Annotated in this window: 111 protein-coding genes and 1 pseudogene (1 of these 112 running past the window's edge); 44 read left to right on the plus strand and 68 right to left on the minus strand. The window is 30.9% G+C overall.

What is annotated here, in order from left to right; translation table 11 throughout:
* From N456_RS11990 to hemA, 10 genes are all read right to left on the minus strand, one after another.
* A protein-coding gene (locus N456_RS11990; RefSeq protein WP_062057196.1) for a hypothetical protein crosses the window boundary here: on the minus strand, window positions 1–523 show its 5' portion. 620 nt of this gene lie to the left of the window's left edge; the window shows 523 of its 1,143 coding nt (coding positions 1–523); the start codon lies at window positions 521–523; its stop codon lies off the left edge, out of view.
* 316 nt (window positions 524–839) lie between these two features.
* On the minus strand, window positions 840–3,497 hold the full coding sequence (locus N456_RS11995) for a carboxypeptidase-like regulatory domain-containing protein (RefSeq protein WP_062057198.1): 2,658 nt from the start codon (window positions 3,495–3,497) through the stop codon (window positions 840–842).
* A 399-nt stretch (window positions 3,498–3,896) separates the two neighbouring features.
* The gene (locus N456_RS12000; RefSeq protein WP_062057200.1) at window positions 3,897–4,682 is read right to left on the minus strand and encodes an EI24 domain-containing protein; all 786 of its coding nucleotides are present in this window, start codon (window positions 4,680–4,682) and stop codon (window positions 3,897–3,899) included.
* A 7-nt stretch (window positions 4,683–4,689) separates the two neighbouring features.
* The gene (locus tag N456_RS12005; protein WP_148639306.1) at window positions 4,690–5,028 is read right to left on the minus strand and encodes a hypothetical protein; all 339 of its coding nucleotides are present in this window, start codon (window positions 5,026–5,028) and stop codon (window positions 4,690–4,692) included.
* Between the two features lie 109 nt (window positions 5,029–5,137).
* Complete coding sequence (locus tag N456_RS12010; protein ID WP_062057204.1) at window positions 5,138–6,403, minus strand: tail fiber protein; 1,266 nt, start codon at window positions 6,401–6,403, stop codon at window positions 5,138–5,140.
* 151 nt (window positions 6,404–6,554) lie between these two features.
* The gene (locus tag N456_RS12015) at window positions 6,555–7,043 is read right to left on the minus strand and encodes a DUF6973 domain-containing protein (protein ID WP_062057206.1); all 489 of its coding nucleotides are present in this window, start codon (window positions 7,041–7,043) and stop codon (window positions 6,555–6,557) included.
* 5 nt (window positions 7,044–7,048) lie between these two features.
* On the minus strand, window positions 7,049–8,080 hold the full coding sequence (gene hemE / locus N456_RS12020) for a uroporphyrinogen decarboxylase (protein ID WP_062057209.1): 1,032 nt from the start codon (window positions 8,078–8,080) through the stop codon (window positions 7,049–7,051).
* A gap of 131 nt (window positions 8,081–8,211) precedes the next feature.
* Entirely contained in the window at window positions 8,212–8,865 is a 654-nt protein-coding gene (locus N456_RS12025) for a uroporphyrinogen-III synthase (protein WP_062057218.1), read from the minus strand.
* 10 nt (window positions 8,866–8,875) lie between these two features.
* The gene (gene hemC, locus N456_RS12030; RefSeq protein ID WP_062057220.1) at window positions 8,876–9,787 is read right to left on the minus strand and encodes a hydroxymethylbilane synthase; all 912 of its coding nucleotides are present in this window, start codon (window positions 9,785–9,787) and stop codon (window positions 8,876–8,878) included.
* A 2-nt stretch (window positions 9,788–9,789) separates the two neighbouring features.
* Complete coding sequence (hemA, locus tag N456_RS12035) at window positions 9,790–11,040, minus strand: glutamyl-tRNA reductase (protein ID WP_062057222.1); 1,251 nt, start codon at window positions 11,038–11,040, stop codon at window positions 9,790–9,792.
* A 203-nt stretch (window positions 11,041–11,243) separates the two neighbouring features.
* Here hemA and N456_RS12040 point away from each other — a divergent pair, with 203 nt between their 5' ends.
* Window positions 11,244–12,134 (plus strand): AraC family transcriptional regulator, encoded by an 891-nt coding sequence (locus tag N456_RS12040; RefSeq protein ID WP_062057224.1) that lies wholly within the window; start codon window positions 11,244–11,246, stop codon window positions 12,132–12,134.
* 55 nt (window positions 12,135–12,189) lie between these two features.
* On the opposite strand, the gene N456_RS24455 is transcribed toward N456_RS12040, so the two are convergent.
* Window positions 12,190–12,354, minus strand: coding sequence for a hypothetical protein (locus N456_RS24455; protein WP_158447879.1), 165 nt, complete (start codon window positions 12,352–12,354; stop codon window positions 12,190–12,192).
* Between the two features lie 304 nt (window positions 12,355–12,658).
* Between N456_RS24455 and hemH the strand changes: the two genes are divergently transcribed.
* The 7 genes from hemH to nadD all read left to right on the plus strand — a co-directional run bounded on the left by hemH (window position 12,659) and on the right by nadD (window position 18,514).
* Window positions 12,659–13,693: a ferrochelatase gene (hemH, locus tag N456_RS12045; protein ID WP_062057226.1), complete on the plus strand. Its 1,035-nt coding sequence runs from the start codon at window positions 12,659–12,661 to the stop codon at window positions 13,691–13,693.
* On the plus strand, window positions 13,693–15,084 hold the full coding sequence (locus tag N456_RS12050; RefSeq protein ID WP_062057228.1) for an MATE family efflux transporter: 1,392 nt from the start codon (window positions 13,693–13,695) through the stop codon (window positions 15,082–15,084). Before hemH ends, N456_RS12050 begins: the two co-directional genes overlap by 1 nt.
* A gap of 104 nt (window positions 15,085–15,188) precedes the next feature.
* Window positions 15,189–15,740, plus strand: coding sequence for a CopD family protein (locus N456_RS12055; RefSeq protein ID WP_062057229.1), 552 nt, complete (start codon window positions 15,189–15,191; stop codon window positions 15,738–15,740).
* A gap of 5 nt (window positions 15,741–15,745) precedes the next feature.
* Complete coding sequence (locus tag N456_RS12060) at window positions 15,746–16,294, plus strand: GNAT family N-acetyltransferase (protein ID WP_062057231.1); 549 nt, start codon at window positions 15,746–15,748, stop codon at window positions 16,292–16,294.
* Window positions 16,295–16,444: 150 nt separating this feature from the next.
* On the plus strand, window positions 16,445–17,302 hold the full coding sequence (locus N456_RS12065) for a YicC/YloC family endoribonuclease (RefSeq protein ID WP_062057233.1): 858 nt from the start codon (window positions 16,445–16,447) through the stop codon (window positions 17,300–17,302).
* Between the two features lie 2 nt (window positions 17,303–17,304).
* On the plus strand, window positions 17,305–17,874 hold the full coding sequence (gmk, locus tag N456_RS12070) for a guanylate kinase (protein WP_062057235.1): 570 nt from the start codon (window positions 17,305–17,307) through the stop codon (window positions 17,872–17,874).
* A 58-nt stretch (window positions 17,875–17,932) separates the two neighbouring features.
* Entirely contained in the window at window positions 17,933–18,514 is a 582-nt protein-coding gene (nadD, locus tag N456_RS12075) for a nicotinate (nicotinamide) nucleotide adenylyltransferase (protein WP_062057237.1), read from the plus strand.
* A gap of 8 nt (window positions 18,515–18,522) precedes the next feature.
* On the opposite strand, the gene N456_RS12080 is transcribed toward nadD, so the two are convergent.
* From N456_RS12080 to N456_RS12095, 4 genes are all read right to left on the minus strand, one after another.
* The gene (locus tag N456_RS12080; protein ID WP_062057239.1) at window positions 18,523–19,152 is read right to left on the minus strand and encodes a hypothetical protein; all 630 of its coding nucleotides are present in this window, start codon (window positions 19,150–19,152) and stop codon (window positions 18,523–18,525) included.
* Between the two features lie 426 nt (window positions 19,153–19,578).
* The gene (locus N456_RS25160; protein ID WP_262482837.1) at window positions 19,579–19,707 is read right to left on the minus strand and encodes a hypothetical protein; all 129 of its coding nucleotides are present in this window, start codon (window positions 19,705–19,707) and stop codon (window positions 19,579–19,581) included.
* Window positions 19,708–20,016: 309 nt separating this feature from the next.
* The gene (locus N456_RS12090) at window positions 20,017–20,796 is read right to left on the minus strand and encodes an enoyl-CoA hydratase/isomerase family protein (RefSeq protein WP_062057243.1); all 780 of its coding nucleotides are present in this window, start codon (window positions 20,794–20,796) and stop codon (window positions 20,017–20,019) included.
* Between the two features lie 82 nt (window positions 20,797–20,878).
* On the minus strand, window positions 20,879–22,339 hold the full coding sequence (locus tag N456_RS12095) for a sensor histidine kinase (protein WP_062057245.1): 1,461 nt from the start codon (window positions 22,337–22,339) through the stop codon (window positions 20,879–20,881).
* A 140-nt stretch (window positions 22,340–22,479) separates the two neighbouring features.
* Here N456_RS12095 and N456_RS12100 point away from each other — a divergent pair, with 140 nt between their 5' ends.
* Window positions 22,480–24,171 (plus strand): ABC transporter ATP-binding protein, encoded by a 1,692-nt coding sequence (locus tag N456_RS12100; RefSeq protein ID WP_062057248.1) that lies wholly within the window; start codon window positions 22,480–22,482, stop codon window positions 24,169–24,171.
* Window positions 24,172–24,759: 588 nt separating this feature from the next.
* Here N456_RS12100 and N456_RS12105 read toward each other — a convergent pair.
* The 6 genes from N456_RS12105 to trhO form a co-directional block, all read right to left on the minus strand.
* On the minus strand, window positions 24,760–25,416 hold the full coding sequence (locus N456_RS12105; RefSeq protein ID WP_062057250.1) for a CoA transferase subunit B: 657 nt from the start codon (window positions 25,414–25,416) through the stop codon (window positions 24,760–24,762).
* A gap of 105 nt (window positions 25,417–25,521) precedes the next feature.
* Window positions 25,522–26,223 carry a CoA transferase subunit A gene (locus N456_RS12110; RefSeq protein ID WP_062057252.1) on the minus strand — a complete coding sequence of 234 codons (702 nt, stop codon included), beginning with the start codon at window positions 26,221–26,223 and terminating at the stop codon, window positions 25,522–25,524.
* 207 nt (window positions 26,224–26,430) lie between these two features.
* Window positions 26,431–28,758 carry a penicillin-binding protein 1A gene (locus N456_RS12115; RefSeq protein WP_062057254.1) on the minus strand — a complete coding sequence of 776 codons (2,328 nt, stop codon included), beginning with the start codon at window positions 28,756–28,758 and terminating at the stop codon, window positions 26,431–26,433.
* Window positions 28,759–28,893: 135 nt separating this feature from the next.
* Window positions 28,894–29,388, minus strand: coding sequence for a gliding motility lipoprotein GldH (locus N456_RS12120; RefSeq protein WP_062057256.1), 495 nt, complete (start codon window positions 29,386–29,388; stop codon window positions 28,894–28,896).
* Window positions 29,375–30,655, minus strand: coding sequence for a PSP1 domain-containing protein (locus tag N456_RS12125; RefSeq protein ID WP_062057258.1), 1,281 nt, complete (start codon window positions 30,653–30,655; stop codon window positions 29,375–29,377). The genes N456_RS12120 and N456_RS12125 overlap by 14 nt, the downstream gene beginning before the upstream one ends.
* Window positions 30,656–30,816: 161 nt before the next feature.
* On the minus strand, window positions 30,817–31,848 hold the full coding sequence (trhO, locus tag N456_RS12130) for an oxygen-dependent tRNA uridine(34) hydroxylase TrhO (RefSeq protein WP_062057260.1): 1,032 nt from the start codon (window positions 31,846–31,848) through the stop codon (window positions 30,817–30,819).
* A gap of 563 nt (window positions 31,849–32,411) precedes the next feature.
* On the opposite strand from trhO, the gene recA reads away from it, so the two are divergent.
* From recA to N456_RS12150, 4 genes are all read left to right on the plus strand, one after another.
* Complete coding sequence (gene recA, locus N456_RS12135) at window positions 32,412–33,419, plus strand: recombinase RecA (protein WP_062057531.1); 1,008 nt, start codon at window positions 32,412–32,414, stop codon at window positions 33,417–33,419.
* A 205-nt stretch (window positions 33,420–33,624) separates the two neighbouring features.
* The gene (locus N456_RS12140; RefSeq protein WP_062057262.1) at window positions 33,625–34,032 is read left to right on the plus strand and encodes a hypothetical protein; all 408 of its coding nucleotides are present in this window, start codon (window positions 33,625–33,627) and stop codon (window positions 34,030–34,032) included.
* A gap of 22 nt (window positions 34,033–34,054) precedes the next feature.
* Complete coding sequence (locus N456_RS12145; RefSeq protein ID WP_062057264.1) at window positions 34,055–34,609, plus strand: RNA polymerase sigma factor; 555 nt, start codon at window positions 34,055–34,057, stop codon at window positions 34,607–34,609.
* Complete coding sequence (locus N456_RS12150; RefSeq protein WP_062057266.1) at window positions 34,606–36,189, plus strand: hypothetical protein; 1,584 nt, start codon at window positions 34,606–34,608, stop codon at window positions 36,187–36,189. The genes N456_RS12145 and N456_RS12150 overlap by 4 nt, the downstream gene beginning before the upstream one ends.
* Before the next feature lie 179 nt (window positions 36,190–36,368).
* Here N456_RS12150 and N456_RS12155 read toward each other — a convergent pair whose 3' ends face one another.
* Window positions 36,369–37,118: a lysophospholipid acyltransferase family protein gene (locus N456_RS12155; RefSeq protein WP_062057268.1), complete on the minus strand. Its 750-nt coding sequence runs from the start codon at window positions 37,116–37,118 to the stop codon at window positions 36,369–36,371.
* A 75-nt stretch (window positions 37,119–37,193) separates the two neighbouring features.
* On the opposite strand from N456_RS12155, the gene trpS reads away from it, so the two are divergent.
* Window positions 37,194–38,162 (plus strand): tryptophan--tRNA ligase, encoded by a 969-nt coding sequence (gene trpS, locus N456_RS12160; RefSeq protein WP_062057270.1) that lies wholly within the window; start codon window positions 37,194–37,196, stop codon window positions 38,160–38,162.
* A 693-nt stretch (window positions 38,163–38,855) separates the two neighbouring features.
* Window positions 38,856–39,002: a hypothetical protein gene (locus N456_RS24460; protein WP_158447880.1), complete on the plus strand. Its 147-nt coding sequence runs from the start codon at window positions 38,856–38,858 to the stop codon at window positions 39,000–39,002.
* Window positions 39,003–39,019: 17 nt separating this feature from the next.
* Here the strand turns inward: N456_RS24460 and N456_RS12165 are convergent, their stop codons facing one another.
* The 4 genes from N456_RS12165 to N456_RS12180 form a co-directional block, all read right to left on the minus strand.
* Window positions 39,020–40,183, minus strand: a complete 1,164-nt coding sequence (locus N456_RS12165; protein WP_062057272.1) for a Rossmann-fold NAD(P)-binding domain-containing protein — start codon at window positions 40,181–40,183, stop codon at window positions 39,020–39,022.
* 371 nt (window positions 40,184–40,554) lie between these two features.
* Window positions 40,555–41,016: an SET domain-containing protein gene (locus N456_RS12170; protein ID WP_062057275.1), complete on the minus strand. Its 462-nt coding sequence runs from the start codon at window positions 41,014–41,016 to the stop codon at window positions 40,555–40,557.
* A 442-nt stretch (window positions 41,017–41,458) separates the two neighbouring features.
* A complete protein-coding gene (locus N456_RS12175) occupies window positions 41,459–41,683 on the minus strand; it encodes a helix-turn-helix domain-containing protein (protein ID WP_062057277.1) in 225 nt (74 codons plus the stop codon).
* 177 nt (window positions 41,684–41,860) lie between these two features.
* On the minus strand, window positions 41,861–42,085 hold the full coding sequence (locus N456_RS12180; protein WP_062057277.1) for a helix-turn-helix domain-containing protein: 225 nt from the start codon (window positions 42,083–42,085) through the stop codon (window positions 41,861–41,863).
* Window positions 42,086–42,168: 83 nt separating this feature from the next.
* Here N456_RS12180 and N456_RS24465 point away from each other — a divergent pair, with 83 nt between their 5' ends.
* Complete coding sequence (locus N456_RS24465; RefSeq protein ID WP_158447881.1) at window positions 42,169–42,318, plus strand: hypothetical protein; 150 nt, start codon at window positions 42,169–42,171, stop codon at window positions 42,316–42,318.
* Window positions 42,319–42,534: 216 nt separating this feature from the next.
* Here the strand turns inward: N456_RS24465 and N456_RS12185 are convergent, their stop codons facing one another.
* Window positions 42,535–43,011: a hypothetical protein gene (locus N456_RS12185; protein ID WP_062057279.1), complete on the minus strand. Its 477-nt coding sequence runs from the start codon at window positions 43,009–43,011 to the stop codon at window positions 42,535–42,537.
* 429 nt (window positions 43,012–43,440) lie between these two features.
* On the opposite strand from N456_RS12185, the gene N456_RS12190 reads away from it, so the two are divergent.
* Window positions 43,441–44,346, plus strand: coding sequence for an IS982 family transposase (locus N456_RS12190; protein ID WP_062053312.1), 906 nt, complete (start codon window positions 43,441–43,443; stop codon window positions 44,344–44,346).
* A gap of 134 nt (window positions 44,347–44,480) precedes the next feature.
* Here N456_RS12190 and N456_RS12195 read toward each other — a convergent pair whose 3' ends face one another.
* The 5 genes and pseudogenes from N456_RS12195 to N456_RS25405 all read right to left on the minus strand — a co-directional run.
* A complete protein-coding gene (locus N456_RS12195) occupies window positions 44,481–44,876 on the minus strand; it encodes a hypothetical protein (RefSeq protein WP_062057281.1) in 396 nt (131 codons plus the stop codon).
* A 7-nt stretch (window positions 44,877–44,883) separates the two neighbouring features.
* Window positions 44,884–45,903, minus strand: coding sequence for a phenylalanine--tRNA ligase subunit alpha (gene pheS, locus N456_RS12200; protein WP_062057283.1), 1,020 nt, complete (start codon window positions 45,901–45,903; stop codon window positions 44,884–44,886).
* Window positions 45,904–46,097: 194 nt separating this feature from the next.
* Window positions 46,098–46,517 (minus strand): lipocalin-like domain-containing protein, encoded by a 420-nt coding sequence (locus N456_RS12205; protein WP_062057285.1) that lies wholly within the window; start codon window positions 46,515–46,517, stop codon window positions 46,098–46,100.
* 30 nt (window positions 46,518–46,547) lie between these two features.
* Complete coding sequence (locus N456_RS12210) at window positions 46,548–46,904, minus strand: hypothetical protein (protein WP_062057287.1); 357 nt, start codon at window positions 46,902–46,904, stop codon at window positions 46,548–46,550.
* 239 nt (window positions 46,905–47,143) lie between these two features.
* A pseudogene (locus N456_RS25405) lies at window positions 47,144–47,332 on the minus strand (IS982 family transposase); the annotation flags it as partial.
* Between the two features lie 157 nt (window positions 47,333–47,489).
* On the opposite strand from N456_RS25405, the gene N456_RS12215 reads away from it, so the two are divergent.
* Complete coding sequence (locus N456_RS12215; RefSeq protein WP_062057289.1) at window positions 47,490–47,990, plus strand: CvpA family protein; 501 nt, start codon at window positions 47,490–47,492, stop codon at window positions 47,988–47,990.
* A 168-nt stretch (window positions 47,991–48,158) separates the two neighbouring features.
* Here the strand turns inward: N456_RS12215 and N456_RS25410 are convergent, their stop codons facing one another.
* Window positions 48,159–48,404 carry a YgjV family protein gene (locus N456_RS25410; RefSeq protein WP_062057291.1) on the minus strand — a complete coding sequence of 82 codons (246 nt, stop codon included), beginning with the start codon at window positions 48,402–48,404 and terminating at the stop codon, window positions 48,159–48,161.
* Window positions 48,405–48,606: 202 nt separating this feature from the next.
* Between N456_RS25410 and N456_RS12225 the strand changes: the two genes are divergently transcribed.
* Window positions 48,607–49,668: a type III polyketide synthase gene (locus N456_RS12225; RefSeq protein ID WP_062057293.1), complete on the plus strand. Its 1,062-nt coding sequence runs from the start codon at window positions 48,607–48,609 to the stop codon at window positions 49,666–49,668.
* A gap of 5 nt (window positions 49,669–49,673) precedes the next feature.
* Window positions 49,674–49,970 carry a Dabb family protein gene (locus N456_RS12230; RefSeq protein ID WP_062057295.1) on the plus strand — a complete coding sequence of 99 codons (297 nt, stop codon included), beginning with the start codon at window positions 49,674–49,676 and terminating at the stop codon, window positions 49,968–49,970.
* 327 nt (window positions 49,971–50,297) lie between these two features.
* On the opposite strand, the gene N456_RS12235 is transcribed toward N456_RS12230, so the two are convergent.
* From N456_RS12235 to N456_RS12285, 11 genes are all read right to left on the minus strand, one after another.
* A complete protein-coding gene (locus N456_RS12235; protein WP_062057534.1) occupies window positions 50,298–52,157 on the minus strand; it encodes a SulP family inorganic anion transporter in 1,860 nt (619 codons plus the stop codon).
* A gap of 26 nt (window positions 52,158–52,183) precedes the next feature.
* Entirely contained in the window at window positions 52,184–52,813 is a 630-nt protein-coding gene (locus N456_RS12240) for a carbonic anhydrase family protein (RefSeq protein WP_062057297.1), read from the minus strand.
* A gap of 269 nt (window positions 52,814–53,082) precedes the next feature.
* Window positions 53,083–53,412 (minus strand): hypothetical protein, encoded by a 330-nt coding sequence (locus N456_RS12245; protein WP_062057299.1) that lies wholly within the window; start codon window positions 53,410–53,412, stop codon window positions 53,083–53,085.
* Between the two features lie 77 nt (window positions 53,413–53,489).
* Window positions 53,490–54,239 (minus strand): tetratricopeptide repeat protein, encoded by a 750-nt coding sequence (locus N456_RS12250; protein ID WP_062057301.1) that lies wholly within the window; start codon window positions 54,237–54,239, stop codon window positions 53,490–53,492.
* Between the two features lie 4 nt (window positions 54,240–54,243).
* A complete protein-coding gene (locus tag N456_RS12255) occupies window positions 54,244–56,010 on the minus strand; it encodes a BatD family protein (protein ID WP_062057303.1) in 1,767 nt (588 codons plus the stop codon).
* 12 nt (window positions 56,011–56,022) lie between these two features.
* Entirely contained in the window at window positions 56,023–56,925 is a 903-nt protein-coding gene (locus tag N456_RS12260) for a tetratricopeptide repeat protein (protein WP_062057305.1), read from the minus strand.
* A gap of 93 nt (window positions 56,926–57,018) precedes the next feature.
* Window positions 57,019–58,053, minus strand: coding sequence for a vWA domain-containing protein (locus N456_RS12265; protein WP_062057307.1), 1,035 nt, complete (start codon window positions 58,051–58,053; stop codon window positions 57,019–57,021).
* 63 nt (window positions 58,054–58,116) lie between these two features.
* Window positions 58,117–59,121: a vWA domain-containing protein gene (locus N456_RS12270; protein WP_062057309.1), complete on the minus strand. Its 1,005-nt coding sequence runs from the start codon at window positions 59,119–59,121 to the stop codon at window positions 58,117–58,119.
* Window positions 59,122–59,123: 2 nt separating this feature from the next.
* The gene (locus N456_RS12275; RefSeq protein ID WP_062057311.1) at window positions 59,124–60,773 is read right to left on the minus strand and encodes a BatD family protein; all 1,650 of its coding nucleotides are present in this window, start codon (window positions 60,771–60,773) and stop codon (window positions 59,124–59,126) included.
* Window positions 60,774–60,779: 6 nt separating this feature from the next.
* Window positions 60,780–61,646: a DUF58 domain-containing protein gene (locus tag N456_RS12280; RefSeq protein WP_062057313.1), complete on the minus strand. Its 867-nt coding sequence runs from the start codon at window positions 61,644–61,646 to the stop codon at window positions 60,780–60,782.
* 111 nt (window positions 61,647–61,757) lie between these two features.
* Entirely contained in the window at window positions 61,758–62,759 is a 1,002-nt protein-coding gene (locus tag N456_RS12285) for an AAA family ATPase (RefSeq protein WP_062057316.1), read from the minus strand.
* A gap of 312 nt (window positions 62,760–63,071) precedes the next feature.
* Here N456_RS12285 and N456_RS12290 point away from each other — a divergent pair, with 312 nt between their 5' ends.
* The 3 genes from N456_RS12290 to N456_RS12300 all read left to right on the plus strand — a co-directional run bounded on the left by N456_RS12290 (window position 63,072) and on the right by N456_RS12300 (window position 65,976).
* Entirely contained in the window at window positions 63,072–63,827 is a 756-nt protein-coding gene (locus N456_RS12290) for an SDR family NAD(P)-dependent oxidoreductase (protein ID WP_062057318.1), read from the plus strand.
* Window positions 63,828–64,076: 249 nt separating this feature from the next.
* Entirely contained in the window at window positions 64,077–65,213 is a 1,137-nt protein-coding gene (locus N456_RS12295; protein WP_062057320.1) for an ATP-binding protein, read from the plus strand.
* Window positions 65,214–65,247: 34 nt separating this feature from the next.
* Window positions 65,248–65,976, plus strand: a complete 729-nt coding sequence (locus tag N456_RS12300) for a metallophosphoesterase family protein (protein WP_062057322.1) — start codon at window positions 65,248–65,250, stop codon at window positions 65,974–65,976.
* Between the two features lie 240 nt (window positions 65,977–66,216).
* On the opposite strand, the gene N456_RS12305 is transcribed toward N456_RS12300, so the two are convergent.
* From N456_RS12305 to N456_RS12315, 3 genes are all read right to left on the minus strand, one after another.
* Window positions 66,217–66,855, minus strand: coding sequence for a LysE family translocator (locus N456_RS12305; protein ID WP_062057324.1), 639 nt, complete (start codon window positions 66,853–66,855; stop codon window positions 66,217–66,219).
* A gap of 100 nt (window positions 66,856–66,955) precedes the next feature.
* Window positions 66,956–67,546 carry a Crp/Fnr family transcriptional regulator gene (locus N456_RS12310; protein ID WP_062057326.1) on the minus strand — a complete coding sequence of 197 codons (591 nt, stop codon included), beginning with the start codon at window positions 67,544–67,546 and terminating at the stop codon, window positions 66,956–66,958.
* 654 nt (window positions 67,547–68,200) lie between these two features.
* Window positions 68,201–69,622 carry a serine hydrolase domain-containing protein gene (locus tag N456_RS12315; RefSeq protein WP_062057328.1) on the minus strand — a complete coding sequence of 474 codons (1,422 nt, stop codon included), beginning with the start codon at window positions 69,620–69,622 and terminating at the stop codon, window positions 68,201–68,203.
* A 1,005-nt stretch (window positions 69,623–70,627) separates the two neighbouring features.
* On the opposite strand from N456_RS12315, the gene N456_RS24470 reads away from it, so the two are divergent.
* From N456_RS24470 to N456_RS12325, 3 genes are read left to right on the plus strand one after another with little or no spacing between them, the layout of a single operon-like run.
* Entirely contained in the window at window positions 70,628–70,792 is a 165-nt protein-coding gene (locus N456_RS24470) for a hypothetical protein (protein ID WP_158447882.1), read from the plus strand.
* Window positions 70,749–71,516: a hypothetical protein gene (locus N456_RS12320; protein WP_148639310.1), complete on the plus strand. Its 768-nt coding sequence runs from the start codon at window positions 70,749–70,751 to the stop codon at window positions 71,514–71,516. The genes N456_RS24470 and N456_RS12320 overlap by 44 nt, the downstream gene beginning before the upstream one ends.
* Before the next feature lie 33 nt (window positions 71,517–71,549).
* Entirely contained in the window at window positions 71,550–71,786 is a 237-nt protein-coding gene (locus N456_RS12325) for a hypothetical protein (protein WP_062057333.1), read from the plus strand.
* Between the two features lie 48 nt (window positions 71,787–71,834).
* Here N456_RS12325 and N456_RS12330 read toward each other — a convergent pair whose 3' ends face one another.
* Window positions 71,835–72,221: a helix-turn-helix domain-containing protein gene (locus N456_RS12330; RefSeq protein WP_062057335.1), complete on the minus strand. Its 387-nt coding sequence runs from the start codon at window positions 72,219–72,221 to the stop codon at window positions 71,835–71,837.
* A 1,234-nt stretch (window positions 72,222–73,455) separates the two neighbouring features.
* Between N456_RS12330 and N456_RS12335 the strand changes: the two genes are divergently transcribed.
* Window positions 73,456–74,802 (plus strand): tyrosine-type recombinase/integrase, encoded by a 1,347-nt coding sequence (locus tag N456_RS12335; RefSeq protein WP_062057337.1) that lies wholly within the window; start codon window positions 73,456–73,458, stop codon window positions 74,800–74,802.
* Window position 74,803: 1 nt separating this feature from the next.
* Window positions 74,804–75,217, plus strand: a complete 414-nt coding sequence (locus N456_RS12340) for a hypothetical protein (RefSeq protein ID WP_062057339.1) — start codon at window positions 74,804–74,806, stop codon at window positions 75,215–75,217.
* 51 nt (window positions 75,218–75,268) lie between these two features.
* Here the strand turns inward: N456_RS12340 and N456_RS12345 are convergent, their stop codons facing one another.
* Window positions 75,269–75,733, minus strand: a complete 465-nt coding sequence (locus N456_RS12345; RefSeq protein ID WP_062057341.1) for a helix-turn-helix domain-containing protein — start codon at window positions 75,731–75,733, stop codon at window positions 75,269–75,271.
* A gap of 374 nt (window positions 75,734–76,107) precedes the next feature.
* On the opposite strand from N456_RS12345, the gene N456_RS12350 reads away from it, so the two are divergent.
* The 15 genes from N456_RS12350 to N456_RS12420 all read left to right on the plus strand — a co-directional run bounded on the left by N456_RS12350 (window position 76,108) and on the right by N456_RS12420 (window position 83,985).
* Window positions 76,108–76,419: a helix-turn-helix domain-containing protein gene (locus N456_RS12350; protein ID WP_062057343.1), complete on the plus strand. Its 312-nt coding sequence runs from the start codon at window positions 76,108–76,110 to the stop codon at window positions 76,417–76,419.
* Window positions 76,406–76,651, plus strand: coding sequence for a hypothetical protein (locus N456_RS12355; protein ID WP_062057345.1), 246 nt, complete (start codon window positions 76,406–76,408; stop codon window positions 76,649–76,651). The genes N456_RS12350 and N456_RS12355 overlap by 14 nt, the downstream gene beginning before the upstream one ends.
* Entirely contained in the window at window positions 76,651–77,277 is a 627-nt protein-coding gene (locus N456_RS12360; RefSeq protein WP_062057347.1) for an ERF family protein, read from the plus strand. The genes N456_RS12355 and N456_RS12360 overlap by 1 nt, the downstream gene beginning before the upstream one ends.
* The gene (locus N456_RS12365; RefSeq protein WP_082422519.1) at window positions 77,274–77,771 is read left to right on the plus strand and encodes a siphovirus Gp157 family protein; all 498 of its coding nucleotides are present in this window, start codon (window positions 77,274–77,276) and stop codon (window positions 77,769–77,771) included. Before N456_RS12360 ends, N456_RS12365 begins: the two co-directional genes overlap by 4 nt.
* A gap of 16 nt (window positions 77,772–77,787) precedes the next feature.
* The gene (locus N456_RS12370) at window positions 77,788–78,186 is read left to right on the plus strand and encodes a single-stranded DNA-binding protein (RefSeq protein ID WP_062057351.1); all 399 of its coding nucleotides are present in this window, start codon (window positions 77,788–77,790) and stop codon (window positions 78,184–78,186) included.
* 8 nt (window positions 78,187–78,194) lie between these two features.
* Window positions 78,195–78,503: a hypothetical protein gene (locus tag N456_RS12375; RefSeq protein ID WP_062057353.1), complete on the plus strand. Its 309-nt coding sequence runs from the start codon at window positions 78,195–78,197 to the stop codon at window positions 78,501–78,503.
* 8 nt (window positions 78,504–78,511) lie between these two features.
* Window positions 78,512–78,979 carry a helix-turn-helix domain-containing protein gene (locus N456_RS12380; protein WP_062057355.1) on the plus strand — a complete coding sequence of 156 codons (468 nt, stop codon included), beginning with the start codon at window positions 78,512–78,514 and terminating at the stop codon, window positions 78,977–78,979.
* Window positions 78,972–79,751: a hypothetical protein gene (locus N456_RS12385; protein WP_062057357.1), complete on the plus strand. Its 780-nt coding sequence runs from the start codon at window positions 78,972–78,974 to the stop codon at window positions 79,749–79,751. Before N456_RS12380 ends, N456_RS12385 begins: the two co-directional genes overlap by 8 nt.
* The gene (locus tag N456_RS12390) at window positions 79,751–81,595 is read left to right on the plus strand and encodes a DnaB-like helicase C-terminal domain-containing protein (RefSeq protein WP_062057359.1); all 1,845 of its coding nucleotides are present in this window, start codon (window positions 79,751–79,753) and stop codon (window positions 81,593–81,595) included. Before N456_RS12385 ends, N456_RS12390 begins: the two co-directional genes overlap by 1 nt.
* 2 nt (window positions 81,596–81,597) lie before the next feature.
* Window positions 81,598–81,876 (plus strand): hypothetical protein, encoded by a 279-nt coding sequence (locus N456_RS12395; RefSeq protein WP_062057361.1) that lies wholly within the window; start codon window positions 81,598–81,600, stop codon window positions 81,874–81,876.
* Between the two features lie 20 nt (window positions 81,877–81,896).
* Entirely contained in the window at window positions 81,897–82,145 is a 249-nt protein-coding gene (locus N456_RS12400) for a hypothetical protein (protein ID WP_062057362.1), read from the plus strand.
* Between the two features lie 144 nt (window positions 82,146–82,289).
* Window positions 82,290–82,556: a hypothetical protein gene (locus N456_RS12405; protein WP_062057364.1), complete on the plus strand. Its 267-nt coding sequence runs from the start codon at window positions 82,290–82,292 to the stop codon at window positions 82,554–82,556.
* Between the two features lie 24 nt (window positions 82,557–82,580).
* The gene (locus N456_RS12410; RefSeq protein WP_062057366.1) at window positions 82,581–83,060 is read left to right on the plus strand and encodes a hypothetical protein; all 480 of its coding nucleotides are present in this window, start codon (window positions 82,581–82,583) and stop codon (window positions 83,058–83,060) included.
* A 504-nt stretch (window positions 83,061–83,564) separates the two neighbouring features.
* Window positions 83,565–83,765, plus strand: coding sequence for a hypothetical protein (locus N456_RS12415; RefSeq protein ID WP_148639311.1), 201 nt, complete (start codon window positions 83,565–83,567; stop codon window positions 83,763–83,765).
* The gene (locus N456_RS12420) at window positions 83,752–83,985 is read left to right on the plus strand and encodes a hypothetical protein (RefSeq protein WP_062057370.1); all 234 of its coding nucleotides are present in this window, start codon (window positions 83,752–83,754) and stop codon (window positions 83,983–83,985) included. Before N456_RS12415 ends, N456_RS12420 begins: the two co-directional genes overlap by 14 nt.
* Here the strand turns inward: N456_RS12420 and N456_RS12425 are convergent.
* The 19 genes from N456_RS12425 to N456_RS12515 all read right to left on the minus strand — a co-directional run bounded on the left by N456_RS12425 (window position 83,979) and on the right by N456_RS12515 (window position 114,117).
* Window positions 83,979–91,982, minus strand: coding sequence for an LPD23 domain-containing protein (locus N456_RS12425; RefSeq protein WP_062057373.1), 8,004 nt, complete (start codon window positions 91,980–91,982; stop codon window positions 83,979–83,981). The genes N456_RS12420 and N456_RS12425 overlap by 7 nt on opposite strands.
* Window positions 91,960–93,618, minus strand: coding sequence for a hypothetical protein (locus N456_RS12430; RefSeq protein WP_062057375.1), 1,659 nt, complete (start codon window positions 93,616–93,618; stop codon window positions 91,960–91,962). Before N456_RS12430 ends, N456_RS12425 begins: the two co-directional genes overlap by 23 nt.
* Window positions 93,619–93,633: 15 nt before the next feature.
* Entirely contained in the window at window positions 93,634–94,149 is a 516-nt protein-coding gene (locus N456_RS12435; protein ID WP_062057377.1) for a hypothetical protein, read from the minus strand.
* A 1-nt stretch (window position 94,150) separates the two neighbouring features.
* Window positions 94,151–94,555 (minus strand): hypothetical protein, encoded by a 405-nt coding sequence (locus N456_RS12440; protein WP_062057379.1) that lies wholly within the window; start codon window positions 94,553–94,555, stop codon window positions 94,151–94,153.
* Complete coding sequence (locus N456_RS12445; protein ID WP_062057381.1) at window positions 94,548–95,285, minus strand: hypothetical protein; 738 nt, start codon at window positions 95,283–95,285, stop codon at window positions 94,548–94,550. The genes N456_RS12440 and N456_RS12445 overlap by 8 nt, the downstream gene beginning before the upstream one ends.
* 61 nt (window positions 95,286–95,346) lie before the next feature.
* Entirely contained in the window at window positions 95,347–100,101 is a 4,755-nt protein-coding gene (locus N456_RS12450; RefSeq protein WP_062057382.1) for an Ig-like domain-containing protein, read from the minus strand.
* Window positions 100,101–100,955: a hypothetical protein gene (locus tag N456_RS12455; RefSeq protein ID WP_062057386.1), complete on the minus strand. Its 855-nt coding sequence runs from the start codon at window positions 100,953–100,955 to the stop codon at window positions 100,101–100,103. Before N456_RS12455 ends, N456_RS12450 begins: the two co-directional genes overlap by 1 nt.
* 3 nt (window positions 100,956–100,958) lie before the next feature.
* Window positions 100,959–101,663, minus strand: coding sequence for a hypothetical protein (locus N456_RS12460; protein WP_062057395.1), 705 nt, complete (start codon window positions 101,661–101,663; stop codon window positions 100,959–100,961).
* Between the two features lie 94 nt (window positions 101,664–101,757).
* The gene (locus N456_RS12465) at window positions 101,758–102,531 is read right to left on the minus strand and encodes a hypothetical protein (RefSeq protein WP_062057399.1); all 774 of its coding nucleotides are present in this window, start codon (window positions 102,529–102,531) and stop codon (window positions 101,758–101,760) included.
* 52 nt (window positions 102,532–102,583) lie between these two features.
* A complete protein-coding gene (locus N456_RS12470; protein WP_062057402.1) occupies window positions 102,584–103,912 on the minus strand; it encodes a hypothetical protein in 1,329 nt (442 codons plus the stop codon).
* Between the two features lie 6 nt (window positions 103,913–103,918).
* A complete protein-coding gene (locus N456_RS12475) occupies window positions 103,919–105,130 on the minus strand; it encodes a hypothetical protein (protein ID WP_062057405.1) in 1,212 nt (403 codons plus the stop codon).
* 72 nt (window positions 105,131–105,202) lie between these two features.
* The gene (locus N456_RS12480) at window positions 105,203–107,527 is read right to left on the minus strand and encodes a hypothetical protein (RefSeq protein ID WP_062057409.1); all 2,325 of its coding nucleotides are present in this window, start codon (window positions 107,525–107,527) and stop codon (window positions 105,203–105,205) included.
* Window positions 107,528–109,738, minus strand: a complete 2,211-nt coding sequence (locus N456_RS12485) for a hypothetical protein (protein WP_148639312.1) — start codon at window positions 109,736–109,738, stop codon at window positions 107,528–107,530. It abuts the gene before it with no gap.
* A complete protein-coding gene (locus N456_RS12490) occupies window positions 109,735–110,265 on the minus strand; it encodes a hypothetical protein (protein ID WP_062057412.1) in 531 nt (176 codons plus the stop codon). The genes N456_RS12485 and N456_RS12490 overlap by 4 nt, the downstream gene beginning before the upstream one ends.
* Before the next feature lie 2 nt (window positions 110,266–110,267).
* Window positions 110,268–110,888 carry a hypothetical protein gene (locus N456_RS12495; RefSeq protein WP_062057416.1) on the minus strand — a complete coding sequence of 207 codons (621 nt, stop codon included), beginning with the start codon at window positions 110,886–110,888 and terminating at the stop codon, window positions 110,268–110,270.
* Between the two features lie 138 nt (window positions 110,889–111,026).
* The gene (locus N456_RS12500) at window positions 111,027–112,466 is read right to left on the minus strand and encodes a hypothetical protein (protein WP_062057419.1); all 1,440 of its coding nucleotides are present in this window, start codon (window positions 112,464–112,466) and stop codon (window positions 111,027–111,029) included.
* Window positions 112,467–112,485: 19 nt separating this feature from the next.
* A complete protein-coding gene (locus N456_RS12505) occupies window positions 112,486–113,010 on the minus strand; it encodes a hypothetical protein (protein ID WP_062057422.1) in 525 nt (174 codons plus the stop codon).
* Window positions 113,007–113,621, minus strand: coding sequence for a hypothetical protein (locus N456_RS12510; protein WP_062057425.1), 615 nt, complete (start codon window positions 113,619–113,621; stop codon window positions 113,007–113,009). The genes N456_RS12505 and N456_RS12510 overlap by 4 nt, the downstream gene beginning before the upstream one ends.
* A complete protein-coding gene (locus N456_RS12515) occupies window positions 113,614–114,117 on the minus strand; it encodes a hypothetical protein (RefSeq protein WP_062057428.1) in 504 nt (167 codons plus the stop codon). Before N456_RS12515 ends, N456_RS12510 begins: the two co-directional genes overlap by 8 nt.
* A 73-nt stretch (window positions 114,118–114,190) precedes the next feature.
* On the opposite strand from N456_RS12515, the gene N456_RS12520 reads away from it, so the two are divergent.
* Window positions 114,191–114,763, plus strand: a complete 573-nt coding sequence (locus tag N456_RS12520; protein WP_062057431.1) for a hypothetical protein — start codon at window positions 114,191–114,193, stop codon at window positions 114,761–114,763.
* Window positions 114,764–114,794 lie beyond the last annotated feature (31 nt).

Consider the following 114,794-nt stretch of genomic DNA (forward strand, 5'->3'; position numbering starts at 1 on the left):
TAGAGTTTACTACCTGCCCAGATATAGTAACTACAGAACTACCATCAAAAAAATCTCCAGTAATAATAATATCTCTAGTTTCATTAGTCTGAAAATCATTACAATTACCTGTTGCATTAGATTGCGATACTATAGGGGCATGTCCTGCACCTCCACGGGTTATAATCACATCTGGATCTACTCCATTTGAAAATGTATAGGTACCATCTGGATTTAATACTAAAGTAGCAGGAACAGCATTTATTATATAAGGATCGGATGTAGTACCAGTACCTGTTATATTAATATTATCACCAGCAATTATATTAGTTTCACTACCATCAAAAGGAACCCAAACACTACCTGTATATTTATAAATATGTCTATCTGTCGAGCTATATACTAAAGAACCTTCTAATGGAGAGGAGATACCTTTTATTTCTAATGTAGTCGCTTTTGGTAATGCAAATAATGAATTAGAATCTATCTGAGAATAGAGGTTTATGCAAAATATAAAGCATAGCAATAGTATATTTTTTTTCATAAAATGGGGCTTATAATGAATTTCAAAGCTAAAAGAATTACATAAAATAGAATAGTAAATCATTAGGATTTATCGAATAAAATTAGTAGAAAAACAATTAATCATATATATTCTTAAATAATTCACATAATCTCATTTTATCACTAATTACAATCTACTAATCACTGAGTAAGAGTTAAAATGATGCTTGCCTTTATATCATTTACTTTTTTGATTTTACTATAATAACTTTTTAATAAAAAAAGGGTTGCCATTCTGGCAACCCTTTTACTATAAATTATTATTTTTCTAGTACTATAAATACAATCTATCTGTATTACATTTTTGTTTGGATATGGATAGATTTAGTCCAACCATCACCAGTAACAACTAATACATACTTGGTCGCTGGTAAAAAGCTACAATGTATGCTTAGATCTACTGCAATAGTATTACATCCTAGCGCTGCGTTATAAGTAACTTCTGGTCCAATTCTATTTCCATCCATTTTATAAGTAGCATACGTAATACTCTGAGCTTTATTTACCGCAACATCAATGTTTAAGATTCCCTTTGCTTCTACTGGTATAGGATATGCTACTACATTATATTCGTCTTTTATACATGGATCAACCACCTCTACAGTAACAGTATCTGTACTTACACAACCGTTACTGTTGGTAGCAGTTACCGTATATGTTGTCGTCTCAGATGGGTTAACATAAATTGTTTCTGTTGTTTCACCTGTTGACCATGTAAATGTAGCTTCCGAATCTGAAGATACTGCTGTTAATGTAGCTGTTTCTCCAGCAATAATCGTTTGATTATCTCCAGCATCTACAGTGATATTAGTAATCGTTACATTAACCGTATCTTCTGCTGTACAATCACCACAATTACTCACTGTTACAGTATATTCAGTATCTGTTGTTGGAGATACTGTAATACTTTCTGTAGTCTCTCCTGTTGACCATAAATACTCAACTCCTGTAGTCGTTGAAGTAATACACTCCCCAAGATTAAAGTTAAAATCACCGTAAGATTGGTAATCCCCGACTATATTAAACCATCCTGATCCCCCATTTACAGCAGTTGCTGTCTCATAGTTATTTGCTCCTGTTCCTAATTGGAAGGCAGGTCCTCTTCTTTGTATATCATAGCTTATTGAGCCACCTACTTGAGTTATTGTTCCTGTTAACTCTGTATAATATACCCAACCTGATGTACTTTCTGAATGACAGAAATGCTCTTTTGGACTATCCTTAGGTGCTATAACTGTTCTTCCTGAATAAACAGCATCTACTTCAAATTCTGTATTAGATACGGCGTATTCAAAGACTGTTCCTTTTAATGTAGCAGTACCATCTGTATTTTCTTTCCAAACTAAATCTACATTCTTAAACCATCTTCTAGAGTTACCATCTTTAATCCAAACTACAAAATTATGATCTCCTCTACAATAGTCTGTATCTTTCAGATTATATTCTATACAATCCGTACACTTACCTTCTCCATCTACTTGTGCAGATAGTATTATTTCTTGCCCAGAGCAAATAGCTTGATCCTGTCCTGCATCTACAGAAATAGTTTCTGTCTGATCGATAATCACTGTTTCTAGATCAATTGGACAGTCTTTATTACCCCATCGTACAGAAATATCGTAGCTTCCTGGTGCTAATCCTTCAAAAGTATATGATCCAGAATCATCAGCAACTGTTGTATAATTCTCTCCCCCATCAATAGATAGTGAAATTTTAATACGACTCGTATTATCCGGAAAAGTAAATTTTATCGTTCCATTATCAGCTTCACAAGTAGCATCTGTATGGGTAACTTCTACAGTAGGAGATTTTTTATATTTTACCTTTACAGTATCTGTAACTGTACAATTATCACAGTTAGTAACACTTACTGTATAGGTTCCTGCTTCATTAACTGTAATACTCTCTTGATCAGTAGCCCCTACAATACCAGGTCCAGACCAACTATACGTTATAGTATCATCTGTAGTACCTTCTATTTCGTACTTCACATAATCAACTAAGAAAGAACATTTTCCATTATCTACAACTTGTATATATCTAGCAGATTCTTCTAGAGTATATGTATATTCTGCGTATTCTGTAGAAGAAAATTCTGCAGTTCCTAAAGTTACAAATCCAAAATTTCCATTTTTTGAAGCGCTAATTTTTGCGCTAGATAAATTAGCATATGTATTGCTACAATGCTTTAATTTCATTCTAGTATGGATTTTAGTTCCTTTTGGAACTTCTTTACCAAAATCAATAGTTACATAAGATGTACCATATCCACTAGCAGTCCATAATTTTGCTCCTTTTCCATTACCACAATATGCAGCATTAGAATGTGGGTAATAGCGACTGTAATACCCTCCTGAACAATAAAGGCTATGATTACAATCAGTTTCTGAAGGCGTAGTACATGTAGTTGTTCCTGTAACAGAAGCTGTTAATACTACTTCTTCTTCATTACACACCTTCACATCTTCTCCTGCATCTACGATTAAACTCTCACAAGGATCAATACAATATTGAGGATCAAGATTAACCACTTGCGTGTGTTTATAATTTACACGGTAGAGCACATTAAATTCTAAATCAGAAAAGTCTGTAGCATCTGCTTCTACAGCTCTGAATCTTGTTCCTCGATATGTATTTAAAATCCAAGATTCGCCTGGAGCCAATCTTTTCTTCAATCTACATCCTCTACGTGAATATTGGTAAATATCGGTATCACAATCACCAATATTTTTAAAAGTAACGCATTTTAGATAAGAAGAAAATGTATTATTAACATTTTCTGATTCTATTATCATTTCTGTTTCTTTAATTACAGAAGAAATGGAATTGTCATAATCTCGGGCATATATCCCCAAAGAAGGAAACATTAGCATAGCAATTATATAAAGTGCTATTTGTTTTCGTTTTAATAAAGATGAAAACGAATCATCTATAGAAATAGTAGTTTTAATCATAATCGTTGGATTTTTATAATTATTAAATAGTTAGTTTAGTATTCAATATTTCTAATAACATATAGGGGGAAGAATTATTTCTAAATTCATATTAATTGTTTAAATATCAAACAATTTAATATTGCTTATTTAGAAATAATGATACAAAGATTATGATTAGAGATGTAATCAAAAAGAAAAAAATGTGAAAAACGTTAAAGAGCTAGTTTTACTCCATTAAATGTTAATTTTTTACAAATATGTAAGAAAAATAGGTGATGATATGGCTTAACCTTATTACTACAACAATAAAACCTCATTGTTTTAAATACCTATTAATCAGTAAGATTTGATTACTAGAAGTTTCCTGATATTATTTTAGTATTCTTTTTTTGTAGTCCTTTAGTTTTTATGAAAATATTAAGAATTGATATTCATTACTTCATTGTTAGTACTAGTCTCAATCAGTCCTTTTTCTTTTAAAATTTTTACAGTTTCTGTAGATGCTGCAACTACTGATATGGGAAGAGTAATAATAAATCCAATAACTGGTATAAATAGCATTAAGACAAATACAATACCATTGCCAATTGCAGTGCCTCTATTTTTTTTTACAAATTGGATACTTTCTTTATAGCTAAAATGTCTCTCCATGGTATAATCCATATTTCCAAAACCAATATAATAAGCTTGGATTAAAAAGATCAATATCGTAGCTACGATACCTATAACAGGAATAAAACTAAGTATTAGTAATGGTATCATAAATAATAATTCTCTACATAGATTACGTACATTAATACGGATCCCTCTGGATAATTGCTCACTAAAAGAAGTATTGCGATGCACATGTTTGGTTTCTCCCAAAAAATGTGTTTCTATTTTTTCTGAAACTGGACTCATAAAAGGTGCTGATAATGCCATTACAACATGTTTATATAGTATTAACCCTAAGACGAGAATCAATGCGCCTCCTATATATGTACTGATCGTTCCAAAAGTATTTGATCCCCATTCCCACGGCCATATTTTAGCAATTAATGCTCCTAAATCGTCCGAGAAAAAGTAGGCTAATGCCATAAAAGAAAACCCAGTAACGACACTAATCAAAATAGGAATAGAAAAATATTTCCATAATCCAAGTTTCGAAATAAGACCAAATGCCCCAAAATAGGCTTTAATACTATTAATAATATTTTTAAACATAATTTTACTAGTTATTTAGTCTTAGTATTTTCTGTTGTAATGTAATAGCATATGTAGTGCTATGATTCTGCACATAATTATAAAGAATTAATGTTTTTTCATGAGTATCCTTTACTTTTATACCTTTAAAATATAACTCTGCTAGTATATCTCCAAGTAGTTTTAGATGTTCTAAGTTAAACTTTTTTTGTACTAATATTTGTATAAAACTCTCGTTATCCGTATTTATCAAATCTTCAAAAGGTATTCCTAATTCATCCTTGAGCTTATCTTTAATCATTGTTAAACTCTCTTCATCATTATCAATAGTAATCTCAGATGCTTTTGACAATAAAGTCAATAGCATCTGAGTAAACTTTTACACCTCTATCATCAACCAATCTTCAATAGCCATAGATATATTTTACCTTTATTAGTATCATTATCTAAGGATTTGTTTCAGTTTTTGAGGTTTTTTATTTTTTTTTAGCTTCAATATGTTTTTCTATTCTCAATAATCTATCGGCTATGGATTTTAATTCCTTATTATCTTTTTCAAGTTTTTCGATTTTAGAGTTTTGTTTTTCTAAAGATTTTATTTTTTTCTCCTGAGCAATTGTATAAAGTACTAATTCCTCTATTTTTTTTAGAAGATTCATATCCATTTCAGCAAGCATCACTCCATTTTGCTTAAATTCTTTGGCTGATGGTATTCCAGGGAGATGACTATTCTTTTTGATAAAGTCCTCTACTTCTTCAATACTTTTTAGATTATAATCTTTTCTAAAAACATAATCTGGCGCTGGTATACTAAGATCAATTTTCACTTCTTCTGCATGAATTTTTCCTTTTACAGTAAGTTTTGAATCTGGTTTTGGTGTTCCAATTCCAACATTTCCATAATGGTCAATTGTCATTGCTTTAACTTCTTTAAAAACTCTGTTACCTTCATGTGTACTTGTACTAAACTCTAATCCAACATAAGATTCAGAACCTTCTTTTGTGTTAATAGCTTTTATTGATGCTCGATGACCTCCTAAATTATCATAATTATTAATAAATCTTAATTCCCCAAAAGCCCTATCGACTCCTTGATGTGTTCCCTTATGAAAAATTTTAACGATTGGGGTATCATCTTGCAGCATTAATTTTGATGTAGGTTTTGATATTCCAACTCCAATATTTCCATAATGGTCGATTGTCATTGCTTTAACCTCTTCAAAAACTCTGTTACCTTTATGAGTACTTGTACTAAACTCTAATCCAACATAAGATTCAGAACCTTCTTTTGTGTTAATAGCTTTTATTGATGCTCGATGACCTCCTAAATTATCATAATTATTAATAAATCTTAATTCTCCAAAAGCCCTATCGGCTCCTTGATAAGCTCCTTTATGAAAAATTTTAACGATTGGGGTATCATCTTGCAGCATTAATTTTGATGTAGGTTTTGATATTCCAACTCCAATATTTCCATCTATATCCATTACAAATTGAGAACTATTTAACTCCCCTCCTGTATTTAGACTAAATAGACCTGAGTTAGATACATCAATTCCCATAGAATACCAGAAGTTACCAGGATCATGAAAAGTTAACCAAGAATCATTATCGTTTTTCTCTATTATTAAGGTTCTACCTGTTGGGTTAATCAATTTTGTTTCTCCATTAACATAGCTTATTTGAGAACTGGCAATAAAATTAAACCCTATTAAACTAACTACAAATAATATTTTTTTCATTTATATTTTTTTAATAATTATATATATATGTGAATGTTTCAAAAGAACAAAACGTTACTTCTATTCCTAATATTTATGAGTACCCTAACAAATCAGTTTTTACCCACTTCTATTTACTAAACCATAACAATAAGGAATTTAGATCTATATTTTAGTCTACTTGAAGATAAACCAAATCATTTTGATAATGCTTCATTTCTTTAATCGTGGTTACTTTAATGGATTTCTCAACTTTTTCTTTTAAGTAAAAAATCATTTCTTCGTCAGAACTCTTATCTAGATCAAGAAAATACAATCTCCCTATTTTATTATTGTGTAGATCCATAGCTGTTTCCAGAAGCTCATTAACCGCTATTTTTTCATGCAAGTTGGTGATTTTTTCTGCCCAAATTGTAGCTTCTCTTATGTTTTTAGTTATTTTGAAAACAGCTTTACAAATCAAGATATTCCATAATGCATGTCTAAAAGCATTTGCTTTTCCATTAGTATGATGTACATGTTTATAATGTAGGTCACAAATCATCATAGTTTTTCTAGTAGCCTTTATGGTAGGATACATATACAATGGCTTATAAAAAACTAATAAAGCTAACTTAAGGATTTGTCGAAAACTTAAACTTTTTATAAGCCCTTTAATCATTATTTTTACACTTGATATTCTTTTACGGCATCTACAAATGCCTGAGCATTCTCTACAGGAATATTAGGTAAGATCCCATGCCCTAAATTGGCAATATATCGATCTTTACCAAATTCGTCAATCATTTGTTTTACCATTTTTTTGATTTCTGAAGGTGGAGATAATAACCTTGATGGATCAAAATTACCCTGTAGTGTTATATTTCCTCCTGTAAGATACCGAGCATTACGCGCAGAGCAAGTCCAATCCACTCCTAATGCGGCAGCTCCTGATTTTGCCATATCTTGTAATGCAAACCAGCAGCCTTTTCCAAAAACAATAACTTCTGTTTCTGATTTTAGTGCATCTATGATTTGCTGAATATATTTCCAAGAAAACTCTTGATAATCTACTGGTGATAACATCCCTCCCCAACTATCAAATATTTGCACTGCATTAACTCCTGCTGCTACTTTTGCTTTTAGATATGCAATTGTAGTATCTGTAATTTTTTGCAATAATTGATGTGCGGCTTCGGGCTGTGAAAAGCACAACTCTTTTGCTTTATCAAAGTTCTTAGATCCTTGCCCTTGTACAGCATAACATAAGATTGTCCATGGCGAGCCTGCAAATCCAATTAATGGAACACGGTTATCTAAGCGTTCTTTAGTTAATGTAATAGCATCCATTACATACCCTAACTCTTCATAAACATCAGGAACAATCACTTGTTCTACATCTTTCACTGAGCGAATTGGATTAGGTAACCACGGACCTATACCATCTTTCATCTCTACTTCGATATTCATTGCTTGTGGTATCACTAGGATATCACTGAATAAAATTGCAGCATCAGGACCAATAATATCTATGGGTTGTACTGTAATTTCTGCAGCCAATTCTGGTGTTCTACAACGTGTAAAAAAATCATATTTAGCTTTTAAAGCACGGAATTCTGGTAAATATCTTCCTGCTTGACGCATCATCCATACTGGTGGACGTGCTACTGTTTCTCCTTTTAAAGCCTTAAGAAATAGGTTGTTTTTTAGTGATGTCATAGTGTTTCTATATTATCTCAAAATATCATCTATTATCCAAATTTAAACGTATCAAAGCTTACTCTGTTTTACTAAAAATATCTTAAGCTTAACTTAATAATCAGTTCTGAATTATAGTTTTTGAGTTTCTTTTATTGATTTCTAAAATATTTTACTGCCTGAACAATTACATTCTCTACAGTGGGTTTGTTCGCTATAATAACATTTGTTGTATACTTTTTAGCTTCAGAAGCAGTCGTTGTTCCTATACAGAACACAACAGTCGGTTCTTCAATTGTATTTTTTAAAACATAACTTCGAACTCCTGAAGGGCTAAAAAATAATATCCCATTAAATACGCGTTCGAATTTTCTAGGATTTATACTAGTTTTATATACGATTTGCTCTTGCAAATGTATATCATGTTGCTGTAATAAATTTGGTAATTCATCTCTTCTAAGATTTCCACAAAAAAACAAAAAAGACTCTTTTTTATACTTTTTTACTATAATCTTAGCCAAATCTGATGCATTTTGAGCCATTTCGACTACATTTTGGCCATTTTTTATCAAGATCTGTTTTGTACTTTCTCCTACACAGAAACATTTCGAAATATTCGTTCCAAATTTTTCGATAGCTCTGACAGCATTTTTGCTTGTAAAAATAACATTTGGGATGTTGCTTTCAATAGAGGTTTTAGAATATTCAATAGCAATAGCATCATATTCGACAAAACCCAAACCAGCATTAAGTACTAATTCTTTTTGAGCCATAGAGAATTTCTTAGTCGAAAGTAATGTAGACACTATACTCAATTTATCCTATTTCGGCTTTTATCTTTTCCATCAACTCTTTCCCTCCGTTATTTAATATTTCTTGTGCACATGTTTTCCCAAGGTTACTTGTATCACTAACCTTTATCATTTTATGTACTTCAATCTTATTTTTTCCGTCTAGACTATATAAAACTCCTCTAAAATTAATAGTATCATTTTGGATTTTTGCTAATGCTCCTATTGGTGCTGTACATCCTCCTTCTAACTCTCTCAGGAATTCTCGTTCGATATGTACACAGATCTCAGAATTTTTATCATTAAGGTTTGCTAACGCTTCTCTACAATATTTATCTTCTTCTTTAGCTACGACAAGCATCGCTCCTTGTGCTGGAGCTGGGGTCATCCAGTCCAGATTCATATAAAGATCAGGTTTTAGATTAATACGCTCTAGTCCTGCTGCTGCAAATATGGCTCCGTTCCAGTCATTATCAGTAAGCTTTTGCATTCGAGTATTTACATTTCCTCGTAGATCAACAACACGATGTGTTGGATATTTATGTAACCATTGTGCTTTTCGGCGAAGACTTCCTGTAGCTATTACTCCTTCTTGTTCTATAAAGTCTAATCCTTTATGTACCAAAATATCCTGTACATTAGCCCTCTTCAAAACCGCAGCTTCTACAATTCCCTTTGGTAATGCTGTTGGAACATCTTTCATAGAATGTACTGCAATATCAATAGTTCCATTAAGCATAGCGATATCTAGAGTCTTAGTAAAAATACCTGTAATACCTAATTCATATAAAGGCTTATCTAAGATGAGATCTCCTGTAGATTTAACAGGAATCAAATGAGTTTCATATCCTAAGTTTTCTAAACTTTTTTGTACAGTCGTGGCTTGCCATAGTGCCAACTCACTATCTCTGGTACCAATACGAATCGTTTTAGCCAAAATTATTTATTTTGTAATTGAAATACTTTTTGAATAAATTCTATACTTTCATTTGCTGAAGTAGTTTCATCCTTAAGATGATTTGCAAAATGATTCGTAATTTTTTGAATAATTCTACTACTGATGATATCTGCCTGTTCTTCATCAAAATCTGCATATTTTTTTCGTTGCAAATTGATTTCTGCCTCTTTTAATGTCGTTAGCTTATTTTTTAGAGCTCTAATGGTAGGAGCAAACTTACGAGTCTCTAACCAATCATTAAATTCTGATTTAATCTCTTCAATAATTTCTTCTGCCTGTGGAATAAATTCTTTTCTACGTTGTAATGTTTTATCTGTCATTTTTGATAAATCATCCAGATGTACCAAGGTTACATTAGGCAATTCTGTTACATCAAGAGCAACATTACGAGGTATTGATAAATCCAGAATTAGTAATGGTTTATCAGAATGAATTAATTCTTTAGAAATTGTGGGTTTCTGTGCTCCGGTAGCTACTATAAGCACATCAGAGTTCTTTATTTCTGATTGAATATTAGCATAATCCTTTACAACAAGGTTAAACTTACCTGCTATTTTTTCTGCTTTAAGTTTAGTTCTATTAATTAGAACAATATGATCGTTTTTAGTATGTTTTACTAGATTTTCGCATGTATTTCTGCCTATTTTACCAGTACCAAATAATAATAGATTTTTATCCGAAACATAAGGTACTCGTGCTAATATATATTGTACGGCTGCAAAACTTACAGAAGTAGCTCCAGAAGAAATTTCTGTTTCATTCTTAATACGTTTACTAGCTTGAATAACGGCATTAATCAATCGCTCTAAAAATGGGTTAGTAACTTGTGTATTTTTAGAAGCTCTAAAACTTTTTTTTAACTGGCTTATAATTTCAAAATCTCCTAATATTTGGCTATCCAATCCTGTACCTACCCTAAAAAGGTGTGCTATTGCTTTACTATTTTTATGTACATATGCTACTTTTTCAAATTCTTCTACAGTACCATGAGTATGTTCACACAGTAATTTAATTAATTGAAAAGGATGTTGTGCAAAACCATGTATTTCGGTTCGATTACAGGTAGAGGTTACCAATAATGCTTCAATACCTTCTTGTTTAGCCTGTTGTAATATACCTTCTTTAGCCTCATCAGTAACACTAAAATGCCCTCTGATTTCTGCATCAGCTTTTTTATAACTAAGTCCGATTGTGTAAAAATTTGTCCCTTTTGCTCTTAAATGAGGCTCCATGCAATCAATTCTATATTATTCCATCACAAAAGTATTTTAGATATGTCATAAAAAATAACGCTAGAAGAGTTTTTAATATCGAAAAAAGTTGTTTGCGGTATAATTCATGAAAAAATGATCAAAAACCCTTATTTTTGTATACTTAAGAAAGATTCTTATGTCGATAGTTTAGACTCATTCTAAATAAAAAGCATTTTGTAATTATGGAAATTGAATTAAAAAATAACGCTCCAGGGATTTTAGAAGAAACTCAAATTGAAAATGGTTTTTATATTTTAAAATTTCAAAATGAAACTAATGAAAGTCAATGTATTATAAGGGATATCGAAAGTAATCTTATACAATTTCACTTTTGTATCAAAGGTGCTATCAAATTTAATTTTAACAACGGAAGTTATGCTATTAGTCTAGTAGAGGAAAATTCTCTCTTACTATACAATCCACAACGTGATCTGCCTATGAATGTAGAAATAAGCAAAGACTCTTGGCTAATTACTATTCTTATTTCTATAAAAAAATTCCATTCTTTATTTTCTAAGGAAGCAGATTACATCCCATTCTTAGGAGAAGGAAATCGAGATAAAAAATATTATACAGATGCTATTATCTCCCCTTCTATGTCTGTAGTACTAAATCAAATCATGAACTATAGTTTACATAAGTCTATCAAGTTATTATATTTTAAAGGAAAGGCATACGAACTATTAAGTCTTTATTTTAATAGACCAGAGGATGCCGATATAGAACAGTGTCCGTTTTTGGTAGATGAAGAAAATGTATTAAAAATCCGAAAAGCTAAAGAGATTATTATTGCTCGTATGGCAGAACCTCCTACTCTACAGCAGTTATCAAAAGAAATTGGGTTACCTCTTAAAAAACTTAAAGATGGATTTAAACAAATATATGGAGAACCTGTTTATATGTTTTTATTTGACTATAAAATGGAAGTAGCTCGACAATTATTAGCCTCAGGAAGTTATAATGTAAATGAAGTAGGATTAAAAGTAGGATATAGCACTGCTAGCCATTTTATTGCTGCATTTAAAAAGAAATTTGGCACTACTCCAAAAAAATATGTAATGAGTTTAAGTTAAATTATTCTTATTAAAAATCACAAATTAAGATAACACATTTTTTTAATTAGTATCTCTATTTAGGAATCCCTATTCCTTTTTGCAAAGATACAATCGAATCATACATACCTGGATCTTCATCAGAAGTATCCTCTATGACTGACACAAAATCAAACTGTTCTAATAGCTCTAGAACAAAGTCTACTTTATCTTTTTCTACATCTACAATTATACGTTTCATCTGTTTTAATTTATTGTTTTTTTAATGACCTCACTCTTTCTTAACAAAAAAAATAGAGATTTAGTATGGTTTTAAACAACACTAATTAGATTTAGTGATGTTTTACTTTCTAAAAATACTAAAATTAAACTACTCTATTTTTAGTTTATTAGAATTTAACGTATTTGTAAATTATTCTTAATTTTAGTTTTCACTTATAAGTCATTAAACATCATATTAATAATACCACTATCAAAAACTCTTATCGCTTTTAGCACCATTACTGCTTATAGTTTGTACTTTTGTATGTGCAAAAATAAAAACTATGAGTAAAGGAATTCTCCTTGTTAATCTAGGGTCTCCAGATAGTACTGATCCAAAAGATGTAAAAAAATACCTCGGCGAGTTTTTAATGGATCCAAGAGTAATTGATGTTCCTCTATGGGCGCGAACACTTCTGGTAAAAGGGATTATACTAAATACCAGACCTAAAAAATCTGCCGCTGCTTATCAAAAAATCTGGTGGGATGAAGGCTCCCCTCTAATCGTATTATCAGAGAGGTTACAAAAAAAAGTAGCAGATCGCACCTCTATCCCAGTAGGTCTAGCCATGCGTTATGGATCTATGAACATTAAGAAAGGGCTACAAGAATTACATGATAAGGGAGTAGATGAAGTGCTTATTATCCCTCTTTATCCTCAGTTTGCCATGGCAACAACAGAAACAATCTTAGTACTTGCAGAAGAGTTAAGAAAAGAGCATTTTCCTAATATGAAACTTACAGATGTTCCTGCCTTTTATAATAATAAAGACTATATCTCTATTTTATCAAAGAGTATAAGCGAAAAATTAGAAACTCTGGATTACGACCATTTATTATTTTCTTATCATGGTGTACCCGAACGACATATTCGCAAAAGTGATATTACCAAATCTCATTGTAAAGTTGATAAGTCTTGTTGTAATACAGCTTCTCCTGCGCATGAGTTTTGTTATCGTCATCAATGCTATGACACTACTCGTCAGGTAGCAGAACAATTAAAACTAAAAGAAGGAACATACTCCACATCTTTTCAATCTCGTTTAGGTTTTGACCCTTGGTTACAGCCTTATACGGATCGTACTATAGAGCGAATGGGAAAAGAAGGTATCAAAAAAATGGCTATTGTAACTCCTGCTTTTGTATCAGACTGTTTAGAAACCTTAGAAGAAATTGCAATGGAAGGGGAAGAAATTTTTCATGAAGTTGGAGGTAAAGAATTTACAACCATACCTTGCCTTAATGATCGTGATGATTGGGCTGATTTAATCGCTAAATGGGGAAATGAATGGAGTGTTGCTAAACCTCATATCATATAATGACAAAAAGCATTTCTGAAACACTAGGAACAGAACCTATAGGCCGATTACTTGTAAAACAAGCTGTACCAGCATCTATTGGAATATTAGTAATGTCTTTAAATGTTCTAATTGATTCTATTTTTGTAGGGAATTGGATAGGCTCTATTGCTTTTGCCTCTATCAATGTGGTACTACCTGTTTCTTTTTTTATTGGAGCCTTAGGCATGTCTATAGGAGTAGGAGGTTCTAGTATTATTTCACGTGCATTAGGAGCAAAAAATAAAGAAAAGGCACTAAAAACCTTTGGAAATCAAATCTCTTTAGGGTTTATTTTTATGATTTCTCTTGTGATCCTAGGTTTAATTTTTGTAGATGACATCATACCAAAGTTCGGTGGTAAAGGAGCCATATTCGAACCTGCAAAAATTTATTATACCATTATACTATATGGTGTTCCTATTCTGGGTTTTGCAATGATGGGAAACACAGTTATTAGAGCAGAAGGGAAACCAAAATTTGCCATGGTAGCTATGATTATTCCTACTATAAGTAATCTGGTAATGGATTATATTTTTATTTATCTAATGGATATGGGAATGTATGGTGCTGCATGGGCGACTACAGGGTCATATCTAGCCTGTTTTCTATATGTATTTTGGTTTTTCAATTCTAAAAACTCTGAATTAAAAATAAGTTTTCGTCATTTTAGATTACAAAAAGACATTGTTTCTGAAATTGCATCATTAGGAGGTGTTACACTAGCTAGACAAGCCGTAGTAAGTATTACTTATTTACTAATGAACAATATATTATTTAACCTTGGACAAGAAGGTCTGGTAGCAGTATATGCAATTATCGGCAGAATGTTAATGTTTGCTTTATTTCCTGTTTTTGGAATAACCCAAGGATTTTTGCCTATTGCAGGATATAATTACGGAGCTCATCAATACCAACGTGTTAGAGAAACAATCAATACTGCAATTACGTACGCTGCTATCTTAGCAACTTTAGTTTTTATAGGGTTATTCTTTTTTGCTCCAGAAATAACAGGGCTATTTCTAAGTGATCATCTAAATTTATCTACCGAAGAATTAGCTATCAACACATATGTATTAACACATACTCCAACATGTATGAGATGGGTCTTTGCTGCTACGCCTATCATTGCACTTCAACTTATTGGGGGAGCTTATTTCCAGGCGGCAGGAAAAGCGATACCTGCACTACTATTAACGCTATCAAGGCAAGGGTTTTTCTTTATCCCTCTAATTTTAATGCTTCCAAAATTTTATGGAGAATTAGGTGTTTGGATTGCTTTTCCGATTGCAGATATATTGTCAACAATTGTTACTGGTTATTTTCTAAATCGAGAGATCAAAACAAAACTTCTTATACCCACTGAGTCTTAAGAATTAAATTAACTTTTATTGTAATTATTATAGGTACTATCAAATCCTATTAGATTTATTACTTTTAGAGATTTAATAAGATATACTATAATTTAACTAATGAAATGTTAGAATATTATAATTACATAAAATCTCTTCACCTCATCTTTGTCATTACATGGTTTGCAGGATTGTTTTATATTCCTAGGTTGTTTATTTATCAAATCGAAGCCTCTCAGAAACCTTCTCCTGATAAAGAGATCTTAGAAAAACAGTTAAAGCTAATGTCTAAACGCCTTTGGTTTATCATTACTTGGCCTTCTGCTATATTAGCAACACTCTTTGCAATATGGTTACTTATTTTAATGCCAGCTTGGTTACAACAACCTTGGATGCATGTTAAACTAGGGTTTGTAGTATTGCTTATCGGGTATCATTTAAAATGCCATCATATCTATAAGCAACTTCAAAATGATATTATAAAGTGGTCATCAGGTCAAATGCGTATGTGGAACGAAGGTTCCACTATTATTCTTTTTTCTGTAATTTTTTTAGTAATTGTTCGTGATGCCGTAAATTGGGTATACGGAGTTATCGGAATTCTATCCCTTGCCATTACACTTATGATGGGAATTAAACTCTACAAAAGAATTAGAGATAAGAATTCTAATGCATAATAATTATGGAATATACTCCAAGCACACATCAAACCAAATCAGGTCATACACTTATAATTAGAGAAGCTACCCCAGAAGATGCAGAACAATTAGTGGCTCTAAAACTTCAATATCTAAAAAATACTGATACGATACCTCTATTCGATTATGAATATCCTAACACAGTAGAGGATGAAACAAATCTTATTATAAAAATGCATCAACAAACCAATTGCTTACTCTTAGTCGCAGAAAACAATGGAAATCTTGTTGGTAATATAGATCTTACTGGTAGCTGGCGAAAAAAAATGCAACATACTGCCATGGTAGGGATGGGAATTCATACAGAATGGCAACATCAAGGCATTGGTACTCTTCTATTACAGAATGTACTTGCATGGACAAAATGGACTCAGATAATAAAAACGATATGGTTAGAAGTATATGAGACTAATATAACTGGGATTGCTTTATATAAAAAAATGGGGTTTATACCATCTGGATGTATTCATAACTTTTTCTTAGAAAAAGAAAAGTATATCGATAAAATTACCATGTCCAAAACATTTCTATAAAACTAAGTAAAACAGTAATGTTTGTAACAGTTTTGAAGATAGAATAGATTTTCTAATATAGAATACTGAGTTTATACAACATGTCTACAAGAACTAAGAGGTGAACCTCAGCAGTTTTCCGTATCTTCGTGCAACTTTTATCAAAATTATATGATCAAATCTATGACAGGCTTTGGGAAGTCCATCCTACAGCTACCTACGAAAAAAATAACTATCGAAGTTAAATCATTAAATAGTAAGAATTTAGACTTAAACGCTAGAATTCCATCACAATACCGTGAAAAAGAGCTTCAAATGCGAAATACTATCGCAAAAAAACTGGTAAGAGGTAAAGTTGATTTTGGATTATATGTCGAAGCAACTGGTGAGGAAACATCTAATAAAGTTAATGAGGGTATTGTAAAAGAATATATTAGACAACTATCCAGTATACACCAAGGTGATACCATAGAATTACTAAAGATGGCAGTTCGCATGCCTGATGCCTTAAAAACAGAGCGAGAAGAAATAGATGAAATAGAATTTACTGCTATAAAAGAAGCGCTTACTAAAGCATTATCAGAAATAGAAGAATACAGAAGTGATGAAGGAAAAGCATTAGAAAAAGATTTTAATCTTCGTATAAAAAACATCAGCGAATTACTTGCTAAGGTAATAGAGGTTGATCCCGAACGTATGGAGGTTGTTAGAGAACGACTACATAAAGCTATTTCTGACCTAAAGGAAGAAGTAGATCAAAATCGTTTTGAACAAGAATTGATTTACTATTTAGAAAAATTCGATATCACCGAAGAAAAAGTACGATTAGCAAATCATCTAGAGTATTTTGGCTCCACATTAAATTCTGCTGATTCTAATGGAAAAAAACTTGGGTTTATCACTCAAGAAATAGGTCGAGAAATTAACACTATTGGTAGTAAATCCAATTATGCTCCAATGCAACAACTGGTAGTGCAAATGAAAGATGAACTTGAAAAAATCAAAGAACAACTGCTAAATGTATTATAATAATGAACCAAGGTAAACTTATTGTACTTTCAGCCCCATCTGGAAGTGGAAAAACTACTTTAGTTAAATACTTACTCAATCACAAAGAATTCAATCTTGGATTTTCTATTTCGGCAGCTTCTAGGGAGCCTCGTAATGGAGAAATTCATGGAAAAGATTACTACTTTTTATCACTACAAGAATTTAAAGATAAAATTAAGGCTGATGATTTTTTGGAGTGGGAAGAGGTATATAGAGATAATTTTTATGGAACTTTAAAAAGCGAAGTTCAACGGCTTTGGGATAGCGGGAAACATGTAATCTTTGATATTGATGTAGTAGGTGGCTTAGATATCAAAAGAATCTATCCGGAGCGCACTCTTGCTATTTTTGTAAAACCACCCAGTATCGAAGAATTAAAAATTCGATTAAAGAAGCGTAAGACTGAATCTGAAGATAAAATCAACATGAGAGTATCAAAAGCTTCGACAGAGATGGCTACTGCACCACAGTTTGATGCTATTGTTACTAATGATAATCTTGAGAATGCAAAAGATGAGGTATATCAATTAGTAAAGAAGTTTATTTTATAATAAGATTACAGATTAAGAAAGTACGTTTCTTAATCTGTAAAAAAATGTTGTTTTTTCTATGAAAAAAATCGGATTATATTTTGGAACATTTAATCCTATACACGTTGGTCATTTAGCGATTGCTAATCATATGGCAGAGTTTTCTGATCTAGATGAAATATGGATGGTAGTAACCCCACATAGTCCCCATAAAAAGAAAAGTTCATTACTAGATAATCATCATCGTTATGAAATGGTATATCTAGCTACAGAATCATACCCAAAACTGCAACCTAGTGATATAGAATTTAAACTCTCACAACCTAATTATACGATAAATACACTTATACATTTACAAGAGAAATATGCTAAAAATCAATTTCATCTTATTATGGGCGAGGATAATCTAAAAAGTTTCCATAAGTGGAAAAACTATGAGATCATCTTAGAAAACCATAACATCTATGTATACCCACGTATCGCAGAAGGAATTATAGAAACTCAATTTACCAATCACCCAAAGATACACCGAGTTAATGCTCCTATCATGGAGATTTCTTCTACGTTTATTCGCAAATCAATTGCTAATACTAAAAACGTAAGACCTTTACTTCCTATAGCAGTATGGAAATACATTGATGAAATGAACTTCTATAAATAGTAGCAAAATTAATTATTGTTAGGAGATAAGAAAGTAGTCTTAATTCTTTTGATAAGTGTATGAACCCGACCACTTCCGCCTGCAATAATACCAGCAGTAAGAACGATATCAATAGCCTGAATAATCACACCCTGAACTTCTGAAAGAGTATGCTCTTCATCTCCATTAAATATAATGCCAGACATCAAACGAAATCCTGAAAAAGAAAGAAATAATCCGATTATAAATCCTGTAATAATAGTTCTTCGTTCTCTTTTTAATCCTTGAGTAATTAAAAATTCTTCTAATTTCCTCTTCTCTTTCTTTAATAAAACTATTTCTTTAGCATCTGATTCTATAATCTCTACCTCAGAATTGATGATGCTAGGCTTATCTAAATTGTCAAAAAATGTATTAATTTCTTCGAGTCGATCTTTACTTTGTACTTTAATTTTTTCATTAGGATCATCTATAAAAACCTCTATAAATTGCTCTACTACCAACATTATAACAGATAAATATCCTAAAACAGCAACAACATTACCCGGAGTTAAATGAGAAAGATCTATTGCTGGTAATTGATCTTTAAAATAAACAAATATTGCAATAGCAAATACTGCAAAAACGATAATTGTAGGGTTCTTATACAATGATTTCATAATTAGGTTTATAAGAGTATGTTATCAAAAACATAAATATTTTTACTAATATACTTAGATCATATTTTGGTACAATTGATCCAAACAAAAAACAAGATGAAGAAATTAGTTGACAACATTTATTTTAGCATAACTATAATATCAGACTTTATCGATAATTATTTTCGTTACATCTAACAAAACAACCCTCTCATAAATTTTTTGATAGAACTTTACTGGTTAAATATGCTAAAACAATTATTCGCTATCTCAATTCTTAATCTTACAATTAAAGCTAAGATATATATTTTTAGAACACCTAATGTTTAAGGAATTGTTAACCCCTATCTTATAATAGAGATCTAAAAAATGATACTATTAACAGTTGTTTACTCAGGTAAACAATATATCATCTCTCATTTTTTAGATCTACTAATTACCTAATAATTATCTTTTTTTCATATAATCTCCGCCACAGAGATCAGGATCACACTTAGGAGGTTTTCCTGCTATAACTGCCATTTGAGACGTTTTGTTTAATACTTTTACTCCTCTTAGTTTCATTAATTCTTTCATAATAAAAATTGTTAAAAAATTTGATTTTACCCTAATCAGATAGAGGCACTTAAGGCTTATGCCTGTCATTCATAAATAAAACAGTTAGAGGAACCTAAAAACAGCATATTAAACGTATTCTGATTCTTTATAAATATAATTAAAAAAAGACTTCTTACTGTTTTGTACTGCTACAGATTTATAAATATCACCTTCCATTTTTATCAAAAAAACAAATTTAAACTACTGATTAACAATTAATTGAAATAAAAAACCATGCAAAAATACGTTTAGCATGGTTTTTTATGGGATTAATATACTTTTATGCTATTATTTCCCAGGAAAGTTTGCTTTACGTTTTTCTAAAAACGCAGTAGTTCCTTCTTTAAAGTCTTCTGTCCCAAAACAGTTTCCAAACTGTTCAATCTCTACATTATATCCATTTACTCCGTCTTTAAATGCTGCATTGATAGCTTTAATAGCTGCACTAATAGCAACAGAGGAATTTTTAATAATTTTACCTGCTAACTTCTGTGCAAATGGTAATAACTCTTCCTGAGCAATCAGGTGATTTACCAAACCATATTGCAATGCTTGATTAGCATCGATCATTCCTGCGGTCATTACCATTTCCATCGCTCTACCTTTACCAACTAATATAGGTAATCGTTGTGTCCCTCCATAACCAGGAATCACCCCTAGAGAAACTTCTGGCAATCCCATTTTTGCATTATTACTAGCAACTCTAAAATGTGCTGCCATTGCTAATTCTAATCCTCCCCCTAGAGCAAAACCATTTATCGCGGCAATTACAGGTGTAGAAAGGTTTTCTATATAATCAAAAAGTAACTCTTGTCCTTTTGCTGCCAATTCACTTCCTTCTGACACAGAAAAATCAGCAAACTCACTAATATCAGCTCCTGCTACAAAAGCTTTTTCTCCAGATCCAGTAATAATAATAGCCTTGGTATCTGCATCAAGATCTGCTACTCTAAAAGCCGCATGTAATTCTTGAATCGTCTCTTTATTAAGTGCATTTAATTTTGATGGACGATTAATTGTTATTGTAGTGATTTTGTTATTTTGGGATACTAAAATATTGGTATACATGAAAAAATATTTTTTATCATCTCTTTAAAAAATGAGTTTAATTAAAAAATTTATACAATTTATAAAAAAGAAGCTTTATGTATTATGTATTCTTCGGAAATCTAATTTTAAAAACAGTTCCCTTCTCTTCTCTAGATGTAAAGGTAACACTTCCATTATAGGTTTCCATAATATTTTTAACCATTCCAAGCCCAAGTCCCATACCACTATTTTTAGTAGTAAATTTAGGTTCAAAAACTTTCTTTTTATGCTCCTCACTTATTCCAATCCCATTATCAGATACTATAATAACAACATCTCCGTTTTCTGAAAATACATCTACAATGATTTTAGGTATGCAATCCTCAGGAATTGCTTGTATGGCATTTTTTACCAGATTAGTAACCACTCGTATCAACTGTGTTCTATCGAACTTCGCAATAATTTTCTCTTTCTCTGAAGGAAAAAGAATATAATCTTCATTAAAAATATCTAATGCTAATCCTACAATTTTTATTACATCTAAAGTTTCATTTTTTTGCGCAGGCATCTGTGCAAAATTAGAAAATGCTGAGGCAATAGAACTCATTGTATCAATCTGCTGTATTAACGTATCACTATATTCTTGAAGTTTTTGATGAATATTAGGATCATTAGGATCAAATTTACGCTGAAAACTTTGTACTGTTAATCGCATTGGAGTTAATGGGTTTTTAATCTCATGTGCTACTTGTTTTGCCATTTCTCTCCAAGCAGCCTCACGCTCACTCTTGGCAAGCATTACAGCACTTTCTTCAAGCTCATCGATCATACTATTATATGCATTAACTAATGCATAAATTTCCTCACTGGCATCACCAATAGCAATTCTCTTATTTTGCTTATCTAATCGAGTTTGATCGAGTGTTTCTGAAATTGTCTTTAAGGATCTTGTTATATATTTTGATAAGAAGTAAGCTAGTACAATCGCTACAAGAAGCATGAGCAAGTATACCTGACCTAAACGCCTCAAAAACTCTAGCAATTCTCTTGTAATTAAATCATCATCTTCTAGATATGGTAAATTAAGAATCGCTAAAGGTTTAGCTCTACTATCTGAAATATAGGTATATGATGATAAGAATCGTTCATCATTTTTTTCGGATTTCACTAAATACCTTTTATCATACAAAGAGGCTAATGTATCAATAATAATAGTATTTAACTTATTATCAATAGTATCTTCAATAAAATTACTTTCGGATTTAATTAATAACTTCCCTGATAAATTATAAATATTAACCGGTAATGAATGTTCTTCAGAAATTTGATATATTCTTCCTCGTTCTCTAAAAATCAATGTTACATTTTTTTCATTTACAGGATATGTTGTACTCTTTAAAACATTATTAATCGCTATTTGAATTCGCTCTTCTTTTCGCTCTAATCGCTCTTGATGATACTCTTCTGCCTCTTCTTTATATTGATAAATAGTAACCGCAGCAATCAAAATCGAAGCTAATAGTACCAATGCTGTCATAGAAATAAAAATTCGGGTACGCAGAGAAAGTTTGATTAGCTTCATAATATAATTTAACTTGTAAAGATAGCAAATATCACACCAAAATAGTTGCAAAAAGAAATCTTCAAAAGCATTGAATTCCCTAAATTTACTCACTAAGTGAGATTTTAAAGTTAAATTGAATTACTCTAACTTTTAGAATTATGAATACTACCACATTACTTTCTGTACAAAATCTTTGCGTCTCTTTTTTATCAAAAGAAAAAGAAAACCAAGTGTTATATGACCTCTCATTTGATATTCATAAGAATGAGATTTTAGGGGTTGTCGGAGAATCAGGAAGTGGAAAATCTGTAGCTTCATTAGCAATTCTAGGATTGTTACCTCATAAAGTTTCTAAAATCACAAAAGGAAGGATCCTCTATAATGATACCTCTTTACTTGATTTTGATGAGAAGGCATATAGGGCTATTCGAGGTAATGAAATTGCAATGATTTTTCAGGAACCTATGAGTTCTCTAAACCCTTCTATGAAATGTGGCAAGCAAGTTATAGAACTATTATCTCAGCATACCTCGTTATCAAAAACAGAGCTAAAAGCAGAAGTGCTTTCTTTATTTGAAAAAGTAAAACTTCCTGATCCTAATCGAGCATATAAGTCATATCCTCATCAATTGAGTGGAGGGCAAAAACAGCGTATCATGATTGCTATGGCCATAGCTTGTAAACCAAAACTACTTATTGCTGATGAACCCACAACAGCACTTGATGTAACTGTACAAAAAGAGATTATTGAGCTCATAAAAAATCTACAAAGAGAATATAAAATGAGTGTTCTGTTTATATCTCATGATCTTTCATTGGTTTCAGAGGTTGCTGATCATGTTTTGGTTATGTATCAAGGAGAAATGATAGAATATGGGACTTCGGATAGTATTTTTAATACTCCAAAAAAAGAATATACCAAGGCTTTAATTAAAGCAAGACCTCCTATGGATGTTAGATTTAAAAAACTACCAATCATAGCTGATTTTCTAGAAGAAACAGATCAAAACGTAGAAATTATCTCTAAAGAAAAAAGAACGCAACATCATAAAGATTTATACAGTAAACCTCCTTTATTAGAAGTTATTAATGTCAAAAAAAGCTATTTTTCTAAGGTAAGTCTATTTAAGAAAATAGAATTTAAAGCCGTAGATGGAGTGAGCTTAAAACTCTATGAAGGTGAAACCTTAGGATTGGTAGGAGAGTCAGGCTGCGGCAAATCGACTTTAGGAAACACTATATTACAACTGGATAAAGCGAATAGTGGCCAGATTATTTATAAAGGACAAGATATCACCAAATTATCTTCTTCTGAGATGAGAAACCTTAGAAAAGAAATTCAATTGATATTTCAAGATCCTTTTGCTTCATTAAATCCAAGAATGACTGTTGGTAGAGCAATTATGGAGCCAATGCAAGCTCATAAATTATACTCCAATGATTCTGAACGAAAACAAAAAGTGATCGAATTATTAAATCGTGTAAGCCTTACTGAGGAGCATTTTAATCGCTATCCTCATGAGTTTAGTGGAGGACAACGACAGAGAATAGGTATTGCCAGAACAATAGCTTTACAGCCTAAGCTTATCATATGTGATGAATCCGTTAGTGCATTAGATATATCTGTACAGGCACAGGTATTAAACCTATTAAACGAATTAAAAGATAATTTTGGATTTACCTATATTTTTATATCTCATGACTTAGCAGTAGTAAAGTATATGTCTGATCAATTATTAGTAATGAATAAAGGTAAAATAGAAGAACAGGGAGATGCTGATTCGATATATAAAAATCCAAAAAAAGAGTATACCAAAGCACTTATCGAAGCTATTCCTAAAGGAAAGTAATCTGGCAGAGTTTGTTTAAAACAATTAATTAAAACTGGTTATAATTAAAAAAAAGCCTATTAAGCAATAACTGACTAACAGGCTTTTTTTAATCGCTACTTGGGGGATTTTGATTAATTAACAATCAAAAAATTACATTAATAAAAATACTTTTTTAGCGACAAAAACACAATTAGAAATCAAATCCATTGTAGGCTTTATTGATTGCTGCAGACGGTTTATACGTTTTTTCATAATAGGGGAAACTTATGTGGATTAATATTATATTTTACAAAATCTTTAAAAAACAATGTATCTATTAGAACTCCATTTTTTAGAGCGTGTCTAATATCCAAATTTTTTTTAATAAAAACGCTTAAACACCTAAACAATAGATGAAATACACTAAATTTTAACATTTAAATGTTAACATCATGCTTTTTACACTTAAAGTAAAGGTTTAAGGTCATAAAAATGAGATATTTGTGTAAGTTTTTTCTTTCAAAATTAAATTTAATATCACATTTTTAAATAAACGATTCTTTTCTAAATATATTATCCGTGCTATCCTAATTATTATTCGTTAGCGTATTTATAGAATTAGATAAATCAATCTAAGATCATTTCTGGAACATCTCCTTCGACGATAAGATTACCTTCTGTTGCATTTTTAATATCTTCTACAGATACTCCAGGTGCTCTTTCTAAAAGTTTAAAACCACTATCTGTTACTTCTAAAAAAGCTAAGTTAGTCACTATTTTTTTTACACATCCAACCCCTGTAAGTGGGAGTGAACATTTCTTAAGCAGTTTAGACGCTCCTGCTTTATTAGTATGCATCATAGCAACAATGATATTTTCTGCACTAGCTACGAGGTCCATTGCACCTCCCATCCCTTTAACCATTTTTCCAGGGATTTTCCAGTTTGCGATATCTCCTTCCTCAGAAACTTCCATTGCTCCAAGAATTGTCAGATCAACATGTTTTCCTCTAATCATACTAAAACTGGTAGCCGAATCAAAAAATGATGCTCCTGGCATGGTAGTAATAGTCTGTTTTCCTGCATTTATGATATCTGCATCTTCTTCTCCTTCAAAGGGAAAAGGCCCCATTCCCAAAACTCCATTTTCGCTTTGAAACTCGACTTCTATTCCTTGAGGAATATAATTGGCTACCAAAGTAGGTATACCGATTCCTAAATTAACAAAGTATCCATCTTGTAGTTCTTTGGCAATACGTTTTGCAATTCCGTTTTTATCAAGCATGAGTTTACTCTTTTATTTTAAATAAAGTTTATAAAGTTAAAATAGAACCTAAACTTTCTAAACCTCTATATAATTTATATTTTTTTATTGTTTTAAAAAATGAGATTACCCTCTTTTACGAACTGTACGTTGTTCTATCCTTTTCTCATATTGGTTTCCTTGAAAAATTCGTTGTACAAATATCCCTGGAATATGTATCTGATCTGGATCTAAGGTACCTGCAGGTACTAATTCTTCAACCTCAGCTATTGTAATTTTTGCTGCACCACACATACATGGGTTAAAATTCCTTGCTGTTCCTTTAAAAATTAAATTCCCTGCTTCATCTCCTTTCCATGCTTTTACAAATGCAAAATCGGCTTCAAATGCATTTTCTAACACATACATTTTACCATTAAATTCTCTAGTTTCTTTTCCTTCTGCTACCTCAGTACCATAACCTGCTGGTGTATAAAATGCTGGAAAACCGCCCTGAGCTGCACGACATCTTTCTGCCAAAGTACCTTGTGGTATCAACTCTACATCTAATTCTCCACTAAGCATTTGCCGTTCAAATTCTTCATTTTCTCCTACATAAGAAGAAATCATTTTTTTAATTTGTTTTTTTTGAAGTAGAAGCCCTAATCCAAAATCATCGACTCCTGCATTATTGGATATACAGGTAAGCCCTTTAATATCTGATTTTACAAGTTCTTTAATAGAATTTTCAGGAATGCCACATAGGCCAAATCCTCCAAGCATAAAGGTCATATCATCTTTGATACCGACCAAAGCTTCGGTAACATTGGATACCGTTTTACGAATCATAATATTCTAATTTTAGCAGACTAAAAATACTAAAAAAAACAGTACTATATCGTTTGAGGAAACGATAGTTATTAATAAAGAGTTAATCATTATAAGCTATCATTTCTTAGGTGCAGGTTTTATATATAATAACTTCAGAATATAGCATCTAACCTAAAAAGGAAATTTAACTCCAATCACACAAAAAACTAATTACCTGTCATTAATCTATAAACTAAACTCATCTATGTTTTCATCTTGGCTATTGTTCTTTCTAAAAGCATCACAATTAACTTCTATACTAAGGTCTTTTGGCTTAGTAAATGCTGCTTTAGAAATTTTTAGTGTTTTATCTTCATAGCATTTTCTCATAAACAACCCCCATATAGGTAATGCCATTGCTGCTCCCTGACCAAATCTAGTGGTTCTAAAATGAACTGCTCTATCATCTCCACCAACCCAAACTCCTGTACAAAGATTAGGAACAATTCCCATAAACCAGCCATCACTTTGATTTTGTGTTGTTCCTGTTTTACCTGCAATAGGGTTTGTAAACTGATATGGATATCCTGTAATTACGTTTTTAAGATCATAGCGAGAAGAAGGTCCTGATCGTAAACGAGCTCCTGATCCTGATTGTGTAACTCCCTCCATTAGGTTAATCGTAACATAAGCTGCCTCTTTACTAATTACATCTCTAGTTTCTGGTACAAACTGATACAAAATCGTACCATTTTTATCCTCAATACTAGTAATTGTTACTGGCTTAGTGTAGATTCCTTGATTAGCAAAAGTACTATATGCGCCCACCATTTCTGATAATTTTAAATCTACTGAACCTAATGATATCGAGGCTACTTCTAGAATCTCTGATTCTACTCCCATTTTGTTTGCTAACCGTACAATAGGTACTGGTCCTATTTTATCCATTAATCGTGCAGAAATAGTATTTACAGATTTAGCTAATGCTTCTTTAAGACTCATATAACCTGTATAGTCTGCATCACTATTTTTTGGTGTCCAATCTTCTAATACACCATGAGAGCCTGCAGGAATGGTTATCTGAGATTTTGGTAACGTATCGCAAGGCGATAGCTTAAGTTGATCAACGGCAGTTGCATATACAAAAGGTTTAAATGTAGATCCTACCTGACGTGCTCCTTGATATACATGATCATATTGAAAATGTTTATAGTTTACTCCCCCAACCCATGCTCTTACATGTCCTGTTTGTGGTTCCATAGACATTAATCCTGAGCGCAAAAACTTTTTATAGTATAAAATAGAATCTCGTGGAGTCATTATAGTATCTATTTCTCCTTTCCAGTTAAATATTCTCATTTCAGTCTTTTCGTCAAAAGACTTTAATATTTCTTTTTCCGTTTTGCCCTGACTCAGCATTTTCTTTCTTCTGGCAGATGTTTTAATACTACGATTTAATATTCTTTCTACTTCAGTTTTTGTGATATTTCTAAAAGGACTGGTTTTATTATCTTTTTCTTGCTTATCAAATTCTTTTTGAAGATTAGACATATGCTCTTTTACTGCTTCTTCTGCATATTTCTGCATACGAGAGTCTATAGTTACATTAATTCGTAATCCATCTCTATAGATATCATAATACACTTCATCTCCATCTTCATTTTCTCCTTTAGGGTTCTTTTTTACCCAATTAGACATCCAGCTTCTTACATATTCTCTAAAATAAGTTGCTACTCCATCATTATGACCTTCTGGAGAATAGTCTAACTTCAATGGTATTTGTTTTAGGCTATCTCTTTCTTGCTCAGTAATATATTCATATTTCTCCATCTGATTAAGAACAACATCTCTTCGATTTTTCACTAATTCTGGTCGCCTCAGAGGATTAAAAAGGGATGAGTTTTTTAACATCCCGACTAATACTGCTGCTTCTTCTTTTGCAAGATCTTTTGGGTTTTTACCAAAATAAATTCTTGATGCTGAACTTACACCAATAGCTTGATTTAAAAAATCATACTTATTAAGATACATCGTTACGATCTCTTTCTTGGTATATTGTCTTTCTAGCCGTGTTGCAATTACCCATTCTTGAATTTTTTGTAAATATCTTTCAAACTTATTCCTTGATCCCCCAGTGAATAATTGCTTTGCTAATTGCTGTGATATCGTACTTGCTCCTCCTCTACTTCCTAAAAAGATAAAAGCTCTAAGTGTCCCTCTTGCGTCTATCCCTGAGTGTTCATAAAATCTTGCATCTTCTGTAGCTACTAAAGCATTTACCAAATGCTCAGGAAGATCTTCGTAATTGACTGGTGTACGGTTTTCTTTAAAAAATGTGCCTATCTGCACTCCATCTGAAGAGATGATCTGGGTAGCGAGATCATTTTTAGGGTTTTCTAATTCTTCAAATTTTGGCATCTCTCCAAAAACTCCCCAGCTTGCAAAAAGAAATAATAATGCTATTAAAAATATCCCTGCACCAAATAGTACCCAAAATACTTTTATAAATTTTAGCGTACTGTTAACTGGCTTTTTTGTAGTTCTTTTTTTCGACTTGGATTTTGCCTTTGCCATATATTTTTAGCTATTTAATCTATTGTTTTTCAAAGGTCAGAGGAATTCCTCAATACTAACTTATACTTAATTATCTATTCTTTTTATAAAAACGCGGAACAGACTTTTTTTTTATAATTAACTTTTAAATTATAACTAAAGATTCTGTTTTTTTTCTATTCTAAATCCAACATCCGTAATCCCTACTAGAGATGACACTCCATTAACTTCTCCATTCTTTCGCATTGCATGCTGTAAAATTATTATATACTCTCCTTGTTCTTTAAAGCTTACATTCTCTTTATACCACAATTTATTCTCTTTAAGGTCAGTAAACCCTGTTCCTAACCATTCTCCATTAGGCATTGCAAAACGATATTCTAAGGTATCTGTAATTACTTTCCCATTTGGAAATTTCATTTCGCTAATTAAAAATAAATTATTGTATTTATACTCATTATTATTACGAATATTAATAAATAAATCATACGTTTCTAGAGAGTCTAATTGAGGGAGTTTAAAACTTATTTTCTCATTCATTTCCCAAGCACCTGATACTGTTTGATACTGGTCAAAAACTTGTTTATCATCACAAGAGACTATACTAATAATTACACTAAAAATTATTATGAAAAACTTAAGCTTTATCATTATTCCTATTACGAGATCTGCGTTTTTTATTACGTTGATTCTTTGATTTATTTGAATTCCTATTTTCAGGAGTTGTTCCTTTAGTTTTCTTTGAAGCTACTACTTGCTTTTCTAAAGGTCTTTTATTCCCTGTATTACTTCTTCTTTTGTTTCGATTCCTTCTTTTATTACGTTTTGGCTGATCAAATCGTGTTAAACTATCTTGTCCTACAACGTTTTCAAAATTCGTTTTAGTATCTCCTATGAATTCTGAAACATATTCTTCTAAGCTAATTACTTTTTCGCCACTAGTATTTGCAGCAATTATCTCATTGACATCTTCGGTAGAGATTCTGTGCCAGTTCATCCATTCTCCTTCATAAGCATACCATGATATTCCTTTAAAAATATCAATTTTTTGGCATACAGCAACTCCTTTTTCGGTTTTAAGTTTTACGTCCGTTTTAGGAAAGCTATTGAGTGCATCAATATATGCATCTAGTTCATAATTAAGGCAACATTTTAATTTTCCACATTGTCCTGCTAATTTTTGAGGATTTAAAGACAACTGCTGATATCTTGCTGCGCTTGTGTTTACTGATCTAAAATCAGTAAGCCATGTAGAGCAACATAGTTCTCGACCACAAGAGCCAATACCCCCTAAACGAGCAGCTTCTTGCCTAAATCCTACTTGACGCATTTCTATACGTGTACTAAATTCTTGTGCAAATTCTTTTATCAATTGCCTAAAATCAACTCGTTCTTCTGCGGTATAATAAAATGTAGCTTTTGATCCATCTCCCTGAAATTCAATATCAGAAATTTTCATCTGTAACTTTAATCTAATTGCAATTTCTCGAGCGCGAACTTTCATACTTTCTTCTCGATCACGAGCTTTTTGCCATATATCGATATCTTTCTGAGAAGCTTTTCTATATATTTTCTTTACTTCTTCACTAGTTATATCTACTTTCTTTTTTTTCATTTGCACACGAACCAATTCGCCAGTAAGTGTAACTATACCTATATCATGACCTGGAGAGGATTCTGTAGCGACAACATCGCCAATACTTAAAGAAAGATTTTCTGTATTTTTAAAGAAGTGTTTTCTTCCATTTTTAAACCGTATTTCAACACAGGAAAAAGGTGCTGATCCACTAGGAAGTGACATATTTGATAACCAATCAAAAACGGTTAACTTATTACAACCATCTGTACCACAGGTACCATTATTCTTACAACCTTTTGGTTGCCCGTCTTTTGCGGAGGAACAACTGTTACACCCCATATTTTCTATATATATTGAAATTTGTCTACGATAAAAACGTAACAAATACGGTTCTTACTTATAGCTAGAAACACCCCATTTCTAACATATCAATCGCTAAAGATACTATGAAATGAGGATAAAAAAAACTATCTGCTATAGTATCTTTAGCTTTTTAGATATTACTTCTTGTATTTCAATGCCTCAGAACGGCCTTTTTTAAAGATTTTATTGCTATTACCTTTACCTTTTCTCAATGCTTTTTGTTCTTCATATGGTAATCGATTAACCTCCATACATTCTTTAGAACAACAATTTTCTAATACTGTTGCACATTCTTCGCATTGAATAAACAGTAAGTGACAGGCCTCATTCTCACAATTAACATGGGTGTCACAAGGCGCACCACATTGATGACAATTGGCTATTATATCATTAGATATACGCTCAGATCTCCTATGGTCAAAAACAAAATTTTTACCTAGAAATTTATTCTCTAATCCCTGTGATTCTACTTGTCGTGCATATTCAATAATACCTCCTTCTAGCTGAAATACATTTTTAAACCCTTTATGCTTATAATATGCACTAGCTTTTTCGCATCGTATACCACCAGTACAATACATTACTAATTTTTTATCCTCCTTATGGTCCTTAAGGTCTTCTTCTATAATATCCAAAGAATCTCTAAATGTATCTACATCAGGAGTTACTGCTCCTTTAAAATGACCTATTTCACTTTCATAATGATTACGCATATCTACCAATACGGTATTGGGATCTTCTATAAGTGTATTGAATTTTTTTGCATCTACATGAACTCCTTTATCTGTAACATCAAAAGCATTATCATCTAATCCATCAGCAACAATCTTTTTTCGAATTTTTACCTTTAGTTTTAAAAAAGACTTTATGTCTTGTTCTCTCGCGATATTAAGACGCACATTTTCTAAAAAAGTAATACTATCTAAATGTTTTTTGAAAGCTGTAAAGTGTGGTGCAGGAACAGATAATTGTCCGTTTATTCCCTCTTTAGCTACATAAATCCGACCTAGAACATCAAGTTCGTTCCAATGGATAAAAAGGTGATTTCTAAAGATTTCTGTGTTACCGATATGTGCGTATTTATAGAAAGATAGCGTAAGACGGTCTGTACCGGCTTCATCAATAAGAGCTGCTCTTTCTTTTGCACTTAATTTGTTGTACAGTTGCATGCTATACCTATGTTTTATAAGTTAAAAGAAATTATTTATTTCAGACAAAATTACAAATAATTTTGATTTTAAGATTTTATTCTTTTTACCTAAGTAATTTTTAAATAACTCTGTTAAAAAAAAACATTAAAAACCTAAAGTTTCAAAAAATGAAACTAACTCTCTATTTTTACTTAGAGTAATCATCTTTTTGCAAAAGATAGACACAAACCTTGAGTATCTTTAAACGATCAAGCATTATAGCTATTAAAAATTTAATCGTAATGAAAAACTTAAGAAATCTTACAGGAACAAAAAACACTTAGTAAAGAGTAACAAAAAAGTATTAATGGTGGTTCAATGTTTTAATTGTAAAGGTCGTTTACAACCGATTCATTGTAAAGGAGATGATTCTGACAATGGTTAGGAAATCAATAAATAATATAAAAAACACATTATAAATTAAATAGCTAGTATTTGTTGTTAATAACGATTTCACAATCCATATCTTAACTATAAAAAGAAATAGTACTTTAGCAAAAAGTTTAATCCCAATGTCAAATCCAGATATATTTGATCAACAAATGAGCACAGAGAAAGACGCAAAATTAAAAGCATTAAAGCTTACCTTAGATAAATTAGATAAAGCATACGGAAAAGGAACTGTAATGAAGATGGGGGATAGTGCCGTTCAGGAGGTAGATGTTATCCCTACAGGATCACTGGGTCTAGACCTAGCATTAGGAGTTGGTGGATATCCCAGAGGAAGAGTTATTGAAATATATGGTCCTGAATCTTCTGGTAAAACAACACTTACACTACATGCGATAGCTCAGGCGCAAAAATCAGGAGGTATTGCAGCCTTTATTGATGCAGAACATGCGTTTGATCGTTTTTATGCAGAAAAATTAGGTGTTGATATCGACAGCTTAATTATTTCTCAACCAGATCATGGAGAGCAAGCTTTAGAAATTACTGATAACTTAATCCGATCTGGAGCTATCGATATTATTGTTATTGATTCTGTTGCTGCATTAACTCCAAAAAGCGAAATCGAAGGTGAAATGGGAGATTCTAAAATGGGTCTTCATGCAAGATTAATGTCTCAAGCACTTCGAAAACTAACCAGTTCTATTAGTAAAACGAATTGTACCGTAATATTCATTAACCAACTCCGTGAAAAAATTGGAGTGATGTTTGGAAATCCTGAGACCACAACAGGTGGTAATGCTTTAAAGTTTTATGCTTCTGTACGTTTAGATATCCGTCGTTCTACACAGATAAAAGATAGTAATAGTGAGGTACAGGGTAATAAAACTCGTGTAAAAGTGGTTAAGAATAAGGTAGCACCACCTTTTAGAACTGCAGAATTTGATATCATGTACGGGCAGGGTATTTCTAAAAATGGTGAAATCATTGATATTGGTGTTGATTATGAGATCATTAAAAAAAGTGGCTCGTGGTTTAGCTATCAAGACACTAAACTTGGTCAAGGACGAGATTCTGTAAAAAATTTACTAAATGATAATCCAGAACTTATGGAAGAACTTGAAGAAAAAATCAAAGAAGCCATAAAAATTGTAAAAGAATAAAAATATCTTACATAACAATTTTAAAATCCCGAAGTTCGGGATTTTTTTATACCCAATATCCGGATATACTATATCATTTATCACATAAATCTAAGCTAAAAATAAATATGTGTTTTCTTACAATAAAACATTTATTAATTTTTTACATATGATATAAAGCAACCTTATCCATAGTAAAGCATCTATTTATCAAATGAACGATATAATGAGAAGGATAAAAATAATTTTAATAGTTCTTATAATAAGTATCTTTGGATGCTCTGATGATGATACTAGCTTTTTCTATGAATTAATTCCTATTCAAAATGTCGTTCTTCCTGATTATTTTAAAAAAGGAGAAACACACAAAGTTATTGTATCTTATTACAAGTCAACTAATTGTCATTATTTTTCGGGTTTTGACTATAATAAATCAAGCAATAAACGGGCAGTGTCTGTAGTTAATTTAAAAATTGACAAGAAAGAATGTAAAGACATAGAGACTAAGGATTTAATAGAAGTTTCCTTTAATTTTTTTGTTGGAAAAGAAAAGTCTTACATTTTTAAATTTTGGCAAGGAAGAGATAAGAATGGAAATCATACGTTTTTAACAGTAGAAGTACCTGTAAAATAATTAGTATATAAAAAAGGTGTTAGTGGGTTTAGACCAACTTATAAAAAAATGCAAGAAAAGAAATGCTCAGGCTCAAGAGCAATTATACAGGTTGTATAGTAGCAAGCTGTTTTCAATATGCTTAAAATATTCTAATGATTATTCTAGTGCGGAAGACATCTTACAAGATTCTTTTATAACCATTTTTGATAAAATAAATCAATATAAAAATCAAGGTTCTTTTGAAGGATGGATAAAACGAATAACGATAAATACAGCATTACAAAAATATAGAAAACAAAAGGTTTTTGAGATTATTAATGAAGACCAACTTGAAGAAGAAGTAGAGATACAAATTGATGATAATGAGATTCCTCTGGAATATCTACTAAAAATAATTCAACAATTACCAGATCGATATCGGTTAGTATTTAATCTATATGTGTTAGATGGTTATTCTCATAAAGAGGTTGCAGAAATGTTAGAGATATCTACAGGAACTTCTAAATCTAATTTATCAAGAGCAAGAACTATTTTAAAAGAAAAACTACAACTCAACCAAGAGCTTTATGCTCGATCAATTAAAGGAAGAGGATGAATGATAAAAAAAACATAGATCGGTTATTTCAGGAAAGATTTAAAGATTTTGAAATTACTCCAGATGAAGCTGTATGGGCAAAGATTAAAGCTCATCAAAAAAAGCAAGAGAAGAGAGTTCTTCTAATTCCTATTTGGTATAAAACTGCGGGGGTTGCTGCATTAATTGCTATCATATTTGGTATTAGCTATTCGTATTTATCCCTTAGCCCACAAAACGATACTATTATAACTAATTCAAACACCAAAAAGAGAATTGAAAAGACACCTAATGATTATTTTAAACCTATTTCTTCAGAAAAAAATAGAATAGTTACAGAAGAAAAAGAAACAAATAACAATACTATAAAAGCAAAAGCCATTGAGCCTAATCAGAATCCTGAGATGCATCCACATAATAATTTTAAACCTTTTGTTACCAAAGAAAATTCGGTTGCTAAAACTTCAAAACAGACATCTCCTCAACCTAAAAAAAATGAGAACTTAACTTCTATACCTAGTTCCATTTATAAAGATCAAATTACTGATAACACCGCGTTTACCCAAGAACACAACATAACCAAACAAATTGATCCATTACAAAATGCTCCCCCCTCTACTAACAAGAAAAAAACAAACGAAACAAATGTTATTGCAGGTTATCAAAATAAAGATTTGAAATCAGAAAAAGAGCACCCTCTTTTTATAACACCTAATAAAAGTAATAATTCTATTGACACTACTGATATTGTAGAAAAAAATATAGTTAAAAATGATACAGAGAACAGTACTACCGAAGAGAATCTAGATCAGAAGAATAAAAAATCTATTTTTGATGCTATAAACCATGATGAAGAAGAACTCCCTGAAGAGGCTATAGCAATAAAAAAATGGAATATCACACCTAACATTGCTCCTGTATATTATAATACTACAGGAAATGGATCTTCTATAGATGCTCAGTTTGCTGATAATGAAAAAAAGGGTGAAATAAATATGAGTTATGGCATACAAGTTTCTTATGCTATAAACAAAAAAATTAGTGTCCGTTCTGGAATAAATAAGGTTGCTTTTAGCTATAATACCAAAGATGTAGGTTTTACTCCTTCTAGAATAGCTCAGCATTTAGGAAACATCAATTATAATACTTCTTCTGATGTTATTTTAATTTCTGATGTTAGAGATACAGAAACTAGTGAGCCTCTTGATTTTACCTCAGATGCTATAAACCAAAAACAAAATGTAGGATTACTCAATCAAAGTATTGAATATATAGAGGTTCCTATGGAAATGAAATATGCTTTGATTACTAAAAAAATTGGAGTCAATATTATTGGAGGTATTAGTACACTATTCTTGCAAAATAATAGTATTGCTATAAAAACTGGAAGTCTTGAAACTCCCATAGGCAACGCCAATAATCTTAACAGCACGAGCTTTAGTGGTAATATCGGGCTAGGAATAGGGTATCAAATATCAGATCAGTTAGAAGCTAGCCTTGAACCAATTTTTAAATATCAGTTTAATGCATTTAATAACAATACAGGTAATTTTAAGCCTTATTATTTTGGCATATATACAGGAATCAGTATTAAGTTTTAAAATAATAATAATTTAGTTAGTTCGGTAGTTATTGCCTTGGTAAGCAATAATGAGCAAAGTCGTTTCTATAGAGAAGCGGCTTTTGTTTTTTTATAGGTCATTTATAAAAATCAATTGTATAAGAAAAGAGTATGCTTTGTTATTACAATTAAATTGGTAGTATGGCTGAGACAAACTTATTATACCTTATTTCTAAGGTTTGTTTCTAAGGTTTTTAAAATAATGGAATGAGTTATTTCCTTCAGTTCCTTTTTATGCTCTTGCGTTAGTCCCTGAGTTGTGATTTCTTTACAAATATGTGCTCTCATTATACCTGGACTTCCGCTAAAAAAAGTATACGAAAATCGTTTTTTATTATCAAAAAACACCAATGGTACTACTGGGATTTGATGATCTATTGCTAATCTAAAGGCTCCATCTTTAAATACATCTAGGACTACAGATTCATCATCAGGAACTCCTCCTTCAGGAAAAATACAAATACTAACTCCTTTACGCAATCTTGCTTGTGCACGATCAAAAACCTCTCTCCTACTACGCTGGCTATTACGATCTACCAAGATACAAGTACGCTTGTAGAAAAATCCAAAAACTGGAATTTTTGCTAACTCTTTTTTTCCTACAAATACAAAAGGGTTTTTTACCGAATACAACATTAACATAATATCTGTCATAGAGGTATGATTAGCAACAAACATGTAGCTTTTTTTCCTATCGGGCTCAGCTTCTTTGGTTAATTTTGGTATAAATCCACATCCGTATAATACAATTTTTGCCCAAAACCTAGCGACTACAAAAAACTGCGGATACCACTCTTCTCTAGAAGAAAATAGTAATAATAATGGAAACATAATAAGTATAGGAACACCCATAAGGATATAAAACCAAATGCGCCATAATAAAATAAGCATGTTCCTAAATATATACATTTCTCAAAAATACATAATTGATTTGAGCTATGTGAACAAAAAAATTACCTTTGTTCAGAATTTAGAAAAATTACCATGTCCAGAATTCTAACAGGAATACAAAGTACCGGAACTCCACATTTAGGAAATTTATTAGGAGCTATCATCCCAGCAATACAAATGGCTAATCAGCCAGAAAACGAATCGTTTCTATTTATTGCTAATATGCATTCCCTTACACAAATAAAGGATGCTAATATATTACGAGAAAACACCTATTCTACTGCTGCTGCGTGGCTAGCTTTTGGGCTAGACATAGAAAAAACAGTTTTTTATAGACAAAGTGATATCCCACAAGTAACAGAATTATCGTGGTACTTAAGTTGTTTTTTTCCATATCAACGATTAACTCTTGCTCATTCTTTTAAAGATAAAGCAGATCGTCTGGAGGATGTAAATTCTGGTCTTTTTACATATCCAATGCTTATGGCTGCAGATATCCTCTTATATGATGCAGAGATCATTCCTGTTGGTAAAGATCAACTGCAACACTTAGAAATGACAAGAGATGTCGCTTCTCGTATACACAATCAAGTAGGTGAAATGTTTGTATTACCAGAAGCTCAGGTACAAAAAGATACTATGTATGTTCCTGGAACAGATGGCAGCAAAATGAGCAAATCAAAAGGTAACATTATCAATCTTTTTTTACCAGACAAGAAGCTACGTAAACAGGTGATGACTATCGCAACTGACAGCACTCCTCTAGAAGATCCAAAAGATCCCGATACCTGTAATGTATTTGCCTTATATAAAATAATCGCTACTCCAGAACAACAAGAAGAATTGCGCAAAAATTACTTAGGAGGCAATTATGGTTATGGTCATGCAAAACAAGCATTATATGAATTGCTAATTGAAAAGTTTGCTGTAGAACGCGAACGTTATAACTATTATATGCAAAACCTCAATGAAGTAGATGAGGCTTTAGCTATTGGAGCTAAAAAAGCCACTGCTATCGCTGACACTGTATTAAAAAGAGTACGCAAAAAAGTAGGTTATTAGTTTTAAAATTTAGGATTTTAAGGCGCTCTAAAAATCATACTCCTATGATCTATAGTGTACCTATCTATTACTATTCTAAAATACAAAAAACACACTATAGGTTTGATAACTATAATTCATCAAAAATAATGAATACTTATACTTCTTAAATTTATTGCAAAAGTAAAAGAGTGTTTTTTATTTATTTTTTTACTTTACATATAAAGTTTACTTAAATCACGTCTTATTCCAACTCACCCTCAATGCATTAAGATTTATTTTTTAACTTAAAAAATGAGTAAATCTTATTTTTTTAACATATAAAATACAATTATTTTATTTATATATGGTATTCCGTAAAAAAAATATAAATTTTATTTTTAGATTGAAGTTAATAAAAAGATATGTACTATTTTATTTAACTATATGATTAATACTTATATAAGAAGTTCTAAATAGGAAATTAAATATTAGGAATACTCTAAAACTATCCATAATAGCATAATCACCTTAGTATTAAAAGGTGGACATCGGCTAGTAATAGTAATTGACTTACTTCTGATTTTCTGACTAATTCTATTAGTATAAACCTAGCACTTCTTTTAAATTGATAATCTTTGATCGCCTTAAAAATGGTTAGATCCTTATTAATAAAATCGCTTTAGACAATTAAACCATAACAAATAATACAATAAAAACTAAAAAATCAACATCATGTCAGAAAAAAAATTATATGAAAAACTAATGTTTTACAAAAAAAAATATGGAGTAACACAAGAAATGTTACAACACTATCAATGGGCTCTAGAAACTATTAAACAGCGGCAACTTCAGATTAAAAGTAACGATCTTGAAGATTGATTATTCTTATGTATATCTTAATTACAAATTAATATTTTTTCTTCTTTTTGATTTTTACTTATACTATCTCTAGCATGCATTACTGCAGACTCTTCAATTAAACTGTTGTCTATCTCGTATTCATAAAAAGAAGACAAAACATTTTTTAGAGTATCAATTTCTTTGATAAGTTGTTCTGTTGCTTCAACTTTTTGACCAAAAGTTGAAGCAAAAGACTTAAAATATAGTAGCGCATTATACGATTCTACTATACGTCTATCTTTACCAGAAATAGTAATTGCATGATTTTTATAAATATGATGTAACATTTCTGTAATATCCCCAGATTCGTTTTCTTTTATTCGACTTTTAAGCCAATCTTGTATTGTAGGAACATTTTTAATCTGTAACAAATTAGCTATAGCTAATTGCTCATTAAAAACTTCTTGAAATAATCTAGAGTATTCACTACTTAATGCATAAATCGTTTCTTTTATAGGTTTTCCTTGTGAAAGAAATAGTCCTTTTGCATTGTCGCAAATCGCCGCGGCATTTATCGCTGCTACAGGAGAACTTAATGCTGTTTTTAAAACACTTCCTCCATCAATAAAAAAAGGAGTGTTTTCATTAAACTCAAAATACTTGTTAAAAAAACTTAGTAAAAACAACCTTGTATCTAGGTCATTATGAGCCAATGGTATTCCTCTTTTTATATCCAAAATAGTTACAACAATAGATGGATCTTCTTGATCGATTACTTTTTTGGTTGCAAAAACAGGAGAATATGCTATTAATCCTACTCCCGTATACTCTGAATCAATAAGCCAAGTTGATCCTAATTTTCCTGGAAAAGCTATTATTGGCGTATTATTTTTTCTAATACTATCTTTTTCAGATTCATCGAATTGATATGCTCTTGATATTGGAGGAAAACGACAACAATTAAGTATTAAATCAGATTGGTTTGCAATTTCATCTAGTGAATGTGTAATTTTAACATCTAAATTTCCTGTCGAATTTATGTTTTTTGTTTTGTTAATTATCTTTATTTTCCCTCTATGCATTAAATCACAAAACTGATGCGATGCAACACGATCTCTTTTAAATGCAATTACCTCAAAACCTAATTGTTGTAAAATATATGCAATACTAATTCCTACAGCTCCCATTCCCAATATCCCTATTGTTTTTATTTTTTTCATATTTTAATAAAAAAATTACTCTATTTAATTGTTGTTTTATAAGTTTAAGCATCACTAAACAGGAAAGAGTTTTACATATAGTCATCTAATAATCTAATGTTTAATTGATATATAGATTATATATCAAAAAGTCATTTCATTCTAATTAAAAAAATTAGAAATGAGTAAGTACATTGATATTTTTCAGGTTGATTTTTGTATAGGAATTCTGTATGACATACCAAAACTTAAAATATCTCTTACAATTATCTTTCTATCAATATCAAATAAATATATGATCAATAGTCTAAGCTATTCTTTATTCTACTAAAGGAATATCTTAAGCAATACAATTTAGATGTTTATTATAATGTAAAACTTATATATCTTGGTTAGTCTTGTAATTGAAGAGAATCAATCTCGATAAGATAAGGAGCTACCCATGAAACGTATTCATCTTTTTTGTTTTGAGGTAAATCTTTCCAGCCAGTAATTTTGCCACGACACTCTTTGGAGCTACAATTACATTGATGATCAAAATGTTCTACACTATAATTTCTCATTGCATAATCAAAAGTTATTTCTTCATCAATATCAATATTTTTGATAGCAATAAAATCATGTGCACCTGATTCGTTAACTCTAATACCACAATTAGGTTCACAAGAATGGTTAACCATACGAACAATATCATTATGAAATACAAATCTATCTATAGCCACCTGAGAGGCATGAGAATGATTACTCTCTAACTCTTCTATTATTTTACCAACTAATACTGTTTCTCCTTTATCAAAACTCTTAGATGTGAATACACCGTATCCTTTTATTTCTGTATCTTTTATTATGTACATATTTTTAGTTTTTAAGAAGAAGCGTCTTGTTATACTAATCAAAACACAAAATTCACTTTCTTTTTTTGTTAAATTATTTAAACAATTACTTGATCAAATATAGGTGTTTAAGTTACCACTACGTATGCGCAAAAACCACATAATTAATACTGTAATTTATCAAAAAAAAACACTGCAAACTACTATAAAATCAATATCTTAAGAAGATTTTACTGTTATAAATAAAAAGGGATTTTTCCCTTAAAAAAAGAAATGAGCCACCTCCTACAGAGTCTGGGTTACGTAATAAAATTTTAGTATTAAGATTCGGAGCACAGTAAGACCTAGTGTCTTCTTAGTTTTACCCCCCCTATATGGATTTGGGAAACAGTTTTAAGATTTAATAGACTTACTTATTATATAATTGAGTAATCTGTTACGATATATGATGTGATTAAAAGAATTAATCAAAATCTTTAGTAAAGAAATCTTTTGGAGATATCTGAAAATATTGGCAAATTTTAAAAAGTGTTGTAAAAGATATGTCTCGATTGGCTTGTTCAATTCTACCAAAGTGAATTCCTGTATCATTAAGCGCATTTTCTTGGGTCACTTCTTTCTTAGATCTCAACTCTTTTATACGCTTAGCTAAATTATTAAGTAGCTCTTTTTTTTCAGATTCTTCCACTTCGGAAAATTCACACTAATAAAGCACTTTTGTAATTACCTTTAAGTGATTTTTTATTATACTCATCTCGTAGGCAAATAAGTATGGTAGAAGAAAGGTAGAATAATTCCTATTCTTACTAAGTTTTAAAATAAAATGTTAGTATTGTAATCGATATATATGATGTGATTAAAAGAATTAATCAAAATCTTTAGTAAAGAAATCTTTTGGAGATATCTGAAAATATTGGCAAATTTTAAAAAGTGTTGTAAAAGATATGTCTCGATTGGCTTGTTCAATTCTACCAAAGTGAATTCCTGTATCATTAAGCGCATTTTCTTGGGTCACCTCTTTCTTAGATCGCAACTCTTTTATACGTTTAGCTAAATTATTAAGTAGCTCTTTTTTTTCAGATTCTTCCACTTCGGAAAATTCGGGTTAATAAAACAGATTTGTAATTACTGTTCGGTAATTTTTTACTATATTTGACTTATATTTGATTAAATATGACGCAAGAAGAGTTATATCAATACATGGTAGCCTATCAAGAAGAGCACGAGTTTGATAAAAAACATCAAAGTAATTTTATTACATTGATGGAAACACTCAAACCATCCAAGACTAATACCCCTACATCAGACACCACTAAACTGTAGTTAACTTTTTGATTATGATAATCTAATATAAAGTAACTATAATAAATCAATATTATGACAGAGAAAAAACTATACGATAGGCTTATGCTTTATAAAAGTAAGCATGGCGTTACTCAAGAAATAAAACAAAACTATTTATGGGCACTAGAAACATTACAGAAAAAAAATCTCTTAAAAGAAATAAATAAAACATCGTAATTCTGTAATCTAATTATGTCAATAATTTAGTTTTTTTGTATAAATAAATTTAAGCATCGTTTTATATCTTAAATCAGAATCATAATATACTATACTAATAATTAATTTTCCATTTTCAATAGCTACAGTAGAATTATCAAAAAATAAAATATTATTTTTATCATATTTAAAATTAAAAGTACCCTCTGACCCTTTTTCCCAATCTCCCTGAATACCCCATGTATCTTTTACACACTCTCCTCCGGTACCAAAATCTTCATAATAACTTTTTTCAATAAATCTACCGTTCATCAAAACCTCTAATGTTGTTAGTTTTTCGCAAGAAGAAAGCAAAAATTCTTTTAGTGGTCCATCTTCTTCTTCATTGCTAAATTCTCTTTCTAATTGCCATACTCCAATTATTTTAGTTTCAATACTATTAGAATTATTACTCACACAAGAATATACACTAAGTAGCATTAAAAATATAATATTAATAGAGAAAAAATTATTCATAAGTTGTGTATTACATTACAAAAATCATAAAAAATTAAATAATTAACAATAAATTAACTATAAAATGCATCTTCAAGTCGACGAAATACCGATTTGATTAGATTAAATGCTTTCACACAACCTTACTTAAAAAAAATTAAATGTAAAATCTTGTTATATATCTGCTAATTTATACGTGAGGAAGATGGTATATCCTATCTAGTTATAATATTTTGCATCAAATAATCTTACTGTATTAAAACGCTCTTTTTTTAACACGAAGATAATAGTGATTTTTTAAAATTATAAAAGCATAGTATAAGGAAATATAGAGTTACATAGTTTATAAACCTGAGTTCGACGTAAGAAAACAGATTTTATAGTATAGAAAAAGCAGAATATTTAGTAAATTAAAGTACTGAATTCCAATTAACTAAAATTATTCTGCTTATGATTTCTAAAGATAAAATTACTGAAATATTTTGTTCTATTGATGATTTTTGTGCTGTTTATGAGCCTGCTATGCGAAAAAGACAAGTTACCACAGGTAAAAAGACCAGAAATCGAAAATTTAGGATGTCTACAAGCGAGATAGTAACTATTACGATATTGTTTCATTTAAGTGGGATACGAACTTTTAAACATTTCTATATTTTATATGTGCAACAACAATTACAAAGTGAATTTCCTAATACTGTTTCTTATAATCGTTTTGTAGAATTAATGCAATCTAATCTAATGCCTTTGACTCTGTTTTTGAAGACTTGTTGTTTGGGAGAGTGTACAGGTATTTCTTTTATAGATTCGACTCCAATTAGAGCTTGCAAGAATAAGAGAATTAGCAATAATAAAGTCTTTAAAGATATTGCTACTATAGGAAAATCAACAATGGGATGGTTCTATGGTTTCAAGCTTCATATCATTATTAACGATAAAGGTGAACTCCTTGATTTCATTATTACTCAGGCCAATGTAGATGATAGGACGCCTTTGAAAAGAGACAACTTTCTAAAGAAAATATTTGGAAGTTTATATGCCGATAAAGGCTATATATCTAAGGAATTAACTTCGATATTATTCGATCAAGGATTGCATTTAGTGACTAATATTAAAAATAATATGAAAAATGTATTAATGACAATGAGAGATAAGATACTACTAAGGAAAAGATCCGTAATTGAAACTATAAATGATCAATTAAAAAACATTGCTCAAGCAGAACATTCCAGACATAGAAGCTTTGGTAATTTTATTACCAATCTTGTCGCTAGCCTTATTGCTTATTGTTTTCAAGAAAAGAAACCAGCTATTAAATTTGAAACTGAAAACACATCACAATTAGCACTGTTTTGCTAAAATCCTTAGATCGAGTTCAGGTTATAAAGCATCAGAGTATACAATACTATCTAGAAGTTCTCTATTTAAGAAATATTATATATGAGCACAATTTCTAAAACTAATTTAATACAAAAATCAAGCTATGCTAATTCTTATTTGGCCAAAACTCCTCGTAGATTCATTACTGGTATATCCTGATATGCATTTTCGTTTATCGTATGTCTTCTAAAAAGGTAGCTTTTATCATATAACTTATCATCAGCAAAAAAAGTCACAACAAACTCATTATTCATAGAAAGTAATTCTTCTTGAATCATTTCAATCTTAGCAGAAGACTTAGCTTCTATTGTTCCAATACCATGACGTAATAACGATGTCTTTCTGTTTTCATCGTATCCTTTGGTCACCACTAAGACCATTTCGATAGAAGTATCTCTATCATTAACAATATAGGAATTCCAGTTTTTAGCTAAGAATTCTTCATCCCATTCTTTGATTACAGCGATATAAACATTTTTTACAATAGGGATTTCAATATCTTTTTTCATAAAGAAACTATAATGAAGATTTAAACTGTTCTAGAAAACGCACATCGTTTTCACTAAGCAGTCGAATATCAGATATCCCATATAATAAAAGGGCAATACGATCAATTCCCATTCCAAATGCAAAACCACTATACTCTACTGGATCTATCCCACAGTTCTTAAGCACATTGGGATCTACCATTCCACACCCCATAATCTCTAACCAACCTGTTCCTTTGGTCATTTTATAATCTGTTTCGGTTTCTAACCCCCAATATACATCCACTTCTGCGCTTGGTTCAGTAAACGGAAAATATGATGGGCGTAATCTGATTTTAGATTTTCCAAACATTTCGGTTGTGAAATATTGTAGTGTTTGTTTTAAATCAGCAAATGACACATCTTTATCGATATATAATCCTTCTACTTGATGAAAAAAACAATGTGATCGCGCAGAAATAGCTTCATTACGATATACTCTCCCTGGAGAGATTGTACGAATAGGAGGTTTATTATTTTCCATATATCGTACCTGAACAGATGAGGTATGTGTACGTAATAAAATATCAGGATCAGTCTGAATAAAAAATGTATCCTGCATATCACGAGCAGGATGATATTCTGGTAAATTTAGTGCTGTAAAATTATGCCAATCATCTTCTATTTCAGGTCCTTCGCTTACATTAAAACCGATACGAGAGAAAATATCAATAATCTGATTTTTTACTAAAGAAATAGGGTGACGTGATCCCAAAGTTATAGGTTCTGCAGGTCGGGTAAGATCTCCATAAACTCCTTTTTCTTCATCTTTGGATTCTAATTCCTCTTTTAAATTCTTAACTTTTCCTTCTGCAGCTACTTTAAGAGCATTAATAGCTTGTCCAAATTCTTTTTTCTGGTCATTAGCGACATTTCTAAATTCTGAGAAGAATTCATTGATTACTCCTTTTTTTCCCGAAAATTTAATTCTAAATGTTTCAACGTCCTCTTTAGTTTTGGCCTTGAATGCATCTACTTCTGCTATATACTCTTTTATCTTATCAATCATCACTATATTCTTAATAGAACAGCAAATTTACATAATTTAGGTTAATGGAATAGTAGATTTAAACATTAAAGCTAATATAATAAAGATGATATTTATTATTTGTGATTATTCTTTTAGAAGTATAAAAAGTCATCATATATCCCCCCCTTTCAGTACTTATTATAAAAGAGTACTTTTTTATAATACAACGTATATTATAGCTTAGTAAATACTTCTTTTAATGTGTTTATACCTCCCTGAAATTCAAAACTATCATTTAACGAAAGAATGCTGCCATCTTCATTTATCTCACTTGTATAAGGGTCTTTTTCATCTTCTATTAGTGTGTATGTATTGTTTCCCAAACTTTTCCAGGTTCCAGAAGATTCCAGATATAACTCACATGTATTATTACTTTGCTTTTTATAAAATTTAGATTCAAAGGTTCCGTCAGGCATTACTATAATTGCGTTTTTTAATTTACAATTTGTCAGTTCAACGGTAGATCCGTTTTGAAATCTTTCAGAAAGTGTCCAAACTCCAATGATTGGATCTGGAGTTTTCACATCATCAGAACCACAAGAAAAAATGGCTATAGAAATAATAATCACTAATACTGAGCTTATTTTTTTCATGAACTAAACATTATTTTTTATTGTGTATACCTACGCTATATATTGACTACTTAGAAAATAGTTTACAATTGCTTCTTTCATCAAAACAGTTTGTTCTCCGGCTCTAAGATTGGGCAATTGTTCCTTAACCTGATAATGTGGCCAGCCATCATCATCATAATAATCAAACTCATAATATCCATAAGGTTCTAAAAGTCGACATATCGCAATATGCATTAAATCCAATTTTTCATCTTTCTTAAATGTACGATGTATCTGACCTAATTCTTGTACTCCTATAAGATATATGATCCCATCAAGATCAAGGTCTTCTCCTTCTGAAAACTGATCTGATAGTTTTGTTACTAAAATCTCCCAGCGTTCTTTTAATTTTTCATCTCTGGCCATACATAGTCATTAATTAATTATAATCATCAAACATGCTTTAGGTAATTAATAAAAATTCCTTTTTTCTAAGGAATTAATTAATTTGATCAATAGTTTTGAATACGCTCTGTACATTATCATTTTTACAACCAGATCTTACCAAAAGTTAAGCGATACAAAGGTAATGCTTAACTGAAAAAAACTAATACTAAATTAAAGAGAATATCTTATACCCTGAATTCAATCTAAGGATTTAGTAGAAAGGTTCTTATTTCACTTAAATGAAACAATATAGTAATCGTAACTATCTCGCTTATAGACATCCTAAATTTTCGATTTCTGGTCTTTTTACCTCTAGTAACTTGCCTTTTTCACATAGCAGGCTCATAATCAGCACATAAATCATCAATAGAACAAAATATCCCAGTAATTTTATCTTTGGAAATAATAATAAGAATGAATTTAATAAACTGTAAAACAACATTTTAATTCACTAAATATTCTGCTTTTTATATACTATAAACCCAATTTTTTATGTCAAATTAAGGTTGAAAGTGCAGTTATGCACAGAAAGAATTATATTTGGAATTAAATAACTATTTACTAATGAATTATATTGATATTATTTTAGGGATTTTCTTATTATGGGGATTGATAAAAGGGTTTAGTAAAGGGCTATTTTCTTCGTTAGCATCCTTAGTTGCTCTAGTAGTTGGTATATACATTGCTGTTCATTTTTCTCATATTGTAGGGGAGTATTTAAAGAATTATGTAGATTGGCAAGAAGGAAGTATGAAACTAGCTGCTTTTGCCATAACATTTATCACTGTAGTTATATTAGTTTCTCTAGCAGGTAAGATCCTTACTAAAATTGCAGATTTTGCTGCACTGGGGATTCTAAATAAAATTCTTGGTGGTGCGTTTGGAATATTAAAAATGGCATTTATAGCTAGTGTGCTTTTTATTTTTGTTGATGCTATAAATAAAAATATTACGATACTTAAAAAAGAAACTCTAGCATCATCTGTTTTATATGATCCTGTACGTAAGTTAGCTCCAATGGTATTACCTAGCATATTGAATACCGAAAATTCTAATGATCCATAATCGTTAGACAAGCTACATAGTCGACAGTTTCTTTTTAGGTTTTAGTTTTGTGTCATCCAAAAAGAAGCCACAAAGAGAAAACAGGAGATAATTTATTATCTAGTTTTTTGTTGTGATTCTAATCTTCTACTTGTAAATAGAGTTATTTAACACAGGCATTTAGTTTGTCTAAAATGAATTTCTAATGTCCTTTTTTCTAAGGAGTTTATAAAGAAAATAAATATTTGTTATTACAATAAAAAAGTTTAGCACTACTACTGGTATAGAATTTATAAGCACCCCATAAATACCCAATAAAAATGCTCCAATAAGATTTACAACTCTAAGCTTAATTAAAGAATTCATAGTAATACTAATGCCTATAAATATCGAGGCCGTATATCCAAGTAATTCGATCCAATCTATATTTTCCATATTTATTTCTTAATCTTAATTAGCAACAATTTTAATCTTAAATGTTTTAAAATCCAAAGTTCAAATTCTTATTTAAAAATATTTATGACTTTAACATAATTTAGTCTAATTAAAATCGCTGTTGTTAAAAAAGTTAATCTTTGTAAACAAGTCTTCTCAACTATGACCTATTGAAAATTATTAACTCTTAAAGACACAAAATATGTCATTAGTAACAAAACCTACCGTGGTTTTTCCAAATCATCAAATCAATCAAAAACAAATGATTGATGTTTTAAAAGATTTATTTCCTTATCACCCCAAGTGGGATACTGTAGAACGTATGATACGAAATACTCAAGTAGAAAACAGAAATCTTCTTTCACCTATTAACCAAGTAGTTACCCATCCTGGATTTGAATATAGGAATAAGCTCTATAAAGATCAAGGATTAAAAATGGCCACTGAGGTTACTCAAAAAATATTATCAGACAATAAAATGAAGCCAAAAGATATTGATTTACTTATTGTGGTTTCTTGTACTGGTTTTTTGATGCCATCTTTAACATCTCACTTAATTAGTGATTTAGATTTTAGACCAAACACAAAACAACTCCCAGTTGTTCAGTTGGGATGTGCAGCAGGAGCTTGGGCTTTAAATAGAGCCCATGAATATATTAAAGCCTATCCTGATCATAATGTGCTATTGGTATCAGTCGAATTTTCTTCTTTATTATTCCAACCGCAAGATGATAAAATATCTTCTTTAATATCTAATTGTTTGTTTGGTGATGCAGTTTCAGGATGTATTATAAAAGGTATTCCAGAAAATGGTGATGAAGGGTATTTGATTGAAAACATCGACTCTTATGTAAAAAAAGATTCTGATCATTATATCAAGTATGATGTAAAATCTACAGGTTTTCATTTTGGATTAGATAAAGAAGTTATGCATAGTATCAAAGATGTAGCTCCTATAATGGAAAAGTTAATTAATGGATACTCTAATAAAAATGTTAATGATTTAGATTTCCATATATTCCATACAGGAGGCAGAAAAATCTTAGACGAATTAGTTTCTAACTTAGATCTGGTAGAAGAGAATGTCTCAAAAAGTAGAGAAAGCCTTAAAAATCACGGAAATATAGCCAGTGGTGTCATTCTAGATGTTTTAAATCATGAATTTAATTCTAAAACCAGAAAAAATGGTGATAAAGGTATAATGGCTGCATTTGGCCCAGGATTTACAGCTGAGATAAATCATGGAACATGGATTAAAAATTAGGATATATGATCATTCATATTGTAATTTTTAAGCTTATTGAAAATGATATTAAATCTGTCAATACTATAAAAAAAGAACTTATAAAACTAAAAGATTTACCATATCTTTTACATTTTGATCTTATAGAGAAGAGTAATATTTTGAATAGCTATATAAAAGACGGTGACCTAATATTATTCTCAAAATTTAAAACTAAAGACGATTTATGTTTATACATGACAGATCAAAAACATTTAGAGGTTATTAAAAAAACCTCTAATAATATACAAGAGAAGTATACTCTTGATTTTAACTCCAAATAAAATTAAAATTAAAATGGCCGCCTAAAAAATTAGGCGGTTTTTTTATTTTACTTTTTCTCTTCTACAGAAAACACCAATTAATAGTTTTAAAATATAAACTATTAAAAACGGAAACAAATCTAATATACTATTTTCTGATGTATTGAAGCCTTTAAAGGCTCTTAAATAAGGGGGTTAATGGTTTTGAAGTCTATACTTCAATTAGAAAAAAAATAGTAGATAGTTATTCGAACAGATACAATGATTCTGGGAGCAACAATCAAATTTAATATCTAAAAAAAATAAACCACCTCTTAAGTAAACTTAGGAGATGGTTATATCTAATTACTATTTTACAGTATCTACTACAATACTTCCTAAATAGGTTATACAGGAATCAAAATCTTCAAAGACACAATTTTCTGATATTAAATCCGGAATAATATCAATATTCTTTGCTAGATATAAAGGCTGTTTTTGAATACCTACAATATATGTATGAATTTCTTTTTGTTCGAGACCTAAAATAATCTCCTCTAGTGTATATAATCCTGACTGATCCATATAAGGTACTCTATCCATTCTAAGAATTACATGAGTAGCAGATTCGGGTATCTGAGTAGCTAATTGCTGTAGCTCGCTTGTAAACCCAAAAAATACAGGACCATTAAGGTGCTTAATAAATATCTCTTCTTTAAGTTCTTTTGGAAAGTTAATTTCATCTTTCCAGAGCTTTTCTCCATTATTATTACGTTCTAATCCATCTAATGATTCTACTTTGGATTCGCTTGCAGTAACATCTCCCATTTTTTTCATAAAGATCAAAGAAGCTATTACCAAACCAATCCCTACAGCATATACCAAGTTCCAGAATACAGATAATACCAAAACAATAATCATTATTGCAACTTCTATTTTTGGCATATATGGTATAGCTTTAAGCCCTTTATAATCCATTACTCCAATCCCTACTGTGATTAGAATACCTGCCAATACTGCTGCAGGAATCTGTGATGCTACTGGTCCTAAAGCTAATAATACGACTAGCAACATAATACCTGCTACCATTCCTGATAATTTGGTTCTTCCTCCTGCATTGATATTAACTACTGTTCGGATTGTTGCTCCTGCTCCAGGGATTCCTCCAAAAAGAGCTGCGATACTATTACCTATTCCTTGTCCTATTAATTCTTTATTTGGTTTATGCTTAGTTTTAGTCATATTATCTGCTACAACTGATGTTAACAGAGAATCAATAGCTCCTAAAAATGCCAAGGATAATGCTGTAAAAATATAAGGCGTTATAGCTCCTAGACTAAAATTAGAAAATATGGATAGATTGGGTATCGGAAATCCACTAGGTATTTCCTCTATTGGTCGATATCCTAAACCAAAACCATAAGCAACTCCAGAAACTAATATTAATGCTACTAAAGTACTTGGTACTGCGGTTGTAATTCGTTTAAACCCATAAATAATAACTATAGTTACTAAACAAAGTATTAGCTCTAAATAATTAATTTTAGACAATGCATTGGGTAAACTTTTGATTGCTCCTATTACGCCAGAAGCGTCATTACTTGCTAAGGTTACTGCTTCTAGAGCTATTTCTTCTTTAGAAATTGTTTCTGCTCTTTTTATAGTTTCTTTAAAATCTTCGAGTACTAGAATACCTTCTCCAGCCTCTTCTTTAAGAATTTTATCTAGGATCACCTCTTCTGCCTGAGGTTTAAATGCATCTACAAATGCCGCATCTTCCTTTGGGTAATATCCTAGTGCGGGTAAAAATTGGGTGATCAAAATCATGACTCCAATTGCTGTCATAAAACCAGATACTACGGGATACGGGATATATCTAATATATTTTCCGATTCCTATTACTCCTAATCCTATTTGTAATAATCCAGCCATAAGAAATACAGTTAGAATAGCAGGCAATGCTTTCTCCACATCTCCATCATTAGCTCCGATTAATCCTGCAATTACTAGCATACTCACTGCTGTCATTGGCGCTGTAGGACCAGAAATCTGGGTATTTGTTCCTCCAAACAGTGCTGCAAAAAAACTAATAAAAATTGCTCCATATAGTCCTGCGCTAGGACCTAATCCTGAAGATACTCCAAATGCTAATGCTAATGGTAATGCTACAATACCTGCCGTCAGTCCTCCAAATGCATCTCCTTTAAAATTGCTAAACAGCTCTTTAATCTTCATACTTTTTTTATTTCTTATGATTATTTATAAAACTCAACCACTCCAGAATCTACATGATACATAGCACCTATAATCTGTATATCTCCATTAGTTTCTAGTTCTTTTAAAACCTCGCTTCCATTTCTCATATTCTCTATGGTTAACATCACATTTTGTTTAGAAACATTATTTACAAATTCGATATTACTAGAGTTTCTAAGTGTTACATCTTTTGGTTCTTTTACTGTTTCTACAGCAGGTTTAAGCTTGTTTAGTAGTCCTGTAATATTACCTAGTTTAACATCATCACAGGCTCCTTTTACTGCACCACAGCTTGTATGACCTAAAATAACTACTAATTTAGATCCTGCTACTTTACATGCATACTCGATACTTCCCAAAATATCTTCGTTTACAAAGTTACCTGCTACTCTTGCACTAAAAAGATCTCCTATTCCTTGATCAAAAACAATCTCTACCGGTACTCTAGAGTCTATACAACTAAGAACAGCTGCAAAAGGGTATTGACCTCCATTAGTCTCTTTAACTTGTTCTAATAAATTTCGATCGGTTCTTTGACTTTTTAAAAATCGCTGGTTACCTTCTTGTAAATATGTTAATGACATCTCTGGTGTCATCTTTGATTGCGTTTCTTTAGTTTGCGTTTTCATGTATTTTTTTTTAAATCTGTATGATCAATTGGAGATAAAATTTAGCATTTATTCATTAAAAAAACAATTCAATGATTGATATTATGTTTTTAAATTTTGAAAACGATATCTCCTGATTTTATTATTTCACTATGAAAAACACCTCTACAGAGTGGTTAAAAAGTGTTTTAACTTCTTATTTAGAAGGTTAGTTTCCTAAGGCTCTCGAGAACATCATTTTTTCTAGAAGCATCTCTTATGAGTTTGCTACGAGAGTATTGATTTATTGGTTATACGATTTCAGGTGGTGGGGTAGTATATTCTAAGAATACTGAAGAATTTTGAATATAAAATTCTGGATAGTGGTTACTACTTAATTTCGCTACCGCAGCTATCTCATCTATATAGTATTGAGAAATCTTATCATTTTCTTTATAACCCTCTTTTTCAGAATTTTCTTTTTCTAAAGGATTTGTATTTTCTTCGGTATCTTCAAAACTAATAGCAATTACATGTTCACCTTCATTATAGAAGGCTATTAATTCAATAGCATAATTCGTTAGACTCAAAAAGAACCCTAATAAAATTAAAAATTTTGCTATATGAAGTTTAATAATCAATACTTAAAAAATTAAAGGACAAAAGTAACCCTCTTACTTTTAAATGTTGTTAATGAATTGCAAATTTTAGAATGTAATCATAATTCTTTTAAATCTGTCGTAGGAATCCAACCAATCTTACCATCTGCTAGTTTAATTTTTTTCCAATCATTTACTTCCTCTGTGATTCTTACTTTAGTTCCTTCATGAAGTGTAAAAACTTCTTCACTTCTAAGATTTGGTTCACTTTTTATAGTGGTTTCTTGGGCAAAAATAATAGCGAACTGATTATTTTTAATATAATTATACTGGCTAAAGGCAAAGAATATTGCAAATAGTCCTCCAATTAGTAAGAGCCAAGAACTTACAAAAAACATTCTTTTTTTTGAGGTTTCTTGAGTAGTATAGTATACAATAAATAAGATAACGAAAAGAATCACACATCCTACTGAAAGCCATGCCCAGCCATCAAAATTAAATGTATTCGTAATTTTCTTAACTGTTCTAGAAACAAATCCTTCTGGGATGATATCAATTGCATCTATTGTTGCTTTCTGGGCAAATGCAAGATTGTTTTTTATATCTTCATCACTAGGTGCCAAGGCTAAAGCTTTTTCAAAATAAAAAATACTAGGACCAACATTACTTAATTTATAATGTGCATTTCCAAGATTATAGTATAATGAGGCCGATTCTTTTCCAGAATCTAAGATCGATGTATATGCATCAATAGCTTCTTGATATTTTTCTTGATTATATAATGAGTTTCCTCTCTGAAATGATTCTTCATTCTGAGAAAAACCTATTGTTATACTTAATATAATAAGTAGTTCAACTATTCTCTTCATACATTTATAGTTGTTTATCTATTGTTGAGATGACTCTAGAGGCTTTATCATAATCCTGCTGCATTGCTGAAGTAGAGGATGGTGTATACCGAGCAAACTCGCAACTTTCTAACAGTGCAATAAACTCAATAGATATGGTATCTTCAACGTTTCGTTCTTTTAATAATCGCTGTATACGATCCTTACTCATATCACTAGTCTGGATATGCAACTTTGCTTTTAGATAATTATGCAATGCTCGTTCCATAGCGATATAAAATTCTTTTTGGTTTCCTAAATTCTTTTTGGCTTCAGAAAGATATTTTCTGGCTAATTTGTCAGCCTTTCTAATTCTATTGCCACTTATATCACTTAATCTTTCTTCTCTCTTTTTTCCAAAGAACAGAAATAAAGGAATTGCTAATAATGGAACTGTTAATGACAACCAATATTTTGTAGATTTAAAAAAATGTGTTTTTTGTATAGGCTCAAGATTGGGATTTAATTTTAAAAACCGAAATTGATTTCCTACTTGTGTTACTACTTTTTTACTTGTAGTCTGCGATTCTGTGGAGGTTACATTATTTCCTCCATCAGGACCATTCTTTACATTAATTATAATCTCATCTGATGTAATTCTCTTATATGTTTTGGTTTTAAGATCAAAATAAGAAAACGAAACTGATGGTATTGGATATTTCCCTTTATATTGCGGCACTAAGGTATATATATCAGATATATCACCGCTCATACCGGTAAGGTTTGTTCGTACTTTTTCATTGTGCTGTGGCTCATACTGCTCTAAACCTTTAGGCACATTAAGTTTTGGTAAGTCAAAGAGTTTTAAATTACCATTACCAGAGACTACAACCTTAGCATCTAAGGATTCTGTAGCATCTAATTGTGTTTTATTCGTTGTTACTTTAAAACTAAAATTTCCTACGGCGCCAGAAAAATCATCTGGTTTTCCTTCTATTGGCAACGGCTTTACATGTATTGTTCTACTCCCTGCTGCTACTGTTTTATTTACTGTACTATATAATCTTCCTCCAAAGAAATCTCTTCTTTTGGTGGGAACATCTACAGCAACATTTAGTGTAAGAGGTTCTATATTAAGTTTTCCTGTTTTTTGGGGATATAATACTGTTTTACGAAGAACTACGTAACGATAAGGCTCTCCTTTATACTCTCCGTTTTCTATTTTAAGCTGCTTCATATCAACAGCCTGACTCCAAAAATCACTATACTTAGGGCTATCTAACTCTCTCCAGTTGCTTACACTAATCCGTGGGCTAACATATAATTTATATACAACTGTGATGGCTTCATTTATGTAAGGATCTGATTTAGAAACTTCGGCGATAAGGTGTAAGTTTTCACTTGCTACAAAATCTGTATTATTCCCATCTTTTGGTTTTTCTACTGCACCTGTAACTTCAATCTTAAGAGGTAATGTTTTATAGGTTTGATTTTCTACCTGTATAGTTGCTTGTTGTATTGTAAATTTTCCTCTACGTGTAGGTTGTAAAAAATAACTAAATGTCTTAGTATAGGATCGTTTTCCATTAATCCACGAATTACTAATAGATTGGTTTGGGCCTCCTACAACTGTAAATCCCGAAAAAGAAGGAGGTGTAAAATTGTCTCCATCTTTATTCATTTCAAAATCTACTCGTAATCTTTCATTTACACCCAACTTTTTCTTGCTTACCTTAGTTTCAAATTTTACCTGAGCTAATGCAAACTGTATTGTGGTTAAAAATAGTGTTAGAAAAATTAGTTTTAGCTTCATTAAATTATGTATTTACCAGTCTTTATCTGTTTTTACTTTTGATCCTTGAGTTTTTTTAGCATTAATCTTATCCTGAACTTTCTTTTCTTGATTATTCATAGCTTCGAGTATACTTTTAACTTGTTCCGGAGATAGTTTACCCTGTGCTTGTTGGGGTTGTTGATCTTTAGGTTCTCCTTCTTTATTTTCTTGATCTTCTCCGTTACCTTTTTCATCATCTTTAGGCTCTCCCTTATCATTTTTCTCCTTATCTCCTTTATCTTTTTTATCTTCTTCCTTGTCTCCTTTATCTCCTTCATCTTTTTGATCCTCTCCTTTGTCTTTTTCTTTATCTCCTTCATCTCCCTTTTTATCTTTTTTATCGTCTCCTTCTTTCTGATCCTTATTATCTTGGTTCTGCTCTTTATTTTGGTCTTTATCCTTATTTTTATCGTCTTTATTCTGATCGTTCTGTTGCTGCTGTTGCTCTAACATTTTTTTAGCTAATGCTAGGTTATATCGTGTTTTATCATCTTTAGGGTTATTCCTAAGTGCATTTTTATAAGACTCAACTGCTTCTTTATATTTTTTTTGCTCCATATAGGTATTTCCCTGATTATGAAATGCTTTATGTTTTTCTTCTTTTGCTGTTGCTACTTTTGCTGCTTCTGTATAACGCAGTGTTGCCTCATCATATTTTTCTGAATTATAATAAGCATTTGCTAAGTTATATTTTGCTATTGGATTTATGGGGTTCTTAGCAATCGCTTTTCTGTACTCTCCTTCTGCTTTAGGAAAATTACCATCTTCTACCAAAACATCATTGCCTATTGCTATAAACTGGTTTGCTTTATTGATAATCTCATCGCGATCTTCTTCCTGAGAAAAAACAATCCCAACTTGAAGACATACTATGATACTTAAAATCTTTTTCATCAGTTTAATTTATATTTATTTTAATCGTCAACATCTATCTCCTTGTTTTTATATAGCACATCCTTATTTTAGTATTGTTTTATTGAAAATCTATTATTGCTCATTAAATAGGTTTAGTTTTTTAACCCAAGATGTTTTTCTTTCTAATAAGAAGGTATCTAAAAATAATAATAATAATCCTGCCATCAAAAACCATTGAAATTGATCTTTAAAATCTGCAAACTGCTTGGCTTCGAATTCTTTCTTATCCATACCTTGTAGAATTGTAGTCACTTCTTCTACAACCTCATTTGTATTTCTACCATCAATGTATGTGCCATTTGCTTTATTAGCAATATCCTGTAAAGTTGTCGGGACTAATTTGGTAATTACAGTACCTCCCTGACTATTTTTCTTATAGCTCTGCACAATACCATTACGTTTTATAGGTATAGGAGCTCCTTTTTCTGATCCTACTCCAATCGTAAAAATTTTAATTCCTTCTTTGGCAGCTTCTTCTGCAATAGATGTTATGTTTCCTCCATGATCTTCTCCATCACTTATAATAAACAGCACTCTATTGGTTTGTTCATCATCATTATAATATGTTTTTGCCAGTTCTATAGCTTCATAAATTGCAGTTCCCTGCGAGGATAACATATCTGTGTTCATAGATTGTAGAAACATCTTTCCGGATGCATAATCGGTAGTAATTGGTAACTGCGGAAATGCACTAGCTGCATATGCAATAATCCCAATACGGTCGCTTGCCAGATTATTAATAATCTGAGTTACCAACTGTTTAGATTTCTCTAATCTATTGGGTGCTATATCTTCTGCTAGCATACTTTTGGAAACGTCCATCGCAAAAACAACATCTACTCCTTCTCGTTTTACGGTTTCTAATTTTGTACCTATCTTAGGATTAACCAAAGCAATGACCATACATGCTAATGCCAAACTGATTACTACAATCTTTAGTATAGATTTAAAGATCGATTGATCAGGACTTAATTTTTTAAGCAATGCTGCATCTGCAAACTTTTTCTGAACTGTTTTTTTCCATACTAAAACTCCTAAAAAGAGCACTATTAGCACGGGGATACTCAGTAACAACCAGAAATATATTTTTTCTTCGAGTAAATACATTTTCTATTTTATTCGCTATACCTCATCAGTTATAAAACCTTACTAGAGGATTTTATTATTTTTTTATATAAAACTTCTAAATACTGTATATCGTAACAAAAACTCTATAAAAATTAACAGACCTGCCAGAAGTACTAGCATTCTAAATTTTTCTTCGTAATTATAGAATTTAAATTCTTCGATATCGGTTTTTTCTAATTTATCAATTTCTTGATAAATTTCTTGTAATTTTTTGTTATTTGTTGCTCTAAAATATTTCCCTTTTGTAACCTTAGCAATTTCTTTTAATAAATCTTCATCAATTTCTACTGGCACTCTACCGTATTGAAAAGATCCATTAGGTAATATTGCAACAGGAGCCAATGCCATACCATTAGTACCAATACCAATGGTATAGGTTTTTATTCCATATTCTACGGCTAATTCTGATGCTATTTTAGGATCTATAAAACCTGCATTATTAGAACCATCTGTAAGCAAAATAATTACTTTACTCTTAGCTTTACTATTTTTAAGTCGGTTTACGGATGTTGCCAATCCCATTCCTATCGCTGTACCGTTTTCTAAAACATTGTCATACACGACCCCTTTTAGACTACTTAATACGATAGACTTATCGCTTGTAATAGGAGTTTTGGTAAAACTTTCTCCAGCATACACTACTAATCCGATACGATCACTAGGTCGTCCTTTAATAAACTCTGCTGCAACTTCTTTTAGTGCCTCTAATCTATTAGGTTTAAGATCTTTTGCTAACATACTGGCAGAGACATCTATTGACATAACAATATCAATACCTTTGGTGGTTTTTGATTTCGTAGAGACATCTACTGTTCTTGGTCTTGCCAATGCTGTAATGAGTAATGATAATGCAAGTAATCGTAGTACAAATAGTACTGGTTTTAGTTTCGCTAGCCAACTACCAGAGGTTTTAAATCCTTTGATACTAGATATTTTTAGTGCGGCTTGCTGTTTATTTCGTGTCCAGACGTACCATGCTATTGCTAATGGAAGTAATAAAAACAACCAAAAAAACTGTGGATTTTCGAATGTAAAATTTTCAAACATCGTTATTTGGCATTTTTAAGTTCTACAGAATTAATAATACGTTCGGCAATAGCCTTTGCATATCGATCCTCTTTATTATACACAATGGTTATTTGTTGATATCCTCCACCTTCGGCAAAGTTTAACATCAGATAGTCATTCTTTTGTTTTTCCTTAGTAACTGGATTTTCTACTTCTAGATTCCCATATACTTTAATTCCTTTGGCTCCTCCCAGTGTTTCATACGCTTCATTCTTTACTGAGATATTCTTAGCTCCTTGTGCCTCAAAAGCTCCTACAGTACCTTCTACTGCTTTTTCTAAATCTACTTGGGTTGGTTTAGTATATTGGATAGTAGAAACAACGACATAAAAATCACCTATCATACTACCATACACAAAAGTCTCATTTCCTTTAAGGATTTGTTTTTGTTCCTCGGTCATTTGATACGCATTACGGATCAAAACTCTCGGTGTTGTAATTGTTACTGGTGGTGCTCCATAAGCACTAGTGATCCATTCTGACTCTGCTAGCTCTTTAGTAGGATGTCCTAAAAGGGTATCTTTTACCACATCATAGCCTTTAACAATAATAAAGATGAGTAGTGTAATGGCAAGTATTGCTACTCCTCCTATACTACCGAAGATTATTTTCTTTTTACGTATTTTCTCGGCTACTTCTTTTCTATACTCTTCATCAGCCAGTAATTCTTCTTCTGTGGGTTCTGGTATTGCACTTTTTGTTTTATGAATTACTTGTTCGATTACATTACGATCTGCTCTAGCTGTAATGACATCAGGCTTGGATTTAGCAAACTTAGCCATATCAGCTGTTTTCAAAACATTTTTAAGTTCTTCAATAGTAGTTTTATCTAGATGAAGATGACCTGATTTTATTTCTTCGTCTAGTCTTGCAATCAATTCGTCTGTGGTACTTTCCATTGCGTGGTCATATACCTCTTCATCGATATACTTACGTGCAGCATCACTTAATTGTGAGTAGTATTCTTTATGAGAATCTTTCTCTAATAAATGGGATTCATCAATCTTTTTTAATGTCAGTAGTGCTCTCTCATATGGAGGTAAGGTATCTTCTTTAGCTGCTTTACGTTTCTTTTTTCTTAATACAAAAAAAGCAACAATCCCTAGTAACAATAGTGGAATAGCAATCCACAAAATCCATTTTTTCCAATTAAAAATAAATTGTGATTCTACTGCTACCAAAGGTTTGATCTCATACATCTTTTGCTTGGTTGTATCGACTAGTACATCTTTGATTTCTACTTTTAGAGAGTCTGTAAAGAAGGTTTGATCTCCGATCATTACCTTTTGCCTTGGTATAGTGTACTGTCCCGAATCAAACTGGGTTAACGCATATTCTTTTAGTAGATGATACTGTTTTCCATTTCTGGAGGTATCAATTTTATAAGATTCGATCACTTCTAAGGGTGTAAAGCTTTGTCCTTCGGGGAAAACTACAATCTGAGTTGAATCTGCTTCAACTTGCATTGTATATCTCATCTCATCTCCTATCTCTATTGTTGTAGAATCAATTGTTGCCGAAACCTGAGCAAAACTTCCTACTCCCCATATAGAGCATATCCCCCAAACAAAAAGCTTCAGCACTTTTTGCTGTACTAATTTAGTATCAATTCGTAATTTGTAATTCGTCATTATAGATTATCCTCTTCTTTTAAAATAGCCTAATAATTTTTTAACATAGCTTTCATCAATCCTACTACTTAATGAACCTGCTCCACTACGGGTAAAACTATCTTTAAAGTAGTCTACTCTTTCTTTATAATATGCACTATAATTAATTCGTGTTTTTTTAGAGCTTGTATTAACCAATATTAATTCTCCTGTTTCTTCATCTTCCATCTGTACCATACCTATATTAGGGATTTCTTCTTCTCTTCTATCATACACTCTAATACCGGTAACATCATGTTTTCCTCCTACAATTTTTAAGGTACGTTGATACTCATCTGCTATAAAATCAGAAAGTATAAAAACGATGGCTTTCTTTTTCATCACATTAGACAAAAACTTTAGTGCTTCGGTAATATTAGTCTTCTTACTTTTCGGTTCGAATTCTAATAACTCTCTTATGATTCTTAATACATGAGATCTTCCTTTTTTTGGAGGAATAAACAATTCGATCTCATCTGTAAACAGAATTAATCCAATCTTATCATTGTTTTGAGTTGCAGAAAATGCTAATGTAGCAGCAATCTCTGTAATAATTCCTTTTTTAAATTGTTTTTGCGTCCCGAAGAGTTGCGATCCAGAGACATCAACCATTAACATCATAGTCAATTCTCGTTCTTCTTCAAATACTTTTATATAAGGTTCATTATACCGTGCCGTTACATTCCAATCAATAGTACGCACATCATCACCAAATTGATATTGTCGTACTTCGCTAAAGGTCATTCCACGTCCTTTAAAAGTAGAATGGTATTCTCCTCCAAAGATATGATCGCTTAGGCGACGTGTTTTAATCTCTATTTTACGAACTTTTTTTAGTAACTCCTTAGTATCCATAAGTCCCCAAAAGGGGGATTTTTAAAAGGTTTATAATTTGTTTTTGCTTCATTGTATGTTAAACTTTTATAATACCCCTCATTAGTTCTTCCTTGGGGGTAAGAAAAAAGTTTATGGCACTTCAATTTCGTTAACGATCTTATTAATAATGTCTTCAGAAGTTACGTTTTCTGCTTCGGCCTCATAGGTAATCCCAATACGATGACGCAGTACATCATGGATTATTGCACGTACATCTTCTGGGATTACATATCCTCTACGTTTAATAAAAGCATAACATTTTGCTGCTGTAGCTAAATTGATACTACCCCGAGGTGATGCTCCAAAATTGATGAGTGGTTTTAGCTCTTCTAGCCCGTATTTTTCTGGATATCGTGTTGCAAAAATAATATCTAGGATATATTTTTCGATTTTCTCATCCATATACACTTCTTTAACTGCTTTTTGTGCATTCAGAATCTGTTCTACAGAAACTACAGGGTTTACTTTTTCAAAAGACCCTTTTAGATTGGCACGAACAATTAACTGTTCTTCATCAATTTTTGGGTAATCTATTACGGTTTTTAGCATAAAACGGTCTACCTGAGCTTCTGGCAGAGGGTATGTTCCCTCTTGTTCTACTGGGTTTTGTGTCGCCATTACTAAAAAAGGCTTATCTAGCACAAACGTTTCATCGCCAATAGTCACCTGTTTTTCTTGCATTGCTTCTAATAAAGCACTCTGCACTTTTGCTGGAGCACGGTTAATCTCATCTGCTAAAACAAAATTGGCAAAAATAGGTCCTTTTTTAATCGAAAAATCATTTTCTTTCATATTAAAAATTAACGTCCCTACGACATCAGCAGGTAATAGATCCGGAGTAAACTGGATACGGCTAAAACTACCTTGGACAGCCTTAGACAGCGTATTAATTGCTAATGTTTTTGCCAATCCAGGGACACCTTCTAGTAAAATATGTCCTTGACCGAGTAACCCAATAAGTAAACGTTCGACCATATGTTTCTGACCGACAATTACCTTATTCATTTCTAAAGTTAGTAAATCTACAAAAGCAGATTCTTTCTCTATTTTCTGATTGATTGCAGCAATATCAATAGAATTATTCTCTTCCATCTATTTTTATATTTTTTAAAAGCGTGAATTTAATACTCCTAATCCAACATTGCAAATTGTCGAAATATTTTTCGCCTTCTTGTTAATTCTTGGTTAAATGTACTTTGTAAAATCTTTTATGACCACAACTTTACACTATATTTAATACTTTTTTGCAAAAAATTGGACATCCTTTTTTTATCGTTTTCACGATAATGTTATCAAAAGACGTAGCATTCATTAAGGTGTTGCAATTTTTTTCATACAAAGTATATAAAAAATTGGCATTATCATTTTTTATAGTATTTATAATAGTCCTAAAAATATATCGTAATGAAAACAGCATTAATAACCGGCGCTACCAGTGGAATTGGTAGGTCTACCGCTATAGAATTGGCAAAGCACAATATAAACCTTATACTATGCGGAAGAAGACAACATCGATTAGATGCATTACAGAATGAATTAAGTACTACTGTAAATGTACATACACTTTGTTTTGATGTTAGAGATAAAGACGCCGTTTTTTCTACTATAGAAAACCTGCCTGAAGCTTTTAGTACTATTGATATTCTTATCAATAATGCCGGAAATGCACATGGTCTTAGTCCTATCCAAACAGGAGATCTTGATGACTGGGATGCCATGATGGATATTAATGTCAAAGGTTTATTATATGTATCTAAAGCTGTACTCCCCAAAATGATTGCTGCACAATCGGGTCATATTATTAATATTGGATCTATTGCCGGAAAAGAAGTATACCCAAACGGAAATATCTATTGTGCAAGTAAACATGCTGTAGATGCTATTAATAAGGGAATGCGCATAGACCTTAATCCATATGGAATACGAGTAGGCGCTATCCATCCTGGATTGGTAGAAACCGAATTTAGCAACGTACGGTTTAAAGGAAATGATCAAAAAGCAGCTACTGTATATAATGGATTTGATCCATTAACCCCAGAGGATATTGCTGATATTATAGCCTTTGTAGTGACACGACCATATCATGTAAACATTGCTGATCTTATCGTATTTCCTACTGCACAAGCCAATAGCACTATAGTTAATAAAAAGATTAATTAATTATTTAATGAATACTCTATGGGGCAATCCTTGGAGAATTAGATCTTCGATGAGGGATTAAAGTTTAAAACAACGTGTCATTTTTTATCGTATTTATTCATTTTTCTCAAAGAAGAAAAACTGATGTTACCCCTAATAAGTCTTATCGTTAACAAAACTTTATAATTTCTTTATTTTCATTGTATTGCTACCCCAATAAAAATAGCTATGTTTATATTGGAAAAAACAATCGCTATTGCAATTTAAGGAATGATTAATAAACGGCTGCTTATTAAAAACTTATTAGCACATAATGACGAAAATAGTTTTTATGACAAAAAGCGTAAACTTAATATTAGTGAAAAAGAAGGTAAAGCAAAATTCCTAAAACATATCTGTGCATTAGCCAACTCTAACCCAAAAAACAATTCTTATATCGTCATCGGTGTTGAAGATGAAGATAATCTAATAATGGGAGTCGATTTTTTTGATGATAGTAAGATTCAGAATTTAGTAAATGCTTATTTATCTAATCCTCCTATTGTCTCTTATGAGAACATTCCTTTTCCTCACTTACCATCAAAAAAAGTAGTAGGATTAGTTACCATACGTCCTCAGGGAGGACAACTCTGTTCTCTGCGCAAAAATATCTGGAAATACTATGGTGGTAGTGTCTTTTTTAGAGATGGTAGCATTAGTATGCCTAAGGTTTTTGATATCGAGATCAAAGATGTCAATTCAGAGATTGTAAGTGCAATAGAAAGTCATGCTCAGAACAATATAGAGCTTACCTTAGATGGTGTTTTTGATTTCATTAATTCTAGAACAGACTACCAGCCTACCTATAAAGTTTTTAAAGAATATTTTGTAGTCTGCTGGGCGGCAAAAGAAAAACGACAAAATGGAGACATTTATTATTCTCGGGTCGATATCGAATTAATCAATGAGCATGTAAAGTTATTTTACTCAGAATTGGATGAAGTAAGTATCTCCATTACTGAGGATCAATTTAAGATCATAGAATATGTACAACTCGGCTTGCAAGACACTTTTAAGTACTACCCATTAGAAGAAGTAGTCATCACTTTTAAAGACAATGCTAGTTATGATATCGAGAACAAGCTCTTGTTCGAGCCACCTCAGTTTGATAGAAAAACGTTATATCACTTATACAATAGTAATAATGCAATCATCGACAAACTAAAGAACAAAATTCCGTTATCAAAAAATGATGAAAAAGACATTATCAACCTCCCTGCTACTTATTTAATCTGCTATTTTAATAATATTAATGAAGCAAAAGAAAAGCTAGAAGAAGCAAAACCTTACCTAAAAGCTTATAATGATACGATATACTCTCTTTATAAAGAAAGTATTAGAATCGTAAGAAAAGTACGATACAGTTAATTATGAATTATAAAACGATCAACCAAAACTAGACATGGGAAGAACCTTAGTAATTGGAGATATACATGGCGCATTACTGGCATTAAAACAAATACTCAAAAAAGCAAACGTAACCCCTGATGATACCCTTATATTTTTGGGAGACTACGTAGACGGCTGGAGTGATAGTGCCGCAGTAATTTCGTTCTTAATCGCTCTTAAAACCACTAATAATTGTATTTTTATTAGAGGAAACCACGATGAGCTTTGTTACATATGGTTAACAGAAAAAACACATAGTCCTGATTGGATAAAACACGGTGGGCAAGCTACAATAGATTCTTATGCTCAATTATCCAAAGAAGAAATCAATACTCATCTTCAATTCTATAAAAACCTCATCAATTATCATATCGATGACTATAATCGTTTATTTTTACATGCAGGCTTTACCAATCTTCATGGTCCTCATCAAGAATATTTTAGCAAAACATTTTATTGGGATAGAACACTATGGGAAACCGCTTTAGCCATAGACCCTAAGTTAAAAAAAACAGATATAAACTACCCAAAACGATTGGTACTATTTGATGAAATATATATCGGTCATACCCCCGTTACTCGAATCAATGAAACCACACCGGTACAATCTACCTGTGTATGGAACATCGATACAGGCGCTGCCTTTAAAGGACCACTGACCATATTAGACATTGATACTAAAGAGTGGTGGCAGAGTGATCCTGCCTATCAATTATATCCTAATGAAATCGGAAGGAATTAAAAAAAATACTTCCTCAACCCCTAAATAGCGCTAAGAAAACGGCTTATTCAATTGATTTACAACACTAATTATTTTGTAATCATTTATAAAAATATTGACTTATTCTAAAGTATAGACTTGTGCAACAGTTACTAGTGTTGTATACGGGGGGTATCCAGTTTTAGGTATCCTTAAGAGCAAATAGAATTATTGCCTGTTAGTAGACAAATTGTTCATAAATATGTTTTTTAGTTGAAGAACTTATTTTGTGAACAATGAAAGTGAAAAGAAACCTATTCCAATATAAACTATGCCCACAATATAACTTTGAATTCTAAGGTTTGTAAAATGACTTTTTAAATACTCGCCTAATTTATTGGAAAGAAATACAAAGACAAGCCCCCAAATCAATGCAATGATGATAAATAATAATCCTAAAAACAACATCTGTGAGGCTTCTCCTGCTTTAGAAGCATTAATAAATTGAGGTAAAAAAACTACAAAAAACAAGATAGATTTAGGATTTAAGGCACTTATTGTTACACCACTCCAAAAAGCACTTGAATCAATTTTTTTTATCAATCTATCTTTATGGAGATTTTTATTTGCGGTGTAAATAGTTTTAACTCCTAAAATTATTAAATAAAAAATACCTCCATATTTTATAATTGTAAACGCTAGGTCAGATTTTATAAGTATTGAAGAAAGTCCAAAAGTTACTGTAATAACGTGTAATAATGTACCTGTTTCAATTCCTAATACCGAAAGAATACCAGCCTTATACCCATCTTCTGTTGTTCTAGTGAAAATATAAAGAAAAGCTGGACCGGGTGTTATTACAAGTAATACTGAACTAACGATGAACATTAGAATAGTTTCAAAATCAGGTAACGTTATCATATTTTGTGATTTTATAAATCCCTACCACAGATTGTAAGTTATAGTGTAGGCATTTTTTTTCAAAAATATGTAGTATGTAATATGTAAACCTTAATGTAGATTAAGTGTTAGAAATAAGATTACTTTTATTGCGAAGTGAACTTAAAAACTCTGGACTTACTCCTAGATAAGAGGCTACTTGTCTTTGAGATAATCGTGGTTCTATATTTGGGTAATCTTGTAAGAAGTCTTTATATCTTTCTTTAGCAGAGCAAGAAAGATTTTGTTTTATCCTTCTTTCTTGTTTAAATAATAAATCGTTCCCAATCAATCGAAAATAACGTTCGAATTTTGGTATTCGGGTTAAAAGAGGTTCTATATCTATTCTTTTTAATTGAATTATTTCTGTATCCTCTATCGTTTCAATATCAAAAATAGAAGGGGTTTGAATCCAAAAGCTATTTTGGTCACTAATCCATTGATTTTCTATTGCAAATTCAAAAATACGCTCTTTACCTTCTGAATTAATGTAATATTTTTTAATACAGCCTTTTACTACATAATAATAGTTAGAGCATACTTTACCAGAGTTAAGAATAAATTCTTTTTTCTTAACTTTTTTAAAACTTAATACTGAAGTAAAAAAATCTATTTCTTGTTCATTTAGTATAATATACTGCTGAACTTTTTTTAATATTGAATTATAATCCATTAATTTAAATTTGATTCATCGCGGGATGGATGTGCTTGTTACTGATGTTTCTTGTATGGTGTATTTACATCCCTAAGGATGCATGTGCAATATAGAGCAAATTATTATTTGTTTTTTATTTTTTAGATTCCAGTAGTTTCTCGGTTTTTGTTAGTCTTTTTTCGATTGATTTTAACCCTGTCGATTGTTCTTTATTTCGTTAATATTAAAACCTTCTAGATATGATCCTTTTCATTTAGAGTCTTCTTTTGTTGATTTAAATTTGTATCTAAAATCCTTCCAGTTTTGACCAGTAGTATGAGATAAATCAACAACCTCGGAGCAAGCTTACGACGTATTCTTCTGAAAAAAAAATAGTTTGATGAGAGGCAAGCCTTGGGGAATTAAACCCTCAATGAGGGATTAAAACAATAAAACATTCTATATTTAACTCGCTTTATGCATTAGAACTTCGTTATAAAGTTTTGAGATATCATAAATACAGTGATTTTCTTAGTTTTAGCGTAGCATCGGTTAAAAGAAAAAATCAAGTGTAACACATATATATTTGCAGTAGCTCAAAGAGGTAATAGATTTTCTAATACATAAAGCAGGTTTAACCTAAGATTTGGAAAAAAACTTTACATAGGAGGATCTTGTTGTAGCCAGTTTCTTTTAGAGTTTTTGCATCGTTTCAATCCATTTTGCTGCATTGGAGTTATTAGGGTTAAGCTCTAATGATTTTTTATAGTTCTTTAGGGCTAATTCAATATTTTCTGCTGTAAAATAAGCTTCGCCTAAGCTATCGTATGCGTTTGCAGAATTTGGAAATTCCGAAACCATCAACTCAAAAATTGAAATAGCATTATCCACTTTTTTATCTCTTAAAAACTCGTATCCTAAATTATTTAATTCTCTTTCGTCCTCAAAATTATAGCCATCAATATTTTCATTTTTTAACTGATGATAATAAGAAATCCCATCTTTAATATTTGTTTTACATTTTTCTTGGATTGCCTCTTTGATTGAATGGTTTGGAATTAAATAAGGTTTATTATGTACTATAGCATTGATAGTATGGTCGATTTTCCAAAGTTTATGATTTGCAGTATTGGTAAATAAAATTACTGTAAGCCCATTATTCAGATTATGATCAATTAATGATTCATAATTAATATGAGAACCAGAATGTTGATGCCTAGTCATTACACCATCTTGAAGATTAGGTGCTCCAAGTGAAGTTTCGGTATAGTAATCTGTTGTAAAAGGGGTGTTTAAAATGGTTTTAGCATTAGAACTTATAATTTTTTCAGAGTGTATTGCAGAAATCCATTTATACATATCATCGGTTGTTATGTAAATACTCCCAGACATTTTATCGTATGTCGTTTGTTCTTCACTATTAGGTTTATCACTAAATCCCATAGCTAATTCAGAAACCTGTGTTAGAGGAGAAAGAAACGTATTTTCCATTTCTAGAGGTTTTAATAAATTTTCTTGCACATAATCATTATATGAAACTTTTGATATTTTTTCAATAATCATTTTCCGAAGAAAAATATTGTTATTGCTATATAAAAAAGCAGTACCTGGTTCAGTCTCTAATTTTTTAATATTCATCAGATCATTATAAACATCCTTATCATTCCTTACCTTCTCCCAATTATATTTTGGAAGTCCGCTTGTATAATTTAATAAATGATGAATTTTAATTTTAGTAGACCAATTCGGAAGATTTGGAATATGCTTAGAGACATTATCATCTAAATTGATTTTGTGTTCCTCGACAAGCTTCATAATACTAACGGCACTGAATTCTTTAGAAATAGAACCAATATTAAATAACATATTTTGCTTTAACTTTTTAGCTTTTAAACTGTCAGAAAACCCTAAACTGTTTTTATAAATAATGCTATCATTTTTTAATACAAGTATACTCCCATTAAAAAGCCCACGTTGATAACAAGTTTTCATTAAAGAATCTAACGCTGGATTATTACTATGAGCAGTTGTTAGTTTCTCGGGGATTTCTTTTGTATGATTTTTGCAGTTTATAATAAGAATCGAGCAAGCAATAATTAAAAATAGTTTTTTCATTAAAAATTTTAGTATTTGATTGATGTTTCTATCCAGAACAATAGTTAGGATTAATGATTATTAGTTTCTTAAAATTAGCTATAACATTTTTGTGTATAAAAAGTTACATGTTCCAAGCAACTAATTTAGCAAATACATCCCAAATAGAAAATCCACGAGGATTTTAGTAAATAGTTGACTTTATAATTAAAATTACAATACTTCTAAACCAGACCTTAAAGGTCTAAAAACATTATTTTTCTTGTACTACTGGTATAAAACAGATACATATATATCATCCCTAAAGTTGACTTTATAATCAAATCTATAATGCTTCTAAACCAGATCTTCAAGGTTTTAAAAACCTTAAAGGTCTAAAAATATTCATTTTTTTATACTACTGATATAAAGCAGATACATATATCATCCTTAAAGTTGACTTTATAATCAAAACTATAATACTTCTAAAAAGTAAACCGCTATAAGGAAATCAACAACCTCGGAGAATTAAACCCTCAATGAGGGATTAAACATCCTCCAAAAGATAAAACACTAATCTTTTGGGGGATTTTTTATATTCAAATTCGAACCTTTTTCATTCAAACTTGAAGAGACTGTTCAATCAACAACCTCGGAGCAAGCTCATGAGGTATGCTTCGGGGAACTAAATCCTCAATGAGAGATTAAAGTATCTCACTACTTTTTTAGTACCATTAAGGGAAAAAAATATTCATTTTTAACAAAAAATATTCATGCTATAACCCCTTAGCTATCAGTCTCATGATGTTGTTTTACTTACACAAAATCAAGCGTTTACGGTAAAACCGTATTTAAATACGCTACCTTCTTTAGTATATTTGACTGTTTTTAACAACATATAAAAAAATCAAATTAGTATGATACTGCCACACCATAGCATCTCCCCAAATCATTCTAGTCTGTATGGATATTAATTTTCATTTGGCTAAGGGTAGTCCCCTTATTTAGTTGTATTTTAGGGTACTAATCCATTAAATACATAACCAAATGAAAAATCGTATTATTTTAGTAAGCACATTACTTTTAGTTAGTATACTAAGTAGCTGTGAAACACAACCAATACAGGATGAAACAGGAATCGAAGAAGCTTTTAGCACAAATAAAGGAGATGTCATTGCCCCTGGAGAAGACGAAGGAACAGACGAACAATAAAAAACTAAGAATTATATGTTGGCTTGTTGCTATTGCTTCTTTAGCTTTAGTATCAAGCCATAATTTTTTTTCCACAAATAGTAAAGAAACTATAGCTAGAGAGAAAGCTTATAAAGAATTGATTTCCCAAAGAAACTCGGTGTATAAAACTCTTAAAGCCGAATTTATTAAAGAAAATAACTTAAACACCTCCAAAAATCGCGAATTGATGATGGAGTATATAAAAATTCAGGATCAAGCCTCTACTAAGTATAAAAGTCTTAAAAAAATACGTGAAGAAGTTAAAGTTTTTCATTTTAAGAATATGAATGTTTTTTTATATCAGGTAAGTATATTTATTATTCTTTTTATACTCTCTATTTTGTTTAAATACCTTACTCTTCAGCTAGAGTACAAATCACTTAGAAGAACCTATAGTTTTGTGTCTTTTGTTTTTATCTTCATATCTCTATATTATCTGGTGTGGGTCTTTTATATAAAATCAGATTTACCATACTTGGCTCATATAGCAGCAATATCTATAATTGCATTTAGTATCGCTATAGTAACTCATAGTACTATGTACTGGTTTTATAACAAAACCTATATAATATCCATATACAAGAGTAATATAAAAAAGCTTACTAGGCACATCGGTATCGATGTTAAAGAAAAATACATTAAGGAAGAAGATAGAAAAGATTATTTTGTAGATACCATAGATGTAATTGACTCTTTAGACTAATTTTAATTCTCTCCTCCCTTAGATACTCAAACAATGAAAAATCCTTTAGACATACTAAAACAAAAAGAAAAATATCTTGATCAAGATAGTATAAAAAGTCTTAAAAGAGACTATAATGATTTGATTCAGGAAAAAGAAGAAGAAATACAATCCTTAAAAAAGGATTTAAAAAAATCAGATCAATCTACAACCACACTAATAGATTTGTTCGATATATTATCACATGAACAACGCTATTTCTTATATCAGATAGAAAACATACACTTCTAATAATCAATTAGGCATGGTCTCAATCTTAGTTGTTTGTTTAGTTAGGTCTTAATTTCCTACTTTATCAACATCGATAGTTCCGTCTGGTTTTTTAGCCTTTACCAATATTTTTAAAGCCTCTATATCTATCGATTTTCTTAAGCCCACATCACTTTCTTTTAGTCTATCCAGATTTCGTACTACATACTCGCAGACCTCTTTATCAGATATCTTTCTTCCCTTAATATCATAAAATATACTATAGCTATCTTCTATAAGCGATGTATTAGGGCAATTTTCATATAATACTCTTGTAAACATTTTTAATTTAGTTTCTGGGATATTACCTCCAGACTCATAATTTACAATTGTTTTTTTATTAACACCTAAAAGTTCAGCAAACTGCTCTTGGGTCATACCCCTTTTCTCTCTTTCTTTTTTAATATCTAGGCTCATATACAGATTAACTTTGAGTAAAAAAGCTGTTTATTTTATATTTAAAGGTAAAAAAAACCTTAACTATTTTATAAAAGTCCAAAAACAGACTATACTTATAACATATAATAACAACAAGAAACAAATATATGAAAACAGTATTAACAATTAACCATTTGCTTCTCATTAGCCTTATTATTACCCAGTACCAGATAGCATATAATTGCTCCTGTATGATATAAAAACAATGCCCCTTTGTTACCCCAATACCACTATGTTTAGGGAACACCAGAATAGTACCTGTACCGTACCCATAAATACCCCATCGTATAAGTCCCTAATTATTCTCGTATCCCTATTTATTATAAAAATCAATAACCTAGGAGGAAGCTCACGAGATATGATTACAAAAAAAATGTTTTGATGTCTAGGCAAGCCTCAGGAAATTAAACCCTCAATAAAGGAGTAAATAAGATAACAATGCTACCTAGATCAAATTGATGAACCACCACAAGAAATATTATATGAGATACTACAAGTATTACATATCGATACAGAAGATTTTATGTGTAAACTATTAAACGACGATCCCTACTATATCAATATATACATGGATCTGTACTAGGTATCATGAGAATCAAGATTGTAAAGACTCTAAGTCAGAAATCGGAGGGCAATTCTTAGAAAAAACAAAAAAAAGGTAACAAAACCAAATAATAACACATTAACTTAAAGGAATGTTAAATAAAAAGTAACTATTTTTACGTCTATACCATAAAAAATATGTGGACAAACCAATTAGAGAAGTAATGATAAAAATGTAGTTTTGCGTTCTAATTCATAGACACCCCAATCGTACCCCAATACGATGTCTATTATATATAACGTATATACAATCATTGTTTTCTTAATACTACCCACAGTAGTAGTAATAGTAGTAGCGTATATAGTATAAAAAAAATAGATAAAATGGGTTTACAAAGTGAATTTTTTATTAAAATTCAAATACTACACTTTATATACATGTAATATACCAAAAAATACCAAAAAATATACTTATAGTATATTTTTTGGTATTTTTTGGTATATAAATATATACTACATATTAGTTTAAGTTATATCTTTGTCGAGAGTATTTCGGAGTAATTCCCCTTAATAATATCATTAAAGAAAAAGGAAAATAATTGTGTTTTAATGTTAAACATAATTATTTTCTCTTTTTGATTTGTTACTGTTGTTTCTAATATTAAAAAATATGAATATAACATTTAAAGTAGATTCTAATTCAAAAGGAAAGTATAAACAAATTCTTGTTAGGTTTTACAAAAGTAAAACAATTGATTATTCAGTAGGAACAGAAATTTATGTCAAACATGAACATTGGAATTTTGAAAAAAAACAATTAAAAAAAGTACCTTCTTTTAAAAATTATGTAAGTATTAGTAAAAAATTACTTAAAATAGAATTGACAATTTATGAAGCGTACCAAATTGATTTTATTTCAGGTGTCCCAATAAATAGTACTTGGCTACGTAGTATTGTCTTAAATGTTTTTAATAGATCTAAACAAGAGATTGAAAAAAAGAAAGAAAATAAAGATATTTATTTTTATGATTGGGCTGTAAATTGGATAAAAAATGCCACAAATATGTATAGGAAAAAAAATGAAAAAGTTTTTAATGACGATGATAATCAAGCATATTCATCCGCTATAGACAAAATAAGAAGATTTGAAAAATATACAGGAAAAAAGTACAAGTTTTCAGATTATAATAAGGATCTTAAAATTGAATACAAAAAGTTTTTATTAGAACAGGATAAAATGTCTGCTGCAACAATCAATACAATTTTAGTCAAATGCTCTTACTTACAAAAAAAAGCTATTAACTCAGGTATTGAAATGAATAAAGAGTGGAACGAAGTAAATAATAATGTTGTAGACCACAAAGATATTGATTTAATATATTTAGATGAAAGGGAAATAAACGATTTGTATCAACTTGATTTAAGTATTGAAAAAGATGAGTATTTAGATATTGCAAGAGATAATTACATTATTGGTCTTAGGACTGGTCTAAGAGTTTCTGATTATTTAATAGGATTGAATGAGGATAATTTGAAAACAGGTCAAATATTAATCAAAACTAAGAAAACAAAAACTAAAGTAGTTATCCCTATACATCCACAAGTAAGAGAGATACTTTATAAGTGGCGAGGATTACCCCCAAAAATATCAGAAAATGTATTTAATCAGAAGATAAAACAAGTAGCTAAACTTGCTAGGATAGATGAAAAAGTTGACGGAGGAATTATTCAAAATATTGTTTTATGGGATGAAACAAAAACCAGAAGAAAGATTTTTGGAATATACGAAAAATGGAAGCTTGTTGTTTCTCACACAGCTAGAAGAAGTTTCGCCACTAATTTATATTTACAAGGGGTAGATAATCAAATAATCATGCAAGTAGGTGGATGGGCAACCGAAGAACAAATGCTACATTATGTAAAGCAATTTGGAAACCGAGCTTCAAAAGTTATAGCGAAAAATTGGAACATAAAAATAGAACCAATTGATTTTGAAAAACTAAGAAAGACTACATAAAATGAACAAAGAAATAGAAAATAAAGAAGAAATTTTAATAAAAGATCGTGATAGGCTTAAAGTAATCATGAGAGAATTAAACATCAATACTTATGGTTTATACAAAGCTTTAGGCTATAAAAATCAAGGATCGGTAACTAATATTGGTAAAGTAGTAAATGGCAGAAAGGTCAAAATGGGGGCTAAATTTATAGAAAGGCTTATAAAAAAATTTCCACAAGTAAGTATGAAATATGCTAAATATGGAAAAGGCGAAGTAATTTTATCAGGTAAAGCAAAAGTTGCTCAAATGAACGCTTTAGGATTAGGAACTGATTCTGAAAGGCAATTAACTTTTGAGCAAGAAACAAGAATACTTTTAGAAGAGATCAACAAAAAGCTAGATTTACTACTAGAAAAAAATAATATGATGTAAAAATAAAAGGCGTTAGTGTATTTTTATGCTAATGCCTTTTTTTATGCTAAATTATATTAAATCAAAGTTTAATAACTTTTCACTGCCTTCATCAAATAACTTCATAGACACTATCACAAGATTGGTCATTAGTGCTAATCCAATTTCACTATCATTATTCACCTCCCTAATCAAATCTTTCTTAGAATATTTTTTTTTCAAATTATTATAAGTTAGATATGGTTTATCCAAATCATCACTATCAATTAAGTAAGCTATAATACTTTTTTTTAGGATAGTGGTAAGATCTTGATTATCGTTATTATCATATCTATTATCTTCATCACACATTAGATCATTTATAGTAACTCCAAAATATTTAGCAAGTTTTTTCCTATTTGCTGGACTAGGCTTTGACTTACCGTTTTTGTAACGACTTAATACACCTTGATCTATTCCTGTATCATTAGAACAGGCATACATTGAAACATTCTTTTCTTTAAGCAATTCCCTAAATCTTTCTGCTACAGTAATCATTCTTATTTAAAATTTTTAAAACACAAGTATTGTACTTGTGTGTTTTTATGAAGTAATAAAAAGTTAAAAAAACTGCTTTCACTCCTTTTGTTATAGTAACTTATTTAATTACAGTTAATTATAGTTTTTTTTTAAAATATTATCAATGAAGTAAAAGCCAATAAATTTATTTAGAATAAAAAAAAGACAAATTACTTGTGTTTTTACTTGTGTTTTTACTTGCATATTACTTGCGTTTTTGTATTATTGTAAAGTATTTTAAAGAAAAACCTTGCGTAAATATAGTAAAAAGTATTAATTAATATCATTTTTTAATATAAACACAAGTAAAAACACAAGCAAATAAAATTGTTTTTAAACTAAATAATAATTCAATGAACAATAAAACAAAGCCAATTCATGATTTGCCCATTTCAGTCATAGTAGAGAAGGTAGTTGAAAAATCTTTTGATGATTTAAACAAGAAAGTTGATAAACTTCAATCATCTATTTACAAAATTAATAATGAAAAGACTTATACACTTAGAGAAGTAGCCACTATTGTAAATCGAGATTACTACACAGTACGACAACATATTCTAGATGGAATATTAGGAGCTAGTAAAAAAGGAAAAAACTATACAATCACTCAGGAACATTTGAATGATTATTTAAAAGTAAAGAAAATTAAGAATGAAACAAGATAGATTTAGAATTGTTCATCACACAAGTGAACATATAAGTAGCTTACTTGTATTGCTTGATTTCAGAAAACTAGAAAAGCAAGCAACAGATAAGAACAGCATTAATAAATCAATCTTTATAGACATAAAAAGGCGTGAGTTTTGGATTGTTGACAAAGAATCGTTACAGCAATCCGTAGAGTTTGTAAACGATTATTACAGACAAAAAGCAATAGAAATAAAATTACAAGAATAATGGAAGAAAGCGTAACAGATAAAATGCTAACCGTTGCAAGTAGATTAGAATTAGGAGAACTAGGAAAAGCTCTTACGATATTTCAAAGTAAGTGTCCTACAGTTGAGAAAAATTCACAAGGCTATGGATATAAATATGCAGACTTAGCATCGATAACAGAGACAATAAAACCACATCTTAAAGAAGCGGGATTATCATATACGCAGCAGGTCTTTAATGACTCAAAAAATGTAGGGGTAAAAACTATTCTAATTCACGGAACTTCGGGGCAATACATATCATCTACAATTGATGCTGATATGATAAGCAATAAGCAAAAACAAATGTCTCCTGTACAAGGAATGGGAAGTATCATAACGTTTTTAAGGAGATATGCTTTAAGCTCGATACTTGGAATTGTAACAGACGACGATATTGATGGAATTACATCATCAAAAGCTATTTCAAAAGAAAAAACAGGCAGTAATATCATTTGGTTAAATGAAACTCAATTTAAAAAATGTATGAAATCTGATGCTATAACAATTCAAAAATTTCTTAAAGCTTTTAGTACATCAAAAAAGAAAATGAAGCCAGAACATAAAAAACAATTAGAAAATAGAATTGAAAAATTGTCAAATCAATGAAGCCAAAAAAGAAGTCACTCTTCGCAATCAATCAAGAACAACTTTCGATTCTATACGAGATAGAACAAATGGAGGGCGAATTGACTACAGAAGCTGAAAAAAGATTAACAATTACCAAGAATGATTTAGAACATAAAAGTATTGCGTATCGCGAAGTAATCTTGAAAAGAGAAGCTGAAAACATATTAATAGACAAAGAGATTAAACGTTTACAAGCCATGAAAAAACGTAATCAAAATATTATCAATAGCCTTAAAGATACTTTGCTCACAGCTATAAGTATTTTTGGAATTTTCAAAGTTGGTTTGGTGAATTTTGGTTTTAGAAAAAGCCAATCAATAGAGATTGATGACAGAAATTTAATACCTGATGAATTTAAAACTACTACAACTACAGAAAATATAAATAAATCAGATTTAAAAAAAGCAATTAAAGAGGGAAGAGAAATTAATGGTGTACGCCTTATTAACAACAAGAATCTAAAAATATCATAACGTAAACATATATTAAATGTTAAACAAAGTATTTCTAATCGGGTATTTGGGAGATGACCCAAAAATTACATATACGGATGATGGTCGCGCTGTTGTAAATCTATCATTAGCAACAAGGGAAACATATAAAAGTAAAGACTCAGGAGAAAAAATTAAAAAAACAGAATGGCATAAATTGGTATGTTATGGAAAAGGAGCTGAAACTTTAGAAAAGTACACTAAAAAAGGTAGTAGACTTTACATCGAAGGAAGTAAGCACACAAACCAATGGGAAGATAATAATGGTGATACAAAATACAGTACAGAAATCAAAGTAAAAGAATTTCTCTTTTTAAATGGAAGCTCTAAGGATAATCAAGAGACAAGATCACCTCAACATGACATGAATTCTGATGATGATGACTTACCATTTTAAAGCTAAACATGAAATATAATTCTAATCACTTAAAAGAAAAGGTGATGATTAGCTTATTAATTTCAATAGCTATAATCACAGTTCTTACCGTATATATTACTCAGTCTAGTCCAAGTAATTCTGATTTCATTATAGGAAAGAAGAAATTAGAAATATTAGGATATCGTAATATTATAAATATAGGTCATAAATGGTTTTGTTGTAAAGAAGAAGATTCTCATTCTACAGGTTTTCATGCTATTGATAAAAAAGGAAAAATAATTGAAGGCTGTTTTTGTAGCACATTAGGAAAAGAAGTAAGAATAAAATTTAAATAGATAATAAGATGCAACATAGAACTCCAAACAAGTTACTTGATGAAATACTTAATGTGATTGCCACTCATTATAATGTTGATACCTCTTATATTTTACAGAATACTCGCGTAAATGAAATAGTTTGGAAACGCCAATTGTTTTTTCATTTTTCAAGAAAATACTTAAAAGATAAATTAAGCTATAGAGAAATCGGAAAATACCCTAAACAACATAATGTAAAAGGATATAACCATGCTACAGTATTACATTCTTTCAGAGTTGTTCAAAATGTTATAGAAACAGATAAAAATGAAAGAATCCAATATAACGAGATAAACGAAAAAATCCAATATGCTCTTAATGTAAAATGTAGACCATCTAAGAATGTATTAAAAAAAATAGAAATTCTCATAAATACAACAGAATTAACGATAGAACAACTCTCTAGAGCTTATAAGATAAGTGTTAATCAGATAAAACAGTATGTCAATGGCTAAACGTTTTACTGATTCACAAAAGTACAGAAAACATTTTTTTAGGCAATTACCACAGGAGTATAAGCTTTTTTGGGATTTCCTCTATCATGAATGCGATCATGCAGGTATCTGGATTTGCGATTTTGAGGTGGTACAAATTTATTTAAAAACAAAAGTACCTATCACCGCAGAGAAAGCTTTAAAAATATTTAATAAGGAAAAAGAGAAAATAGTTGTACTTGATAATGATAAAAAATGGTTTATCCCATCTTTTATAACGTTTCAATATGGAAAAGAACTTAAAGAAAAAATAAAAGTTCATTTCTCTGCAATGAAAATTCTTGAAGCACATGGAATAAATCCTAAAACACTAAAACAAGCTATTTCAGCACAAGAATTATTTTTAAACACTAAAGAACCACCGGACTCTTCAGAAGAGATATTATATAGTGAGTTCCCTAAAGATATTTATATCTCAATCTTACGCCTTGCAGAAGTATATATAAAAGATAAAAAATTACTATCCGCAGTATCAACAACAACTAAAAAGAAAGTATCAACAATCAAAAAATTGATACCTGATTTTGTTAAAAACTTAGAATCACAAGGGAAAAATAAAGAGAACGCTTTAGAGTTTGCTACTTATTTTAAGAATTGGCTTAAATATCAGGAAGAACCTACAAAATCAAAAAATAATTCTAATTTAAAATGGGGGTTACTTAGCACTAAAGAACAGTATGAATTAGGTTATAATGAGCAAGTAGAATTAATCAAAAAACGAATGCTCGAATAATGGCTACACTTTTAGATTTTGAAGCTATAGGGATATACCCCAAATCAAACAGAAATAAGCAAAAGGTATCTCAATGCCCTGAATGTATACGTCAAGGGAAAACAAATACTAAAGACCCAAGCTTGTCTATTAATATAGTAGAAGGTTTCTACAAATGTCATAAGTGTGGATTTAAAGGTAAAGTTGGTCAAAGAGAAAAAAAGTATAGAGAACAATTGCAAGTATCTGTAAAATATGCATTACCATCAAAAAAGAACATAACCAAACTTTCTGAATCAGGAGTAAAGATGTTTGAAAACAGGGCTATTCCTCAAGAAATCGTTTTAAAAAACAAGATAGCTATGACTAAAGATGGAAAAGGAATTGTATTTCCATACCTAAGAAACAGCAAACTCATCAATTATAAAACTCGAATGATTGATAAGAAAGATTTCCGTCAAGCTATGGGTGCTGAACCAATAATGTTTAACTATGATAGAATTAAGAATGCAAAAAAAATTATTATCAATGAGGGAGAATTTGATGCAATGTCGTGGGAAGTTGCAGGTATTGATTGGCATACATCAGTAAATCAAGGCGCACCAAACGTAAACGATCAAAATGTAGATAAAAAATTAGAATGCTTGACTAATTCTTATGATGCTTTTGAGCAAGCAGAATTGATCTACATTGGTGTAGATAGTGATGTTAATGGTCGTAAACTTCAGGACGAACTTATTCGTAGAATTGGTGCTGAAAAAGTAAAGATAGTTTCCTATACTCCATATAAAGATGCAAATGAATATTTGATAGAAAAAGGTGCTTTTGAGCTTAAAAAGCTTTTAGAGATAGCTTTAGAACCAAAAGTAGAAGGTGTTTTCAAGGCAGAAGATAGATGGAATATTATGCAAGATTCTTTTTTTAATGGTAAAGAAAGAGGAACTACAACATATTTTAATGAAATTGATTCACATTGGACTTGGCGAAGAGGGGAAGTAACTATATGGACAGGTTACGAAAATGAGGGGAAGTCCACTTTTCTAGAACAATTATGCGTAATTAAATCCGCTTATGAAAATTGGAAATGGGCAGTTTTTAGTCCTGAAAACACTCCTATTACAGACTACTATGATAATCTTATTGAAATGTTTATAGGTAAATCAACAGATCCTTTTTATAAATCTAATCAGATGAGTTTTGATGAGTATAAAGAGGGCTTCAACTTTGTTAATGAGCATTTTTTTCTGATTTATCCAGAAGAAGATTTTAGGTTAAAAACAATATTTGATAAAGCTAAATATCTAGTGAAAAAGTATGGTATTAAGGGGATGATAATAGATCCTTACAATTCTGTAGAACATTTACAAAAATCGAATGAAAGAGAAGAATTGTATATCACAAGGTTTATAGGAACATTAAAAAGGTTTTCCAGTGATTACTATTTATCAATGAACCTTGTAGCACATCAAAATACACAGCGAAAAAATGATAAGGATCAAGGGCGATACTTCAAGCCCATGAAATCAAATATTAAGGGAGGTGGGGTTTTTGCTCAGAGAGCTGATAATGTAAATATTGTATGGCGACCAGAAATGGCTATAGATTTTGCAGACCCTTCGGTAATCTTTGCTAGTCAAAAGATTAAGAAACAAAAATTAGTTGGAATACCAGGAGAAATTGACGGATTTGTTTTTGATCGTAAAACCAATCGTTACTATCTAAAAGGAAGAACGCCATTAACTCAAATAGATCAAAAACGTCTTGGCGATAAATTTGAAGAATTCCTTGTTAGCAATATTCCAGTTGCCTATCCTAATGAAGCGTTTGCTGATTTCGATGAGGATAAGGAAGATTTACCCTTTTGATCATGAGAGCTAGAGAAATGGAAGCAAAATATTTCAATTGGTGCTTAAATAATGGTTTAAAAATTTACCCTATTCCAGACGGGAAATATCATTATAAAATAGTCGTCAGTAAACTAAAAAAGAAAAGATGGAAAGCTAAAACAGGTAAAAAAAGATATCCAAAAAAACCTAATAAAAAAGAAATTAAATGGTGGGAAGAAATAGATAAGTTATATCAACATTATTATCATATAAGAACAGATCTAGAGTACAAAGAAGAATTTAAAAAACAAACAGAATAATTTAAATAAAATACCAGTATATGAAAAACAAACAAAATGAAAGTTCCTCTCCAGAAAAATCTAAAGCTATAGGAAACACTTTACTAAGCTATTATAGGAAAGATGCAAAAAAACAACTCTTAAAGGCAAAATCAGTTGAGGAATTAAAAAAAAACCAAGGTTGGATTTGGTTAAAAAAAGAGAAAGAACACAGACTTGTACATCCTAATAAAGTGAAGAGTTATTTAGTACAAGGATATAAAGAAGTATTAGATCATGATAAGTTATGATACTTGGAAAATAGTAAATTGTTATGATGATGAACTAGAAAACAAGTGTATGTTTTGTGGAGAGTTCATGTAAAAAATCATATTGTTCTAAGGCATGTAATATCGCTGATATTGCAGAACGATGTTAATCAAAAGAAATAAAAAATGTTAAAGGCAGTACAAGATTTCGCAATCAAAAAACTTAAAGAATCAGGGGATGAGTATAAAATCATTTCTACTTTCATTAAAGGCAATAAAATAATGTCAGATAAGATTAAAGTAAAAAAAATACCAAAAGTATTGAAACAAAAAGGGTTTTACCTCAGCGTGAAACCTAACAAAAAGGGATATTATCGTCTGTATCAACCACCAATAGAGTATACTGTTGGACAGTCCTACGGCTTTATACCTAAAGGATTTTTAGAAAATTGAATTTTTAATAAAAGGAAATATATTATGAAATACACAAAAAAGCAAGTAATAGCATTATATATGTTATCAGCATATTCAAACAATTTATTAGATCTAATAGACACTATAGAAAGTGAAATGAAAATCATTTTTAGACATGATATAAAACGAGCATGTACATCATTTTATAAATCTATTGACAATAATAAAATGCTTAATAATTTACTAGATGAAATGTTTAAAGTTGATAGTTTGGAGTATAACGAATATAGGGATGAAGTCGATAAAACCGTTTTAGCTGTTTTGGAAAATTCACCTAATAAATTTGTTCGATTACAATATGCTCGTAAATTTATTGAAAGTAATACTGCTATTCTCTTCACAGAAAAAGAAATGAAAGAATTTGCTATGCTTCATAAGACTTCAAAATTTCATAATGTATCTAATAATTTAGATATATATATTGATACTAATAATAAATTCAAAAAGGTGAAAAAAGCTATTAAAAACTCTCTCATTTGTTGATTAGATAACATAAAAAGTGTGTAGTATATAAGCACTAAATAAATGTCTATTTTAGATTAGACAATCATTATTTATTTTAACATTATTTTTCAATTTCATTAACAAATAATAAGTAAATTTTCTAACACTATTGCTTTCAGCTAATTAGAGTAGCATATAATTACTTATTGTATTTGTCTGATAATGAGAAAATTGAAATTTCACTTGTAAAAAACAGTGAATTTATTGTATTATTTAGATATTTTTATAGTCCTTTCTAATTAATTTATAGGATTAAAAATATAAAATTACATTTTTTTAACATTAATAAACCTTAAAAAATATAGAAATGAAAAAACATCTTTTAGAGAAAAAGGAAACACTATATAAGTTTTATGATCGATGAAATTTATATAAACTAAAAAAACACTTAAATTGTTCCCTACCAACAGTTTAAATGAAAAATACCCCTTTAAAAAGAGATATAAAAATAAACAAAAAAACTAAATGGGCGAGCAAAAAAATATGAAGGAAAAAAAGGTAGACATATTAATTAAAGATTTTTTTTCAGAAATAAATTCATGTGAATTTAATCTATATTTATCAGAACTTACATCAGATGCAATGTTAGGTACTCAGGATAATGATAAAACACAAAATAGCAATCGAGTACATATGCTTTCTAAAATAATGATGTTTATAAATAAATTGGATGAGTTATATTAAAAGTATAATACGATTTTATGCTAAGTATTATAGAATACTTGTATTTTTGTGGTTATTAATTTCATTAGTAGGAGTTTCAAATATTCTTCTGACAGGGCTAGAATTTTATAGTAATTATGAACTTATACTTACAGCTATTGTAATCGTTTTCTTTGGATTTTTTATTATAGGTTTTGGAATATTATCTAAACATTATACAACTAAAAAAAGCAATCAGTAATTAACTGATTGCTTTTTATTTTTTAGATTATCCTTTCTATCAACATCTATAGCATATTTACTATGTCCCATTTTTAACCATAGCATTTCCATTACGTCATATTTATCATTATACTCTTCGCCATTATCAATTAAATCTTTATATTTTTTTACAGTTTCTACGGGAAACCCTGTTATTAATTTATAAAAAGAACGTCTCATCATTCTATAATTATCTTCCTTGCTTTTTGTAGTGTTAGCTCTTTTTGCTCTATTATAATACTTCTTTATATTATCTGCTTCTTGAAGCACTGGATTGTCTAATAATCCTCCAAAACTTTGTTTTTTTTCGACTAATTCATCTACAATTAATGTTAATGCACTTCCTACCATTGGGATAGATGATGTATTTCTAAGAATTAGTGTACTCAACATAGATTTTTCTGCTTCGCTAGGCTCATCATCATCATTCAACAGCCAACCTAGCCCCCCTTTTAATCTCCCTGCTATCCATGTATATAGAAGGGGCTGTAACAAACTAAAATTGGTAATACTAATTAAATGTCTGGCTAAACTCCCTTTCATTTCCTGATTTTTACGAAAATATCTAGAAACCTCAACATAACTGCTTATTGCATTCCGATAGTTTTGCATAGGAGAAGTAGCAAACATAGAAAAAACTTTACCTACAGGATGATTTTGCAATTTACTTTTGCTAAACTTTGTTTGACCTTGTTGAGTACGATCAACTGCTGTTTCAAATTTTAACATTGCTTTTTTTTCGGCAGTACTTTCATCCATGCCTCTAGATAAATATTCTGCTTTCCAAGATGAGTACAATGGGAAACTCCCCATAACTCCTACTAAGTCACCTGCTTTTACATTCAGCATTAATGTATTTTGTATCGTATCATAAGCTCTTATAAACTGTTTTACGCTATTTCCTACTTTAGTTCCAAACACCTCTTCATTAGATATAGAGTTTAGCCCTGTAATCGCTTTATTTAATGTATTTGTATCTAAACGATTCTTAATATATTTACTGTTCTTAAAAATGTGTTTTGCATCTTTAAAATACGTTATGGGATTATAGCCTTTTACAGCATTTTTACCTCGTGGCAAAAACTTAATAGCATTAGGAATGGATAAAGTTTGCGTTAGTGCAATTTTAGGCTTAATGGCAAGAGTTGATTTTACCACATTTCCCATTAATACATCAAGGATTCTTAAAGACTCTCTTTCTTTACCTCCTCTTACCATTTCTAAATCTCGGTAATATTTCAATTGTTCAAGAATAGCATCTCCGACATATTTATTATTAGCCATTACCGAGTTTTGAAAGCGTTTGTCTTTAAGCATTGCGTCATATTTGGCATGAATAGAAGCATATTGCACAAAATGCTCACTCTCAAAAAGATAGTGTTGTAACGTTATATTTACATCTTGGGCTTGAATTGGCAATTTATTGTTTAGACGTTCTTTTGTAGATCCTCCTGCGGTTGTTCTGGCAGTAGAGAAACCATCCATTAAATTTACTGTTTCTTCATCATAACCATATCTGGATAGTTTTCCAGCGTAAAATTTTGGCTTCCCAAGCGAATGTCCATACATTTCTTTATAAGTAGTATTGATATGATTATAATAGTTATCATAAAAATCAAAAAGAAACTCTCCATATGCCTTTGTTTTTTTGTTTAAAATATTATTTACATTTTCCATAAATCTAGTATCATACCCTGCTGAAACAAACCCTTGGTGAAGCTCTTGATTTTTATGATGCATCCAAAGGTTTAATAATTGCGACTCAGTAAGAGTAATATTAACATCTTCTAATGTTTCATAGTCTAATTGTCCTGTATCATTACTCAGTTGAGGACGCTTAACAGTAAAATGATGTTTTTTTCCTAAAATATTCTCCATACTAAAATTACTACCTCTTCCTTTAATTTTTGAACCAAATATTTCACGCTGTTTCTTTTTTAAAATTTTAGTGTACTCTCGTAAATTAAACTCTTTATTTGTTGCAGAAGATTTTAGTTCTTCTAATAGATTAGTCGAAAATCCTTCATTCGTATTTCTATTACCTTTTTTATCTATTATTTGAAGAACAGAATCTAAATCTCCCATTTTACTTCCACTAGTCCATGCAAATGTGAGTTTCATAAAACTTGTTACAAGAGCATTTCTTTGCTTAATAACATCTTTTTTAGTGGGAGTAATTGATTTATCATTAATATTATTTGCTTCTACAGCTCTTTTTATAAAATCATTCCGTTGTTGTTTTTTCTTTAGAACCCAAGCTAAATGATTACTTCTCCCTTCGTCATACACATTACTTAATTCTTGTTCAGATTCTATAAGAGCTTGTAATTTTTCTTTTGGAGAAGTTATAGTTTTACTATTGATTATTCCTATTGCAATGTTTAATGAAGCTAATTGATTAATTTCTGAATCATTTGCTATTGAAACTTTACTAATTAATTCTCTTTGAGTCATCAGTAAATCTGATAAAAATTGTAAATCATATGTACTTTTTTCACTACGATTTATATCTTTTCTATTTACTGTATAGTCTTTTAGTAGAGATTTAACACCATTAATAACCTTTGTGCTTTGTTCATTTGTAAGATTTGCCTTTTTTCTTCCAGACTCTCGTTTTGTAAGTTTTCTTTTTAGAATTTTGTTGATATTCACCATTACCCTACGGCTTTCCAATTCATAAAACATGTCTTCTAATTCCTTGGCTAGATTCTTTATTTGTGTTTCTGTTTTAGCACTTTCTAGCTTTTTGTAGATACGTTCTAATTCAGATTTTCGTAAATTTTTAATGTTATTGGAGGTAATTTTGTTACCGAAAAAATCTTGTCCAAGTACTTTAATTTCTTGGCTAAGTTCTTTCTTAAAAGTTTCAAACTCTACTGATTTTAGTTCTTTTAGACGCTGCTTATATTTGTCTTTAATCTTTCTTCTTTCTGCTGTAATAGCGATTTCTTCAAATGTATGTAAAGCTTTTTCTAAACTTGCTTTTGTCTTAGCATTTTCAATAGTAGTAAGAATTTTTCCTAGATCACGTTGTTTAAGATTTTTAATAGTATCACTATCTATGAAATCTTTAAGCGCATCACGTAGATCTTTTCTTATAGCCGAAGCTTTTGCCGTTTTTGTTTTTAATGACTGTAAGGAATTGATGGTTTTATTAAACAATATTCTTGTTTGCTTTTCAAGATGTATATTTTTAAATAGTTCATTTTGGTTTGAATTATCTGTATTAGATGCAGCTTTAGTTGTTTCAAGAATAACCTGATCTTCCCGAGCAATATCTTCTGTGACTGATAAGGGGCTATTTTTCCTTTCCTCTACAGATAGCTTATGTCTAGTTTCAATATTTCTAGCTTCTACCTCTCCAACAACCGATAGATAAATTTCAAAATCCTGTTTATTGATTTTACTTTTTAAAGATTCTAATCTACGTTTAAGAGAAATAATTTCAGAAGGATTTAAATTTTCTCCTTTAACAAGTACCCTTAATTTTGCAGCAATAGTTCCTTTTTGTAAATCTTTATAGGTTGATTGTAATTTTTTTATTTTTTGTAATAACGCATTTCTTGCATTATCAGTTGAAGCTCCTCCTGCAAAACCTTCCTCATTCTGAATTAAATGTTGAACTTCATGCATTAGTGTTAGCATCATTTCACTATCACTTTGTTCAGTACTAAGAAAAATTCGATTCTCTTCAGGAATAACCATACCATAACCGTCTAAATTTGATGTAAAAATAATTTCAACTGTACTAAGTTTTTTATAGGCTTCAAAAAGTTTAGGAAAATCTAATATATCAGATAAATTACCATTGTTTAGATTTTTAATTTTAGCATCCCCATCATATAACTCTATTTTCCATTTCCCATCCCCTCCAAGTTCCCAACCTGTAACCATCCATATATCTTTAACATTTGCTCCATTGGCAGACATTTGTTTTGCAAGCTCCAGAAATTTCAGCTTTTCTTTTCCCATTTTTTTAGCCCCTTTACGACCAAGAATCATATATTTTATCTTGCCGTCATTACTTAGCTGTTTCGGATCTATTTTCAAATCACGACCACTAAGTATATCTGCCAAAGATTTATTAAGAAAAGTGTCTAAATCTATTTGGTCTATATTTCCTTTATATTCCTTAAAAAAAGTAGTGCTCAGGAATCGTTTAACTTTTTCTAAAAACCGCTGAAACATGTTTTTTTCTGTTCCCCATAGCATTGCCCCTCGATCTCCTATAGCAGTAACTAGAGCTTCCTCTAATTGTGCCTTCTCTGACAAATTAGCATAAGCAGGATTGGATTTTACTTTTTGATGGTAAATAGTGTTTTCAATAAGTTGAAGCCCCTTATTAAACAAAGCTTTATTATTATTTTTAATATGACTTGCCCAGATATGCCCAAATTCATGTATAGGAGTTTCATAATTCATTAACTTTGGATCAAGAAACACCTCGCCTGTTTTTGGGTGAACAAACCCAAAGACTTCTCCTTTTGATGTTTTCAAAAAATTAATGTCATTAGCAGTTAACTTTTGATTGGTAGAAAGGTCATTTAATGCTCTAGTCATAGCATTAGTGTCCATAACAATCTTGTTTTTTGGAAAAGTTTTTTTTAATCTTTCAAATAATTCATTAACTTTTAACCTATTGACGTTTGTGTTTCTGGCAGTCTTTTCTATTTTAAAAGGAATTTCTTCATTACTATTAAAACCTTTTTCTATTTCTTGCCAATCTATTGATGAAGTTGTTACTTCTTTTTCTATATCATTTGTTATCCCTGCTACAGCTTTTATATTCTTTTTTGTAGCTGTTAGTCCTGTAAGTTCTTCAAATTTTCCTAAAAGTGTATTCTTAATTTCACTTTTCTCATTAAGATAGTGATTAGCTCCTTTATGATTAAGCATAAAATCTGTTATATCTTTAATAGAAACAATAGAATCTGCATTATTCGCATTATAATCATGTCCAAGGTCTGAGATGATATTCATTTGTACTTGATCTAGACTTTTACCATTAGGACTAAAATAACTTTGAGAAACACCTTCTTGTTTATTAGTATAACCTACTGCTTCATGAAATGATTTTTGACTTACATTACTCACGTTATTCGCAATTACTACTGTTTTATCATCTAAGACAGTATCAAAATTATTGTGTATAATCGTTTCAGCAACTTCATGAGGGTTTTGGCTATGATCAGCTACTAGAGCAGTAATATCTTGTTCTATACCTACTGTAGTATCAATAGCTCTTTTTCCTGTATTAAAATTTGTGTTTTCAATATATTCTTTAATATATTTCCGCTTTGTTGTTCCTGTCACGCCAGAAACAGAACCATCTCGATTAAATACTTCAACCATCCCATTTTCATCTCGTCTAATTTGATAATTTTGATTTTTAGAAATTAATGGTTTTGATTGATTCTTGTTTTTAGCAGGCGTTTTAGACGGCTCATTTATTGTCTCATTTTCTACAGAAATCTCATTATCTACTGTTTTCTTATTTCGTTCAAACTCTTTATTTTCAGTGATTTCAGAAGGTAAGTTTCTTTCTGGTATTCCTGGAGTTTTAGATTCATTTTTTTCAACCTCAAAAAGAATGTTTCTAGAATCAATTTCATTATTTCGTTCCGCAAGCTCATTAGAATCAAAAATATCATCTGTACTATTTCTAGAATCAATTTCATTATTTCGTTCCGCAAGCTCATTAGAATCAAAAATATCATCTGTACTATTTCCAGAATCAATTTCATTATTTCGTTCCGCAAGCTCATTAGAATCAAAAATATCATCTGTACTATTTCTAGAATCAATTTCATTATCTAATTCTGATTCAGTTGATGAGGTTTTTTTTTCTAAGTTATTGTGATTAGTTTCTTCTATTTTTTGTTGTTCTATATTAACAATTTCTGTTAAGTTTATAATATCCTCAGTATCATTGATTAGTTTTTCATTATTAACTTTGTTTGCTTCATCTAATAATTCGATTAACTCATTTTTACCTTCACTATCAGGTAATGTTTCTGCTTCTTTCCTAACTTTACTAAATACGGCTGAGGTAATATTACTACCAGTAGAGAAAGCAGTTGTCGTAATTGCAGTTAAGACTAGTTTTCTCAATGATTGATTTGTATTAGTACCTATTACTTTCTCAATTGCTTTTTCTATATCAAAACCATTTTTAGAAAGTTCATTGGTAAAATCACCAATATACTCCGCAGTTGTTTCTGATACAGAACCAACGCCAATACGAGTAATGAAACGTAAATACTTATTTCGTACCTTCCCTAATCTACCCTCTAATCCTTGAAAAATGTTTTGTCCTACATTTTCCCCAACCCCCATAGCAAAAGAAGAATTATTATTTGGTGCAATCTGAAAAGCAATACCATCTAATGTAGCACCTTTGATAAAATTAAAAGCTTTTTGTCCCATACGCCCATAGCGCAATCTAGATAATGCTGCCAAACGAGTTAATACAGGGGCAGTTCCTAATCCTTGTGTAAGATAGGTTGTCCCTATGATTTCTACCATTGCAGGTAGAGAACTCCCCACACTTCGTAAAGCTTCATCCCCCAGATCAAGTTTTGCATTTAGCTTTTGAGCTTTTGTAATCGAGAAACTTTCATCTTTAGCGACACTTTTATAAACCTCAGCTAACTGATCTGTAGAGTATGAATTAAGATCATAACTAAAACCTTGATCTATCCCTGTACGAAGGCTTTGATACCAATGTCGCTTTACGCTAGATGGATCTACATTTGTTAAAAGGATTTCATTAATAGCACCAAAATCCATTTTAGCATCAGTATATTGAGCTTTCCAAAAATCATTTGCCTTTTTTCGTTCTTTTTTTTCTTTCTCCTGAGAAAAATGATTCCAAGGAATCGATTCAACATATTCATTTTTAGCTGTTTCCCATTTTGATTCAATTGCTTTCAATTTTTCAAACTTATCATTCCATAAAGCAGAAAAGTTTTCTTTATCCTTAGATGCTTCATCAAATTTTTGATAACGTGATTTTAGATCTTTTAAAAAATTATCCTTGCCAACAGAATTTATCATTTCCTGAAAATCCTGATCTTGTGCAAATCCGCTTTCATCAAACATTGTAGTATTATTATCCTCAGATTTCCACCAACTATTACCTTTCATTTCTTTAGTCAAGCGAATTTTTGCGTCATAATACTGCTTTTCTAATTCTTTGTCACTAGGGCTTTTATTCCATTTTTCTTTTAATTCGGCAATCTTTACATTGTTTTTATATAATCTTTTAGATCTATTATTTGGTAATAAACCTATAGCTTCTTTTAAGCGTTCATCTTTTACCTGTTTCTCAGCAAAATCTGGAGTAATCTCTGGGTGGTCTTTTAAGATTTGTTTTGCTTTATGAGTAAGTGTAAATTCAGGCTGTAAATCATTTTCTAAAATCCCTTTAAAACGTTCTTTTCTTGCACTATTAGCATACTCCTTGTCAAGATCAACCCCTTTATTTACCGTATGCCATTTTCCTTTAATCATTCGATTAAGGCGATCAATATCTTTAGTATCTTTTTTAGAGATAATATCTTTCTTCTGTACAATATCGTCAAGAGATATTGTGCTTGTTTTTTGTTCTATATTTTGCTTTACTCCGTCAATCAGCTGAGATCTCTCTTCACGCCAATTTTGTTTTTTTTGTTCTATAGAGGTATTAATCTCTTTATTAACAGAATGCTCGTTAAAAAGTTTTTCTCGATCAATAGTTTTAGGTCTTAGATCAAATTTTTGTGATTGTTTTTTTTCAAAAGAGTCTAAAAAACTAAGTTCTTTTTTTTTAGGAGTATCAAAATTTACCTTATCGGCATAAACAGGATATTTCTCAATTATTTTATGCGCTAGTTCAATATCTCCCATATTACTGTATTGAGGATATTGTTTCTTTATTTTTTGGGAAAACTCTTCAGGAGTCATTCCCCCATCATTAATTGGGTTTTCTTTTTCCATTTTTAAAATCTATTCCTAAAGGGTTTTCTTTTGTTTTTTTATGAGGAGTAATACTTTTTGTAGAGCCACTAGTCTCACTTACAAAATTTATTATATCTTTTACTCCTTTATTTGTTGACACATTAAATTCTTTTTGTTCCCCCTTATGGTTAATGGTAATTTGCTTATTTTTCCCTGAAAAATACCATCCGTTAGATGCATCAAAACCTTTAGACTTTAAGAATTTAACAACCCCATTTCCTGTAAAAAAACCCTTACCTACAACATCTTTATACTCATTACGTATCTCTGCTATACTCTGTGGTTTTGTAGATTCTGTTTTGCCTAATTCCCTTTGCACTTCTCCGGAGTCATAAATACTCATAGACTCCTGTGGGGGCAGTTTATAGTTTGCAAATGAAGATAATTCTCCTTTTAAGCGTTCTCTATCATTAAGTTTAAAATATCGAGTTTGTCCATTACTTAAGTCAAACACAATATTATTTTTGGTGTATTCCACATTTTTAACCTGAATGTTTGTTTTGCGTCCTTTTTCGTCTTTACTTTCTCCAATAATCTTATCCCTCCATATACCTAATGATCTAGGATCTCCGTTAATTGTTCCGTCTACGAGTGTTCTTAAAAAGTCTGCATCTTCTTGTTTTTTAACTGGTTTCTTTTTTTCATTTACTTTTCTCCATCTTTCTTGATCTCTATCTTGTGCTACAAGGTCTTTAGTATTAAACTCTAGCCTATCAAACATTGTAATATTTTCAATATAAAATCTATTTTTAGCTTCTTTTAGCATTTCATCAGTAAGAGGTGTATTTATTTCCGTATCTAGTTCATCGTAGATATAGCTCAAACCTTCATCTGTTATATTTTTGGCGGACTCTCCAAAAAGAGTTTCTATATTTTTCCTGATACCTAATTTACTTTCTGGAGAAAGTTCTTTTACTTCAATAGTGTTATAAGTACCATTTGGATTTTTTGTATGAAGTGTTCCAAAATTTTCTTTAGTATTTTCTTTAAAACGATCTACATCAAAACGCTTTTTATACTCAGGTAAATCAATCCCTGTTGCCATTCCATCCCATGTAAAATCAGCTTTGCCATCACGATTTTGATCGTAATCACCTGTTATATTCCCTTTATCATCAAGTCCGTAGTTTACCTGCCCTTTAATTACTTGCTCTACTTTTTCGATATGATCTCGATTTAGGTATGGGCTATATATACCTTCTTCAAGCCCTTTTGTACCGTCTTGCATCCAAGTTGAATAACGTTCAGTCATTTGTTTAAATCTAGGGGCAAAATCTTCAAGATTAGAAACAATTAAACTACTTTCTACATCATTAGAATCTTTTTCTAACCTCTTCATAGCTTCATTTAAAGTATCAGCAGCTTTTAAAGCGAGTTGTCCCCGTTTTTCATCTTCAGATCTAATACCTGTATGTTCAGCTCTAATTGCTTTTCGTGCTTTTATAGCTCGATTCTTTAGGTCTTTAGCTTTGGTATTTTTACGATTCTGAATCTCACGCTGTTCGACACGATGTTGGAATTGAAGTTGCTCATGTTCTAAGCCAATTTTTCCAAAATCTTCTGTTATTGGTTTTACGTTTGCATAAGCTCCATAAACTCCAGTTCCTTTCCCCATAGTATTACGATCTTTTTATTTATTAGAATCCAGTTGTCTCATTCCGTACATTCCTGCTTGTGCAACATCTCCAATTCCTCCCCACATTGTTTGCCTACCTGCTTCATACATTGCTCCCATACCTGCTAAGTCCGAATTTTCTCTCTGTTCCTGCATATTTCTGATTCTAGCTCCTTCTTCATACATTGCATATTGTCGTTTCTGCTGTTGTTTGTCTAGATCTAATACAGCTTTTTGATTCGCTTCTATGCCCATTCCTGCTATTTTTCCAGTAGCTCCTATAATTGCTCTACTTCCTGCTTGTTGTACACCATTCATTATTGTTGCTGTATTTAATGCCGTTTCATTTTTAATAAGATCAGATCCATAAGTACTCAATTGAATATTTTGTGCCAGATTAGTCAAATCCTGACGGTCATAATTATGAATCATATTTTTATATTTTCGTGCTTGCGCACCTCCAGAAAATGCTTTAGCAAGTCCTCCACCTGCCATTAAACTACCTGCTACTATCGTTGTTGCCGCTGCCATATTATAATTTTTTAATCATTTCTATTGAGTTCATTGTACCTATAGTATATCCCGTTTCTAGATAGACGTTTTTAAGACTTTCATTTTTAAGAGATGTAAAAGCGATTGTATAACCTTCATTCGCACCAATCTGATTCAAGGATTTTATTAAAAGTTTTAAGCCTTGTTTCCTAACTTTTCTATCTTTTACTTCAAAATTTGATATTATATACTCTATAATCGCAAATTTGCTGTTGGTCAAATAAATAAATCCTGCGCAGATATGAACATTATTTTTACTTACCATAATTCCACATTTGCCATTATCCGGCAATAATTCTCTATTTGGTGCTTTCCATCTCCACGATTTCCACCATTGGCAAAGCTCATCATAATCATTTTGCTCTAACCATCTTATTTCAAACATAACTTTTCACTGCTTTACTGTTTACTGCAAATAATTCTACATGTTCATCCTCATCATTTTCTAACTCTACTTTCATGTAGTAGCCACGTACACTACCAGACTCTACTCTAGAGTTCTTTTTAGAGAAGCAAAAACATCTTTCAATAGGAGTCATTATAGACGAGGAATCAAGAGATAAGGTTGTAGCTGTTTTAAAGTTAATTTCTCCTATTAACTCAGCGTTATCGTTGATGATTTGATAAAGACCATCTCCAATGTTTATACTACCATCTATATGTGAAAATGTCGCAATATTATTAGTGTAGTCTATGAGTTTACCAATTCCAGTTACAGATATTCCCGTTAAATCTTCATTGTTTTCAGACCTACGAGTATAGGCAAACCACCTGCTTTCTTTTTTCTGAAATTCGTTTGATAAGATAGTACTGTTTGTATAGTTGGTTTCCAAAGCGATATTCCAAGCTTGGTTTGACTCTAGAAATATCGTTTTGAATATCTTATCATCACTAGGAAAATCATTAAAAACCACACAAATTGTTGATGGTGATTTCTGGTCATAAAATGTATTTCGTTCACCTATATGGTGTTCGTATAGATCACCATTTTTAAATGAAAAAAAATTATTATTCATCCCAATCATTATATCAGGGATATACGAAAAAAACGATGTCCATCCTTTAATTTCGGGACTGTCATCAAAGGCTACTGTTCTGTTTATATTTTGTTTCATTTATATAATATTATTTAGATACGATTTCTTGATCTTCTCGCTTAATATCATTATCTAATTTTTATTGTACCCCCGTATTTGGACAAATACCTGAGATATTCCAAGCAGTTCCACCAACAAAACCAATTACAATTAATTTTACAGTAGTTGGAGTTGATACAGTTTTGTTAAACAGTAAAGTTCCTTTACCAAACTTTGGTTCGGAAATAGAACCGTTTGCAATATCTTCTGGATTAACTGTAATAATCCGTTTTTTTAACGTATTTATAAAAGAGTTACCATTGTATTCATAAACATCTAATGACTTTGAACCACTTAGATCTGGATATCCTGAATTTATCAAACTATTACCTACATATTTACTATCAGCAACAATAACACCATCGTATTCTAGCATAAATCTATCAGGAATACTAAACGCATCGTATGAAATACCTGCTTCTCCTATATCTGTTCCTAAACTTATAGTAACTTCATACACACCAATAGTTCCATTAGCAGCTAACCCATCCTGACAAGGAACACCTATTGCCAAGTAGACAGTAGCATTATTACTATATTCTTTTCCATCAAAAACCCTATAGATAAACTCATCATCAAAATTATTTGAGCCATCATGAGTATAGGTAACAGTACCATTTGGATTTACTATAACAGAACCATGTATAGGTTGACTAAAAATCTCAACACTTAGAGGGTCATTATCCTCATCATAATCATTTAACCGCAGATCAGCAGTAATCGAAGATCCTCTATTACAATTTAGATTATCTGTAATAGCTACGGGTGGAGTATTCTTTTTTATATAATCCCAAATTAGATAAAGGTATTTCTCATTATTAGTTTTTTTAAGATTAAATACTCCTACATTAAGAACATCTCCTGTTATATATTCAGTCTTAGCAATATTTAGCCATGTTGCTTTATCAATAATCTGATGATAATTATCTTTTGATATTAACGTGTTTGAAATATAATAGCCTAATCTATCATCTTGTTCAAAACTACCTGTATTTGTATACCCTTTAAAGGATTCTATTCTTACGATACTGTTTTTAGGTGCAAAAAAAGAATCTCCTTCAGTACCATTAAGCACCTCATATAGATTTAATTCTTGACCAGTAAAGCGGGTTTCGTAGTTTTTATAATTACTTACATAAGTATTTGTAAACCACTTGAAACGATTTCTAATTGTTTTCCCTTTGTCGGTTGAGTCTGCTACTACAATAGGAATAATTGTTATTTCTTCCCCTATGGGACAGATTCCTGATATACGAATAGAAGCACAGTCTTTTGGCACAGAAATTTTTATTCTCGCTGTTTTTGAGATAGGAGTATTTTTATCAAATAGTAATTGACCATCACCCTCTATAGCCCCAGTAGTAAATATTTGCCCATTCCATTTTAGTTCAATAATTGCAGGTGCACCTTCTATTTTATAACTAAAACCTGCTTCACCAATTACAAATCCATAATCAAATTTAAAAGAAGTTTCACCTTCTAATTCTAATTTTAGATATACTTTAGAACAATCTAGAATAACGTTTGGGTTAAAAATAGAAACCCCCTCAGATCCTAATACATAGGCATCAAAATAGGGATCAAAAGCACCTACCTTTTTTTGCTCCAGACTATTTTTAAATAAATCCTTAAACCATGTACGCATTCCATAACCAGATATTTCTGTAATACCGTCTATACCCAAGCGCAATACATATCCTCGTTTAGCATCGGTAAAATATATATGATTACCATGAGAAGAAAAGCTTTCAGGATTTCTACTGATACCATATTCTCCTGCATATGCAATGTGCTGTCCTAACACATTTTCTATTGACGATATGTTAGATGTTCCATCCGCATTATACAATACGTCTTTACCATAGAGAACTTTATGTACTTTGTCTTCCTGAAAAACAACAAGATTCGTATCCTTGGCATAAATCTTTTGAACGGTCCCGTACTTTTTATCTAAATCATCTTTATAATTTGCTTTAGCAAGATTAAAAACATTTAATCCATTTATAGTACTAGATTCTACATATGGATCGCTATACGTAAAATCCGCAAATCGCCTAACCGATTTGTATTTTTCAATTGATGTAGAAGTTGGTCTAAGGTCAAAATTCAAAAAATTACCAGCAACAGTATCTTTTATTTTATAACTTTCAGCTCCATTGCCTTGCACATAGCAGTTAAAAATATCTAATTCTATAATTGCAGGTAGAGATGTATTGATAAATTGATTTTGTATATTTCCTAAATGATTTCCATTAACAACATCAAAAATTTGTGATGTTTCATAGAAGATATTAGTATCTATTTCTGTTGCTTTTGTTTCAAAAATCACTGTTCCTTCTGTAGCAATCACTTCAAACGATAAGTTAGAAGTTATTTTTCGAGAAGCTGTACCGTCACGATGCGACCATATATAAAAACGTTCACCATTTTTGGTAAATCCATAACCAATTCCCTTATCTCCTCTACAATATTTTTCACCAAATGCCCCTAAGTCATCAACTTCATTATCAAACCATTCTTGGATGCTATTATATGGACTACTTACTCTAAAGGTTTTATCATATTCTACACGATATGCAATACTCCCTCTGGCTTCAAATGATAATTTTATTTGCACAATACTCCCTGCCCCTAGTTTATAAGATTTAAAAACTCCATTTATAATCTCCCCAAATATCGGATTTGTGTGAGTTCGCACAGGATAACGAAGATGACTCCCCCCTTCAAAAGTTCTACTAGTAGAGTCATTAAAATTCATATCAAACCCTTTTGGCTTAATTTTCATGTAAACCCCACTTTCTTCAACTATCTGATCTCCATCAACATTTTCATTACTCTCTATAAAATCTTTGTCCTTTGTGGCAACTTCTAAAACAGGAACTTCAATAGTGTTTTCAAGAACTCCATTCAGATCAGATTTTACGATAAGAATACTACCGTCTTTAACCTTATCTTTATTTGCTCCTTCTAATTTCACCCATCTGAAAAGACCATCCTCATAAAAAAGATTACAATAGATAGTTTCATAGTTGAGTTTATTTTGTTTGATTGTAAAAACATAATTTTTTGCCCAATAAGGGGGTTTATGATTTATGTAAACATTAATTTTATTTTGTTGCACACTATATTTTAGTGGAATAAAAAGGGTGTTATTTGCACAAGTAAGAACAGTACTCGAACGTGCATCACTATCTTTATAGATTAGTCCTACCTCATAATCACGTTCTGTTTTTAGACTTGTAGCCACAGCAGTAGCATTATATTGTACTGTTGTAGTGTTGCTTTTCCAACTCCATTCCGATATATGATTAGTAAACTGCTGATCATCTGATAATGTGGGAGTAAGATCTTCTCGATAAGTAATTGTTGGGGCTAAAATATTTATTACAGACGATACATATCCATCAATTTTAAAACCAATTGTCTCTAGTATTTCGTGATTACTAGGTACATTTGCCTCATAAATAGAAAAAAAAGCATTGGACATAACGATTTCTACAAATTTTTTAAAATCACTATCTTCTACTAATGTTTTTATAGTACTATAATTCTGATTTAAAATGAAAACAGCGTCAGATTTAGCCTTTCCATCTATAAATGTTCCTTCAAGATCGAACGCAATAGTAATTTTACTATTTTTAAGAAGAGGAACAGATGATAAATTTATTGATAGCTTTTTGCCTTTAACTACTAAAGTCAATTTTTTACCTGCTATGCTTTTTGTCTTTAATGACAAACTATAATCGATTGCTAAATTTGATCCAAATTGATCAATTAAATCATAGCCTTCAAGATAATTACTATACACCAGACGATTTCCGACTAATTCTTGACATTTAGCAAGTAAAGGAACATTATCAAAAGTTCTATAAATTTCTTCTTTTGGGAGAGTCGTGTATTTTTTACTATTGGAAAATAAAAAATTATGTATCGAATTGTCATTCCATCCTAATTCTTTTTTATTAAAACTTTCAATTATATGAACATTTATACTGTTCGTTTCTTTAAATACGATCTGAATATCCGTTACGTGTTTACTTCCGGTATCAAAATTAATTCTAACCGCATTAAAAGCATTGAGCATACCATTATTCTTCATAGTTTGATAATCCAAATCAAAAGGTTTGGGAGCAAAAGCGACTATAGAGAAAGGTGATAAAGCACTATATTCATTATCTAAATACTTATATCTATATGCAAATGAAAGATACTTATCCTCTAAATTATTTTCAATTGATGTAGAGGTATAGGTAAGATCTATTTTTATAGCATAAATAGGCGGTCTTTTGATGACAGATAAATCTTGTTCCGAAAAATTATCTACTCCATAGTTTTTTGCTCTTTCGATGTTAATTATTCGTGGAGGATTATAATTATCTGTCCAAGCTAATAGGTCGTATTTGAAGTTTCCAGTGAATATTTTATTTACTCCAATGATTAAATGTTCTTTATCAAAATTAAGTACACCGTCTGGACGAGTAGATTCAAGTACGATGTTTAGATTACTATTGAAGTAATCATATTCTAAAACTAAGTCTTTAGTATGGCTAGTAACAAAATAATACAGTTTATTACTTGATGAATCAGCAAAAACACCTATTGTTCGAGCATCTTCTAATTTCAGATTTGTTAGTCTCACGTTGCCTTTTACGCTTTTACCAACCCCCATATCATTACCTTCTTTTCGGGATATACGTATGTTCTCAGCATCATAATATTGACCATTTGGCAATAGACGTTCATCAACATCTTTGGTCATTTTACCTTGCGTTAATGTTCTTTTCTGTGCGTCCATTAAAATTTATTAGGTTTAAACACACTTCGCATTGCTTTGGCAATTCTATGAGAATTGATATCTTTTAGTAAGATTGCTGCTTTGTGTTTTGCTGTTTTATACTTTTTATTAGCACGTTGTTTTTCTCGTTCGGGAACATTTCTTCTTCTTTCAATAGCTCTAAGATATATGTAATGTTCAAGTGCATTTTTAAGGTGTTTATGTACACTTATTTTATCGCCATCTATATTCTTTTGTTGTAGCCCATCAGAAATATATCGTAATACAATATTTTTTCCTCTAAGATTACTACTAAAGCCTATTACTCCACGTTTTTTATCAATAAGAAACTCCCCATGTTTTGATAATTTAGAAGTATCAATATTACTTTGTTTAGAATAGTTGTAAAAATTCCCTGCAAATTCATAACGAGTATAAAGTTTGTTATAGATATTATTGCCATCTAGTTCTATTTCATCACCCTCACTATCAAATACAATTGCATACTTATGATCTTGTAAGTATGTAGGGGATGAGTTGATACTACTGTTATAATCCAATAAGTATAATTTACAATCTTCTCCTATAACAAACACCTCTGTGTAGTCTACATAATCCTGTGGTAAAATCATTTGAAGATCATCACCTATCGAAAGCTCTAAACCGAGTGTATCACCATTTCCACTAAAATTCATTTCACGCACTCCATCAACAGCATACTTAATAAAAAGATGCCTTGGTATACCTTTTAAGTAGCTATCATTATCACTCTCAGCTTCAATAGATATAGAATCGATAACTTGCGATATTGGGATATACTGATAATTCCCATGATTCTCTTTATTTGTATAATATTCTTCTGCTGTTTGTGGCATTTATTATGATGTTATTTCATGTTTAAACTGTTTACTTTCTTCTGCGAGCATATAGTTTGTCAACTCTTGTTCTTTTAGATTGATTCCCATTTTTAATAACACTCGTCTAACTAAATTACTTTCCTCACTTACATGCATATCTACATCTTGAAAATCGTCTGCATCAGGGTTAAAAAGCTCTACCCCATTAAAAACTTTATAAGTCCAATTTGGGGGCAAGGGATTTCGTAAATACCAAATATTAATTGGCTCATTAGTCTTAGGTAATAGTTGCAATTGTTGATTATGTTCTAATAGATATACGGGATATTCATCATCAATACAGATATCTGTATATTTTCTAAGTAATAAAAACTGACGGCTATTTACCATTGGCTCTATTTCATTTCCTTGGTAGAAAATTGCGTCTAGATACCTAAGATTATTAGGTAGTATATAAATTGGATTGTCAGGATCGGCAGGCTCAATCTTTCTTTTTGTAAGATAATACTTGATTTTTTCTCTATAACATTCGGGTAAATCAGCAAACCCATTATTTATTAGTCCTCTATTTTTGCGAGTGATAGCTCTATTTAGCTCAAAAAAATACTCTTCGTAAATTTCTATAATAGCATTATATAAAGCTAGATTAAACTCTTGTGGTACTACATTTCCTCTTAATGGATTATTTGAGATAAATAATACAAGTTTATAAATTCTGTTAATCATATAAGAAATTAGGGAGGTTAACAACCCCCCTTACTAATGTAAGAGGGGGTCAGGGAAAAACAAACAACCGAACAGGAACAAATCAGTCATTATATTATCTTTTTTTAGAAACTGTTTTTTTAGTAGTCAAGCTTTTATCTCTTTCACTAGACAAGGCATTTACACGTTTTTGAAGTTCTGCCAATGTTCCCTCGCTTTTAGGTTCAAATAAAAATTCTGCCATTATGGATGAAGGTTTTTGACCCAAAGGAAGTGCTACTATTACCTCTTTATTATCACTCCAAATAATCTGTGTTTTTTGGGTATTCAAAGCAATAATATTTTTACTCAAAGCTAAAGCTATCAGATACTTTGTTGTAGTTTGTGGATCAGCGATAGCTTTCAGAACCTTTTCTGGGTCTTTCTGTGCTTCTTGGTAACATCTAAGTTCTTTTTGAGCAGGTGTCAAGTGCAGGGTAACTTCGTCTTTTCGGCTTAATGATTCTACCAAAGCATCATAGTTATCTAATTTTAATAATTCATCTTTTACCTCATCTTGTTTTTTAATGCTCGCTAAATCTCGTATCGCATCTGCTTCTGGATCATCAAGCTTAAATTTAAGGTTAAAATCAGGATGGGTTTCTAAATAATCTATAAGCAATTTATTTTGGGGATTTACAAGGAAACTACCATCCTCAAACCAGATTTGTTTTGCATTGATCTGAATATTTATATCATAATCATCACGCCAGATAGAATGCCCTCCCTCTACATAGATAATTTCTCTTAGTCCTTTTCCTTCTCTATTTACTAATGACTTAGAACGCAATTGCCAACTTACAGGGGTATAGTTATTTTTTAATATGTATAGTCTTATTTTTCCTATCATTATACGATGTTATTTTAATAAAAGGAGTGAAAAGTTTTTCACTCCTTTATGTTTATGATCTTTTAACTACTACATATTCATTAGCACCGATTACTTGGTTTGTTTGCTCAGAAATATATTGAATTTCCATTTTATCCTCACGAATTTCAGTACCCTGTAATCCAAATATTTTCGTCCTCATATACCTATTTACATCACCTTGTTTACGGTATCTAATACAGATATATGGGCTAGAAGATTTAGCCCCTGTTTCAGTAGTTATTTGCTTTTCACCCGCAGGAATAAATAGTGAAGCAATATTAGTTTGTAAGAAATTTTCACTGCCCATTAATGTAGGATCGTTTAACAATTTCCAATCGGTCAGATGAAAAGTAATACCATTACGTGTAAAAGATTCAAAATCTAGATGTAGTGCTAGTTTTTTGTTGTTCTGAAAAACACCATAATTTGCACCACTATCAGCATATTTGTTAATCTTTCCTAACATATTGCTATACTTAATTCTTTGAGTTTGATCTGCCCAAGAGGTGTACGAGGTACAGTTCCCTTGTCTTCTGATTCGTTTCGTAATCTCATCAAATTCATCAAGAGTTTCTATATAACCATTACCTACATTACCACGATTTTCTACAGTTGATAGGACACCATTCATACCTGCATATCCAGCAGCTTCGGCAGCAGATCCAGTTTCCGCTCTTTTACTAAAAATATGTGTTAATTCCATCTTATTTTGGAACTTGATTCTATTGCGTTCCATTTCGTAAGAAAACCAACGATCTTCCCCTTGTGGGGTTTTTAGCCATGTAGCATGAGCAAGGTCACTTTCCGCAACAGAATAAAACTCTTTTATAATATGAGAATAATTTTTATAGAAAACAGGTTTATGTTCAAAACCTTCTGTAAAACCTGAGTCCGCTTTATTAAACTCACTAGAGAAAATAGAAACGGTGACTGCCCTTGTAAATCCAAAATCTCCCACGGCTCTATTTGCAACTACAAATTCTGTAGAACTGCTTACGGTAGTAATCACACCCTGAGCTTCTATTGTACCATCTGATGCTAAGATAACATCACCTACACGAGCATTTGCCTTTTCTCCTGCATTGGTGGTAAATATATCACCAGATACAGTTACACCTCTTAGAATATTCATTAATCGGTCTTGTTCGGCATGAACAACTTGATCGCTGTTATATGGTTTTTCTGCGCCTACAACTTTACAAAAACCAGTAATCAATCCATTTCCGTATCTTGGGTGTAACCCTAGCATTTTATCAGGTTCAAACTGAGTCGCATAATCATACTCAGAAATGTAGTTGTAAGATGTTCTAATATTTCCCGATGCTTGGTTGGAAACATTAGGTGTTTGTGCTAAATTCATTATGATTTAGATTTGTTCATTAAACTTATATTTAACCGATACTCCATCTGGTTTTTTTGCTCCCACAATTCCGTAACCTTCAGGAACTTTTTGAACTATAGAAGGCATGTTTTTGTTATCAAAATTAATGTTACGTTCCTGTTTAAGTATAGCATCAATACCCGCACTATACGCTTGCTGACTAATACTCTTAATTGCTTTTTCTCTTAATTGTTCATTTGCCCAAAAACCTATACTTTCATTAAAAGATCGATGATTTAATTGTCCTTCTTCATTCAAAAAATTAGGAAGTATATTATCAATACTTTCTGTTACAGATAGCATACTATGTTTATCTTCGTCAGTAGGTATATACTTAAAATCTAATTGTGATTTTTTACCATCTTTAGTATCTATTTCAATAGAAAAATCATAGGCATCAATACTGTTAACAGCTTCTTCTCGCTCACTTAGGTATTCTTTTCGTTGACGGTCATATTCTGATTTATCCATTAACTGACCTGCTACCATTACCTGTTCACTACTTGATTGAGCTTCTTTTGTTTCTTGATTAATTATAGGTTGGCGATATTTTTCTTGTACTTCTTTAAGTGATTTTTTATGCTTATTTGCAAGAATAGATAACTTTAACTTTTCTTTATCTTCGAGATCTTCTAATTCATAGATATCAATTCCTAGATCTTCAGCGAGTAATAAAGATGCTTGGGAATCTGATAATTGTAAACCCTCATTATCTTTCTTTATCTTATCTAGAGCAATTTCAAAATCACTTTTTTCATCGATGTTCTGATTAAGATCAACCCATTCCCTAAAACTACCGCCTGTATCTTTTTTAAATCTAAAAAATGCAGTAGTTTCTTCATCATATTCTGGAGATTTTACAATTTCCTTAGTTAATGAATTATTGTACTCTTCTAAGCTTTTAAAACTAGTATTGTTTTTTTTATTCAGATAAGTAACAAAGGCATCATCTGATAGTTCTTGAGGTTCTTGTTCCGAAGTTTGAAGTTCTTGTTCAGTTCCATTTTTAGAAGTTTCGGTTCTGCTTGGGTCTCCAACACCATCTGTTTGTTCTAGTTCAATTCTTTCTGGTTCTTCATTGATTCCCGATGGTATTATATCATTAGTACTAGGTTCTGTTTTGGTTCTTTGATTTTCAGATGAACCTTCGATAACCTCATTATTTTCTGATTCATTAAAATTATAAGCTACTTTCATTCAATAGATTTTCTTTATTAAGAAGAAAACAAATATAGTATTTATCTATTAAAAAACAAATAATCATACAATTTAGCTATTAGAGAAATAAGGAATAGTATCATTAATACCTTCTCCATTCTCAAAATTAATAGCTGAAGTTTCTTTTTTTCGTTGTTCAATCATTTTGCTTGTATGCGTATCCGACATCTTTTGTCGTGAATCTTTTCTGTCTTCCTTAAATATATTCTCATCAATACGCCCAGACGATTTCAGTTTTTCTATAAATACATCAATCTCATATTCTCGTTCTTTCATGGGTTCGTTCACTTTATTAAGCTCCTTTTGTTTCATTACATCTATGATTGCCAATTGTTTATATTCCATAATACGAACCTCTGATTCTTGTTGCAATGTTTGTCTTTTTGCTTCTTCTGCCTGTTGTGCTGCTTGGGCATTACTTTGAGATTGCGCTTGGATTTCTTCTTGTCTTGCTTGTTTTTCTTCTTCGAGATTCTTTTTTCTTCTATAAGTTAAAAACGTTTCAGCCTGTTTAATATTCATTTTGGCAATACGTTCTGCCTTTACTTTATCATCAACTTTAATACTCCCTTCTTGTAGTGCTATGTTAAGGCTTTCTTTAAATTCTTGTATTTCTGTTTCTGTGGGTAATAGCTGAATAACAAAACCAAACTCATGGACATGTCTATCATCTAAAGACTCTATGACATCAAGATTATGAGTGCCAACAGCATTTTTATAGACTTCTTTAAGTTCTTTACCCCATCTAAATACATCTCCTAAACGGGTTGATATTGTTTCTACTGTTTTTCTCGTTATTTCTAATGAAGCATCAAATATTCCTTGCGTAGCTGTGTTGGATTGGAGTAATTGCATTTTTTGAACTCCGACCAATACATCGCTTGGCTGACTCCCATCCCGAGCTGCGTTTACTCCTGTTAAATCACGAATCATATTATAATAATGAACCCATACACGAGTTAGTTGTTCTAGTTTTCCTGATTGCATTTGTGTCGGTACTCTTAATGCAGGTCTGTCTTTAATTCCTTCTTCACCCATATCGACACGAGTAGAAAGAACAATACCTTTAGAATTATAAAGCGCAATTGCGTCTTCCCATGTCAGTTTTTTACCAGTTTTGCTTTCAAGTTCTGCTAACAAATCAATATCAATCTCTGTTTCATCAGGTCGTATCATTGCTACTAATTGCTGAATTTTTAAATGAATCCGTTGCATTTGTTCAATGGTAGGTTGCATTCGTTCAGACAATGAATGCAAATCATTTTTATATATATCACTTGCAAAAGTGATAAAGGGCGGTAAAGCTCGATTTAAAGAATCACGAGATAAAATTTCACATTCTTTATAATTGTAGATATATTCTGAACCTATAATATAGCTACCTTCATACCAAGTGTCTAATACTTTACTTTCTTTTTTAGAAGTAATAGTTTTAGAAGTTTTATACGTATAGTACAATACAGATACTTTCAAATCTAAAACTTCATTTATTTCTATATGATCAAAATCTGAAATGTCATAAGTAGCATTCCCGTTTAAGGACGAATATGCTTGTGCTATTCTTCTTAATGTCATATCATCAAATCCTGATACTCGTTTGATCTCAGAAATTGTTAGCTTCTCAACTACTCCATGATAGTGACAATCACTAAAATCTGTTCTTTGAGTATAGGAATGGAGATAATTTTCAATGTCTACATATTTTAATACTACACCATTAGTTTTCTCGGTATAACAGCGTACTGAACCTAAAGCATTTTCAACCAAATCACGATCCACCATCGACTTAGTTACTTTCCAATCATTACAGAGTTTTACATATGTAATAAGTTCTTCTTCTGCTATCTCTATTTTTGGTTTATAATCAAGACTCATGTGCATATCCAGTTCTTCGTCATCTTGTGGAATGAAACCTTTTGGAACTAGATCTATACCAAGTGTTTGTTTTGTTTTTTCTAACATACTTTTAGTACGCATATATTTTTGCAACTTCTCCTTATATTTTTTTTTATCTAATGTTGCAATACGATCTATAGCAGAAATATCTGTTCGATATAGATCTTCTCTAATACCATTAGTTACAATATCTATAAACTTACCAGCAATATTCAGAGGAGTCCAGTCAACATTCATAAAATTAAGATCTTCAAGTAATTTCTTATACGTAGAGATATCCTGACGACCTCTAGAATAGAGACGATTGTTTTTAATCTTTGTTCTTCTATTAGCAAAGTTACAATCATTAGAAATGTAACCACCATTAAACCAGTCTTCTCCGATAGCTTTTGCTACTTGTAAACCATATACTTTAGTTTTTTTTACCTCATCAAGTTCTAGAGGATCAGGAAAATAATTTTTCTTTCTTTTTTCTAACATTTACTGTATTAGTTTACTTTGATAACCGGTATTCTGATAGGTAGAAACACGAAGCTTTCTTTTTGTTTTTGTTTTTGTTTGTTTCTTGATGACTTTTTGATTTGCCAAGAGAGAAAGACTAGCACTTATATAAGCATCATATTTTGTTCTATTATCTGGATCAACATCTTTCCAATGAAGTAATGTTCTTGTAAACGGCATTATACCCATAGCACCTTTAGTTCTTGTAGTATCATTTCTTGCTACTCCTACATAATCATTTATGTATGCTTCAATGGCGTAAAATTGCGCATCTGCTACCTTATTTCCCTGAGCAGGGATTCCTCCAAATTCTTTCTCAGTAGGGGATAAATCTTTCCATTGAACATCGGGTCTATTCATACAAAAATGTCTATACCCTCTCTCTAATAAATACCGTAAAAAATTCTCATTAGAAAGCTCTATTAATACTGGCATGGAGTAATACCGCATTACCATAATCATATCTTCAAAAAAGTACTCTACTTTTTCAGGTCGATCAATATATTCTACAATGAATTCATTACTAGGCGCACCTGTAAAATTGAATTTTGTAGAAAGATGAATAGAGCCTTTAGACCCTTCTTTTTTTACAGTTTGACTACGATTGTAAGGATCACAACCAAAAGCACCAATATTTTCTGCTATTGGTGATCTGGCATATACCCCATGATTTGTTTTCCATTCAAATTTATTACGTATTTCTTCTGGGGGATGCCAAGTCAATAAAAACCGCCCTTCTTTAGATGGAGTCCAAAATACTTCTCCATCTTTTACTCCATTTTTCCAATAGAAATTACCGCTTTGAACTGTGCTTTCAGGAAGTTCATGATCGTTATAGTCTAATTGTTCGTAAATTTTTGTTAGATCAAAACGACAATCACCAGATTCATCTCTAAAAGCATGTTCTTCTTTTCTAGGAAACTGTCTCAAAAACTCATTATATTCTTCTGGTTGATCTTCTAAGGCTTCTAGTTCATTATTTAGATAAGTATTAGCTCCAATAGTTTTTAGTTCTCCAAACTCATTTCTAATTGATTTTTCGGGATCATCAACGATACTAAAACCATACTCATCAAAGAACCCTTCAATACAATATTGGGCAGGTATAAATAATTTATATAATCCGCTTTGCGTTTGTTCATTTTTACTACGAATATATGGGTCACTTTGGTAGTACACATTTTTAAACTCTAAACCTCCTTTTTGAAGTGAATTACAAGTGCTACCACACATTGTTTTGCCAATTATTCGTGCTCCGATCCTGTGTGACGTTTTGACAATTGACCAATACTTATCAAATGGAGTTTCTTTAGGGAATTTTCCAACCTCATCAAGTGCGCTACGGAATACACGCTCCCCATCCATAGCATTAAGTACAGTAGAATACCATTTTATTAAAGTATCTAATCCATTGTTTTCTGAAGGGGTTTTATTTGCTGATTTCTTTCGGGTAGGTTCAGATAGAACTAACTCCCTTTTTGGCGTTGTCGTACCATCCCAAATAGGAGTAAAAAAAGGAGGAAGTTTCTTAAACGCTCTAACAAGTCTATTAAACATAGATTTAGCATCTTCTCCAGTTTTAGATATAATCCCACAAAGGCTATTTTCTGTTCGTGTACCACTTTCTATTTGTTCACCAAAACAAAGAGAAGACCATCCGAAACGTCTATTTTTCACGTAACAAATACCATAACAACGTTCATCAGCTTTACAGGCTTCCCAATATATTAGAAGTTCATTCTGAATAACTCTAAATTTAGGATACCCTTCATCCAAAACAACCCAATTATATATAAAATATGATGTCCCTGTGAGGTAAACTATTTCTCCATTAAGATAAACAAAGACACCTTTTTCACGTCTTTCCCATTCTTTTTCAATAAAATTCACAAACCTTTTATCATATTGAGTTTCTTCGTTAAGACCTTCGGGGAGTGTATTACGTTTCCATTTTTGATTATATTTAGGAACATCATAATTAAGAATTTCCGTTTCATCATCAGGAACAGTAGGAAGACCAATAGTGACTCCCTCAATATTTACAATTGTACCTAATGTACCATCTTTACTAATTATCACAAGGTCGTATTCTGAATTATATCCATACGACCATGAGCATACTTTATTACGCTTTTTTATTATTCGTTTAGGAACTATGTCCTCAACTATATTTCCTAAATAATGAATCACTTTTTACTTGCTTTGCGTTTAGTCCAATTCTGAACCTTTTGCTCCGCTTCGTCTGCCTTGTTTTTCCCTGTCAAGTCTTTTTCTAAAGTGTCCACTTGTTTAGATGCCCATACAGCGTCCTCCGCAGCCATTTTTCTAGATGATAAGGCTAACTTTAATTTATCATCCGTAAGCCCTATAATTTCCTTACCAACTATCCCTAGATTGTTTTCTACCATTCCTTTGATTTCCTTTATCAATCGGGGGATAATCCTTCTATAATAAGATTGTTCTAAATACTTATTTTGTTCTTGTTCATCAATATCATTTAGTTCAAACTCCATTCTATCAACTTCCTTACAAGCCCAGATAACATCTTCCGTAGCAATACGTCTACTTTCTAGTGCGCTTTTAATCTTACTATCACTAAGTAATGGATCAATATTTCTACCTACAATTTCCAAATTATTTTCTACCATATCTTTGAGTTGTTCCACTAACTCAGGTAAGGTATCTTTATAATATGAGATTGATTTTTCGCTTGCCAAATCTATTGTATTACCGCCAGAATATCCCGATTATCCATACAATACAAGATCTGTCCATCAACTCTAAACTCGTAATCACTATAAGCAGTAAAAAAGATAGTATCCCCAATATTAACACCTTGTTTTTCAATATCTTTGTTTAAAAAAGTAACTATTCCATATTGTTTTAAATAGCCATGAGTATTACATTCTATTTTTGTATTATAAAAGTTGTCAGGTAATATTAAGTCTCCTATTTTATAATCGGATTTTTTAGCTTTTATTGGCGTTACCATCACATTGATATCATTACATTTCCATATGGATTTATGGTTTTTTCTATACATGATAATTAGACTATTTTCTAATCTATAATAACCTCGTTCCTTATCAAGTAAATAAATACTATCCGCACGTTGTCCTCTATATATTTGAGACATCAATACAGTGTGTACTATTAAAACCTCATCACCAACATCAATATCTGTATCTAAAGCTATAGGAGACGATATTACTTTACCAATTCTGTTCGTATGCCTAGTTTGGTCAAAAAACGGATCAATATAAATTTCTGTATTACCTAGTTTTTGTTTGTGTACTAGTGGCTCTTTTACCTCAATTATAAATTCATGTATTCCCCGCATTTTGTTTTGTAAAAATTAAATTCAACTTTAAATCCTATATGTGTTCGCTATCTTAAAATCAAAAAGATTAAATCATACTGTATCATTATTACTTAGATAATGATAGTATGGATTAGGTGTCTTCTTTAAATTAATAGATTATGGGATAATTACCAGATCAAAAACATAGCCTTTATTTAGATCGTCTATATTAATAATTCTTATTTTCCCATCTGGTTGAATCCAAATAGTAGCTCTTGATGGGTCTGTAGGAGAACCCGTAGCACCTCCTATTGGATAAGCTAATGCATATCTTACTTGTCCAGTAGGTCTAAACCCATCAGGTAAAGTATAGATATTTGTATCATCAATAGTTTTTAAAGGGGTTAATCTTGTAAATCCTCCTTTAAGAGTAACTATTCCTCGTTTTCTGTTATACTGTACTATACCAGTATAATTTTCATTAAGAGTGTTTGATGTTATCCAAGGAACATCGCCATCATGCAATGTAACCGTATTTCCATCTGAAATAGAAATCATTCCTGTTGAACCCGAATAATCCAAATTTTGATTAACTTCATTTTTTATTAAAGACTCGACAAATTCCTTATTCGCTAATGCTTTCTTTCCTGCAAGATTGATTTTATTAATATCTAAAGAAGGGGCGATAATTGTACCATTTTTTAAAATGGTAAACGCATCACTTCTTAAACTCCCCTTAGTACCTTCTCCATTTGCAATATTAAAAATTCTATCAGTCGCTATCCATTTAGTAGGGTTTCCTTTTACGGAACTTCCATATGAGCCTATGTTAATTTCATGTAGAGAGTTTGCGTTAACATTATGTCCAAATGCCATAGAATAACTTCCTTTTGCTTTATTAGAATTACCAAAAGCAAAAGAGTGATCACCTACGGCAATATGATTGCTATTGCTTGTATTCCCAGATGTTCCAAAAACAAAAGAATAATTACCTTCTGCATACACATTCCCTGTTACTCCTTCATGATTTCCAAAAGCAAAAGAAGAAATACCTTTTGCCCATATAGGTTTCGTAGAACTACCTCCAAAAGCAAAAGATCCGTTTCCTTGTGCCCAAGGTCTTTGACCTATTGCCATTGAGTATTTACCAAATGCACCTGCGTATAAAGCTTGTGAATTCCCAAAAGACATATCAATTCCTTTTTCACCAATATCTCCATGAAAATTAGAATTTCTTCCCTTTAAGCGATAACCAATACCCTTTCCTTCGTCTATAGCTTCAAGACCTGTAGAAGAATTAGCAATAATCAAACTACTAAAATCTACGGTAAAAGTAGTATTGTCATTTCTTTTAAAAGTAGCAATCCCCTTTTTGTCTAATATCCCCGATACAAGTCTAGCAAGATTACTATCATCTAAGAGTACCGATAAATCTTCAGAAGAAATAACTTTACCATTACGTAATAATGATAAACTATTTCTTAAAAAACGTAATGAGTATTCAGGAAATTTAACCACCTCTGAGATAGGTATTTCATAAAAATCATCTGGTATTGTCTTTTTTTGATCTTTACCATATATACCTTTGCCAGTTTTAAATATAAAAATCTTTTTCATTAATTTTTGTATAATATTTTTACCTAGGGAATTGAACACGACCTTTATTATCAGTAATAAATCCAATCTTAGTAGATGGATTGTAATAAAAATAACCTCGAAAATCAATAGTAGCATCTTTACCTATACTATCATAAAAAACATAATCACCCTGAGTAGGAAATTTTCCATCCCCCTCAAAATATAATGTTGTAGCTTCAATATCAGCAGTCGTATTGATAAATAATGCTAGAAAATTTTGAGATAGTTTCCTTACTCCTTCAATTTCAAAAAACACCAACTCATCTTCTTTTACAATCAATGACTCAGATCGTGTATTAATCCATTTGGATAACCCTTCTGGAGAATTAGATGATAATTCTGATTCAGATAGAATAACCACTTTTACTTTATTATTTTGATTTAATCCAATTTTTTCTTTAACATACTTTGCAATCGCAGTAGCAGAAAAATTTACTGTTTTCTTTTTATTATCTCCATCACTACCAAAAAACTCATCCTTATCAGTTATTATGTGATCTTTTTTATAATCTTCAACTCTCATTTTACGATGTTAGATTCGGTTAGTATCGTTTCAAATAATTCGGCATTTTTAGCTATGCGAGTAGCTTTATCAGTTCCATTGATAATTCGTCTAGCATTGTAATAATCTTTTGTATTGGGATTGAGGTAATGATGTAATGCTTTTCCTGTAAACATACCTCTTTGCATACCTATAAAAAGAATCCGCACAGCTGTTTTACTTTCTAGTGCTTTTTCTGGAGTATCTTGTAAATTAAACCGTCCATAATTTGTTTCCCCAGTCAATTGCACAAGCCCTCGACCTCTATACAAGTATGCTTCATTAATAGTATCATTGCCTAGCCATCTGCGTACTTTACTATTATGCCAATACTGGTTTACGATATAATTCCATCCACCACGTTCTACTATAGGATAGAAATCATATTTGTATTTTGCGTGTCGAGCTTCATGTAATGCAGTTGCAAAAATATAAGCGAGTTTAGGTATTGCAATATGAAAATATTCTGACCTCTCTAAAATAGCATTAATCGTATAAACAGTTTTATTCATTCTAATCTTCCCGAAATAAGTTCGATACGATTGATAGAATAATTGTCTATCAATTTCATTTACAAAATTATATTTATTCATCCGTTTCATCAGTTATATCTTTTATGACAGTTTGCACATCACGTTTTATAATTAGATTTTTGATATATTCAAAAATGTTATACCCTCGTAATTTTTTGAAGTTTTCCCCAATACTCCAAACCTCAATCAATCCTAATGTTACTATAATTAGCTCAGTACCATTATATCTAAAAATATCAAGAGGGGATTTAAGAAGATAGTTCTCAAAGAAAAAGAAGGCTATAATAACAAGAATATAATCTTTCAGTTTAGACATTGTTTTACGTAGCCCTATGCTTTTTAGATGTTCCCAAGTTTTAGGTTTTAAAATCGAAATTTTGCAATAATTTTCTTTACAATACACTTTAATACCAGTACGGAGATTGATTATCATAATAGATATTAAGCCAAAAATCATTGTTTCATAATCACGACATATTACCAATAATGGAGAAATAAAAAGGAGGAATGCTTTTTTTAGATTAAACCGAGTAAAAAAAACAATGATTGAGTTCATTAATAGTTTTTTGCTATTTATAATTACAAATCTATAGTTTTTATCTATTAAAAACAAATACTATATTTGAGCCATGAAAAACAAGAAGAACCCTAGAAACATAGAGAAAATACATAGCTCTAATGCTGTAACTGTTAAAACAAGGAAAGCACTATTAACTGAAAATATAAGAGTGGAAAACGATAATTCTTGTAAGAAGTATAATCGGAAAATCATTAGAATATCAGAAAATTATAATTTCTTAGAATATTATTTAATAGTAAGAATGTATATGCAGCATAAGCACAATATTGATAATCGACTACTAGAAATACTTTTCTTTTTGTACCCAAAAAAATTGTTCTCATGGTATGATTTTAAAGAATATCCTCTTACATTTAGTTATCGTAGAATCGATACACTTATCAAAAAGGAAATGGTAGAAGTCTTTAGACCAGATACAGCAAGAAGTCGTCAGATATATAGACTAACTCAAAAAGCACAAACCATCGTTCGTCACTTTTATCAATACTTATCTGGTGAAAAAAAAATCCCTACCAATAGACAAAATAACCCTCTTATGGCTAAACAACCAAAAACAACAAGAGAGCAAATGATACAAGAAATGATTATCAAAATGGCTAATTCTAAAGAGCATAGATTTTAGAAAAAGTTAAGGTTAAATGATTTTTTTTAAA

The sequence above is a fragment of the Aquimarina longa SW024 genome, from assembly GCF_001401755.1.
In the GTDB taxonomy this organism is placed as follows: Bacteria; Bacteroidota; Bacteroidia; order Flavobacteriales; family Flavobacteriaceae; genus Aquimarina; species Aquimarina longa.

Excerpts from the sequence above, each read along its gene's own strand:
- N456_RS12275 (WP_062057311.1), bottom strand. The coding sequence starts at position 60,773 with ATGACGAATTACAAATTACGAATTGATACTAAATTAGTACAGCAAAAA.
- N456_RS12155 (WP_062057268.1), bottom strand. The coding sequence starts at position 37,118 with ATGTATATATTTAGGAACATGCTTATTTTATTATGGCGCATTTGGTTT.
- N456_RS12410 (WP_062057366.1), top strand. The coding sequence starts at position 82,581 with ATGAAATACACAAAAAAGCAAGTAATAGCATTATATATGTTATCAGCA.
- N456_RS12240 (WP_062057297.1), bottom strand. The coding sequence starts at position 52,813 with ATGAAAACGCAAACTAAAGAAACGCAATCAAAGATGACACCAGAGATG.
- N456_RS12370 (WP_062057351.1), top strand. The coding sequence starts at position 77,788 with ATGTTAAACAAAGTATTTCTAATCGGGTATTTGGGAGATGACCCAAAA.
- N456_RS12365 (WP_082422519.1), top strand. The coding sequence starts at position 77,274 with ATGAAGCCAAAAAAGAAGTCACTCTTCGCAATCAATCAAGAACAACTT.
- N456_RS12295 (WP_062057320.1), top strand. The coding sequence starts at position 64,077 with ATGATTAATAAACGGCTGCTTATTAAAAACTTATTAGCACATAATGAC.
- N456_RS12140 (WP_062057262.1), top strand. The coding sequence starts at position 33,625 with ATGAGAAGGATAAAAATAATTTTAATAGTTCTTATAATAAGTATCTTT.
- N456_RS12215 (WP_062057289.1), top strand. The coding sequence starts at position 47,490 with ATGAATTATATTGATATTATTTTAGGGATTTTCTTATTATGGGGATTG.
- N456_RS24460 (WP_158447880.1), top strand. The coding sequence starts at position 38,856 with ATGTCAGAAAAAAAATTATATGAAAAACTAATGTTTTACAAAAAAAAA.
- N456_RS12330 (WP_062057335.1), bottom strand. The coding sequence starts at position 72,221 with ATGAGCCTAGATATTAAAAAAGAAAGAGAGAAAAGGGGTATGACCCAA.
- hemH (WP_062057226.1), top strand. The coding sequence starts at position 12,659 with ATGAGTAAAGGAATTCTCCTTGTTAATCTAGGGTCTCCAGATAGTACT.
- N456_RS12285 (WP_062057316.1), bottom strand. The coding sequence starts at position 62,759 with ATGGAAGAGAATAATTCTATTGATATTGCTGCAATCAATCAGAAAATA.
- nadD (WP_062057237.1), top strand. The coding sequence starts at position 17,933 with ATGAAAAAAATCGGATTATATTTTGGAACATTTAATCCTATACACGTT.
- N456_RS12185 (WP_062057279.1), bottom strand. The coding sequence starts at position 43,011 with ATGAATAATTTTTTCTCTATTAATATTATATTTTTAATGCTACTTAGT.
- hemE (WP_062057209.1), bottom strand. The coding sequence starts at position 8,080 with ATGACATCACTAAAAAACAACCTATTTCTTAAGGCTTTAAAAGGAGAA.
- N456_RS12225 (WP_062057293.1), top strand. The coding sequence starts at position 48,607 with ATGTCATTAGTAACAAAACCTACCGTGGTTTTTCCAAATCATCAAATC.
- N456_RS12340 (WP_062057339.1), top strand. The coding sequence starts at position 74,804 with ATGAACAAAGAAATAGAAAATAAAGAAGAAATTTTAATAAAAGATCGT.
- N456_RS12115 (WP_062057254.1), bottom strand. The coding sequence starts at position 28,758 with ATGGCAAAGGCAAAATCCAAGTCGAAAAAAAGAACTACAAAAAAGCCA.
- N456_RS12350 (WP_062057343.1), top strand. The coding sequence starts at position 76,108 with ATGAACAATAAAACAAAGCCAATTCATGATTTGCCCATTTCAGTCATA.
- N456_RS12080 (WP_062057239.1), bottom strand. The coding sequence starts at position 19,152 with ATGAAATCATTGTATAAGAACCCTACAATTATCGTTTTTGCAGTATTT.
- N456_RS12360 (WP_062057347.1), top strand. The coding sequence starts at position 76,651 with ATGGAAGAAAGCGTAACAGATAAAATGCTAACCGTTGCAAGTAGATTA.
- N456_RS12510 (WP_062057425.1), bottom strand. The coding sequence starts at position 113,621 with ATGAATAAATATAATTTTGTAAATGAAATTGATAGACAATTATTCTAT.
- N456_RS12450 (WP_062057382.1), bottom strand. The coding sequence starts at position 100,101 with ATGGACGCACAGAAAAGAACATTAACGCAAGGTAAAATGACCAAAGAT.
- N456_RS12290 (WP_062057318.1), top strand. The coding sequence starts at position 63,072 with ATGAAAACAGCATTAATAACCGGCGCTACCAGTGGAATTGGTAGGTCT.
- N456_RS25160 (WP_262482837.1), bottom strand. The coding sequence starts at position 19,707 with ATGAAAGAATTAATGAAACTAAGAGGAGTAAAAGTATTAAACAAAACG.
- N456_RS12210 (WP_062057287.1), bottom strand. The coding sequence starts at position 46,904 with ATGGCCAGAGATGAAAAATTAAAAGAACGCTGGGAGATTTTAGTAACA.
- trhO (WP_062057260.1), bottom strand. The coding sequence starts at position 31,848 with ATGCAACTGTACAACAAATTAAGTGCAAAAGAAAGAGCAGCTCTTATT.
- N456_RS12110 (WP_062057252.1), bottom strand. The coding sequence starts at position 26,223 with ATGATTCGTAAAACGGTATCCAATGTTACCGAAGCTTTGGTCGGTATC.
- N456_RS12165 (WP_062057272.1), bottom strand. The coding sequence starts at position 40,183 with ATGAAAAAAATAAAAACAATAGGGATATTGGGAATGGGAGCTGTAGGA.
- N456_RS12090 (WP_062057243.1), bottom strand. The coding sequence starts at position 20,796 with ATGTATACCAATATTTTAGTATCCCAAAATAACAAAATCACTACAATA.
- recA (WP_062057531.1), top strand. The coding sequence starts at position 32,412 with ATGAGCACAGAGAAAGACGCAAAATTAAAAGCATTAAAGCTTACCTTA.
- gmk (WP_062057235.1), top strand. The coding sequence starts at position 17,305 with ATGAACCAAGGTAAACTTATTGTACTTTCAGCCCCATCTGGAAGTGGA.
- N456_RS12315 (WP_062057328.1), bottom strand. The coding sequence starts at position 69,622 with ATGAAAAAACTATTTTTAATTATTGCTTGCTCGATTCTTATTATAAAC.
- N456_RS12380 (WP_062057355.1), top strand. The coding sequence starts at position 78,512 with ATGCAACATAGAACTCCAAACAAGTTACTTGATGAAATACTTAATGTG.
- N456_RS12060 (WP_062057231.1), top strand. The coding sequence starts at position 15,746 with ATGGAATATACTCCAAGCACACATCAAACCAAATCAGGTCATACACTT.
- N456_RS12480 (WP_062057409.1), bottom strand. The coding sequence starts at position 107,527 with ATGTTAGAAAAAAGAAAGAAAAATTATTTTCCTGATCCTCTAGAACTT.
- N456_RS12355 (WP_062057345.1), top strand. The coding sequence starts at position 76,406 with ATGAAACAAGATAGATTTAGAATTGTTCATCACACAAGTGAACATATA.
- N456_RS12405 (WP_062057364.1), top strand. The coding sequence starts at position 82,290 with ATGTTAAAGGCAGTACAAGATTTCGCAATCAAAAAACTTAAAGAATCA.
- N456_RS12470 (WP_062057402.1), bottom strand. The coding sequence starts at position 103,912 with ATGAATTTAGCACAAACACCTAATGTTTCCAACCAAGCATCGGGAAAT.
- N456_RS12390 (WP_062057359.1), top strand. The coding sequence starts at position 79,751 with ATGGCTACACTTTTAGATTTTGAAGCTATAGGGATATACCCCAAATCA.
- N456_RS12515 (WP_062057428.1), bottom strand. The coding sequence starts at position 114,117 with ATGAACTCAATCATTGTTTTTTTTACTCGGTTTAATCTAAAAAAAGCA.
- N456_RS12065 (WP_062057233.1), top strand. The coding sequence starts at position 16,445 with ATGATCAAATCTATGACAGGCTTTGGGAAGTCCATCCTACAGCTACCT.
- hemA (WP_062057222.1), bottom strand. The coding sequence starts at position 11,040 with ATGGAGCCTCATTTAAGAGCAAAAGGGACAAATTTTTACACAATCGGA.
- N456_RS12435 (WP_062057377.1), bottom strand. The coding sequence starts at position 94,149 with ATGGCAGCGGCAACAACGATAGTAGCAGGTAGTTTAATGGCAGGTGGA.
- N456_RS12305 (WP_062057324.1), bottom strand. The coding sequence starts at position 66,855 with ATGATAACGTTACCTGATTTTGAAACTATTCTAATGTTCATCGTTAGT.
- N456_RS12270 (WP_062057309.1), bottom strand. The coding sequence starts at position 59,121 with ATGTTTGAAAATTTTACATTCGAAAATCCACAGTTTTTTTGGTTGTTT.
- N456_RS12420 (WP_062057370.1), top strand. The coding sequence starts at position 83,752 with ATGAGTTATATTAAAAGTATAATACGATTTTATGCTAAGTATTATAGA.
- N456_RS12460 (WP_062057395.1), bottom strand. The coding sequence starts at position 101,663 with ATGATTAACAGAATTTATAAACTTGTATTATTTATCTCAAATAATCCA.
- N456_RS12385 (WP_062057357.1), top strand. The coding sequence starts at position 78,972 with ATGGCTAAACGTTTTACTGATTCACAAAAGTACAGAAAACATTTTTTT.
- N456_RS12170 (WP_062057275.1), bottom strand. The coding sequence starts at position 41,016 with ATGTACATAATAAAAGATACAGAAATAAAAGGATACGGTGTATTCACA.
- N456_RS12505 (WP_062057422.1), bottom strand. The coding sequence starts at position 113,010 with ATGAGAGTTGAAGATTATAAAAAAGATCACATAATAACTGATAAGGAT.
- N456_RS12260 (WP_062057305.1), bottom strand. The coding sequence starts at position 56,925 with ATGAAAAAGATTTTAAGTATCATAGTATGTCTTCAAGTTGGGATTGTT.
- N456_RS12335 (WP_062057337.1), top strand. The coding sequence starts at position 73,456 with ATGAATATAACATTTAAAGTAGATTCTAATTCAAAAGGAAAGTATAAA.
- N456_RS12120 (WP_062057256.1), bottom strand. The coding sequence starts at position 29,388 with ATGATAAAGCTTAAGTTTTTCATAATAATTTTTAGTGTAATTATTAGT.
- N456_RS12205 (WP_062057285.1), bottom strand. The coding sequence starts at position 46,517 with ATGAAAAAAATAAGCTCAGTATTAGTGATTATTATTTCTATAGCCATT.
- N456_RS12150 (WP_062057266.1), top strand. The coding sequence starts at position 34,606 with ATGAATGATAAAAAAAACATAGATCGGTTATTTCAGGAAAGATTTAAA.
- N456_RS12465 (WP_062057399.1), bottom strand. The coding sequence starts at position 102,531 with ATGATAGGAAAAATAAGACTATACATATTAAAAAATAACTATACCCCT.
- N456_RS12300 (WP_062057322.1), top strand. The coding sequence starts at position 65,248 with ATGGGAAGAACCTTAGTAATTGGAGATATACATGGCGCATTACTGGCA.
- N456_RS12000 (WP_062057200.1), bottom strand. The coding sequence starts at position 4,682 with ATGTTTAAAAATATTATTAATAGTATTAAAGCCTATTTTGGGGCATTT.
- N456_RS12345 (WP_062057341.1), bottom strand. The coding sequence starts at position 75,733 with ATGATTACTGTAGCAGAAAGATTTAGGGAATTGCTTAAAGAAAAGAAT.
- N456_RS12495 (WP_062057416.1), bottom strand. The coding sequence starts at position 110,888 with ATGCGGGGAATACATGAATTTATAATTGAGGTAAAAGAGCCACTAGTA.
- N456_RS12195 (WP_062057281.1), bottom strand. The coding sequence starts at position 44,876 with ATGAAAAAAGATATTGAAATCCCTATTGTAAAAAATGTTTATATCGCT.
- N456_RS12520 (WP_062057431.1), top strand. The coding sequence starts at position 114,191 with ATGAAAAACAAGAAGAACCCTAGAAACATAGAGAAAATACATAGCTCT.
- N456_RS24455 (WP_158447879.1), bottom strand. The coding sequence starts at position 12,354 with ATGAAACGTATAATTGTAGATGTAGAAAAAGATAAAGTAGACTTTGTT.
- N456_RS12455 (WP_062057386.1), bottom strand. The coding sequence starts at position 100,955 with ATGCCACAAACAGCAGAAGAATATTATACAAATAAAGAGAATCATGGG.
- N456_RS12475 (WP_062057405.1), bottom strand. The coding sequence starts at position 105,130 with ATGAAAGTAGCTTATAATTTTAATGAATCAGAAAATAATGAGGTTATC.
- N456_RS12250 (WP_062057301.1), bottom strand. The coding sequence starts at position 54,239 with ATGAAGAGAATAGTTGAACTACTTATTATATTAAGTATAACAATAGGT.
- N456_RS12095 (WP_062057245.1), bottom strand. The coding sequence starts at position 22,339 with ATGAAGCTAATCAAACTTTCTCTGCGTACCCGAATTTTTATTTCTATG.
- N456_RS12015 (WP_062057206.1), bottom strand. The coding sequence starts at position 7,043 with ATGATTAAAGGGCTTATAAAAAGTTTAAGTTTTCGACAAATCCTTAAG.
- N456_RS12050 (WP_062057228.1), top strand. The coding sequence starts at position 13,693 with ATGACAAAAAGCATTTCTGAAACACTAGGAACAGAACCTATAGGCCGA.
- N456_RS12125 (WP_062057258.1), bottom strand. The coding sequence starts at position 30,655 with ATGGGGTGTAACAGTTGTTCCTCCGCAAAAGACGGGCAACCAAAAGGT.
- N456_RS12190 (WP_062053312.1), top strand. The coding sequence starts at position 43,441 with ATGATTTCTAAAGATAAAATTACTGAAATATTTTGTTCTATTGATGAT.
- N456_RS12255 (WP_062057303.1), bottom strand. The coding sequence starts at position 56,010 with ATGAAGCTAAAACTAATTTTTCTAACACTATTTTTAACCACAATACAG.
- N456_RS12430 (WP_062057375.1), bottom strand. The coding sequence starts at position 93,618 with ATGGGGAAAGGAACTGGAGTTTATGGAGCTTATGCAAACGTAAAACCA.
- N456_RS12230 (WP_062057295.1), top strand. The coding sequence starts at position 49,674 with ATGATCATTCATATTGTAATTTTTAAGCTTATTGAAAATGATATTAAA.
- N456_RS12055 (WP_062057229.1), top strand. The coding sequence starts at position 15,189 with ATGTTAGAATATTATAATTACATAAAATCTCTTCACCTCATCTTTGTC.
- N456_RS12415 (WP_148639311.1), top strand. The coding sequence starts at position 83,565 with ATGAAGGAAAAAAAGGTAGACATATTAATTAAAGATTTTTTTTCAGAA.
- N456_RS12010 (WP_062057204.1), bottom strand. The coding sequence starts at position 6,403 with ATGAAAAAAATATTATTTGTAGTTAGTTTAATAGGGTTTAATTTTATT.
- N456_RS24465 (WP_158447881.1), top strand. The coding sequence starts at position 42,169 with ATGACGCAAGAAGAGTTATATCAATACATGGTAGCCTATCAAGAAGAG.
- N456_RS12105 (WP_062057250.1), bottom strand. The coding sequence starts at position 25,416 with ATGCTTGATAAAAACGGAATTGCAAAACGTATTGCCAAAGAACTACAA.
- N456_RS12445 (WP_062057381.1), bottom strand. The coding sequence starts at position 95,285 with ATGAAACAAAATATAAACAGAACAGTAGCCTTTGATGACAGTCCCGAA.
- N456_RS12400 (WP_062057362.1), top strand. The coding sequence starts at position 81,897 with ATGAAAAACAAACAAAATGAAAGTTCCTCTCCAGAAAAATCTAAAGCT.
- N456_RS12005 (WP_148639306.1), bottom strand. The coding sequence starts at position 5,028 with ATGCTATTGACTTTATTGTCAAAAGCATCTGAGATTACTATTGATAAT.
- N456_RS12425 (WP_062057373.1), bottom strand. The coding sequence starts at position 91,982 with ATGGAAAAAGAAAACCCAATTAATGATGGGGGAATGACTCCTGAAGAG.
- N456_RS12395 (WP_062057361.1), top strand. The coding sequence starts at position 81,598 with ATGAGAGCTAGAGAAATGGAAGCAAAATATTTCAATTGGTGCTTAAAT.
- N456_RS12325 (WP_062057333.1), top strand. The coding sequence starts at position 71,550 with ATGAAAAATCCTTTAGACATACTAAAACAAAAAGAAAAATATCTTGAT.
- N456_RS12040 (WP_062057224.1), top strand. The coding sequence starts at position 11,244 with ATGGAAATTGAATTAAAAAATAACGCTCCAGGGATTTTAGAAGAAACT.
- N456_RS12320 (WP_148639310.1), top strand. The coding sequence starts at position 70,749 with ATGTCATTGCCCCTGGAGAAGACGAAGGAACAGACGAACAATAAAAAA.
- N456_RS12265 (WP_062057307.1), bottom strand. The coding sequence starts at position 58,053 with ATGTATTTACTCGAAGAAAAAATATATTTCTGGTTGTTACTGAGTATC.
- N456_RS12280 (WP_062057313.1), bottom strand. The coding sequence starts at position 61,646 with ATGGATACTAAGGAGTTACTAAAAAAAGTTCGTAAAATAGAGATTAAA.
- N456_RS24470 (WP_158447882.1), top strand. The coding sequence starts at position 70,628 with ATGAAAAATCGTATTATTTTAGTAAGCACATTACTTTTAGTTAGTATA.
- trpS (WP_062057270.1), top strand. The coding sequence starts at position 37,194 with ATGTCCAGAATTCTAACAGGAATACAAAGTACCGGAACTCCACATTTA.
- N456_RS11995 (WP_062057198.1), bottom strand. The coding sequence starts at position 3,497 with ATGATTAAAACTACTATTTCTATAGATGATTCGTTTTCATCTTTATTA.
- N456_RS12310 (WP_062057326.1), bottom strand. The coding sequence starts at position 67,546 with ATGGATTATAATTCAATATTAAAAAAAGTTCAGCAGTATATTATACTA.
- N456_RS12440 (WP_062057379.1), bottom strand. The coding sequence starts at position 94,555 with ATGTTTGAAATAAGATGGTTAGAGCAAAATGATTATGATGAGCTTTGC.
- N456_RS12100 (WP_062057248.1), top strand. The coding sequence starts at position 22,480 with ATGAATACTACCACATTACTTTCTGTACAAAATCTTTGCGTCTCTTTT.
- N456_RS25410 (WP_062057291.1), bottom strand. The coding sequence starts at position 48,404 with ATGGAAAATATAGATTGGATCGAATTACTTGGATATACGGCCTCGATA.
- N456_RS12375 (WP_062057353.1), top strand. The coding sequence starts at position 78,195 with ATGAAATATAATTCTAATCACTTAAAAGAAAAGGTGATGATTAGCTTA.
- pheS (WP_062057283.1), bottom strand. The coding sequence starts at position 45,903 with ATGATTGATAAGATAAAAGAGTATATAGCAGAAGTAGATGCATTCAAG.
- N456_RS12500 (WP_062057419.1), bottom strand. The coding sequence starts at position 112,466 with ATGAAAAAGATTTTTATATTTAAAACTGGCAAAGGTATATATGGTAAA.